This window comes from Bradyrhizobium sp. BR 10289, assembly GCF_019455385.1.
Lineage (GTDB): Bacteria > Pseudomonadota > Alphaproteobacteria > Rhizobiales > Xanthobacteraceae > Bradyrhizobium.
Genome location: NZ_JACOFR010000012.1, coordinates 114,150 through 212,234, shown reverse-complemented (window position 1 = coordinate 212,234; position 98,085 = coordinate 114,150). Strand labels below are relative to the sequence as shown.

The 98,085-nt window shown below is 65.0% G+C and carries 93 protein-coding genes, 1 tRNA gene and 1 pseudogene (1 of these 95 cut by a window edge); 47 read left to right on the top strand and 48 right to left on the bottom strand.

Features of this window, described 5'->3' with window-relative positions; all coding sequences use genetic code 11:
• The 3 genes from HYH08_RS21255 to HYH08_RS21245 all read left to right on the top strand — a co-directional run.
• Window positions 1-1,147, top strand: a 1,147-nt coding sequence (locus HYH08_RS21255; RefSeq protein WP_220011757.1) for a tetratricopeptide repeat protein, incomplete at its 5' end; no start/stop codon positions are given.
• Between the two features lie 255 nt (window positions 1,148-1,402).
• Window positions 1,403-2,320 carry a sulfite exporter TauE/SafE family protein gene (locus tag HYH08_RS21250; RefSeq protein ID WP_220011756.1) on the top strand — a complete coding sequence of 306 codons (918 nt, stop codon included), beginning with the start codon at window positions 1,403-1,405 and terminating at the stop codon, window positions 2,318-2,320.
• Window positions 2,317-3,087, top strand: a complete 771-nt coding sequence (locus HYH08_RS21245) for a TIGR02186 family protein (protein WP_220011755.1) — start codon at window positions 2,317-2,319, stop codon at window positions 3,085-3,087. The genes HYH08_RS21250 and HYH08_RS21245 overlap by 4 nt, the downstream gene beginning before the upstream one ends.
• Window positions 3,088-3,255: 168 nt before the next feature.
• On the opposite strand, the gene HYH08_RS21240 is transcribed toward HYH08_RS21245, so the two are convergent.
• Both HYH08_RS21240 and HYH08_RS21235 read right to left on the bottom strand, forming a co-directional pair.
• On the bottom strand, window positions 3,256-4,032 hold the full coding sequence (locus HYH08_RS21240; RefSeq protein WP_220011754.1) for an MBL fold metallo-hydrolase: 777 nt from the start codon (window positions 4,030-4,032) through the stop codon (window positions 3,256-3,258).
• A 12-nt stretch (window positions 4,033-4,044) separates the two neighbouring features.
• Entirely contained in the window at window positions 4,045-4,953 is a 909-nt protein-coding gene (locus tag HYH08_RS21235) for a DMT family transporter (RefSeq protein WP_220011753.1), read from the bottom strand.
• A gap of 98 nt (window positions 4,954-5,051) precedes the next feature.
• Between HYH08_RS21235 and HYH08_RS21230 the strand changes: the two genes are divergently transcribed.
• Window positions 5,052-5,912, top strand: a complete 861-nt coding sequence (locus tag HYH08_RS21230) for a LysR family transcriptional regulator (RefSeq protein WP_220011752.1) — start codon at window positions 5,052-5,054, stop codon at window positions 5,910-5,912.
• A 38-nt stretch (window positions 5,913-5,950) separates the two neighbouring features.
• On the opposite strand, the gene HYH08_RS21225 is transcribed toward HYH08_RS21230, so the two are convergent.
• Window positions 5,951-6,196 carry a hypothetical protein gene (locus HYH08_RS21225; protein ID WP_220011751.1) on the bottom strand — a complete coding sequence of 82 codons (246 nt, stop codon included), beginning with the start codon at window positions 6,194-6,196 and terminating at the stop codon, window positions 5,951-5,953.
• 208 nt (window positions 6,197-6,404) lie between these two features.
• Here HYH08_RS21225 and HYH08_RS21220 point away from each other — a divergent pair, with 208 nt between their 5' ends.
• Window positions 6,405-8,921 (top strand): glycogen/starch/alpha-glucan phosphorylase, encoded by a 2,517-nt coding sequence (locus HYH08_RS21220; RefSeq protein WP_220011750.1) that lies wholly within the window; start codon window positions 6,405-6,407, stop codon window positions 8,919-8,921.
• 97 nt (window positions 8,922-9,018) lie between these two features.
• Window positions 9,019-9,834 carry an acyl-CoA thioesterase gene (locus tag HYH08_RS21215; protein ID WP_220011749.1) on the top strand — a complete coding sequence of 272 codons (816 nt, stop codon included), beginning with the start codon at window positions 9,019-9,021 and terminating at the stop codon, window positions 9,832-9,834.
• Between the two features lie 236 nt (window positions 9,835-10,070).
• Here HYH08_RS21215 and HYH08_RS21210 read toward each other — a convergent pair whose 3' ends face one another.
• The 3 genes from HYH08_RS21210 to HYH08_RS21200 form a co-directional block, all read right to left on the bottom strand.
• A complete protein-coding gene (locus HYH08_RS21210; RefSeq protein ID WP_220011748.1) occupies window positions 10,071-11,687 on the bottom strand; it encodes a phosphoenolpyruvate carboxykinase in 1,617 nt (538 codons plus the stop codon).
• 285 nt (window positions 11,688-11,972) lie between these two features.
• Window positions 11,973-14,561, bottom strand: coding sequence for a CHAT domain-containing tetratricopeptide repeat protein (locus tag HYH08_RS21205; RefSeq protein ID WP_220011747.1), 2,589 nt, complete (start codon window positions 14,559-14,561; stop codon window positions 11,973-11,975).
• 77 nt (window positions 14,562-14,638) lie between these two features.
• Entirely contained in the window at window positions 14,639-15,373 is a 735-nt protein-coding gene (locus HYH08_RS21200; protein ID WP_220011746.1) for a HugZ family pyridoxamine 5'-phosphate oxidase, read from the bottom strand.
• A 241-nt stretch (window positions 15,374-15,614) separates the two neighbouring features.
• Between HYH08_RS21200 and HYH08_RS21195 the strand changes: the two genes are divergently transcribed.
• From HYH08_RS21195 to HYH08_RS21175, 5 genes and pseudogenes are all read left to right on the top strand, one after another.
• On the top strand, window positions 15,615-16,316 hold the full coding sequence (locus tag HYH08_RS21195) for a response regulator transcription factor (protein ID WP_008542552.1): 702 nt from the start codon (window positions 15,615-15,617) through the stop codon (window positions 16,314-16,316).
• Window positions 16,317-16,510: 194 nt separating this feature from the next.
• A complete protein-coding gene (locus tag HYH08_RS21190) occupies window positions 16,511-18,301 on the top strand; it encodes a sensor histidine kinase (RefSeq protein ID WP_220011745.1) in 1,791 nt (596 codons plus the stop codon).
• A pseudogene (locus HYH08_RS21185) lies at window positions 18,298-18,858 on the top strand (HPr kinase/phosphorylase). Before HYH08_RS21190 ends, HYH08_RS21185 begins: the two are co-directional and overlap by 4 nt.
• A 134-nt stretch (window positions 18,859-18,992) precedes the next feature.
• The gene (locus tag HYH08_RS21180; protein WP_028134014.1) at window positions 18,993-19,394 is read left to right on the top strand and encodes a PTS sugar transporter subunit IIA; all 402 of its coding nucleotides are present in this window, start codon (window positions 18,993-18,995) and stop codon (window positions 19,392-19,394) included.
• Window positions 19,391-19,708 (top strand): HPr family phosphocarrier protein, encoded by a 318-nt coding sequence (locus HYH08_RS21175; protein WP_220011743.1) that lies wholly within the window; start codon window positions 19,391-19,393, stop codon window positions 19,706-19,708. Before HYH08_RS21180 ends, HYH08_RS21175 begins: the two co-directional genes overlap by 4 nt.
• 50 nt (window positions 19,709-19,758) lie before the next feature.
• On the opposite strand, the gene HYH08_RS21170 is transcribed toward HYH08_RS21175, so the two are convergent.
• Window positions 19,759-21,384, bottom strand: coding sequence for a glycosyltransferase family 39 protein (locus tag HYH08_RS21170; protein WP_220011742.1), 1,626 nt, complete (start codon window positions 21,382-21,384; stop codon window positions 19,759-19,761).
• A 114-nt stretch (window positions 21,385-21,498) separates the two neighbouring features.
• On the opposite strand from HYH08_RS21170, the gene lepA reads away from it, so the two are divergent.
• Window positions 21,499-23,310 (top strand): translation elongation factor 4, encoded by a 1,812-nt coding sequence (lepA, locus tag HYH08_RS21165; protein ID WP_220011741.1) that lies wholly within the window; start codon window positions 21,499-21,501, stop codon window positions 23,308-23,310.
• 435 nt (window positions 23,311-23,745) lie between these two features.
• Here lepA and HYH08_RS21160 read toward each other — a convergent pair whose 3' ends face one another.
• Together HYH08_RS21160 and HYH08_RS37910 are read right to left on the bottom strand one after the other, a co-directional pair.
• Window positions 23,746-24,159, bottom strand: coding sequence for an SRPBCC family protein (locus HYH08_RS21160; protein WP_220011740.1), 414 nt, complete (start codon window positions 24,157-24,159; stop codon window positions 23,746-23,748).
• A gap of 133 nt (window positions 24,160-24,292) precedes the next feature.
• The gene (locus HYH08_RS37910; RefSeq protein ID WP_220011739.1) at window positions 24,293-24,466 is read right to left on the bottom strand and encodes a hypothetical protein; all 174 of its coding nucleotides are present in this window, start codon (window positions 24,464-24,466) and stop codon (window positions 24,293-24,295) included.
• A 251-nt stretch (window positions 24,467-24,717) separates the two neighbouring features.
• Here HYH08_RS37910 and HYH08_RS21150 point away from each other — a divergent pair, with 251 nt between their 5' ends.
• Entirely contained in the window at window positions 24,718-24,981 is a 264-nt protein-coding gene (locus tag HYH08_RS21150) for an antibiotic biosynthesis monooxygenase family protein (protein WP_220011738.1), read from the top strand.
• A 13-nt stretch (window positions 24,982-24,994) separates the two neighbouring features.
• On the opposite strand, the gene HYH08_RS21145 is transcribed toward HYH08_RS21150, so the two are convergent.
• Window positions 24,995-25,684: an aspartate/glutamate racemase family protein gene (locus tag HYH08_RS21145; RefSeq protein ID WP_220011737.1), complete on the bottom strand. Its 690-nt coding sequence runs from the start codon at window positions 25,682-25,684 to the stop codon at window positions 24,995-24,997.
• Between the two features lie 278 nt (window positions 25,685-25,962).
• On the opposite strand from HYH08_RS21145, the gene HYH08_RS37820 reads away from it, so the two are divergent.
• Both HYH08_RS37820 and HYH08_RS21135 read left to right on the top strand, forming a co-directional pair.
• Window positions 25,963-26,679, top strand: coding sequence for a GNAT family N-acetyltransferase (locus HYH08_RS37820; RefSeq protein WP_349631452.1), 717 nt, complete (start codon window positions 25,963-25,965; stop codon window positions 26,677-26,679).
• Window positions 26,680-26,778: 99 nt separating this feature from the next.
• A complete protein-coding gene (locus HYH08_RS21135; RefSeq protein ID WP_220011736.1) occupies window positions 26,779-27,933 on the top strand; it encodes an acyl-CoA dehydrogenase family protein in 1,155 nt (384 codons plus the stop codon).
• A gap of 173 nt (window positions 27,934-28,106) precedes the next feature.
• Here the strand turns inward: HYH08_RS21135 and HYH08_RS21130 are convergent, their stop codons facing one another.
• On the bottom strand, window positions 28,107-30,245 hold the full coding sequence (locus HYH08_RS21130) for a putative bifunctional diguanylate cyclase/phosphodiesterase (protein WP_220011768.1): 2,139 nt from the start codon (window positions 30,243-30,245) through the stop codon (window positions 28,107-28,109).
• A gap of 565 nt (window positions 30,246-30,810) precedes the next feature.
• Between HYH08_RS21130 and mepA the strand changes: the two genes are divergently transcribed.
• The 5 genes from mepA (at window position 30,811) to modC (ending at window position 34,886) form a co-directional block, all read left to right on the top strand.
• Window positions 30,811-31,770: a penicillin-insensitive murein endopeptidase gene (mepA, locus tag HYH08_RS21125; protein ID WP_220011735.1), complete on the top strand. Its 960-nt coding sequence runs from the start codon at window positions 30,811-30,813 to the stop codon at window positions 31,768-31,770.
• Between the two features lie 251 nt (window positions 31,771-32,021).
• Complete coding sequence (locus tag HYH08_RS21120) at window positions 32,022-32,534, top strand: hypothetical protein (protein WP_220011734.1); 513 nt, start codon at window positions 32,022-32,024, stop codon at window positions 32,532-32,534.
• A gap of 192 nt (window positions 32,535-32,726) precedes the next feature.
• Window positions 32,727-33,512, top strand: coding sequence for a molybdate ABC transporter substrate-binding protein (modA, locus tag HYH08_RS21115; protein ID WP_220011733.1), 786 nt, complete (start codon window positions 32,727-32,729; stop codon window positions 33,510-33,512).
• A 13-nt stretch (window positions 33,513-33,525) separates the two neighbouring features.
• Window positions 33,526-34,221: a molybdate ABC transporter permease subunit gene (gene modB, locus HYH08_RS21110; protein WP_220011732.1), complete on the top strand. Its 696-nt coding sequence runs from the start codon at window positions 33,526-33,528 to the stop codon at window positions 34,219-34,221.
• Window positions 34,222-34,223: 2 nt separating this feature from the next.
• Window positions 34,224-34,886: a molybdenum ABC transporter ATP-binding protein gene (modC, locus tag HYH08_RS21105; protein WP_220011731.1), complete on the top strand. Its 663-nt coding sequence runs from the start codon at window positions 34,224-34,226 to the stop codon at window positions 34,884-34,886.
• A 35-nt stretch (window positions 34,887-34,921) separates the two neighbouring features.
• On the opposite strand, the gene HYH08_RS21100 is transcribed toward modC, so the two are convergent.
• Window positions 34,922-36,715 carry a potassium/proton antiporter gene (locus HYH08_RS21100; RefSeq protein ID WP_220011730.1) on the bottom strand — a complete coding sequence of 598 codons (1,794 nt, stop codon included), beginning with the start codon at window positions 36,713-36,715 and terminating at the stop codon, window positions 34,922-34,924.
• Between the two features lie 209 nt (window positions 36,716-36,924).
• Between HYH08_RS21100 and HYH08_RS21095 the strand changes: the two genes are divergently transcribed.
• The 3 genes from HYH08_RS21095 to radC all read left to right on the top strand — a co-directional run bounded on the left by HYH08_RS21095 (window position 36,925) and on the right by radC (window position 39,970).
• Window positions 36,925-38,241: a mechanosensitive ion channel family protein gene (locus tag HYH08_RS21095; protein WP_220011729.1), complete on the top strand. Its 1,317-nt coding sequence runs from the start codon at window positions 36,925-36,927 to the stop codon at window positions 38,239-38,241.
• A 106-nt stretch (window positions 38,242-38,347) separates the two neighbouring features.
• Entirely contained in the window at window positions 38,348-39,166 is an 819-nt protein-coding gene (map, locus tag HYH08_RS21090) for a type I methionyl aminopeptidase (protein WP_220011728.1), read from the top strand.
• A 90-nt stretch (window positions 39,167-39,256) separates the two neighbouring features.
• The gene (gene radC, locus HYH08_RS21085; protein ID WP_220011727.1) at window positions 39,257-39,970 is read left to right on the top strand and encodes a RadC family protein; all 714 of its coding nucleotides are present in this window, start codon (window positions 39,257-39,259) and stop codon (window positions 39,968-39,970) included.
• Between the two features lie 61 nt (window positions 39,971-40,031).
• Here radC and HYH08_RS21080 read toward each other — a convergent pair whose 3' ends face one another.
• Complete coding sequence (locus HYH08_RS21080; protein ID WP_220011726.1) at window positions 40,032-40,337, bottom strand: YMGG-like glycine zipper-containing protein; 306 nt, start codon at window positions 40,335-40,337, stop codon at window positions 40,032-40,034.
• Between the two features lie 141 nt (window positions 40,338-40,478).
• Window positions 40,479-40,853 (bottom strand): hypothetical protein, encoded by a 375-nt coding sequence (locus HYH08_RS21075; RefSeq protein ID WP_220011725.1) that lies wholly within the window; start codon window positions 40,851-40,853, stop codon window positions 40,479-40,481.
• Window positions 40,854-41,104: 251 nt separating this feature from the next.
• On the opposite strand from HYH08_RS21075, the gene HYH08_RS21070 reads away from it, so the two are divergent.
• The gene (locus HYH08_RS21070) at window positions 41,105-42,493 is read left to right on the top strand and encodes a peptidoglycan-binding protein (protein ID WP_220011724.1); all 1,389 of its coding nucleotides are present in this window, start codon (window positions 41,105-41,107) and stop codon (window positions 42,491-42,493) included.
• 255 nt (window positions 42,494-42,748) lie between these two features.
• Here the strand turns inward: HYH08_RS21070 and HYH08_RS21065 are convergent, their stop codons facing one another.
• From HYH08_RS21065 to HYH08_RS21045, 5 genes are all read right to left on the bottom strand, one after another.
• Window positions 42,749-43,471 carry an AprI/Inh family metalloprotease inhibitor gene (locus HYH08_RS21065; RefSeq protein ID WP_220011723.1) on the bottom strand — a complete coding sequence of 241 codons (723 nt, stop codon included), beginning with the start codon at window positions 43,469-43,471 and terminating at the stop codon, window positions 42,749-42,751.
• Window positions 43,471-44,460 (bottom strand): 2-hydroxyacid dehydrogenase, encoded by a 990-nt coding sequence (locus HYH08_RS21060; RefSeq protein WP_220011722.1) that lies wholly within the window; start codon window positions 44,458-44,460, stop codon window positions 43,471-43,473. Before HYH08_RS21060 ends, HYH08_RS21065 begins: the two co-directional genes overlap by 1 nt.
• The gene (locus HYH08_RS21055; protein WP_220011721.1) at window positions 44,460-45,278 is read right to left on the bottom strand and encodes an ABC transporter permease; all 819 of its coding nucleotides are present in this window, start codon (window positions 45,276-45,278) and stop codon (window positions 44,460-44,462) included. The genes HYH08_RS21060 and HYH08_RS21055 overlap by 1 nt, the downstream gene beginning before the upstream one ends.
• The gene (locus HYH08_RS21050) at window positions 45,275-46,090 is read right to left on the bottom strand and encodes an ABC transporter ATP-binding protein (RefSeq protein ID WP_220011720.1); all 816 of its coding nucleotides are present in this window, start codon (window positions 46,088-46,090) and stop codon (window positions 45,275-45,277) included. Before HYH08_RS21050 ends, HYH08_RS21055 begins: the two co-directional genes overlap by 4 nt.
• 212 nt (window positions 46,091-46,302) lie before the next feature.
• Window positions 46,303-47,325, bottom strand: a complete 1,023-nt coding sequence (locus HYH08_RS21045; RefSeq protein WP_228747966.1) for an ABC transporter substrate-binding protein — start codon at window positions 47,323-47,325, stop codon at window positions 46,303-46,305.
• Between the two features lie 132 nt (window positions 47,326-47,457).
• Here HYH08_RS21045 and HYH08_RS21040 point away from each other — a divergent pair, with 132 nt between their 5' ends.
• The 3 genes from HYH08_RS21040 to HYH08_RS21030 all read left to right on the top strand — a co-directional run bounded on the left by HYH08_RS21040 (window position 47,458) and on the right by HYH08_RS21030 (window position 51,031).
• Window positions 47,458-48,264, top strand: a complete 807-nt coding sequence (locus tag HYH08_RS21040; RefSeq protein ID WP_220011766.1) for a creatininase family protein — start codon at window positions 47,458-47,460, stop codon at window positions 48,262-48,264.
• Window positions 48,265-48,403: 139 nt separating this feature from the next.
• Window positions 48,404-48,667, top strand: coding sequence for a hypothetical protein (locus HYH08_RS21035; protein WP_220011719.1), 264 nt, complete (start codon window positions 48,404-48,406; stop codon window positions 48,665-48,667).
• 399 nt (window positions 48,668-49,066) lie between these two features.
• Complete coding sequence (locus HYH08_RS21030) at window positions 49,067-51,031, top strand: carbohydrate porin (protein WP_220011765.1); 1,965 nt, start codon at window positions 49,067-49,069, stop codon at window positions 51,029-51,031.
• A 65-nt stretch (window positions 51,032-51,096) separates the two neighbouring features.
• Here the strand turns inward: HYH08_RS21030 and HYH08_RS21025 are convergent, their stop codons facing one another.
• Window positions 51,097-53,172 carry a methyl-accepting chemotaxis protein gene (locus HYH08_RS21025; protein WP_220011718.1) on the bottom strand — a complete coding sequence of 692 codons (2,076 nt, stop codon included), beginning with the start codon at window positions 53,170-53,172 and terminating at the stop codon, window positions 51,097-51,099.
• Between the two features lie 245 nt (window positions 53,173-53,417).
• Between HYH08_RS21025 and HYH08_RS21020 the strand changes: the two genes are divergently transcribed.
• A complete protein-coding gene (locus tag HYH08_RS21020) occupies window positions 53,418-54,713 on the top strand; it encodes a hemolysin family protein (RefSeq protein ID WP_220011717.1) in 1,296 nt (431 codons plus the stop codon).
• Window positions 54,714-54,946: 233 nt separating this feature from the next.
• Here the strand turns inward: HYH08_RS21020 and HYH08_RS21015 are convergent, their stop codons facing one another.
• From HYH08_RS21015 to HYH08_RS21005, 3 genes are all read right to left on the bottom strand, one after another.
• Window positions 54,947-55,186: a PilZ domain-containing protein gene (locus HYH08_RS21015; RefSeq protein WP_220011716.1), complete on the bottom strand. Its 240-nt coding sequence runs from the start codon at window positions 55,184-55,186 to the stop codon at window positions 54,947-54,949.
• Between the two features lie 107 nt (window positions 55,187-55,293).
• Window positions 55,294-56,982, bottom strand: a complete 1,689-nt coding sequence (locus HYH08_RS21010) for an FMN-binding glutamate synthase family protein (protein WP_220011715.1) — start codon at window positions 56,980-56,982, stop codon at window positions 55,294-55,296.
• Window positions 56,983-57,325: 343 nt separating this feature from the next.
• Window positions 57,326-58,099, bottom strand: coding sequence for a ferredoxin--NADP reductase (locus tag HYH08_RS21005; protein WP_220011714.1), 774 nt, complete (start codon window positions 58,097-58,099; stop codon window positions 57,326-57,328).
• Window positions 58,100-58,471: 372 nt separating this feature from the next.
• Here HYH08_RS21005 and HYH08_RS21000 point away from each other — a divergent pair, with 372 nt between their 5' ends.
• A complete protein-coding gene (locus HYH08_RS21000) occupies window positions 58,472-59,284 on the top strand; it encodes an ATP-grasp domain-containing protein (protein ID WP_220011713.1) in 813 nt (270 codons plus the stop codon).
• 151 nt (window positions 59,285-59,435) lie between these two features.
• Here the strand turns inward: HYH08_RS21000 and HYH08_RS20995 are convergent, their stop codons facing one another.
• Together HYH08_RS20995 and HYH08_RS20990 are read right to left on the bottom strand one after the other, a co-directional pair.
• On the bottom strand, window positions 59,436-60,356 hold the full coding sequence (locus HYH08_RS20995; protein ID WP_220011712.1) for an amino acid ABC transporter substrate-binding protein: 921 nt from the start codon (window positions 60,354-60,356) through the stop codon (window positions 59,436-59,438).
• A gap of 12 nt (window positions 60,357-60,368) precedes the next feature.
• Window positions 60,369-61,664, bottom strand: coding sequence for a dicarboxylate/amino acid:cation symporter (locus tag HYH08_RS20990; RefSeq protein WP_220011711.1), 1,296 nt, complete (start codon window positions 61,662-61,664; stop codon window positions 60,369-60,371).
• Window positions 61,665-61,876: 212 nt separating this feature from the next.
• Here HYH08_RS20990 and HYH08_RS20985 point away from each other — a divergent pair, with 212 nt between their 5' ends.
• The 5 genes from HYH08_RS20985 (at window position 61,877) to HYH08_RS20965 (ending at window position 67,217) form a co-directional block, all read left to right on the top strand.
• The gene (locus HYH08_RS20985) at window positions 61,877-62,878 is read left to right on the top strand and encodes an NADP-dependent oxidoreductase (protein ID WP_220011710.1); all 1,002 of its coding nucleotides are present in this window, start codon (window positions 61,877-61,879) and stop codon (window positions 62,876-62,878) included.
• 178 nt (window positions 62,879-63,056) lie between these two features.
• Window positions 63,057-63,914: a cysteine rich repeat-containing protein gene (locus HYH08_RS20980; protein WP_220011709.1), complete on the top strand. Its 858-nt coding sequence runs from the start codon at window positions 63,057-63,059 to the stop codon at window positions 63,912-63,914.
• A 107-nt stretch (window positions 63,915-64,021) separates the two neighbouring features.
• Window positions 64,022-64,237, top strand: a complete 216-nt coding sequence (locus HYH08_RS20975) for a hypothetical protein (RefSeq protein WP_220011708.1) — start codon at window positions 64,022-64,024, stop codon at window positions 64,235-64,237.
• Between the two features lie 191 nt (window positions 64,238-64,428).
• Window positions 64,429-65,607 (top strand): FAD-dependent monooxygenase, encoded by a 1,179-nt coding sequence (locus tag HYH08_RS20970; RefSeq protein ID WP_220011707.1) that lies wholly within the window; start codon window positions 64,429-64,431, stop codon window positions 65,605-65,607.
• Window positions 65,604-67,217, top strand: coding sequence for a benzoate-CoA ligase family protein (locus HYH08_RS20965; protein WP_220011706.1), 1,614 nt, complete (start codon window positions 65,604-65,606; stop codon window positions 67,215-67,217). The genes HYH08_RS20970 and HYH08_RS20965 overlap by 4 nt, the downstream gene beginning before the upstream one ends.
• Window positions 67,218-67,386: 169 nt before the next feature.
• Here HYH08_RS20965 and HYH08_RS20960 read toward each other — a convergent pair whose 3' ends face one another.
• Both HYH08_RS20960 and maiA read right to left on the bottom strand, forming a co-directional pair.
• Window positions 67,387-67,896, bottom strand: coding sequence for a MarR family winged helix-turn-helix transcriptional regulator (locus HYH08_RS20960; RefSeq protein ID WP_220011705.1), 510 nt, complete (start codon window positions 67,894-67,896; stop codon window positions 67,387-67,389).
• Complete coding sequence (gene maiA, locus HYH08_RS20955) at window positions 67,886-68,515, bottom strand: maleylacetoacetate isomerase (protein WP_220011704.1); 630 nt, start codon at window positions 68,513-68,515, stop codon at window positions 67,886-67,888. The genes HYH08_RS20960 and maiA overlap by 11 nt, the downstream gene beginning before the upstream one ends.
• 91 nt (window positions 68,516-68,606) lie before the next feature.
• On the opposite strand from maiA, the gene gtdA reads away from it, so the two are divergent.
• Window positions 68,607-69,647, top strand: coding sequence for a gentisate 1,2-dioxygenase (gene gtdA / locus HYH08_RS20950; protein ID WP_220011703.1), 1,041 nt, complete (start codon window positions 68,607-68,609; stop codon window positions 69,645-69,647).
• A gap of 119 nt (window positions 69,648-69,766) precedes the next feature.
• On the opposite strand, the gene HYH08_RS20945 is transcribed toward gtdA, so the two are convergent.
• The 4 genes from HYH08_RS20945 to HYH08_RS20930 all read right to left on the bottom strand — a co-directional run bounded on the left by HYH08_RS20945 (window position 69,767) and on the right by HYH08_RS20930 (window position 73,955).
• Window positions 69,767-70,585, bottom strand: a complete 819-nt coding sequence (locus HYH08_RS20945) for an ABC transporter permease (RefSeq protein ID WP_220011702.1) — start codon at window positions 70,583-70,585, stop codon at window positions 69,767-69,769.
• The gene (locus HYH08_RS20940) at window positions 70,578-71,351 is read right to left on the bottom strand and encodes an ABC transporter ATP-binding protein (protein WP_220011701.1); all 774 of its coding nucleotides are present in this window, start codon (window positions 71,349-71,351) and stop codon (window positions 70,578-70,580) included. The genes HYH08_RS20945 and HYH08_RS20940 overlap by 8 nt, the downstream gene beginning before the upstream one ends.
• A 191-nt stretch (window positions 71,352-71,542) precedes the next feature.
• Window positions 71,543-72,547, bottom strand: a complete 1,005-nt coding sequence (locus HYH08_RS20935; protein WP_220011700.1) for an ABC transporter substrate-binding protein — start codon at window positions 72,545-72,547, stop codon at window positions 71,543-71,545.
• 40 nt (window positions 72,548-72,587) lie between these two features.
• Window positions 72,588-73,955, bottom strand: a complete 1,368-nt coding sequence (locus HYH08_RS20930; RefSeq protein ID WP_220011699.1) for an FAD-dependent oxidoreductase — start codon at window positions 73,953-73,955, stop codon at window positions 72,588-72,590.
• A gap of 112 nt (window positions 73,956-74,067) precedes the next feature.
• Here HYH08_RS20930 and HYH08_RS20925 point away from each other — a divergent pair, with 112 nt between their 5' ends.
• Window positions 74,068-74,340 carry a hypothetical protein gene (locus HYH08_RS20925; protein WP_220011698.1) on the top strand — a complete coding sequence of 91 codons (273 nt, stop codon included), beginning with the start codon at window positions 74,068-74,070 and terminating at the stop codon, window positions 74,338-74,340.
• 3 nt (window positions 74,341-74,343) lie between these two features.
• Here HYH08_RS20925 and HYH08_RS20920 read toward each other — a convergent pair whose 3' ends face one another.
• Window positions 74,344-75,147, bottom strand: coding sequence for an enoyl-CoA hydratase-related protein (locus tag HYH08_RS20920; protein ID WP_220011697.1), 804 nt, complete (start codon window positions 75,145-75,147; stop codon window positions 74,344-74,346).
• A 155-nt stretch (window positions 75,148-75,302) separates the two neighbouring features.
• Between HYH08_RS20920 and HYH08_RS20915 the strand changes: the two genes are divergently transcribed.
• Window positions 75,303-76,277 carry a ketopantoate reductase family protein gene (locus HYH08_RS20915; RefSeq protein ID WP_220011696.1) on the top strand — a complete coding sequence of 325 codons (975 nt, stop codon included), beginning with the start codon at window positions 75,303-75,305 and terminating at the stop codon, window positions 76,275-76,277.
• Between the two features lie 3 nt (window positions 76,278-76,280).
• On the opposite strand, the gene HYH08_RS20910 is transcribed toward HYH08_RS20915, so the two are convergent.
• On the bottom strand, window positions 76,281-76,958 hold the full coding sequence (locus tag HYH08_RS20910) for an alpha/beta hydrolase family protein (RefSeq protein WP_220011695.1): 678 nt from the start codon (window positions 76,956-76,958) through the stop codon (window positions 76,281-76,283).
• Between the two features lie 126 nt (window positions 76,959-77,084).
• On the opposite strand from HYH08_RS20910, the gene HYH08_RS20905 reads away from it, so the two are divergent.
• Window positions 77,085-78,230, top strand: a complete 1,146-nt coding sequence (locus tag HYH08_RS20905; RefSeq protein WP_220011694.1) for an acyl-CoA dehydrogenase family protein — start codon at window positions 77,085-77,087, stop codon at window positions 78,228-78,230.
• 6 nt (window positions 78,231-78,236) lie between these two features.
• Here the strand turns inward: HYH08_RS20905 and HYH08_RS20900 are convergent, their stop codons facing one another.
• Window positions 78,237-79,121 (bottom strand): LysR family transcriptional regulator, encoded by an 885-nt coding sequence (locus HYH08_RS20900; protein ID WP_220011693.1) that lies wholly within the window; start codon window positions 79,119-79,121, stop codon window positions 78,237-78,239.
• Window positions 79,122-79,226: 105 nt separating this feature from the next.
• Between HYH08_RS20900 and HYH08_RS20895 the strand changes: the two genes are divergently transcribed.
• Genes HYH08_RS20895 through HYH08_RS20885 form a run of 3 tightly spaced genes read left to right on the top strand, consistent with a single transcriptional unit; the run spans window position 79,227 to window position 80,706 of the window.
• Complete coding sequence (locus HYH08_RS20895) at window positions 79,227-79,655, top strand: DoxX family protein (protein WP_220011692.1); 429 nt, start codon at window positions 79,227-79,229, stop codon at window positions 79,653-79,655.
• Between the two features lie 12 nt (window positions 79,656-79,667).
• Complete coding sequence (locus HYH08_RS20890; RefSeq protein ID WP_220011691.1) at window positions 79,668-80,129, top strand: DsrE family protein; 462 nt, start codon at window positions 79,668-79,670, stop codon at window positions 80,127-80,129.
• Window positions 80,122-80,706 carry a TlpA family protein disulfide reductase gene (locus tag HYH08_RS20885; protein ID WP_220011690.1) on the top strand — a complete coding sequence of 195 codons (585 nt, stop codon included), beginning with the start codon at window positions 80,122-80,124 and terminating at the stop codon, window positions 80,704-80,706. The genes HYH08_RS20890 and HYH08_RS20885 overlap by 8 nt, the downstream gene beginning before the upstream one ends.
• A 5-nt stretch (window positions 80,707-80,711) precedes the next feature.
• Here the strand turns inward: HYH08_RS20885 and HYH08_RS20880 are convergent, their stop codons facing one another.
• The 8 genes from HYH08_RS20880 to HYH08_RS20845 all read right to left on the bottom strand — a co-directional run bounded on the left by HYH08_RS20880 (window position 80,712) and on the right by HYH08_RS20845 (window position 87,860).
• Window positions 80,712-81,851, bottom strand: a complete 1,140-nt coding sequence (locus tag HYH08_RS20880; RefSeq protein ID WP_220011764.1) for an amidohydrolase/deacetylase family metallohydrolase — start codon at window positions 81,849-81,851, stop codon at window positions 80,712-80,714.
• Between the two features lie 263 nt (window positions 81,852-82,114).
• Window positions 82,115-82,837: a DUF2569 family protein gene (locus tag HYH08_RS20875; protein WP_220011689.1), complete on the bottom strand. Its 723-nt coding sequence runs from the start codon at window positions 82,835-82,837 to the stop codon at window positions 82,115-82,117.
• Window positions 82,838-82,953: 116 nt separating this feature from the next.
• Window positions 82,954-83,030, bottom strand: a tRNA-Arg gene (locus HYH08_RS20870).
• Between the two features lie 103 nt (window positions 83,031-83,133).
• Complete coding sequence (locus tag HYH08_RS20865; RefSeq protein ID WP_220011688.1) at window positions 83,134-84,090, bottom strand: tripartite tricarboxylate transporter substrate-binding protein; 957 nt, start codon at window positions 84,088-84,090, stop codon at window positions 83,134-83,136.
• Window positions 84,091-84,152: 62 nt separating this feature from the next.
• Window positions 84,153-84,524, bottom strand: coding sequence for a dimethylsulfonioproprionate lyase family protein (locus HYH08_RS20860; protein WP_220011687.1), 372 nt, complete (start codon window positions 84,522-84,524; stop codon window positions 84,153-84,155).
• Window positions 84,525-84,548: 24 nt separating this feature from the next.
• Window positions 84,549-85,187, bottom strand: coding sequence for an RraA family protein (locus tag HYH08_RS20855; protein WP_220011686.1), 639 nt, complete (start codon window positions 85,185-85,187; stop codon window positions 84,549-84,551).
• A 21-nt stretch (window positions 85,188-85,208) separates the two neighbouring features.
• Complete coding sequence (locus HYH08_RS20850) at window positions 85,209-86,726, bottom strand: AMP-binding protein (RefSeq protein WP_220011685.1); 1,518 nt, start codon at window positions 86,724-86,726, stop codon at window positions 85,209-85,211.
• 105 nt (window positions 86,727-86,831) lie between these two features.
• Window positions 86,832-87,860: an alpha/beta hydrolase gene (locus tag HYH08_RS20845; RefSeq protein WP_220011684.1), complete on the bottom strand. Its 1,029-nt coding sequence runs from the start codon at window positions 87,858-87,860 to the stop codon at window positions 86,832-86,834.
• 209 nt (window positions 87,861-88,069) lie between these two features.
• Between HYH08_RS20845 and HYH08_RS20840 the strand changes: the two genes are divergently transcribed.
• Window positions 88,070-88,690, top strand: coding sequence for a hypothetical protein (locus HYH08_RS20840; RefSeq protein WP_220011683.1), 621 nt, complete (start codon window positions 88,070-88,072; stop codon window positions 88,688-88,690).
• Window positions 88,691-88,829: 139 nt separating this feature from the next.
• On the opposite strand, the gene HYH08_RS37815 is transcribed toward HYH08_RS20840, so the two are convergent.
• Together HYH08_RS37815 and HYH08_RS20830 are read right to left on the bottom strand one after the other, a co-directional pair.
• Window positions 88,830-89,042: a hypothetical protein gene (locus HYH08_RS37815; protein ID WP_349631450.1), complete on the bottom strand. Its 213-nt coding sequence runs from the start codon at window positions 89,040-89,042 to the stop codon at window positions 88,830-88,832.
• 18 nt (window positions 89,043-89,060) lie between these two features.
• Window positions 89,061-90,068, bottom strand: a complete 1,008-nt coding sequence (locus tag HYH08_RS20830) for a 2-dehydropantoate 2-reductase (RefSeq protein ID WP_220011681.1) — start codon at window positions 90,066-90,068, stop codon at window positions 89,061-89,063.
• 161 nt (window positions 90,069-90,229) lie between these two features.
• Here HYH08_RS20830 and HYH08_RS20825 point away from each other — a divergent pair, with 161 nt between their 5' ends.
• Entirely contained in the window at window positions 90,230-90,802 is a 573-nt protein-coding gene (locus HYH08_RS20825; RefSeq protein WP_220011680.1) for a YidB family protein, read from the top strand.
• A gap of 42 nt (window positions 90,803-90,844) precedes the next feature.
• Window positions 90,845-91,117, top strand: a complete 273-nt coding sequence (locus HYH08_RS20820; RefSeq protein ID WP_220011679.1) for a GlsB/YeaQ/YmgE family stress response membrane protein — start codon at window positions 90,845-90,847, stop codon at window positions 91,115-91,117.
• A gap of 145 nt (window positions 91,118-91,262) precedes the next feature.
• Here HYH08_RS20820 and HYH08_RS20815 read toward each other — a convergent pair whose 3' ends face one another.
• Window positions 91,263-92,048, bottom strand: coding sequence for an SDR family NAD(P)-dependent oxidoreductase (locus HYH08_RS20815; protein WP_220011678.1), 786 nt, complete (start codon window positions 92,046-92,048; stop codon window positions 91,263-91,265).
• Between the two features lie 246 nt (window positions 92,049-92,294).
• On the opposite strand from HYH08_RS20815, the gene HYH08_RS20810 reads away from it, so the two are divergent.
• The 3 genes from HYH08_RS20810 (at window position 92,295) to HYH08_RS20800 (ending at window position 95,542) form a co-directional block, all read left to right on the top strand.
• Entirely contained in the window at window positions 92,295-93,359 is a 1,065-nt protein-coding gene (locus HYH08_RS20810; protein WP_220011677.1) for an acyl-CoA dehydrogenase family protein, read from the top strand.
• A 16-nt stretch (window positions 93,360-93,375) separates the two neighbouring features.
• Window positions 93,376-94,536: an acyl-CoA dehydrogenase family protein gene (locus HYH08_RS20805; protein ID WP_220011676.1), complete on the top strand. Its 1,161-nt coding sequence runs from the start codon at window positions 93,376-93,378 to the stop codon at window positions 94,534-94,536.
• 187 nt (window positions 94,537-94,723) lie between these two features.
• Window positions 94,724-95,542 (top strand): enoyl-CoA hydratase/isomerase family protein, encoded by an 819-nt coding sequence (locus HYH08_RS20800; RefSeq protein ID WP_220011675.1) that lies wholly within the window; start codon window positions 94,724-94,726, stop codon window positions 95,540-95,542.
• Between the two features lie 190 nt (window positions 95,543-95,732).
• On the opposite strand, the gene HYH08_RS20795 is transcribed toward HYH08_RS20800, so the two are convergent.
• The 3 genes in view from HYH08_RS20795 to HYH08_RS20785 are tightly spaced (at most 45 nt apart) and all read right to left on the bottom strand, a layout consistent with a single transcriptional unit that may run on beyond the window.
• Window positions 95,733-96,479, bottom strand: coding sequence for a VOC family protein (locus HYH08_RS20795; RefSeq protein WP_220011674.1), 747 nt, complete (start codon window positions 96,477-96,479; stop codon window positions 95,733-95,735).
• A 2-nt stretch (window positions 96,480-96,481) separates the two neighbouring features.
• Complete coding sequence (locus HYH08_RS20790; protein WP_220011673.1) at window positions 96,482-97,270, bottom strand: enoyl-CoA hydratase; 789 nt, start codon at window positions 97,268-97,270, stop codon at window positions 96,482-96,484.
• A gap of 45 nt (window positions 97,271-97,315) precedes the next feature.
• Window positions 97,316-98,085, bottom strand: partial view of an ABC transporter substrate-binding protein gene (locus HYH08_RS20785; RefSeq protein ID WP_220011672.1) — the 3' portion only. The gene runs 439 nt beyond the window's last position; the window shows 770 of its 1,209 coding nt (coding positions 440-1,209); its start codon lies beyond the right edge, outside the window — the gene reads right to left on this strand; it ends in the stop codon at window positions 97,316-97,318.

Below are 98,085 nucleotides of genomic sequence, written 5' to 3'. Positions count from 1 at the left end.
ACAGGGTCAAGGAGGTGGCTCGACCATCACCTCGAAAATCCGCTCGCTGCTGGTCGGCGCGAGCGTGGTCGTGATCGTGCTCGGCACCTTCAAGATGGCGATGAACCTGCTCGATGGCGGCAGCCCGGCGCCCTCGCCCCAGGCCATGGAGACTTCCGCGCCGGCGCCCGCACCGCAGGCGGCACCCCCGGTCGAGACCAAGCCGTCGGCGCCCGAGCAGATCACCCCGTCGATGACCTCGCCGACGCCGATCGGCAAGCAGTCGCAGAACAACGCCGCGCCGGCCCTGCCCGCGAACGCCGGCGGCTCGGCCTCGGTTGAAATCCCGCCGGCTCCCGCCCAGGCCGCGCCGCCGCCCGCCTCCAGCGACGTCACCGGCGCGCTGTCGGGCGCCAGCCGCGCCAGGCTCGGCCTCGTCCAGGTGCCGCCCGGCGAGAAGCTGCCCGACGGCATCGGCGGCCCGGGCCTGCGCACCGCCGCGATGAAGGGCGATGCGACCGCGGCCTACGAGATCGGCGTGCGCTTTGCCGAAGGCAAGGGCGTCGCTGCGAACTACGACGAAGCAGCAAAATGGTATGACCGCGCGGCGCAGGCCGGCGTGGTGCCCGCCATCTTCCGCCTCGGCACGCTCTACGAAAAGGGCCTTGGCGTGAAGAAGGACGCCGACATCGCGCGGCGCTACTACACCCAGGCCGCCGAGCGCGGCAACGCCAAGGCGATGCACAATCTCGCGGTGCTCGATGCCGACGGCGGCGGACGCGGCGCCAATTACAAGAGCGCGTCGCAATGGTTCCGCAAAGCCGCCGACCGCGGCGTCGCCGATAGCCAGTTCAATCTCGGCATCCTCTATGCCCGCGGCATCGGCGTCGAACAGAACCTCGCCGAATCCTACAAATGGTTCAGCCTGGCAGCCGCCCAGGGCGATGCGGATGCGGCCAGCAAGCGCGACGATGTGGCGAAGCGCCTCGACCCGCAATCGCTCGCCGCTGCCAAGCTCGCGATCCAGACTTTTAGCGCCGAGCCGCAGCCCGACGACGCCGTCAACGTTCCCGCCCCGAACGGCGGCTGGGACAGCGCTCCGCAGGCGAATGCGAAGCCCGCAGCGAAGACGATCGCAACGAAGAAGTCGGCGTCGGCGGCGCATTGATTGCTTTCGTACGCGCTTTCTCCTCTTGCTCTTGTCGTCGCCCGGCTTGACCGGGCGACCCAGTATTCCAGAGACCGGCGTTAAGGAGCTCGCTCTCACAACAACGCGCGCGGCGTACTGGATGCCCCGGTCAAGCCGGGGCATGACAGCGGAGAATGTGAATTCACCACGCCCGAAATTCCCGGTCCCTCCGCGCGCTGAATTCCGCTACTAAGAGACGCCGCAATCGATCCGTCTCGCCGGTGCGCAGGTTCAATGCAGCTCTATCTCCCGATCGCCGATCTTCCGGTCAACGTCTTCCTGGTGCTGGCGATGGGCGCGGCGGTCGGCTTCGTGTCGGGCTTGTTCGGGATCGGCGGCGGCTTTCTGATGACGCCGCTGTTGATCTTCATCGGCATCACGCCGGCGGTCGCGGTCGCCTCCGTCGCGAGCCACATCGCGGCGTCCTCGTTTTCCGGCGCGCTGTCCTACTGGCGACGACGTGCGATCGATCCGGCGCTGGCGAGCGTGTTGTTATGCGGCGGCGTGACCGGGACGGCGCTCGGCGTCTGGACGTTCACGCAGCTTCGCGCACTCGGACAGCTCGACCTGATGATCGCGCTGTCCTACGTGGTGCTGCTCACCACCGTCGGCAGCCTGATGTTCTCCGAAGGCCTGCGCGCCTTGATGCGGACCCGGCGCGGCGCGGTGCCGCCACGCCGCACGCATAACTGGATCCACGGCCTGCCGCTGAAGATGCGGTTCAAGCGCTCGAAGATCTATCTCTCGGTCATCCCCGTCGTGATCGTCGGCGTCGTGATCGGCTTCATCGGCGCCATCATGGGCATCGGCGGCGGCTTCATTCTGGTGCCGATCATGATCTATCTCTTGCGCGTGCCGACCTCGACGGTGATCGGGACCTCGATGGTCCTGACCCTCGTCACCATGCTGTTCGCGACCATGCTGCACGCGGTGACCAACCACCTCGTCGATGCCGTGCTCGCGCTGATCCTGATGGTCGGCGGCGTGACCGGCGCGCAGTTCGGGGCACGCGCAGGCCAGAAGATCCGCGGCGAGCAGCTGCGGCTGCTGCTGGGCCTTCTGATCCTCTCGGTCGGCATCCGCTTCGCGGTCGAGCTGGTGATCCAGCCCGCAGACCTCTTCACCATCCGCGAGCTCGGGGTGAGCGGATGATGCGCGCGCTGCTCGCAAGCCTCCTCGTCCTGTGGCTCGGCAACGCCGCGCAGGCCGAACGGCTGATCGTGTCGGTCTCCAACCACCGCGTCACGGTGACGCCGAATTATTCCGGCGAGGAGCTGGTGCTGTTCGGCTCGGTCGAGAAGGATGCTGCCACGCCGGCCGATCGCACCGCTTACGATCTCGTCGTCACCGTGATGGGCCCGCGCGCCGACATGGTGACACGGCGCAAGGAGCGCAAATTCGGCATCTGGATCAACACCGACTATCGCCAGTTCCTGGCGGTGCCGAGTTATCTGGCGCTGTTCGCGAACCGCTCCTTCGACGTCATCACCACGCCCGAGATCGCGCGGCGGCAGCAGATCGGGCTGAACAACGTGCTGCTGACCCAGCGCGTCAGCGGTGACTATGCCGACGTGGTGCCGAACGACGCGTTCCGGTCCGCGTTCATTCGCCTGCGTACCCAGCGCGGCCTCTACCGCGAGGATGGCAGTGCCGTGACGTTCCTGACGCCGACACTGTTCCGCACCGGCATTCCCCTGCCCGCGGAGGTGCCGATCGGGACCTATGAGGTGGAGATCAAACTGTTCGCCAATGGCGCGTTGGTGACCAAGACCGAGACCGCCTTCGAGATCGTCAAGGTCGGCTTCGAGCAGTTCGTCGCGACGACGGCGCGGCAGAACGGGTTGATCTACGGCCTCGTCACGGCGGCGATGGCGCTGATGACGGGATGGATGGCATCGATCGTGTTCAGGAAGGATTAGCCGCCCCCATCGTCATGGCGAGGTGTCCCACTCCCTCCGCTCGTCATCGCCCGGCTTGACCGGGCGATCCAGTATTCCAGCGGCCGTCGTCGGATAGCTCGCTCTCACAACGACCGCCGCGGCGTACTGGATGCCCCGGTCAAGCCGGGGCATGACAGCGGTGGAAGCTCACGGCGCCTCGATCACTGTCGGCACGCCGGGCTCGAGCAGCCGCAGCCGCGTGCCGAATCCGAGCACGTCAAAGGTCTTGCGCAGATCCTCGCTGTTCTGGCGGAAATGCGCCCAGCCTTCGGTATGCACCGGCACGATCACGGCGTCGGGAAAGGCGCGGGCGGTCTCGATGGTGTCGTTTGTGTCCATGGTGAGATGGAACGGGCCGCGCGTCTGCGCGGCACCGGCGAACGGCAGCACCACACGACACTTGAAGCGCCGCGCGACCTCGGCGACGCCGTCGAACCAGGTGGTGTCGCCGCTGATATAGACGTCGCTGGTGTCCTTGCGGCTCGACTGCACGACGAAGCCGATGACGTCGCCCGACAGCGGCTCGATGCCGACCGGGCCGTGCCGGGCCGGCGTTGCGGTGATCTTCAGCGTATTGCCGTCGCGGTCTTTCAGATGTGCGACGCCCCAGGGCGCGAGACCCTCGGCATGGCCGCCGAGGCGTTTGGCGCCGGCCTCGGTCGTCAGCACGCGCTTGACGTGCTTCAGCAATTCGCGGCCGGAATTGTCCAGATTGTCCGAATGCTGGTCGTGGCTGAGCAGCACGGCATCGACCGGGCCGATCGCATCGGCCTTCATCGCCGGCCCGATCGTCTTCTCCAGCTTCACATGCGGTAGCTGATAGGCGGTGTGCGCGTCGTCAAAGGTCGGGTCGGTGAGCAGGCGGAAGCCGTCGATCTCGATCAGCGCGGTGGGGCCGCCGATCAGGGTGATGGAGATGGGCATGATGAACTCCTCTTACGCGACGGCCTTCGCGGGCCTTGTTACCAGATAGATGCCGAGCGCGACCGGGATGATGCCTAGGAGGTCGCGCGCCTCGACATGCTCGCCGAGCACGAGGAAGGCGAACAGCATGCCGAGCGGCGGCATCAGGAAATGATAGGCGCTGGCGGCGGTGGCGCCACACACTTTCAGGAGATGAAACCACAGCCAGTAGGCGAGGATCGAGCCGCCGAGCACGAGAAAGCCGAAGGCGCCGATCAGGCTCGGCGTGACATCGATCGCATGAACGTCGGCGAAGGTGAGCGCGACCGGCGTCAGCACGATGCCGGCGGCGAGGTTCTGGACGCCATTGCCGATCCACAAGGACCCCTTCGGCGCCAGCAGCTTGAACAGGATGGTGCCGGCGACGATCGAAGCAAGCGAGGCCAGGGTGAAGAGGATGCCATGCAGCGAATCGGTGCCGACCGAGAGGCGGTGCCAGACGATCAAGGTCACGCCGATGATGCCGAGCAGAAGTCCGCTTGCCTTGCGCCAGGTCATGCCCTCACTGAGCAGCAACGCGGCGAGCGCGGCGGTGAAGACCGGATTGGCCGAGACGATCAGGCCGCCGAGCCCCGCCGAGACCGATTGCAGCCCGGTGTAGCCGAGGCCGAGATAGAGCGCGTTATTGGCAATTCCCAGCACCGCGAAGATCGCGGCATCGCGCCACGACAGTGACCAGTCGCCACGGACGATCGTGGCTCCGAGGATTAAAATGCCGGCGAGCGAGAAGCGCGCGGCGAGCAGGATCAGCGGCGGGCAATGGGTGACGCCAATCTTGCCGGCGACGAAAGCGTAGCTCCAGAGTAGGCAAAACAGGCCTATGGCGAGCGGCAGTGTGTTGAAGCGGCTGCGCGGGGCGGGAAGCGAGGTGGCGAGGGACATGAGGGCATTCTCCTGAGCCCTCGATCTAGAGAGCCGGCTTGCCATTTGGAAATTAAATGATTAACTCTAAATCAGTGGATTTTCGAATGGAGGCCCCTATGCTCGATCTGGAGCTCCTGCGCAGCTTCGTCTCGGTGGTCGAGGCCGGCGGATTCACCCGCGCCGGCGAGCGCGTTCACCGCACGCAATCGACCGTCAGCCAGCAGATCAAGCGGCTGGAAGAAGATGTCGGCCAAGTGCTTCTGCATCGGGACGGCAAGGACGTGCGTCCCACCGAAGCCGGCGAGCGGCTGCTCTCCTATGCGCGGCGGCTGCTGGCGCTGGCCGAGGAGGCGCGCGACGTGCTGCGCGAACCCGGCGGGGGTGCGGTGCGGCTCGGCATCCCCGAGGATTTTGCGGCGTACCGTCTGGCAAAACTGCTGGGCGCCTTCGCACGCTCGCATCCGAACCTGCGGCTCGACGTGCGCGCCGACCAGAGCAAGAACCTCGCCCGCGATCTCGATCGCGGCGAACTCGATCTCGCGCTGTTCAAGCGCGAGGCCGGCGGCAAGGACGCCATCGCGGTGTGGCCCGAGGAGGTGCATTGGGTCACCAGCAAGAACCATCCCGTCGACATCAACGTGCCATCGGTGCCGCTGATCGGCTTTCCGCTCGGCTGCCTCTACCGCGCCGGCGCGATTCACGCGCTCGAGAGCGCTGGCCGGGCCTGGCACATGTCTTACATGTCATCGAGCCTCGCCGGCATTCAGGCGGCCGTTGCCGCCGGCATGGGGCTGAGCATTCTCTCGGAGATGTCGATCCAGCCCGACCATCGCGTGCTGACGGCGAAGGACGGCTTTGCGCCGATCAACAAGACCGAGGTGGCGCTGATGGCCGCGCCCAACGCGAGCTCCGCAACGCTGCGGCTCGCGGACCGGCTCGCGGAGTTTTGCGAGGACGTGCAGGCCAAGGCAGCTTGAAGAAGGCGGCCTGAGCTGGCGAACCGCCCGGCGTCGCCTCAACTCGCCGCCGACACCAGCCTGCCCCCGCACGCATTTGCGAAGAACTTGCCGCCGCATTGGCGCTTGATCGCAGCGCAGCGGGCGGCGGGCGATGCATTTTGCGGGAGGCTGAAGCCGCAGCTCAGGCCATCGGCGCTGCGGCCGATCTTGCCGGCCGCAAATGCGGCGCTCGAAGCGGTGATGCAGACGACAAGCAGCGCCGCAGCGACGATTTCGATCAGCAATCGCATCAGCTGTCTCATGGCACGTTTCCTCCACACTGATGGCCGAATTGATCGTCATCCTAGCAGTAAATCTGGGTTTCTCCGTGCTCGTCCGGGTTCCCAAACCGGCCCGTTCCTTGCATAATTTTGCGCCAGTGCAGTGCATGGCCGCGCCAGCGATGGTTCCGGCACAGCGGCAAGGCGCATAGGGTTCAGTGGTGTTTCTGTCGACCAGGAAGTGACGGCCTTGCAAGATCAATCGTTCCAGCCCAATTTTTCCGCCGCCAACCAGCCCATCGACGAACTGGCGCTGGCTGAGATCAAGGGCGCGATCCTGGCGAAGCTGCGCCTTGCCATCGGCAAGGACGCCGGCATGGCGACCAGGCACGACTGGTACCAGGCCGCGGCGCTGGCGCTGCGCGACCGCATCGTGCATCGCTGGCTCACGGCGGAGAAGCACAGCTACGATGCGGGGCGCAAGCGCGTCTATTATCTCTCGCTCGAATTTTTGATCGGCCGCCTCTTCACCGACGCGCTGAACAATATGGGGCTCTTGAAGATCTTCGAGGTCGCGCTCGGCGATCTCGGCGTGTCGCTGCCGGAGTTGCGCAAATGCGAGCCGGACGCGGCGCTCGGCAATGGCGGCCTCGGCCGGCTCGCCGCCTGCTTCATGGAGAGCATGGCGACGCTGTCGATCCCCGCGATCGGCTACGGCATCCGCTACGATTACGGCCTGTTCCGCCAGATCATCAACCAAGGCTGGCAGCAGGAATATCCCGACGAATGGCTCGGCTTCGGCAACCCCTGGGAATTGCAGCGGCCCGAAGTGATCTACGACGTCAATTTCGGCGGCGGCGTCGAGCATGTCGACGACAAGGGCCGCGACCGCGCGATCTGGCATCCGGGCGAGACCGTGCAGGCGATCGCCTATGACACGCCGATCGTGGGCTGGCGCGGCCAGCACGTCAACGCGCTGCGGCTGTGGTCGGCGCGCTCGCCCGATCCGCTCAAGCTGGATGCCTTCAACAAGGGCGACTATGTCAGCGCCAGCGCCGAGCAGTCGCGCGCCGAGGCGATCTGCAAATTCCTCTATCCGAACGACGAGAGCCCGGCGGGCCGCGAGCTGCGGCTGCGGCAGGAATATTTCTTCGTCTCGGCCTCGCTGCAGGATCTGGTCAAGCGGCATCTGTCGTCCGATGGCCAGCTGCGCAGCCTCGCCAGCAAGGTCGCGGTGCAGCTCAACGACACCCATCCGAGCCTTGCCGTCACCGAGCTGATGCGCATCCTCGTCGACCTTCACAATTTCCGCTGGGACGAGGCCTGGAAGATCACGGTCGCCACCCTCTCCTACACCAACCACACGCTGCTGCCCGAGGCGCTGGAAACCTGGCCGGTCGAGCTGTTCGAGCGGCTGTTGCCGCGGCATCTCGAGATCATCTACCGCATCAACGTCCAGCATCTCGCGCTCGCCGAAGCGCGCGCGCCGGGCGATATCGACTTCCGCGCCTCGGTCTCGCTGATCGACGAGAAGAGCGGCCGCCGCGTCCGCATGGGCCAGCTCGCCTTCGTCGGCTCGCACCGCATCAACGGCGTCTCGGCGATGCATTCGGACCTGATGCGCGAGACCGTGTTCCACGATCTCAACCATCTCTATCCCGGCCGCATCACCAACAAGACCAACGGCATCACCTTCCGCCGCTGGCTGATGCTGGCGAACCCGAAGCTGACCGATCTCCTGCGCGAGGTCTGCGGCGACGCCGTGCTCGACGACCCGACCCAGCTCTCGCTGATCGAAGCGCGCGCCAGCGACGTCGAATTCCAGAAGAAGTACCGCAGCGTCAAGCTTCACAACAAGACCGCGCTGGCGCGGCTGATCGGCGAGCGGCTCGGCATCAAGGTCGATCCGCATGCGCTGTTCGACGTGCAGATCAAGCGCATCCACGAATACAAGCGCCAGCTGCTCAACATCATCGAGACGGTCGCGCTGTACCAGGCGATCAAGGACGATCCCAACGGCAATTGGGTGCCGCGCGTCAAGATCTTCGCCGGCAAGGCGGCGGCGAGCTACAAATACGCCAAACTGATCATCAAGCTGATCAACGACGTCGCCGAAATCGTCAACAACGATCCCGCGATCGGCGGCAAGCTGAAGGTCGTGTTCCTGCCGGACTACAATGTCAGCCTTGCGGAAGTGATCATTCCCGCGGCCGACCTGTCCGAGCAGATCTCGACCGCCGGCATGGAGGCCTCCGGCACCGGCAACATGAAGCTGGCGCTGAACGGTGCCCTCACCATCGGCACGCTCGACGGCGCCAATATCGAGATCCGCGACCATGTCGGCGCGGAGAACATCGCGATCTTCGGCATGGAGGCCGGCGACGTCATGATCCGCCGCAAGCAGGGGCTGGACGCCTCCGACGTGATCCGCAATTCGCCGAAGCTGCAGCGCGCCATCAATGCGATCGGCGCCGGCGAGTTCTCGCCCGGCGATCCCGGCCGCTTCGAATCCATCGCGCACGCGCTGCGCTATCTCGACCATTACATGGTCAGCGCCGATTTCGATTCCTATTACGAGGCGCAGCGCGGCGTCGATGCGCGCTGGCAGGTGACGCCGGCCTGGACGCGTGCCTCCATCCTCAACGTCGCGCGCATGGCGTGGTTCTCCTCGGATCGCACCATCCGCGAATACGCCGAGGAAATCTGGAACGTGCCGGTCAATCCGACCACGCCGATGCTGCCGAACCTGCGCGACGCCGCCGGCTGATTTTCCGCCGCGTGGAAGCCGAGGTTATGCCTGAGGTAATTGCACAAGCCGGCGGCGGACGTGGTATGACGTCCGTCATTGAAAGCCGGATATGACAATGCACGCCAAGCTCCCGCACCCGTTCGACGACGCCACCCGCATCACCGCGGGTGACTCGAGCTGGCAGGGGCACACCAGCGACGATTACTGGGCCTTTGTCGGCCCGTTCGGCGGCATCACCGCCGCAACCATTTTGCGCGCGCTGATCGAGCATCCAGAGCGCGCCGGCGAGCCGCTGGCGCTGACCGTCAATTACTGCGCGCCGATCGCGAAAGGGCCGTTCGATCTCGACATCCGCCTGGTGAAGGCCAACCGCTCCAGCCAACACTGGAGCGTCGAACTGTCGCAGGGCGGCGGCGAGGTCGCAACACTCGCCACCGCCGTGTTCGCCGAGCGGCGGCCGTCCTGGGAGCACCGGGTGGCGCAATATCCGGGTGCAAAGCCGTTCGAACAGACGCTGCCGTTTCCAAAGATCTCGGCATCCTGGGCCAACCAGTATGAATTCCGTTTCGTCGAGGGCGAGATGCGGCTCGGCCCGCCGCAGGCCGAGCTCGCCAGCACCTATTCGAAGATCTGGATCAGCGACCGCACGCCGCGCAAGCTCGACATGCTCTCGCTGATGTCGATGTCGGACGCGTTCTTCGGCCGCATCTTCCATGCAAGGCGCGAGCTGGTGCCGTTCGGCACGGTGTCGCTGACGACCTATTTCCACACCGACGGCGACGAGCTCTCGGCCGAAGACATCACGCGGTTGCTGGCGACGGCGGACTCGAAGATCATGCACAAGAGCTACGCCGACCAGAACGCCGAGCTGTGGTCGCCGAACGGCAGGTTGCTCGCGACCACGACGCAGATCGCGTATTTCAAGGCGTGAGGTCTTGCTCCGCTGTCGTCCCTGCGAACGCAGGGACCCATAACCGCAGGGAGTAATTTGGCGAAGATTGGTCGTGATCTCTTCTTCGCCGGGACTTGAACTGGAACCAATCGATAAATCACGCGGTATGGGTCCCCGCGTTCGCGGGGACGACATTGAGTGTGTGGCTCGCACGAGCGCTCACAAACAAAAAGGCGGCCTCTCGGCCGCCCTTCGTATTTCAATCGCTGCGAACCTTACTCCGCCGCGAGCTTCACGTCCGGGGCGGCGGCGCGCACTTCGGCGTCGACCTGGGCCTCGAACTTGGCGAAGTTCTTCTGGAACATGCCGACCAAGGCGCGGGCGGTCTTGTCGAACTCGTCCTTGTCCTTCCAGGTGTTGACCGGGTTGAGGATCTCAGCTGGCACGCCCGGCAGCGCGGTCGGGACCGCGAAGCCGAAATATTTGTCGGTGCGGAATTCGACGTTGCGCAAGGAACCATCCAGCGCAGCGGTGAGCAGCGCGCGCGTCACCTTGATCGGCATGCGCGAGCCGACGCCATACTTGCCGCCGGTCCAGCCGGTGTTGACCAGCCAGCAATCGACATTGTGCTGGGCGATCAGGTCGCGCAGCATGTTGCCGTAGACGGACGGATCGAGCGGCAGGAAGGGCGAGCCGAAGCAGGTCGAGAACTCCGGCTGCGGCTCGTTGCCGAGGCCGCGCTCGGTGCCGGCGACCTTGGCGGTGTAGCCGGAGAGGAAGTGGTACATCGCCTGTGCCGGCGACAGCTTTGCGATCGGCGGCAGCACGCCGAAGGCGTCGGCGGCGAGCATCACCACGTTCTTCGGCTGCGGCGCGCGGCCGGTGCGCGAAGCGTTCGGGATGAAGTCGAGCGGATAGGCCGAGCGCGTGTTCTCGGTCTTGGAGCCGTCGTCGAAATCGACCACGCGGGTGTCTTCGTCGAGCACGCAGTTCTCGAGCACCGCGCCGAAGCGGGTCGACGCCGCGTAGATCTCGGGCTCGGCTTCCTGCGAGAGCTTGATGCACTTGGCGTAGCAGCCGCCCTCGAAGTTGAACACGCCGTTCGGACCCCAGCCGTGCTCGTCGTCACCGATCAGGGTGCGGTTCGGATCGGCCGACAGCGTGGTCTTGCCGGTGCCCGACAGGCCGAAGAAGATCGCGGTGTCGCCCTTGGCACCGACATTGGCCGAGCAGTGCATCGGCATCACGCCGCGCTCTGGCAGGTAATAGTTCAGCGTGGTGAAGACCGACTTCTTCATCTCGCCGGCATAATAGGAGCCGCCGATCAGGACGATCTTGCGGGCGAAGTCGATCGCGACGACGTTCTCCGACTTGCAGCCATGGCGCTTCGGATCGGCGCGGAAGCTCGGCATGTCGATGATGGTGAGTTCCGGCACGAAGGTCGACAGCTCGATCGCCTCGGGGCGGATCAAGAGCGTGCGGATGAACAGCGAGTGCCAGGCGAGCTCGGTGAAGACCCGGGTCTTGATCCGGTAGGCCGGATCGGCGCCGCCATAGAGGTCCTGCGCAAACAGGCGCTTGCCTTCGGCGTGCTTGAGGAAGTCCTGATAGAGCGTCTCGAACTGCTCTGCAGTGATCGATTGGTTGCCGGCCCACCACATCTTCTTGTCGGTCGTGGCGTCACGCACCGTGAACTTGTCCTTCGGGCTGCGGCCCGTGAACTCGCCGGTGTCGGCACAGAGCGCGCCGTCGGCGGACAGCACCGCCTCGCCAGCGGCGAGCGAGTATTGATAGAGTTGCGGCGCACCAAGGTTCCAGTGAACCTGCTTGAGATTCTTTAAGCCGAATTTGTCAGCGCCGAAGGCACCGTTGCGCACGCCCGTCTCTTGCACGAAAAACCCTCCTAGAACCCGCGACACATAGCGCCACCAATCTTTGGCACCATCGCGGCCACCGTGAATTACAGGCCGTCCGGCCTCGGTTGGACGACCTAATATCGGTGAACGCCGACGTTGCCAAGCTGATCCCGCAGGATTTGGTTTATTCAAGGACCGCGCCAAACGTCGCGCATGTCAGGTCTGAGCAGGCGCACCAAAAAAACCGCGAATGATCGCGCAACCAAATGCGTGTTTCGGCGTTATGTAGGGTTATTGCGACGCACAATCCGTCGCGGTGATTTATCGTACATCACCCTCACCGATGAGTGCGAACGGCCCCCACATCGCGGGATAGGCGTTACGCGGCGACGACGTATCGTCAACGTAGGTTAACATCGCGCGGCGCAAAGCTTCGGCACGGCCGATTCCTGGTTCGTTTTTGAGCAAAGCGAAAGTCGACGTGGTCAAGCGGGTGGCTGCTTCCGAATCCACTGCCCAATGCGACACCAACAGCGCGCGGGCACCGGCATAGAAGAACGAGCGCGCCAGCCCCGATAGCGCCTCGGCGCCGGGCTTGTCGCCGGCAATGGTGTTGCAGGCCGACAATACAACCCAATCCGCATTGAGCTTGAGCTGGGCGACTTCGCTCGCGGTGAGCAGGCCGTCGTCGAGCTCCGTGGGTTGATCGGGAATGGAGAGCGCAAGCGAGGGCTCGCCCAGTCCCTTGACGTCGCCGGCCACGAGGCCGTGGGTGGCAAAGTAGATGATACCGTATTGAGCAAGCGCTGCACGCTTCAGCGTCGTTTCGCTGGCATCGCGGCCGAGATGGATGTCGGCATCGCGAGCGCCAACATCCTTGGCCACTGCGTTCAGCTCGTCGGCGGTGTCGGGCAATTGCGGCAGCGCTTTCGCAAGCTGCGCGCGGTCGACGCCGGCGCCGCGCCAGAAATCGGTATAGGCCATCATCGCGATGCTGCGCGCGGCAACCTTGCCGCTTGCGGCGCGACGATCGGCCGGCCCTTCCGCCGCGGGGTTGAACACAGGATCGCCGAAGCCGGTCATCGGCTTGACGCCCTGATCCCTGCGCGCAAAGGCGCGCAGCGATTTCAGGCTGATCACCGACGGCAGCACCGACACGGCCTGACGCCGCAGCAGCCAGGCGGCGTTGCGATAACCTTCGAGCCTGTCCGGGATTGCAGCTTGCGGCGTCTCCGTGACGAGGAGATGAAACGGCAACGCGGTCAGCGCCGCCGACGGCACCACCAAAAGGCTGCGTTTGTCCTTCGTCAGCGTTTCGACCGGACCGAGCAGCGCGACATAAAGCTCGTTGGCGAGCGCGAGGTCGAACAATCCCGATTTGCCGGAGGCATCGCGGGCCTTGCCGACGTCGAGCCCTTTGCGGAATGCAGTGACCTTCTGCGTCAGTGCATCGGCGCCGAGCGGAATCTCCTTCCAGTCGACGCCCCCGCGCGTGATCGCGATGACATAGCTTCGCTTGTCGACGACGGAATAGATCGTCATGGCTTCATCGGCCGACAGCAGCGGCTGGATCTCCTTCACCGCGAGCGGCAGCGGGTTGGAGAGCGAGGCATAGTCGGGAAATTCGACGGCGAGCGTCTTTTGCAGGCCGGCGCGCTCGCTGGCGATCGCCGCGATCCGCGCGCGGCTGCGCTGCTCGGCCGCTGTATCGCGTTGCGCGGCCCGCTTCGCCACCGCCGAGACGATCGCCTTATCGAGCGCCTCGGCCTCGGAGCCGAGATCCTGATCCTTGCGCACGAGCTCGGCGAGCCGGTCGCTGCCGGCGGCAAGGCGAACCGCGAGCTTGTTCACCGCGGAAGCTGCGGACGATTGCGTACCCCGCTGGATCGCGGCCAGCGCTTCATCGAGAGCCTTGTCGTCGGGTAGGAGATGCTGCTGGCGCGCGGCAAACAGGATCGGCAACACCACACGCAGCTGCGCGCGATCGCTGCGCAGCGTCCGCTCCGCCAGCGGCAGCGCATCGGCGGTGCGCCCCGAAACATGGAGGAAATAAGCAAGATTGCCGGTCGAGGTCAGAACGTCAGGATGATCCGGCCCGAGCGCACGCTCGCGGATGGCAAGAGCTCGCCGGTAGAGCGGCTCGGCATCGGCATAGCGCTGCTGGTGCTCGTAGAGCCCGGCGAGATTGTTGAGCGAGCGCGCAACATCGGGATGATCGGGGCCCAGCACCTTTTCGCGGATGGCGAGCGAACGCTTGATCGGCGCCTCGGCATCCGCGTCGCGGTTGAGGTCGCGATCGACCTGGCCGATGTTGTTCAGGACCGTGGCAACGGCGGGATGCTCTGGACCTGCGGCCTTCTGATAGATCGCGAGCGCGCGCTGGAACAGCGGTTCGGCCTCAGCCTGCCGCTCCTGCTTGACGTAGAGCGTGGCGAGATTGTTGAGGGCCCGGCCCACATCGGGATGCTCGCGCGACAGGCCCTTCTCGCTCACGGCCAAAGCGCGCTTGAACAGCGGCTCGGCCTCCGCAAAGCGGCCCTGCCTCTGATAGAGCGCAGCGAGATTAGTGAGCTCGGCCGAAAGCAGCGGCGTTTCGAAACCGAGGGATTTTTCCATCAGCGCGATCGCGCGCTTATAGTGCGGCTCGGCGAGATCGTCGCGGCCCTGGCCGGCATGGACCTGGCCGAGATTGTTGAGCGCGGCAGCGAGCTCGCGGCCGTTCTCCTTCTCCAAACCCGCAACCATCGCCTGCGCCAGCGGCAGCGCTTCCGAATATTTGCCGGCGCTCAGCAGCGCGTTGATCCGCGCGCTTTCGGCGGCGAGACCTTTCTCGGCAAGCGCCGGCGTCGCGAGCATTCCTGCGATCGCGAGCGCCAAACCCGCAACCAGCGTCAGACGACGGCGTGTCATGAACCCTCTCGCTGCGAGCCATCAAACCGATACGGTCTTGGGTCGCAGCGACGGGGAGCAGCGTTCAAATGATTGCGCTAGTCGGTCTTTGCCCGAGCCTCGCCCACGAGGCGGACCAGCATCTTGCGCAGGGCCGTGCCGTCCGTGACGCGCTCCGGAAAATCCAGCCGCAGCGCAGTCTGGCCGTCCTGCATGTCGAGACCCTCGGGGTCGCAGCCGGTGCAGCGCCAATCGCCGGCGGGTGCACCGAGCAGCTTCGTTGCATAGAGGCCCATGGCGTCGCGGTGGTCGGCATTCATGTGCGCGACGGCCCCCTCCTCGGCCGCGAGCAGATCTTCCGCGCCAGTGAGGTCGGTGAGGAATTGCTCGGGCTTGAGGTCGACGATGCGGCCGAAGCCGGCGACCAGATGGGTTCCGGTGGGCCGGATCCGGAAGAACGAAAAATCCTTAAAGGAGACAAAGGCTTCCGCCGACGGGTGGGCACTCAGATACCGCCGCTGGAGCAGATCCTTCTCTTCACCGGCCGGCTCGGCCCGGCCCGACAGCATGATCCGGGCGCCCTCCAGCGGATCGCCGGCCGCGCGCTCGTCCAGCATCAGCGAGACCCGGCTGTCGGCCACGAGGTTCCTGGTGTGCACGGCGAGGCTCGAGATCAGCAGGATCGGCGAGCCGTCCGGGTGGCTGGCCAGATTGACCAGGGAACAATAGGGGTCGCCGGAGCCCGCCATCAATGTTGCGAGAGCCCCTTGGCGCGAGCGCCGCAGCAGCGATTTGGCGAGCCGTTGGGGAGCGAAATCGGGGGTCGGTTGCATGGGCTTTCTCGGCTCAGGTGGTTGCAAGGAGGGGCTTTTTTCGGCTAAACGGGGGCCCGGTTATGGGTCGAGATGCGGCGAATCTGCCGCGTTTCGTAGAACTTGGTCACACTTCAGCCCAGCTTGCATTGCTCGGTGACAAGGTTCGAACGCCAAATATCGGCACCCATGTATGCGGCGCATCAGTGGATTGCTCGCCGTTTAAGCCACGACCCAAACGGAAAGCAGAAAGCAGAGGCTCATGCCCACAATCGCTTTGGTCGACGACGACCGCAACATTCTCACATCCGTCTCGATCGCGCTGGAAGCCGAAGGCTACCGCATCATGACCTACACCGACGGCGCCTCCGCCCTGGACGGTTTCCGCACCACTCAGCCCGATCTCGCCATCCTCGACATCAAGATGCCGCGCATGGACGGCATGGAGACGCTGCGGCGCCTGCGGCAGAAATCGGACCTGCCGGTGATCTTCCTGACCTCCAAGGACGAAGAGATCGACGAGCTGTTCGGCCTCAAGATGGGCGCCGACGACTTCATCCGCAAACCGTTCTCGCAGCGCCTTCTGGTCGAGCGCGTCAAGGCCGTGCTGCGCCGCTCGGCGCCGAAGGACCCGACGGTCGCGCCGAAGGAGAACGACGCCAAGGCGCTCGACCGCGGCCTGCTGCGGATGGATCCGGAACGCCATACCTGCACCTGGAAGAACGAGCCGGTGACGCTGACCGTCACCGAATTCCTGATCCTGCAGGCGCTCGCGACCCGGCCCGGCGTGGTGAAGAGCCGCAACGCGCTGATGGACGCCGCCTATGACGACCAGGTCTATGTCGACGACCGCACCATCGACAGCCACATCAAGCGGCTGCGCAAGAAGTTCAAGGTGGTCGACAACGAGTTCGAGATGATCGAGACGCTCTACGGCGTCGGCTACCGCTTCAAGGAAGCCTGAGGGCGCGAGCCTTCACGAACAGCAGATCGCTGCGCGGTTCTGAGTCCATCAGGACCGGGCATGCCCTGAAGCGCAGTCGCGCTTCAGGTTATCGTATGAGCATGATCTTTTCGGAAAACCGCTGCACACTTTTCCGGATCATGCTCTAGGATGCGGTGACTGTCGCACGAGCCGTCCTAACGCGGGCGTAAGCATTGCTTGACCGAACGCAGCCTGATTCGAGTTCGAACGCCGAGGACAACGCGTCCCACGGCGCATCGGATCATGAGGACAAGCCGGTCAGGCAAGGCTGGCGGCCGCTGGGCTGGCTCAAGCGCGCCGGGCAGTTCTTCTTCGCGCTGTCCTTCTCGAGCCTGACCCGCCGCATCGTCTCGCTCAACCTAGCCGGCCTCGTCGCGCTGGTCGCGAGCATCCTGTATCTGTCGCAGTTCCGCGCCGGACTGATCGACGCGCGCGCGCAGAGCCTGCTGGTGCAGGCCGAGATCATCGCCGGCGCGATCGCGGCCTCCGCCACCGTGCAGACCAACGCCATCACCATCGACCCCGACCGCCTGCTCGACCTCAAGACCGGCGACAGCTACGGCGGCACCGACGATTCGCTGGATTTCCCGATCAATCCGGAGCGCGTGGCGCCGGTGCTGCGCACGCTGATCTCGCCGACCAAGACCCGCGCGCGGATCTTCGACCCCAACGGCACGCTGCTGCTCGACAGCCGCGACCTCGACAACGTGCTCACCTTCCCGCTGCCGCCGCCCTCACTGAAACCGGGCTTCGTCGAGCGCGGCATGGTCGCGGTCCGCACGTGGCTGAACCGCGGCGACCTGCCGCTCTATCGCGAGCTCGGACGCGAGAACGGCAACGGCTATGCCGAAGTCGGCGATGCGCTCCAGGGCCAGAAGCGCTCGATGGTGCGGGTCAATGCGCGCGGCGAGGTGATCGTCTCCGTCGCCGTGCCCGTGCTGCGCTCGCGCGCCATCCACGGCGCGCTGATGCTGTCGACGCAAGGCGACGAGATCGACCAGATGGTGACGGCCGAACGCCTCGCCATCCTCAAGGTCGGCGGCGTCGCCGCCGCCGTCATGATCATGCTGTCGCTGCTGCTGGCGAGCACTATCGCCGGTCCCGTGCGCCGGCTCGCCGACAGCGCCGAGCGCGTCCGCCGCCGCATCAAGACCCGCGTCGAGATCCCCGACTTCACCCGCCGCCGCGACGAGATCGGACATCTCTCCGGCGCGCTGCGCGACATGACCAACGCGCTCTACAGCCGCATCGAGGCGATCGAGATGTTCGCCGCCGACGTCGCCCACGAATTGAAGAACCCCTTGACCTCGCTGCGCTCCGCGGTCGAGACCTTGCCGCTGGCGCGCAACGAGAACAGCCGCGCGCGCCTGCTCGAAGTGATCGAGCACGACGTCAAGCGGCTCGACCGCCTGATCTCGGACATCTCCGACGCCAGCCGGCTCGACGCCGAGCTGCAGCGACAGGACGCGATTCCGGTCGATCTGCGCCGCCTCTTGGGCACACTGGTCTCGGTCGCGAACGAGACCAAGCTCGGCCACGACGTCGCGGTCGAGGCGCGCTTCGAGGGGCGCGGAGCCACCGATACGTTCGCCGTGACCGGACATGATTCCCGGCTCGGACAGGTGGTCTCCAACCTGCTCTCCAACGCGCAGTCCTTCTCGGAGCCCGGAGCCAAGGTGCGCCTCGTCTGCCGCCGGGTCCGCGGAGAAATCGAGATCGTGGTCGACGACGACGGCCCCGGCATTCGCGAAGACGCGCTCGATCGCATCTTCGAGCGCTTCTACACCGACCGTCCGCACCAGGGCTTCGGCCAGAACTCCGGCCTCGGGCTGTCGATCTCCAAACAGATCGTCGATGCCCATGGCGGCCGCATCTGGGCCGAGAACCGCGTCGGCCCCCCCGATGACGAAGGCGTCCCGACGGTTGCTGGTGCACGCTTCGTGGTGCGGCTGCCGGCGCTATGAGCCAAGGCAGCGGCGGCTCGAACGAAGGCAGCTCAAATCAGGCCGAGCCCAGTGTGCACGCCTCCGCGGTCAAGATCGGAAATCGGGCGGTGCTGATCCGCGGGCCCTCGGGCTCCGGCAAGTCGCGCCTTGCCTTCGATCTGATCATGGCGGGACGGTCAGGAATGGTCGAAAGGGCCGTTCTGGTCGGTGACGACCGTGTCCATCTGGCGACAGTCGGCGATGAAATTGCGGTTCGTCCCGCGCCGGTGCTGGCTGGCCTGATCGAGATTCGCGGCCTCGGAATCCGCCGCTGCGACTACGTGGAGCATGCGACCGTCGGTCTCGTGGTCGATCTGGACGCCGCGGACGCGGAACGGCTGCCGTCGGCCGAATCCCTGAAAACCAGCATTTTCGGTGTCGAAATACCGCGAATCCCGGTGAGCCGCGACACTTCGCCCCTCCCATTGGTTGTCGCGGCCTTGACCACTACCAAGAGTTAACCTTCTCCTAACCCCTCAGGCGATTGTTTGAAGGGAAATGGTAACCATATGAGCCGCACACTCGCGACCGAGTAGACCGGCGCAGCTCCCCTCATCCATCCGTCTAGATTCAGGGAGATACGCAACATCCCCTCTTGCGCGGGGGCTCTGGATGGTCAAAGTGGCGCGTTCGTGCGGTGCACCAAAAGCGCCCGCGAGGAGTTTTTCCGATGATTGGTCTAGTACTTGTGACCCACGGGCGCCTTGCCGACGAATTCAAGGCAGCGCTTGAGCATGTCATGGGCCCACAAAAGCAAATCGAAGCGATCACGATCGGCGCCGAAGACGATTCCGATCTCTGCCGAAGCGACATCATCGAAGCGGTTAACCGCGTCGATTCCGGCGACGGCGTTGCGATCCTCACCGACATGTTCGGGGGCACGCCGTCCAACCTGGCGATATCCTGCATGAGCCGGCCGAAGGTCGAAGTGCTCGCGGGCATCAACCTGCCCATGCTGGTGAAGCTCGCCAAGGTGCGCGAGGAGCGTACGCTGCCTGACGCGATCGCGATGGCGCAGGAAGCGGGACGCAAATACGTCACCATCGCCAGCCGCGTGCTCGCCGGCAAATGAGCGACGACGCGCCACAAGCCGGGACCGGCGTGCCCGCGGGCGCGATCTCCAAAGAGCTCCTGATCATCAACAAGCGCGGCCTGCATGCGCGCGCCTCGGCGAAGTTCGTCCAGGCGGTCGAGCGCTTCAATGCACAGGTGTGGGTGACGCGCGGCGGCGAGACCGTCGGCGGCACCTCGATCATGGGGCTGATGATGCTCGCGGCCGGACCGGGCACGACGATCACGGTGGCCGCGGCCGGCGACGATGCGGAAGCCGCCCTTGCGGCGATCACCGAGCTCGTCGAGAGCAAGTTCAACGAGGAAGGGATTTAGGACCCTCCTGTTGCCGCGTGCCGTGCTTGCGGGGAGAGGTGAAGAGAACCTCACTTCTCCGGCGGCGCGATGTAGATATTCCAGGTCATCGTCGGGCCAGCCTTGCCGTGGGTGAAGCGGCGCGTCGTCATCACGATGCGCTCGGCATTCGGCGCAGTCTCCGCCACCCATTTCTCGAATGCCGGCAGGCGGCCGTCGGTCGGATCGAACACGCCGATGAAGCCGTATTTCTTCACGTCGTCGCGCGAGGTCAGGCCGGAATCCCAGGCCTCCAGCGGCAGCAGCGCGGACGGATGATCCGGGCTGTAGAACACCAGCGGCTGGATCTGCTCCATGGTGCCGGCGACCACGGCCCAGCGTGAGGCAAAGCGCGCGTGCCAGGCCTGGGTCAATTCGCGCGCCAGCTCCGAGCGTGCGCCATAGATCTGTGCATTGCGGGCATTGGCCGCTATCTCGCGCGCGGCGATCCATGGTGAGGCGGCAAGCGTCGCGACGCTGAGCACGAGCCAGATCGCGGCGATGTTGACCAGCACCGCACCCTGCAACCGCAACGCCGGGATCGCGACCAGCGCCAGCGGCACCAGGAAGAACAGCGAGATGCCCCAATCCGTTTTCATGTAGATGCTGAAGGCCAGCGCGCCGAGCGGCGGGCCGATGGCGACGATGATCTGGATGATCCAGACATTCAGCGCCTGCGCGACATTGACGCCCGGATTGGCGCCGCGCGCCCAGGCCCGCGTGACGATGCGCAAGGGCGCGCGCAGCAGAAGGGACGCCCATGGCGGCACCAGCGCCATCGCGAGCGCCGCGAGTGCCACCGGCAGCGCCAGCAGCGCAAAATTATGCAAGGCATAGCCGGCGACGAGCTGATGCACGAGGTGAGCATCCTCGAGGCTGTAGGTGTCGCCGGCATAGGTCAGCGGCGCGAAATGCACGTTCGCCAGCCAGACGACGTGCGGGATCATCGTCACGACCATCGTCGCGATCGCCACCCATGGCGCCGGCGACAACAGGAAGCGCAGCCGGTCGGGATGGACCAGCGCGGCAAGGCCGATGGCGCCGATCATGGTCAGCACCCAGTATTTGGTCATCAGCGCCAGTGCGCCGGCGAGGCCGAACCAGATGCCGGATTGCCAGGTCCTCTTCTCGAACGCGTTGAGATAGGCGAGCACCAGCAGCGGCAGCGTGACGAGCTGGAGCAGGTCCGCGTTGTACTTGAAGCCCTTGAAATTGAAGATCGGGTAGAGCGCGATCATCACGACGACGAGGAAGGCGCGCCGTGCATCGACCACGCGCAGGGCAACAAGCCAGCAGATCACCATGCCGACGCCGATTGTCGCCATCGCCAGCGCATAGGTCGCCCAGTCCGTCGCCGGGAACATCCTGAACCAGACGCCCGCGACCCAGCCCGACAGCGGCGGATGCTTGCCGTAGCCCCACAGGAATTTCTGGCCCCAGCCCCAGGCTTCCGCGACGTCCATGTGAACGTCCTGCGCCGCCTTGAGATTGATCAGGATGAAGGTCCAGAGCACCGCATGCAGGATGGCGAACTGGATCACCAGCCACAGGCCGGCCTCCGGCCGGGTCGCGCAGGCAACCAGCCAGGCCCGGAAACGGTTGTAACTCACCCGGGGTTTGACGCGCGATCGGGCGGAGGGGATCGAGGTGGTGGACATGGGCCGTTTGCTAGCGCGTTTTGGGCCGGCGTGGAATCAGCTTGGCGTGAAGAAAGGCCCTGAAAATAAAGCAATATGGTTGCCGCACGGGGATGTGAGTGGTATCCCGCGCCCATGACGACCGTCCCCATTTCCAACATCCGCAATTTCTCCATCGTCGCCCATATCGACCATGGCAAATCGACGCTGGCCGACCGTCTGATCCAGATGACCGGCGGCCTCTCCGACCGCGAAATGGCGGGCAAGGAGCAGGTGCTCGATTCCATGGACATCGAGCGCGAGCGCGGCATCACCATCAAGGCGCAGACGGTGCGCCTCCACTACCGCGCCAAGGACGGCAAGGACTACATCTTCAACCTGATGGACACGCCGGGCCATGTCGACTTCGCCTACGAAGTCTCGCGGTCGCTGGCGGCGTGCGAAGGTTCCCTGCTGGTGGTCGACGCCAGCCAGGGCGTCGAGGCGCAGACGCTCGCCAACGTCTACCAGGCGCTCGACAACAATCACGAGATCGTCCCGGTCCTCAACAAGGTCGACCTTCCCGCGGCCGAGCCCGAGAAGATCAAGCAGCAGATCGAGGACGTCATCGGCATCGACGCCTCCGACGCGGTGATGATCTCGGCCAAGACCGGCCTCGGCGTCCCCGACGTGCTGGAGGCCATCGTCACCCGCCTGCCGCCGCCGAAGGGCGACCGCGATGCGACGCTGAAGGCGCTGCTGGTCGACAGCTGGTACGACGTCTATCTCGGCGTCGTCGTGCTGGTGCGCATCGTCGACGGTACGATGAAGAAGGGCCAGCGCGTCCGCATGATGGGCACGGGCGCGGCCTACGACGTCGAGCGCGTCGGCTTCTTCACGCCGAAGATGCAGCAGGTCGACGAGCTCGGCCCCGGCGAGATCGGCTTCATCACCGCCGCGATCAAGGAAGTCGCCGACACCCGCGTCGGCGACACCATCACCGACGACCGGAAGCCGGTCGCCGACATGCTGCCCGGCTTTAAGCCGGCGATCCCCGTGGTGTTCTGCGGCCTGTTCCCGGTCGACGCCGACGACTTCGAAACGCTGCGCGCCGCGATGGGCAAGCTGCGCCTCAACGATGCCAGCTTCTCCTTCGAGATGGAAACCTCGGCCGCGCTCGGCTTCGGCTTCCGCTGCGGCTTCCTCGGTCTCTTGCACCTCGAAATCATCCAGGAGCGGCTGTCGCGCGAGTTCGACCTCAATTTGATCGCGACCGCGCCGAGCGTCATCTACAAGATGAAGCTCACCGATGGCACCGAGCTCGAGATCCACAATCCCGTCGACATGCCGGACGTGGTCAAGATCGCCGAGATCGACGAGCCCTGGATCGAGGCCACGATCCTCACGCCAGACGAATATCTCGGCAGTGTGCTGAAGCTCTGCCAGGATCGCCGCGGCTCGCAGAAGGAGCTGACCTATGTCGGCTCGCGCGCGATGGTGAAATACGACCTGCCGCTGAACGAAGTCGTGTTCGACTTCTACGACCGCCTCAAGTCGGTCTCCAAGGGCTACGCCTCGTTCGACTATCATCTCACCGACTACAAGCCCGCCGATCTCGTCAAGATGCAGATCCTGGTCAATGCCGAGCCGGTCGATGCGCTCTCGATGCTTGTCCATCGCACCCGCGCCGAGGGGCGCGGCCGCGCCATGGTCGAGAAGATGAAGGAGCTGATCCCGCCGCACATGTTCCAGATCCCGATCCAGGCGGCGATCGGCGGCAAGGTGATCGCGCGCGAGACGGTGCGCGCGCTGCGCAAGGACGTCACCGCAAAATGCTATGGCGGCGACATCACGCGCAAACGCAAGCTTCTGGAGAAGCAGAAGGAAGGCAAGAAGAAGATGCGGCAGTTCGGCAAGGTCGACATCCCGCAGGAAGCCTTCATTGCCGCGCTGAAGGTGGATAGCTGAGGCGGGCGTCGCAGACGACCGCAACCTCTCCCGCAATCATCTCCACACCGTCATGGCCGGGCTTGTCCCGGCCATCCACGACCTTTCCTTCCGCATCAAGAACGTGGATGCCCGGGACAAGCCCGGGCATGACGAGTTTGTGGCTCAAACCAAAAACGCAAAAACAACCCCATGCACAGTAGCCGCCTCCCTGGCGGCACCGGTCTTTTCCGATTTTACGAAAAATAGGTTGACACGTCGGGCAATACAGGGGTATGGTGGCATCATCGCAGGGTGTGCGGTTGAGGCGTCCAGCCCTGCACGCCGCACCAATTGAGGTGTCCCCTGCGTAGCCCCGGATGGAGCGCAGCGCAATCCGGGATTCCTCCCACAAGCGCATGGCCCCGGATCACGCTGCGCTCCATCCGGGCTACGGCCGCTCCCACCGTCGATTGATCACAGCTTCTGTTGCGTCTCGACGTAGCGCTTGAAATTGTCGAGGATCGCCTGCCAGCCGGCTTGCTGCTGCTCGACCGAATGCGTCGTCTCGCCGTCGAAGACGACGCGGACGACGACGCCGTTCGGATCGGGCACGAACTCGACCTCGGCCCTGCGATCGCCGAACGCGTATTCGATCAGCTTGTGCTCGACGATGGTGGTGTAGGTGCCGGCGAAGTCAAAACCCATGCTGCCGTCCTTGGCTTCCATGCGCGACGAGAATGCACCGCCTTCCCTGAGGTCGACCGTCGCCTTGGTCGTATGCCAGTCGTCGGACGCAGCATTCCACTTCACGATGTCGGCAGGCGTCGTATAGGCGCGCCAGACCCGGTCGATGGGGGCTGCGACGCTGGTTTCGACGGTGATCCTCATGGGCATTGCTCCAGTTTGATTTTGGCAATCAGGGGTGACGACGGCGCTTCCGGTGTCCGAGCCATCCACGGCACGTCCCGGAAGTCTCCAACCAAGGACGATCGGGGCCAGTCCGTGCCGACATGGCGAGCCATCAATATTTTGGAAGATTGCGGTTGGAACAGTTTGTGGATAGGCCACCATCCGCGCCGCGCACCACCAACAAAACGCCCTCCTCGCCCGGAAGCACCAGACCGTGTATCCCGACCTTCAGCGTTTTCTTTCGAGACGCATGAATGCGACCACGGTCGAGACCGACAGCAGCCATGTCACGATGTTGTCCCCAACCCAGCGTCGTGATCGACGTCATCCGCAAGGCGGCGGCCGCGGTTCAAACGGGCCGATCGAAATCTTTCGACAAGGGCGAAGCCGATTGCAGGGCGGCTTCGCCCTGATACACTCAGCACTTCCTTGGGCGAGCAGGCACGCCCCCCACACTTTCGCGCCGGGAGTCTTCACTTCGCGAACGCGGGTACGACGCAGGCGCCCATGTCTCATCGAGCCAACTCGGTTACCTTTGTGCTGATCGCCCGCATACCCCCTGAAGGCATCGCGGACTTTCGCGCCTATGAGGACGCCGTCCTGCCGCTGTTGCCGGAATTCAACGGGCGTCTCGATCGGCGTCTTCGCAATCCGGACGGCACCGTGGAAATGCACATCGTCAGCTTTGCCTCCGAGGCGGATTTTCAAACCTACCGGAACGATCCGCGGCGGGCAGCTCACGCGCGGCTGCTGGAAAAATCGGCCGCGAAGCTGGAATTGCTGCCGATGCAGGACGTCTGACAGTGAGATCGCATCACCCGATCGCGAAATCGGCCGCGGTCTCCGCGTGGATCGCCGTCGTGTCGAAGGTCTCGACCGACGTATCACCCGCACCGACCAGCATCGTGATCTCGGTGCAGCCGAGGATGATGCACTCCGCGCCCGCGGCAACGAGCGCGGCCATCACCTCCTGATAGCGGCGGCGCGAGGGCGCGGTGACGTTGCCGAGGCACAGCTCGTCGTAGATGATGCGGTTCACCTCGGTGCGGGCATCCGCGGGAGGCACCAGGACGTCGAGATCATGGGCGCGCAGGCGGTCGATGTAGAAATCTTCTTCCATCGTGAATTTGGTGCCGAGCAGCCCGACCCGCCGGTAGCCTTTCGCGCGAATGCGCTGCGCCGTTGCGTCGCCGATGTGGATGAAGGGAACAGTCAGCTTCGCCGTGATCTCGGCCGCAAGCTTGTGCATCGTGTTGGTGCAGAGCACGATCGCACGCGCGCCGGCGCTTTCGAGCCGCTGCCCGACCTCGGCGAGGCTCGCCGCCGCCTCGTCCCAGCGGCCGGCATATTGCAGCTCCTTGATGCCCTGGAAATCGTAGGAGTACATCAGCAGCGGGGCCGAATGCAGCTGGCCCATGCGGTCGCGGACGCGTTCGTTGATGAGCTTGTAATAGAGCGCGGTGCTCTCCCAGCTCATGCCGCCGATCAGGCCGATGGTTTGCATTCGGGTGGCTCCGTAAACGGGTCGACCGGATGGTAGATCAAGACGTGCGGGCTGGCCATCACGATGCGGAGGTAGATGCCATGAACATAAGACAGGCCAACGCAAAGACATTCCGCTGAAGACTTCGTTTTCACATCACTCAGTCTCTCACCCCCGTCATCCTGAGGCGCTCACACTGCATAGCAGTGTGAGCCTCGAAGGATGAATCGGCCGAGCAGCAAGCCGGGCCGTCGCCCTTCGAGGCTCGCCGAAGAGGCGAGCACCTCAGGGTGACGGTGATGAAATTGCGCGGCCTGATCGGCCGGAAAGCATCGGCAGGTCTTTCAGAGGGACACGCAACCGGGCCATTACTCGATGGAAATGGGCCACCGGGCCATCTGCCTCGCAGCCTGCCTCGTCGCCGCGATCCACGGCTGGTGGCTGCCGAACGGGTGAGCGTGCGCCGATGCCGTAGCGCCGCTTCGTGCCAATATGCTATAGACGGTCGCATCAAGTGCGATGGCCGGGCCCGCGGCGCCGGCTTCATGGCTTCACTGGAGCGGTCCATGGACTGCACGATCCGGCCGGCGCGCGGCGACGACGCCGGCGACATCAGCGGCGTCATCCTGCGGGCGCTGCGCGAAACCAATGCGAAGGACTATACCGACGAGATCATCGCACGAGTCGCGCGCAGCTTCAGCCCGGACGCCGTGCGCCAATTGATCGAGAAGCGCACGGTCTTCGTCGCCGTGCTCGGCAGCCGTGTGGTTGGAACAGCGAGCCTTGACGGAAACGTGGTCCGCACGGTCTTCGTGGCACCCGATGTTCAGGGACGCGGGATCGGCAAGCTGCTGATGGCCGAGGTCGAGCGGGCGGCGCGGGAGCAGAGCATTGCAGCGTTGACCGTGCCGTCGTCGGTCACGGCCGAGACGTTCTATGCAAGGCTCGGGTTCAACGCGGTGCGCGACAGCTATCATGGTGACGAACGCACAATCATCATGGAACGGTTGCTGTAGTCCGTCGCCCGATATCCTCCACCTTGATCCCGCCCACCAAATAGACCACCATCGGCGCCTCTTACCGCTCACGGCAAGAATGGGCGAGGAAACGCTGGCATGAATGCAGCTCCCGGAGTTGGCCTGGTCGAGCGGGCTCGCGCCATCGCGCCGCTGATTGCGGGCGAGGCGGACGAGATCGAGCGGACGCGGCGGCTGACGCCTGATGTGGTGACCGCGCTGATCGAGAACGGGCTGTATCGCGCGCTGCTGCCGCAGAGCCTTGGCGGCGCCGAGGCCGCGCCGGAACATTTCATGCAAATGCTGGAGGAGATCGCCAAGGCCGATGCCTCCACGGCCTGGTGCCTTGGCCAATGCAGCGTCTGCGCGATGATCGCTGCCTGGCTCGACCACGACACGGCGCACGAGATCTTCAACGCACCCCCCGGCATCCTCGCCTGGGGTGCGATCGCGCATGAGGCGCGTCGAGTCGAGGACGGCTATCGGGTCACCGCGCGCTGGGACTTTGCCTCGGGCTCGCGGCAGGCGAGCTGGCTCGGGGCGCATGTGCGCATCGTCGGCCCCGACGGCGCGCCGCGGAAACATGCCGACGGGTCGGCGGAGGTGCGCACCATCCTGTTCCCGGCCACGAGCGCCGTGATGCACGATGTGTGGCACGCCATCGGCCTCGCCGGCACCGGCACCGATTCGTATGAGGTCACTGACCTCTTCATCCCCGAGCGCTTCACCGCGTTCCGCGACGTGCCGTCCGCGCTGGTCGAGAAGGGGCCGCTCTACAGGATCGGCACCGGCTCAACCTACAGCCTCGGCTTTGCCGCGGTCTCGCTCGGCGTCGCGCGCGCCACGCTGGACGCGGCGATTGCGCTATCACGCGGAAAGCATCAGTCGCTGGCGGCAAGCAGCATGCGCGATAACGCGGCGGTCCAGGGCCTGATCGGGCGCACCGAGGGCGACCTTCGCGCAGCGCGCGCTTATCTCTATGCGACCGCGCATGCGATGTGGCGCGATCTGGTTGCGACCGGCGAGTTCAGCGCCGCGCATCGCAGCGCGGTTCGCCTCGCGTCGACCTGGACCATTCATCAATCGGCCAAAGTGGTCGACACCGCCTATCACATGGCGGGCGCCACCGCGGTGTTCCGAAAGCATCCGTTCGAGCGGCGGTTCCGCGACATGCACGCCATCGCGCAGCAAATCCAGGCGCGCGACACGCATTACGAGGATGTGGGGAAGGGGATCCTTGCCGAGGGACGCTGAACGGCAGCCCAGCGGCGGTGCGCTCCCTCGCCCCGTTCTTACGGGGAGAGGGTTGGGGTGAGGGGCCTCTCTCCACACGGGAGTTCAACGTGAGACCTGTACCCCCTCACCCGAATTCGATCTTCGATCGAATTCGACCTCTCCCCGCAAGCGGGGAGAGGTGAAGGGCGGTCTCACGCCACCAGCGCGGCGTCTTCCTCGTCCGCGCCGTCGATGCCGCGCTGCGCGGCCAGAAGGCTGATGATCTCGGCGTTCGGCCTCGCCTTGCTGAACAGGAAGCCCTGGCCCTCGTCGCAGCCCTCGGCGCGGAGGCAGCTGAGCTCGGCTTCGGTCTCGACGCCCTCGGCGGTGATGGTGACGCCAAGGCCTTTGCCGAGGCTGACGATGGAGCGGATGATCGCCTGGGCTTCGCGGTTGGCGCCGAGATCGCGCACGAAGGACTGGTCGATCTTGATCTTGTCGAACGGAAAGCTGCGCAAATAGCTGAGGCTGGAATAGCCGGTGCCGAAATCGTCCATCGAGATGCGCACGCCGAGCGCGCGCAGCGCGTGCAGCGTCGCCAGCACCTGCGCGCTCTTCTCGAGCAGCAGCGTCTCGGTGATCTCCAGCTCGAGCCGGCGCGGCGGCAGGCCGGAATGTTTCAGCGCGTCGGTCACGATCGAGAGCAGGTTGCCGCTGCGGAACTGGAGCGGCGACAGATTGACCGCGACGCGAACGTCGTCGGGCCAGGTCACGGCATCGAGGCACGCCCGGCGCAGCATCAGGCCGCCGAGCGGATTGATCAGGCCGGTGTCTTCGGCAACCGGAATGAATTCGGCCGGCGAGACCATGCCGCGCTCGGCATGCGGCCAGCGCACCAGCGCCTCGAAGCCGGTGATGCGGCCGCTCTGGAGGTCGATCAGCGGCTGGTAATAGGGACGCAGCACGTCGTTCTGGATGGCGTCGCGCAGCTCGACCTCGATCTTGCGGCGGCTCTGCGCCTTGGCATCGAGCGCGGCCTCGAAGAAGGCGAAGGTGCCGCGGGCGTCCTGCTTGGCGCGCGACAGCGCCATGTCGGCGCTCTTCAGCAGCTTTTCGGAATCATCACCGTCGCCCGGCGCCATCGCGATACCGATGGAGGCACCGATCACCACGGAATGGCCGTCGAGCAGATAAGGGTCGGCGATGGCTTCGAGCAGGCGTTTCGCCAGCATTACCGCGTCCTCTGGACGCGTCAGGCCGCTCTGCACGATCGCGAACTCGTCGGAGTTCAGCCGCGCCAGCGCGTCTTCCTCGCGCAGCGTCGAACGCAGGCGCTTGGCGACGCCGCGCAGCAGCTTGTCGCCGATGGCGTGGCCCAGCGTGTCGTTGACCGACTTGAAATTATCCAGCCCCAGCATCAGCAGCGCGACCTTGTCGCTGCTGCGCCGCGTATGCAGCAGCATCTCGTCGACCTGCTGGCGCAGCAGATTGCGGTTGGGCAGGCCGGTGAGCCCGTCGTGCTGGGCCATGAAGGCGAGCCGCGCCTCGGCGCGCTTGCGCTCGGTGATGTCCATCAATGCCAGCAACACCGCGGGCCGCTCGTCATAGGTCAGCTCGCGAGAGTAGATCGCCAGATCGATCAGTGCCCCGTCGGCCTTGACGTGCTTCCAGGTACGCCCGGCCTGCTCCTCGCCGGTCCGGTCGACGGTCCACGGCGGCTCGCTGTCGAAAGCCTGAAGCGAGCGGATCTTCAGCCGCTCGAACTCGGCGCGGCTATAGCCATAATGGGCGATGGCGGCGTCGTTGACACCGATGATGCGCTCGTCGTCCAGCGCGCAGACGATCATCGGCACGGGATTGCCGTCGAACAGCAGGCGGAACGAGGCCTCGCGCTGCTTCAATTCGGTGATGTCGACGCGCAGGCCCACGACGCCGCCGTCGTCGGTGCGGCGCTCCTCGATCAGGATGACGCGGCCGTCCGACAACGTCTGCTCGTGGCGCTTGCCGGGCTCGTAGAGCTTCTTCAGCCGCTGGGCGATCCATTCTTCCTCGTGGCCGGCGGCCTCCGGATAATCGCCGCGGGCGACGCCGACACGGAGCGTGTCTTCGAGGCGCGCGCCTTCTTCGAACAGATCCGCGGTCTTGCTGTAGATCGAGGCGTATTGCTTGTTCCAGAGAACGTAGCGGCCCTCGGGATCGAGGATCACGATGCCCTGCGGCAAGAGATCGACAGCCTGGCGCAGCCGGTCATGCGATTTGCGCGCTTCGGCGATCGCAGCTTCAGCTTCGGCGCGGCTCTGCACCAGCGCGTCGTGGCCGACTGGCCGATGCCGCGCGCACGCGAATCGCAGCTTGCGCGGCCCCTGGCCGGCAAGCAGTTTACGCCTTCGCTTTCCCTGTTTTCGAGACCCCAAACTCAACTTCCAACGTCCCAGTCGCACCAGCGGGCGCAAGTCTTGAGGCAAGTGTCTGAAAAAAAAGTAATCTTGGCCGGGCGGGCGATGCGACCGGCGGCGTGGTGAGGCCGTCTCGTCCGGTCTTTGTGCCTGTTTGCAGGGCGAGAAACCGCCGGCGGACGCACCAAACCCGCCTGGCCGTCGTGATCGGACGGAAGCGCTGGCGCAAAATTGCGCGCGCGCTTGAATCATTTCCAAAATCGTGCGCGATTGCATGCGGGCCGCGGCGCTCCCGCGCTCCGCGCACGAATTTTGGTCAATGCAGGATACGGTTATCGGGTCGTTAAAAATGTGGCGATCTGCACAAGCTATTTCGACTTTGCAACAGGCTGGTTCGACATGTGATCGCGGTGTTGCGCGGCGTCACGGCCGGGCGGCGGCGTCAAGACGCCGTGAGATCGCGCCCGGCCGGGCGGCTCATTCTTAACGCTGACGCGGTGTTGGGCTATAAGGTCTCAGCATGAGTCGCCGCCGCATCGCCCCTCTCCTGCTCGTCACGACGTTCGTCGTCATGAAAGTCCTGGCCGCCGGCGGCGCGCTGGCCCAGGACAAGGGCAGCGTGAACCCGAAGCCGCTGCCGCCGCTGGCCAATCCGAACGATCCGCATCTCGGCGCCAAGGAGCTGTTCGCGCGAAAACTGCTGCCCTCGACGGGGCCGGCGCATGTCATCGGCTCCTACACCAAGGGCTGCATCGGCGGCGCCATGCAGATGCCGCTCAACGGCGACAATTGGCAGGTGATGCGGCTGTCACGTAACCGCAATTACGGCCACCCCGACATGATCGCGCTGATCAAGCGCCTTGCCGCAAGAGCGCACAAGGACGCGGGCTGGCCGGGCATCCTGGTCGGCGACATCGGCCAGCCGCGCGGCGGGCCGGCGCTGTCGGGCCATGCCAGCCATCAGATCGGCCTCGATGCCGACATCTGGCTGACGCCGATGCCGGATCGCCGTTTGTCGCGCGAGGAGCGCGAGGAGATGTCGGCGGTGATGATGGTGCGCGAGGATCGCCTCGACATCGATCCAAAGGTGTTCACCCCTGCCCATGTGCTTGTGCTGCGCGATGCCGCGCAGGAGCCGGCGGTGCAGCGCATCTTCGTCAATGCCGCGATCAAGAAGGCGCTCTGCCGCGAGGCAAAGGGCGACCGCTCCTGGCTGTCGAAGATCAGGCCGTGGTGGGGCCACGATTATCATTTCCACATTCGGATGCGCTGCCCGGCAGGCGCCGGCGAATGCGAGGGCCAGCCGTCGCAATCCGAGGACGAAGGCTGCAAGCCCGCCGATCTCGCCTACTGGTTCAGCGACGGCGTGCTGCATCCAAAGCCGCCGCCGGAGCCGCCGAAGCCGAGACCGCCGATGACGCTGGCGGAGATGCCCGCGGCCTGCAAGGCGGTGCTGCATGCGGCGGATGCGAAGCCGTAAGGCGCTGCACATCAAACCCTCGGTCGTCGTCCCGGACAAGCGCGCCCCCAAGCGCGCGCCGATCTGGGACGACAGTGGTGATTGGGGCGCTTGTCCGGGATGACGAACAGGTGGTTGGTTCGCGCGAACCAAATGCGCTAGGATCGCGATGTCGCCCGGCCGTAAGCCCGCGGCATCCCGGGACGTGCATCCCGTCTTTCAACAAACCTGACCGCAAGCCGCGCTTCGCGCGGCCAACGATGAGAATCGACATGCGCGCTCTCACCTTCCTTGCTGCGCTCACGCTCGGCGCGACATCCGCTCTGGCCGCCGAGGAGCCGAGCGGCTGCGATAAGTTCAAATGGCCGATTCACAACGAACGTGCCGCGCTGACTGCGCCGGATCGCGCCAAGCTCGCCTCGGGAAGCGAACAGGCGGTGGTCCCGTCATCGGCCATCACACTGGCGCTGGTCGCGCCTCAGGAGGCCGGACTGCCAACGGTGCCGGAGCGGGCGCCGAAGGACGGCAGTTTTGCCGGCTTCACCCGCATCAAGACCGTAAAGGCGGGGCTCTACACGATCAGCCTGTCAGCCGGGGCCTGGGTCGACGTGGTGCAGAACGGGCGTCTCCTCAAGCCGGCGGCTTTTAGCGGTGCGACGGACTGCGAAGGCATCCGCAAGACGATGAAATACGAGCTGTCGGACAAGCCCTTCGTGCTCCAGGTGAGCGGCGCCAAAGAGAATTCGATCTCGATCGCGATCCTGCCGATCTGGCCGCTGGAATAGGCCTATCGCCTCAGACAAACGGTCGCCTTTGACCCCAGGCCCCAGCCTGCTATCTTCGAGGCTAGCGATAGCCCTGCCGGCCGTAAGCCGTCGCGGGGCCACGTGGAACAGCGCTTCCGCCCGTCGCGACCCGACCAACCCAACGCCAGATTTGTGCGCAAGTTTGCGCGCGATCTCGCACGGAGCGCATCCATGATTCGTATTGCCGGACTTTTCACCGCTTTCGTCCTCTTCGCGGGCGCGACCCTCTCGCCTGCCAGCGCCGAGGACAAGACCATCACCGTGTTCGCAGCCGCCTCGATGAAGAACGCGCTCGACGAGATCGACGCCGCCTACACCGCCAAGACCGGCGTCAAGATCACCGCGAGCTACGCCGCGAGCTCGGTGCTGGCAAAGCAGATCGAGCAGGGCGCGCCGGCCGATGTGTTCGTCTCCGCCGACACCGACTGGATGGACTACGCCATCTCCAGGAAGACCATCAACGAAGCTTCCCGCGTCAACCTGCTCGGCAACAGCATCGTGCTGATCGCGCCGAAGGATTCCAAGATCGACAACGTCGCCATCGCGCAAGGTTTTGACCTCGCAAAACTTGCCGGCGACGGCAAGATCGCGACGGGCGACGTCAAGTCGGTGCCAGCAGGCAAATACGCCAAGGCCGCGCTGGAGAAGCTCGGGGCCTGGACCGCCGCCGAGCCGAAATTCGCGATGGCCGAGAGCGTGCGCGCCGCGCTGACGCTGGTGGCCCGTGGCGAAGCCAATCTCGGCATCGTCTATTCCACCGACGCCAAGGTCGAGCCGGGCGTGAAGATCGTCGGCACTTTCCCGGCGGATTCGCATCCCGCAATCATCTATCCGGTCGCGGCCACCACGACCGCGAAGGGCGAGACCAACGACTATCTCGCCTTCCTGCGCAGCTCGGCCGCCAAGACCATTCTGGAAAAATACGGTTTTAAATTCCTGATCAGCCCGACCACCTGACTTTCACGATTTGATGCTCGACATCTCTCCCGCCGAATGGACGGCGATCCTGCTCTCACTCAGGGTCGCCGTGATCGCAACGCTGGTGGCAACGCCGTTCGGCATTGCGCTGGCGTGGCTGCTCGCCCGCAAGGATTTTTGGGGCAAGCCGGTGCTCGATGCCGTCGTGCACCTGCCGCTGGTGCTGCCGCCCGTCGTCACCGGCTATCTGCTGCTGCTGACCTTCGGCCGCCGCGGCCTCGTCGGCGGCTTCCTGGCCGACCATCTCGGCATCGTCTTCGCGTTCCGCTGGACCGGCGCGGCGCTCGCCTGCGGCGTGATGTCGTTTCCGCTTCTGGTGCGGCCAATCCGGCTGTCGATCGAGGCGATCGACCGCCGGCTCGAGCAGGCCGCCGAGACGCTGGGCGCCGCGCCCTACAAGGTGTTTTTCACAGTGACGCTGCCGCTGGCGCTGCCGGGCGTGCTCGCCGGCATGGTGCTGGGCTTTGCCAAGGCAATCGGCGAGTTCGGCGCGACCATCACCTTCGTCTCCAACATTCCCGGCGAGACCCAGACGATTTCGTCGGCGATCTATTCGCTGATCCAGACGCCGGACGGCGATGCGGCCGCGGGGCGGCTCGTGATCGTCTCGATCGTGCTCGCGCTCGGCGCGCTGATATCGGCCGAATGGTTCGCCCGCCGCGCCACCGCGCGCCTGCATGGGAATTGAGCATGCTGCGGGTCGATGTCGAAAAGCAGCTCGGCGAGTTCTCGCTGTCCGCGTCCTTCAGCAGCGAAGGCCGCGTCATCGGCCTGTTCGGCGCCTCGGGCGCGGGCAAGAGCTCGCTGGTCAACATGATCGCAGGCCTGCTGCGACCCGACCGCGGCAGCATCGTGATCGACGGCGAGACCGTCGACGACACCGCTTCCGGCATCCATGTGCCGACCTGGCGCCGCCGCATCGGCTATGTGTTTCAGGATGCCCGGCTGTTTCCGCATCTCAACGTCGCGCAGAATCTCGACTACGGGCGGCGGATGAACGGCCATGCGCCCGATCCGGCCCAGCACAGGCGTGTCGTTGACCTCCTCGACATCGGCGCCCTTCTCGATCGCCGCCCCGGAAAGCTCTCCGGCGGCGAGCGCCAGCGCGTCGCGCTCGGCCGTGCGCTGCTGTCGAAGCCGCGGCTCTTGCTGCTCGACGAGCCGCTCGGCGCGCTCGATGAGGGCCGCAAGCTGGAGATCCTGCCATATCTGGTGCGGCTGCGGGACGAGGCCAACGTGCCGATGGTCTATGTCAGCCACGACGTTGCCGAGCTGCGGCAGCTGGCGACGCAGATCGTGATGCTCAAGCAGGGCCGGGTGACGTCGTTCGGCGGGGTGAAGGTGTTGACATAGCCCGTGTCCTCTGCCCGTCATTGCGAGCGGAGCGCTCAAACCCCCGCCACCGAACTCCACACCTCCGCCAGCTTCTTGCGCAGCGCCTGTCTCCGCGTCAGCGGCGGGGGGGCTTCGTCTTCTTCCGGCAGGCGCAGGCCGACGACGCTGACGCGGCCGCCGGAGATGCTGCGGGCGACCAGGACGATCTCGTCCAGCGCGAGCTCGGCGCCTTCCTTCGGCGCGCGGTCGAGATGGACGTCGAAATAATCGGCCAGCGTCAGCTTGCCCTCGTCCTCGCTCACCTTGACGCCGTAGATCTCGGCGAGTTCGGCCAGCGTATGCTCGCCTGAGACCATGAAGTCGCCGAGCAGATGCGGGTCGGGCGCGGTGCTCGGCTGCATGTCGACGAAGAAGCGATCGAGCGCCTCGGCCTTTTCCGGCGGCGCCAGCAGATAGATGTAATCGCCGGGCGCGATCGGATCGGCCTCCACCGGCGTCAGGATGCTCTCCTTGCGGATCACAAGCGTCGGTTTTGACCAGGACGGGATCAGACCGCGGCGGAAATACAGGCTCTTGGACCGCACGGGATAGCCGACCAGCTGCTGTTCGAGCTGGCCGGGCAGATCCAGTTCGACGCGGCGCGGACCACGTTCGGCGCGCGGCAGCGCGACGTGCAGTTTTCGCGCGGCAGGTGCCAAGGTCCAGCCTTGCAGCAGCAGCGAGATGATGACGACGACGAAGGCGACGTCGAAATAGAGATAGGCCTTCGACAGCCCTACCAGCATCGGGATCGAGGCCAAGAAGATCGCGACGGCGCCGCGCAGGCCGGTCCAGGCGATGAAGATCTTTTCCCGCCAGTTGAAGCGAAATGGCGCCAGGCACACGAACACCGCGAGCGGCCGCGCCACCAGCATCAGCACGAAGGCGACGCCGACCGCCGGCAGCACGCTGGCCCCTAACCGGCTCGGCGAGACCAGCAGGCCCAGCAGCACGAACATCACGATCTGCGCCAGCCAGGTCGCGGCATCGAGAAAGGTGACCACCGAATTATGCGCGCGGGTCGGACGGTTGCCGATGATGATGCCGGCGAGATAGACCGCGAGGAAGCCGGAGGCGTGCATCATCTGCGAACCGCCGAAGATGACGAGCGCTCCCGTCGTCACGAACGGCGCGTGCAGGCCCTGCGGCAGCGCCACCCGGTTGAGCGCGATGACGACGAGACGCCCGCCGAGCACGCCGACGGCGGCGCCCAGCAGCGCCTCCTGGACGAACTCCATCAGGACATGGCCGGGCGAGCTCGAGCCCAGCGAGATGTATTCGACCAGCATAAGCGTGAGGAAGATCGCAAAGGGATCGTTGGTGCCGGATTCGGCCTCCAGCGTCGCACCGACGCGCGGGCGCAGGCGGAGGCCCTGGGTGTGCACCAGCAGGAACACCGCGGCCGCATCGGTCGAGGCGACGACGGCGCCGACCAGCAGCGATTCCGTCCAGTTGAGATCGAGCGCGTACTTTGCGAAGGGCGCGGTGACCAGCGCGGTCAGGAGCACGCCGACGGTCGCGAGCACCACGGAGGGCGCGAGCACGGTGCGGATGCTGGCAAAGCGCGTCTTGAGTCCGCCGTCGAACAGGATCAAGGCCAGCGCCACCGAGCCGACCAGATAGGTGGTGCGGACGTCGTCGAACTGGAGCTGGCCGGGACCGGAATCCCCGGCGAGCATGCCGATGGCAAGGAACACGAGCAGCAGGGGCGCGCCGAAGCGCAGCGCGAGCAGGCTCGACAGGATGCCGGCCATGACGAGCACGGCGCCGAGCAATATGGCGAGGCTGACGGAGTCGAGGGAGGCCATCCACCTTCCGGGTTAGAAATCGCTGGATTTGCATCCATATCGTCGCTCCCCCCGCGCGCCAACCCATTTTCGTGGCTCGCGGCAATCTGACCGTATTTTGCGGCCTTAACGCGCTTCACTTCGCGGTGTATCGATGGCCTGCCCAAGCCCTTTGTGGGATTCTGCGGCGCCCTCGAATCAATTCCTCCCCCGCATCCCGACGAGAACCGATGGACATGGACCTGAAAGACTTCATGGAGTTCGTGCAGACGACCGCACGCAGCGTCGGGGCGGAAATCTCCTCACCATGGTTCTACCTGCAATTCGGCCTCATTCTTGCCGCCGCGGGCATCGCCTATGCCGCGGAGGCGACCATTCGCAACCGCATCGACATGAGCTCGCTGGCGATGCGCTGGCCGTTGCCGCTCCGGCATTTTGCCCGCGTCATGGTGAGCAGCGCCTCCACGGCGGTGTTCACGCTGCTGGTGATCGTCTCCCGCGTGGTGATGTATCACGCGACCTGGCCGAGCCGTTCCTATCTCCTGATGGTCGCCGCCAAGATGGGGCTGGCCTGGCTGGTGATCCGCCTCGTGACCTCGGTGCTGCGCAACGCCTTCATCGTCAAGCTGGTGTCGGTCACGGCCTGGTTCGTCGCGGCGCTCTCCATCATCGGCCAGTTGGATGCGACGGTCGACCTGCTGGATTCCTTCGCCATCGTGCTCGGCGGCCTCCGCCTGACGCCGCTCTTGGTGATCAAGGCCGGCGCACTGCTGCTGATCGCGTTCTGGGCCACCAACATCGCCAGCAATTTCGCCGAGAGCCGGATCAACTCGACGACCGATCTGACGCCGTCGGTGCAGGTGCTGCTGGTCAAGATCATCCGCATCGGATTGTTGTCGGTGGCGGTGATCATCGCGCTCGACGCGGTCGGCATCAACCTCTCGGCGCTCGCGGTGTTCTCCGGCGCGGTCGGCGTCGGCATCGGTATCGGCCTGCAGAAGATCGTCGCCAATTTCATCTCGGGGATCATCCTGCTCGCCGACAAATCGGTGAAGCCCGGCGACCTCGTCACCATCGGCGACAACACCGGCCGCATCAGTGCGATGAAGACGCGCTATATTTCCGTCGCCGCCGGCGACGGCCGCGAATTCCTGGTGCCGAACGAGGATCTGGTGACGCAGAAGGTCGTCAACTGGACCTACACCGACAAGAACACGCTGGTGAAGATCGCCTTCGGCACCAATTACGACGCCGACCCCAGGCTGGTTTGCAAGCTCGCGATCGAGACCGCGACCGCCCATCCGCGCGCGCAGAAGGCCAAGCCGCCGAACTGCCTGCTGACCGAGTTCGCCGAGGCCGGCATGAAGTTCTCGCTGACCCTGTGGCTCGCCGACCCCGACGGCATGGACAATGTCAAAAGCGACGTGATGCTGGCGCTGTGGGACGCCTTCAAGCGCGAGGGCATCCGGGTTCCCTATCCGGTCCGCGAAATCCGCGTCCGCGGCGGCGCCCTGCCGGTGGAAACCACCGTAGAAGTCCCCAATTAGGCCCGCTTTCGGGCGTATTCGGCACGCTTAACTTGCATGAAGGCCAGCGATCATTAGATTAGGGCCTGAAATCAAGCCCTTCCGCCGACATCGAGACCAGCCCCGCATGAGCTACGTCGAAGCCACCGATACCTCCCTGCGCAAGACCGGACAGATCAAGCTGCATGGGCCGAGCGCCTTTGCCGGCATGCGCAAGGCGGGGGCTTTGGTCGCGAAGTGCCTCGACGAGCTCACCGACATCGTCGGCCCCGGCGTGCCGACCGAGCGCATCGACCAGTTCGTCCGCGACTTCGCGTTCAGCCACGGCGCCTATCCGGCGACGCTGATGTATCGCGGCTATCGCTACTCGACCTGCACCTCGCTCAACCACGTGGTCTGCCACGGCATGCCCGGCGACCGTCCGCTGAAGGAAGGCGACATCGTCAACATCGACGTCACCTTCATCGTCGACGGCTGGTACGGCGATTCCAGCCGGATGTATGCGATCGGCCCGATCGCGCGCAAGGCCGAGCGGCTGATCGAGGTCACGTATGAGGCGATGATGCGCGGCATCGTCGCCGTGAAGCCCGGCGCCACCACCGGCGACATCGGCCACGCCATCCAGAGTTTTGTGGAGCCGCAGGGCATGAGCGTGGTGCGCGATTTCTGCGGCCATGGTTTGGGCCGCATGTTCCACGACGAGCCGAACATCATCCATATCGGCCGGCCCGGCGAAGGCGTGCAGCTCAAGCCCGGCATGTTCTTCACCATCGAGCCGATGATCAATCTCGGCAAGCCGCATGTGAAGATCCTCTCCGACGGCTGGACCGCCGTGACCCGCGACCGCTCGCTGTCGGCGCAGTTCGAGCACTCAGTCGGCGTCACCGCCACGGGCGTCGAGATCTTCACGCTGTCGGAGCGGCACGGCGAGAAGCAGATCGGGTGAGCTCTGGGGTTCGCCGGACAGGCGTGAACCGGATTTACCCCCGCAATTGACGGTTGCAAACGCAGACTTCCCCGGCGATGCTGGCGGCCGATGCCCGCCAAACCCGACCACGACAAGAGCAAGCCGGAGGACACGCCGCACTATCACGGCCATCGCGAGCGGCTACGCGAGCGGTTCTACAGCGCCGGCGCGGATGCGCTGAGCGACTACGAGCTATTGGAGATGGCGCTGTTTCCGGCGCTGCCGCGGCGCGACACCAAGCCGCTGGCGAAGACGCTGATCAAGATATTCGGCTCGTTCGCCGAAGTCGTGCACGCACCCGTGGCGCGGCTGCGCGAGGTTGACGGCATTGGCGAATCCGCGATCCATCAGCTCAAGCTGATCGCGGCCGCCGCAAGCCGTGTGGCAAAGGGCGAGGTCAACAGCCGAAACGCGCTGTCGTCCTGGAACGAGGTGATCGACTATTGCCGTTCCAGCATGGCGTTCTCCGACAAGGAGCAATTCCGCCTGCTGTTCCTCGACAAGCGCAACCAGCTCATCGCCGACGAGGTGCAGCAGACCGGCACTGTCGACCACACCCCGGTCTATCCGCGCGAGGTGATCAAGCGCGCGCTGGAGCTATCGGCGACCGCGCTCATTCTGGTGCACAATCATCCAAGCGGCGATCCCTCGCCCTCGCAGGCCGACATCCAGATGACGAAGGCGATCATCGACATCGCCAAGCCGCTGGGGATCGCGGTGCACGATCACATCATCGTCGGCAAGGGCGGGCATGCGAGCTTGCGGGGGATGCGGCTGATCTAGGGCTCGGCATCACCGTGCAGGCACGCGATGGTACCGATGTCGGTTCGGACGCGCAGATATCTCAATAGCAATAGCGCTGATCGACCCGGACGTAATATCCATCGGGGCGCTGCATGTAGCAGCCGCGCTGATAGGCGTAATAGCCGGAGCGGCGGCGCTCGCCTTCAGAGGCGATCGCAGCGCCGGTGCCGGCACCGACGACGGCACCGATCGCGGCGCCGCGGCCTCCGCCGAGCGCACCGCCGAGGATTGCCCCGCCGACACCGCCGATGATCGCGCCGCCGACGGCATCCTGGGCGGCCGCTTCATGCGCCGGCAGGACAAGCGCAACGGTCAGACACACCGCCATTCCAACAGCTCGAAGCATCTCCAAATCCTCCCGATTGACGCTTGCAGTCATAGCGTCCGGAACGACCTTGGACCAGACCCAACGTCGCAGCCCGCGCGCGTGTTGCGCCGGAGGCCCGCTTGTCGCGCCAGCCCTGCGGGCGGCTCTCGGGCCGCCAGGCTACGGTTCGATCCAGCGCTGCACGGCCTCGGCGGTGTCGGCGGGCGTGGTGTTGAAGCAGATCGCGGCATCCGGCGCGAGGCGATGGACGAGGTTGAGCACCTTCTCGAACAGCAGCAGGCGCTCCTTCGGCTCGCGCAGGCCGGCACCGATCACGATGCAGTCGAAGCTCTCCTCGCGCAGCGCCGCCGTGACGCCGGCTTCCGCGGTGGCATCGAGATCGATCAGGCAGCTGGTGACCTCGAAGCCGAGATCGCGCAGGCGCAACAGCTGCGCCTCGATATAGCCGCGCACGAGCTCGGGCGTCAGTTGCGGGAACGCACTGTAATCCGCGTTACCGGGCTCGATGCCGATCGCCAGGATGCGCTTGGCCATTCGGGCCTCCTTGCAGGGCTCCTTGCCGAACCGTCTGCATTTTTAACGGATGGACGGCCTCGCCGGTTCCTGGACTGACATAGGGCTCCCGATCTGGCGGGCCGAAATCTGTAAGCCATTTCATATGGCTCCGACCGGCAACCTGCCACATTCGCCCGGATCACGCTGCGGTCACGCCCCGATCACGGCGCCCGGTTCACATCTGACTTGCATGAGATTTCGATCATCCATCCATTTGCGGGAGCCGAACAATGGCTGTGTCATTCGACAGGATAAAGGACGAGTACGAACGAAACTGGTCCAACATGAAGATCAGGCCCTCGCACGCCGACGAGGCGAACCACGCGGCGAACACGGCCATCAAGAACAAGGACATCTATCAGCAGATCGAAGAGAAGACCGACGTACCCTGGTGGTTCGTCGCCATCCTTCATTCGCGCGAAGCCAGTTTCAATTTCAGCAAATATCTCGGAAACGGCCAGCCGCTGAATCGGATGACGACCATCGTCCCGAAGGGACATGGCCCGTTTAGCTCGTTCGCCGAAGGCGCCGTGGACGCGCTTAGGCACGAGGGATTTATCGGCGCACGCGACTGGGGCGTTGCAAGAACGATGTTTCGGCTGGAGCAGTATAACGGCTTCGGCTATCGCGGCCGCGGCATCAATTCGCCGTATCTGTGGTCTGGATCCAATATCTACGGGCCGCCGGAGCAGAGGGGTGGAAAGTTCGTCGGTGATGGCGAATTCTCGTCCAGCGAGGTCGACAAGCAACTGGGCGCAGCGACGATCCTCCGGGCGATGATGGAACTGGACTCCTCGATCAATCTCGACGGCGCCCCGGGGCTGGTGGGCCAACTCGAGCCCGAGGAGCGGATCGCGCCGATGGCGTTGCTGATGCAACAATCGCTCAACAAGCTCGGCGCCAATCCCCCGCTTGAGGAAGACGGCATCGTAGGACCGAAGACCAAGGCGGCGGTAGCGCAGTTTCAGCAGCAGCACGGCATCACCGAATCCGGCGCCCTGGACGGCGTGACGGTCGCTGCCATCACGCGCGCGGCGCAGCAATCGGTGACGGTTGCGCAACCGGCAGATTTGTCCCCCGTTTTGAAGCGTCTGGAGGATCTGATGATCTTGTTCCAATCCGGACCGAAGGTCCCGGCCGTGCCGAGCAACCCGGCGCCGGCGGCCGCCGATCCGATCAACCTGCTCGAGCGGCTGCTGACGCTGGTCAACAAGACCGGCACCGTGCCGGGCACGACCACGCCGGTCGCGCCCCGCGCCGCGCCCGTCGATCAGTTGAAGCAGGTGATCGACCTGCTCGGCGCGCTGCTCAACAAGGACGGCAAGCCCGTGCTCGGCCAGGTCAACGGCGCGCTCGGCGAGACCATCGGCAAGCTGCTCGACGGCAAGAAGACCGCGCTCGGCATTGGCGGCTCGGTGCTCACCGCGCTGCTCTCGTCGGTGACGGCGAGCCCGAATGCCGGCGGTATTGCCGGCTTGCTCGGAACCATCGTCTCGGCGGTGCCGGGCCTCGGCCAGTTCGCGATGCCGATCTCGCTGGCGCTCACCGCCTGGGGCGTGCTCGGCAAGCTGGAGAAATGGGCGCAAGGCACCGCGCCGCCGCCGAAGGTGACGACGTAGAACGAGGGAGTGAGGGACGGCCGGGTGGTTGACCTCTCCCAGCGTGGAGAGGTCGGATTGCTCAGGCGCGCAATTGCGCCCTTGAGCAATCCGGGTGAGGGGGTGCCGCGACCAGTGAGACCTGGACCCCTCACCCGGATCGCATCTTCGATGCGATCCGACCTCTCCCTACGGGAGAGGTGAAACCTCGGGACGCATCGAGTGAAGCATGACACATCCCGCTTTGGAGCAACTGCCGCGCAATCGCACTCGCGCCTACTGGCGCAGCATGATCAGGGGATCGGCGGTATCGGGGACGCGCCGCCACTGTGCGTTGTCGTCGGCCTCGAACTGCCAAGCTTCGCCCGATTTCGACATCAGGATGATCTGGCCGCGCTCGAGCCGCCATTGCGTCGGGTTGAACTGCGCGATGGCCGCGTCGCATTTCGGCTTGAGGAAGACCTGGAAATTGTCGGCCCCGGCTTCCGTGTTGGTGAGCGTCAACCCGCACACCGGCTGGCCGTTGCCGCGCACCATCGACCAGTCGCCGATCATCTGGTCCATCGACTTCGCCATCGAGCGGGCGGCGGCGAGGTCCTGCAGGATGTAGACGCCCTCGCCCTGGCGCAGACCCTCGAAGATGCCCGCCTCGACTTCGGTGAAGTCGATCACGGCCTCACCTGTCGCATCCTGCAGACGGACGATGTCGAGACCCTTGATGCTCCAGGCGACGATGTCCTTGGTGAAGGGCAATGCGGTCTTGCAGGCCGGCTCAAGCTCCAGCTTGAAGCCTTGTCCTGCGGCGTCTCCCTTCATCGTGACGACGCAGGTCTTGCTGCGCTCGGTGGTCGAGAGCTCCCACTGCCCGACCATCTCCTTCTTCAGGGTCGTCGCATCCTGCGCAGACGCGATGCCGATCGCGGCCCAGCAGGCCGCGACGGCGCCGATCGCGGCCAAGGAGGCCGCGACGGCGGATGCAACGACCCGAAGAATGCCCATCAGCGTCCCTTGAACGGCGTTTCCGCAACCGGCGTCAACGGGGCCTTGCCGGAGAACCAGGCCTTGAGATTGTCGATCACGAGCTGATTCATCGCGTTGCGCGTCACCACCGAGGCCGAACCGATATGTGGCAGCAGCACGACGTTCTGCATGGTCTTGAGCTCGTCGGGCACGTTCGGCTCGGCCGCGAACACGTCGAGGCCGGCGGCGAGGATGGTGCCGGATTTCAGCGCCTGGATCAGCGCCTGCTCGTCCACAACGGAGCCGCGCGCGACGTTGACCAGCACGCCGCGCGGGCCGAGCGCCTTCAGCACCTCGGCATTGACAATCTTGGCGGTCGAGGCACCGCCCGGCACGATCACCATCAAGGTGTCCACCGCCTTCGCCATCTCGATCAGGTCCGGGTAGTGCTTGTAGGAAACGTCTTTGGACGGATTGCGCGAGTGATAGACGACAGGCACCAGCGAGGCATCGAGCCGGCGCGCGATGGCTTGGCCGATCCGGCCCATGCCGACGATGCCGACCTTGCGGTCGCGCAGCGAGCCGACGCTCAGCGGATAATTCTGGGTCTGCCAGAGACCGGAACGCACGTAGCGGTCGGCCTTGATGAATTCGCGCAGGGTGCAGATCAGAAGGCCCATCGCGACATCGGCGACCTCCTCGGTCAGCACATCAGGCGTGTTGGTGACGATGATGTTGCGCTCGGCCGCGTATTTGGCATCGACGTGGTCGTAGCCGACACCGAAGCTCGACACGAGCTCGAGCTTGGGCAATTGCGACAATGATTCCTTGTCGACGCGGGCGGTATGATCCGTCACGGCCACGCCGCGGATCTTTTCGCGGATCGCGGGGGTCAGCCGCTCGAGGTCACCTCGCGTCTCGGCCGTGTGCACGACGAAATGATCGGAAAACCCGTTTTCGAGGATCGGCCGCGCCGGCCCATAGATCAGAAGGTCGATCTTGTCGGACGAAATCGAACCGGTAGACATCAGTTTTCCTTTCCAAGCGCGCTCTCATGCCAGCGCCGTAAAACGAGGTGGGAAACTACCGCCAGCACCCCATAGATGACAATCCCGGCCAGCGACAACAGCAGCAGCGCTGCGAACATGCGGGGTATGTTCAACCGGTAGCCTGACTCGGCGATCCGGTAGGCGAGCCCGGAGCCGGCACCGGCCGTTCCGGCCGCAATCTCGGCCACGACCGCGCCGATCAGCGACAGACCGCCGGCGATGCGCAGGCCGCCGAGGATATAAGGCAGCGCCGCCGGCAGCTTCAGGAAGCGCAGGGTCTGCGGCTTCGATGCACCATAGAGCTGGAACAGGCCGGCGAGGTTGCGATCGACCGAATTCAGCCCGAGCGTGGTGTTGGACAGCACCGGAAAAAAGGCGACGATGAAGGCGCAGACGACGACGGCGGTCTGCTGCTCCAGATAGATCAGCAGCAGCGGTGCGATCGCGATGACCGGCGTCACCTGAAGCACGATCGCGTAGGGGAACAGCGAATATTCCACCCATTTCGACTGGTTGAACAGCAGCGCCAGTGCAATGCCGCCGATGCTGGCGGCGACGAAGCCTTCCAGTGTCGTCAGAAGCGTGGTCGCGAGCGACTGCGACAGCACGGGCCAGTCCTTGATCAGGGTCATGACTATGACGGAAGGCGCCGGCAGCACGTAAGGCGGAATGTCCTTGAGGCGGACCACCAGCTCCCAGGCGAGAAGGCCCGCGGCGAATACGATGATCGGAAGCACGAGCCGCATCGCGCGCTGCGCGCCGGATGGCTTTGCAACGGCGGAGCCTTGCGCGTTCATAGCGTCGACTGCTCCGAATAGGACGGCGCCAGCGCGGCCGACACGCGCCGGCAATAATCGGAATAGGCGGCGGAGGTACGAAACGCCTCGCCGCGCGGCTCGACGGTCTCGATGCGGAGATCGGCCTGGATGCGGCCGGGCCGCGCCGTCATCACCACGACGCGCTGCGACAGGTAGACGGATTCGAACACCGAATGGGTGACGAAGATGACGGTCTTGCCAAGGGCTCGCCACAGCGCCAGCAGATCGTTGTTGAGGCGAAAGCGCGTGATCTCGTCGAGCGCGGCGAACGGCTCGTCCATCAGGAGGATATCCGGATCGGTGACGAGCGCACGCGCCAGCGACACCCGCATCTTCATGCCGCCGGACAGTTCGCGCGGGAAGGCCTCGGCGAAATCGGCAAGACCGACGCTGGCAAGCGCCGCGTCGGCCCGCGCGCGCCCCTCGGCCTTCGCCACGCCGCCGAGCTTCAGCGGCAGCCGCACGTTCTCGCGCACGCTGGCCCAGGGCATCAGAGTCGGTTCCTGAAACACGAAACCGATGCCGTGGCCCGGCAGCGCGACGCCTTCATGGCGCGCCACCCGCACGATGCCCGATGAGGGCGGGCTGAGCTCCGCGACGATGCGCAGCGCCGTCGACTTGCCGCAGCCGGACGGGCCCAGCAGCGAGATGAACTCGCCCTTGCGCACGGCGAGATCGAGCGGACCGAGCGCCATGACGCCGTTGTCATAGGCCTTCGTCACGCCGCGCAGGCTGACGGCGAGATGCGTCAGGCCGGATTCGAGCACCGCCGGTGTCCTGTTCGTTACCATCGATCGCAGGCTGTTATGGAGCTCGGTCGCGCCGCGATATTCACCTCTCCCCAACGGGGAGAGGTCGGCGCGCAGCGCCGGGTGAGGGGGCGCAGGTCCCACGATGGAGCGTAACCCCTCACCCGCATCGCATCTTTCGATGCGATGCGACCTCTCCCTTCGGGAGAGGTGGACGGCACCATCAGCATTGTCGGACTCGATCGCGGCATGCGTTACGGCTTGCTCGGACGCAGCTCGACGCCGACGCCTTTGTTGACGAAGCGCAGCGTGTAGGACTTGCGGAAGTCGAGATCGGCCTTCACGACGCCGGCCTTCACCATCTTGTTGAAGAAGGAGGTGTAGCGCTCGTCGCTCATCGCGCCGATGCCGTTCTTCAAGCTGTCGCCGGAATCGACGATGCCGTATTCCTTCATCTTGGCGACGGAATATTTCAGCAGGTCGTCGGTCATCTCGGGGTTGAGCTTCTTGATCAGTTCATTGCCGGCGGAATTGTCGCCGTAGATGTAATTGTACCAGCCGATCATGGAGGCATCGACGAAGCGCTGCACCAGGTCAGGCTTCTTCTCGGCGATGTCGCGGCGGGTCTCGATCAGGGTCGAATAGGTGTTGAAGCCGGCATCGGCGAGCAGGATCACGTTCGGCTTGAAGCCCGCCGCCTTCTCAACCGCGAACGGCTCGGAGGTGACGTAGCCCTGCATCGCGCTCTTGGGGTTCGCGATGAACGGCTGCGGATTGAAATTGTAGGGCCGGACGTTCTTCTCGCTGAAGCCGTATTCGGACTTCAGCCACTGGAAATAGCTGGTCATGCCTTCCTTGGAGACGAACAGCGTCAGCGGCTTGAGATCCTCGATCTTGGCGACCTTGGCGTCGGGCTGGGTCAGCATCACCTGCGGATCCTTCTGGAACACCGCGGCGATGGTCACGACGGGAACGTCGTTGGCGACCGCGTCGAACGACATCAGCGTGTTCGCGGCCATGAAGAAATCGATCTTGCCGGCGATCAGCAGCATCCGGTTGTTCTCGTTCGGACCGCCGGGAATGATGGTGACGTCGAGGCCGTATTTCTTGTAGGTGCCGTCGGCGACCGCCTGGAAGAAGCCGCCATGCTCGGCCTCGGCCACCCAGTTGGTGCCGAAGGTGACCTTGTCCAGCGTCTCGGCACGCGCAGGCTGGCCGGCAATGAGCACGGGACAAAGGACAACAATTAACGCTCGCCAGAGATGAATGAGGCGCATGATTGGACTCCGTCGATCGTTCCGGCCCATGATATCAAGATGTTCGGGGATGCGAGCCGGCCGAGCCCGCATCCCCTGATAACCTCAAACTACGTGACAAAATTGGGCAAAGAAACCTCCAAAGAAAGTTCGCTGACGCCGTCCCGCGACTGGATCGACATCGACTGGGCCCGTGCGGCCCCGGCCGAAATGGCGCGCTGGATCGCGGTGCTGCCGCTGGCCGCAACCGAGCAGCATGGCCCGCATCTGCCGCTCGAAACCGACGTGCTGATCGCGGACGCGTACCTGGCGCGCGTGCGCGCACTCTTGCCCGACAACGTTCCCGCGACATTCCTGCCCGTTGAACCGATCGGCATTTCCACCGAGCATATCGACTATCCGGGCACGCAAACGCTGCCGAACGACGTCGCACTGAAGCGGTGGACGGGAATCGGCGAAGAGGTCGCCCGGCGCGGCGTGAAAAAGCTCGTCATCATCACCAGCCATGGCGGCAACAGCGCGGCGATGATGCTGGTGGCGCAGGACTTGCGCGCGCATCACAAGCTGTTCGTGGTGACCACGTCGTGGTCGCGGCTGTCGGGCGCGGACAGGCTGTTCCCGGCCGATGAAGTGCGCCACGGCATTCACGGCGGCGCGGTCGAGACCTCGATCATGCTGGCGCGCTATCCGGATCAGGTGCGCAAGGATGCGATCGCGGATTTTCCCGCGAGCAGCATTGCGATGGAGCAGCAATATCGCTGGCTCTCGACGCAGCGGCCCGCGCCGTTCGCCTGGCAGGCGCAGGATCTCCATGCGAGCGGTGCGATCGGCAACGCGACATTGGCTCTGCCTGAGAAGGGCGAGCAGCTGCTCGACCAGGGCGCGGCGGCCTTCTGCGAGCTGCTGGCGGAGGTCGATAACTTCAACGTGAACAGGCTCGCCAAAGGCCCGCTCGGCTAGCCTGCATCTCTCTGGAATAATTCGGGAAATATCCGGATTCCGAGGGGGCCAAGGGCGCTTTCGAACCGGTTTTGCCATGCCTCCGTCCAACTGGGCACGCGGGCCACAACGGACCGCCTCAACCCGGATGGAGTTTCACATGTCGATCAAGACCAAGATTGCCGCCGCAGCCCTCGCCGCCCTCGCCGTCACCGGCACCATGCTGTCCACCACCTCGCAGGCGCAAGCCAAGCCGCCCGGCTGGGTCTTCGGTGTCGGCGCCGGCATCGCCACCGCCGCCGTCGTCGGCTCCGCGATCGCCGCCAGCAACGACCCCTATTACTACGGCTATCACCGCTGCGGCTGGACCCCGCGTTACAACGCCTTCGGCCAGTACGTCGGCAGCGTCCGTACTTGCTACTGATCTGAGTATCTGAGGCCGATCTTACGTGGATCCTGCGTCCGACACGGGCGCCTCATCCACCCCGTGTCGTGCCCCCGACCCCGCCCGGCTGTCCCCCCGGGCGGGGTCATCCGTTTGGTGCTCGGGAATTTGTTGCAGTCCCGTCACATAACGATGCGAACCATGCCCTGCGACAATCCACGCCAGTTGCTATTGCGAATTAATCGCAATAAAGTTCGCAGCAAGCTGAGGGGCTTGGGACGAAATCGCGCGGAATCGGGGTCAACTCTTCCGATCGCGGCGGCACCTGAGACCTGATGACAGGGGCGCCGCGAATCGGCAGGGATATCGCGGCGGATGGAATCCATTCGCGTTTGGGGGCGTGTCGTTTTGACGTTGAGAGGACACCGTTACAGGTATTTGCGGACGGCCGCGGCGATTGCCTCGGGCGTCGTGGCTTTTCCCCCCGCCACCCGCGCGGCCGATCTGCCGCTGAAGGCGCCGGCGCTGAAGACCCTTTATGACTGGACGGGCCTCTACATTGGCGTGCATACCGGTTTCACCCGCGGCACGTCCTCGGCCACGCTGACCGATCCCGCGCTCGCCACCGACAATAACGTCTTCACCGGCGCGACCGGCGGCGTGCAGGCCGGCTACAACTGGCGCCTCAATTCGGGCCTGCTGCTCGGCGTCGAAGGCGACATCTCGTTTCCGAACTATCTGCCCTCCAACCACGTGGTGTCCTCGGCGGCGACCGCGCTGTCGAGCGCGGAAGAGCGCTGGGACTATGTGGCGAGCCTGCGCGCGCGGCTCGGCTACGCCACCGGCAACTGGCTGCTCTACGCGACCGGCGGCGCGGCCTTTACCGGCGAGCGCTTTCTGTCGACGCCGACCGGCGGCGACGAAGAGAAGGTGCTGAACACCCGGTTCGGCTGGACCGCCGGCGGCGGCGTCGAATACGCCTTCGCGCCGCACTGGAGCGCCCGGCTCGAATATCTCTACAGCAAGTTCGAGCACGCCAACGTCACCTTCCCCTCACGCGCGCAATATTCATCGTCGATGGATTTCCAGAGCCTGCGGGTCGGCCTCAACCGCAAGATCGACTGGCCGGGCGTGCCGACGTACAATCCCAAGTCCGACGTCACCGACACCGAATCGAGCCGATGGGAGATCCACGGCCAGTCGACGGTGCTGGGGCAAGGTTATCCCGCATTCCACGCGCCCTATACCGGGCCGAACAGCCTGCTCCCGTCGCCGGACTTTCAGCAGACCTGGAGCAATTCGCTTTATCTCAATGCGCGGCTGTGGGACGGCGGCGAGATCTATTTCAATCCCGAGCTGCTGCAGGGTTTCGGCTTCAACAACACGACGGGCGCCGCGGGCTTCCCGAACGGCGAAGCGCAGAAATCCGGCTTCCCCTATCCGCATTTCAATCCCTCGCGGCTGTTCGTGCGCCACACCTTCGGCTTTGGCGGCGAGCAGGAGGAGCTTGCCAGCGGCCAGCTTCAGCTCGCGAGCAAAGTCGATGTCTCGCGCCTGACGATTCAGGTCGGCAAATTCTCCGTGGTCGACGTGTTCGACGGCAATTCCTACGCACACGATCCGCGAAAGGATTTCATGAACTGGTCGATCTGGGCTTCGGGCGCCTTCGACTATGCCGCCGACAAGCTCGGCCTCGGCTACGGCGCCACTGCTGAACTGAACCAGAAGCAATGGGCCGTGCGCGGCGGCTATTTCCTGGTGGATGCCGTCTCCAACTCGAACAATTTCGATATGAATATCGGGCGTCGCGGCGAATATGTCGGGGAGCTCGAACTGCGCTATTCGCTGTTCGGCCAGCCCGGCAAGCTGCGCACGCTCGGCTTCGTTAACAGCACGTTCTCCGGCAGCTATCGCGAGACGCTGGACAATCCGCTGCTCAATCTCGACATCAGCCAGACCCGCCGCGGCCGCATCAAGTACGGCTACGCGCTCAACCTCGAGCAGGCCATCACCGACGATGTCGGCGTGTTCGGCCGCTGGAGCTGGAACGACGGCCGCAACGAGATCATGGCCTTCACCGACATCGACCGCAGCCTGTCCGGCGGCGTTTCGGTCAAAGGCACCAAATGGGGCCGGCCCGAGGACGTCGTCGCCATCGCCGGCGCGATCAACGGCCTGTCGCAAGATCATCGCGACTTCATCGCGGCCGGCGGTCTCGGCCCGCTGATCGGTGACGGCCAGCTCAACTACCGCAAGGAACGCGTGCTCGAGACCTATTACGCGTATGCCCTGAACAAGGCGCTGACCTTCACCGCGGATTACCAGCTCATCGTCAATCCCGCCTACAACGCGGATCGCGGTCCGGTGTCGGTGTTTTCAGGACGGCTGCACGGCGAGTTCTGAGGCGCAGCGGCACACACGAAGTCGATCGTCGGTTGCTCACCTCTCCCCGACGGGGCGTGGTGTGCCTACGCGGCGCGGATCGCGTCGAGGAATTTTCCGACCTCGGTCTTGAGACGGGTGCTTTCGCCGGAGAGCGATTTGGCCGCCGAGAGCACGTTGGCGGAGGCCGATCCGGTCTGGCTGGCGCCGTGCTGCACGTCGACGATGCTGGCGGAGACCTGCTGGGTGCCGCGCGCCGCCTGCTGCACGTTGCGGGAGATCTCGCGTGTGGCTGCGCCCTGCTCCTCGACCGCAGAGGCGATTGCGGACGCGATCTCGGACATGCGGGTGATGGTGTCGCCGATCGACTTGATCGCGCCGACCGAATCCTCGGTTGCCGCCTGAATCCCCGAGATCTGCTGGCTGATCTCGCCGGTGGCCTTGGCGGTCTGCTCGGCCAGCGCCTTGACCTCGGAGGCGACCACGGCGAAGCCGCGTCCAGCCTCGCCGGCCCGCGCCGCCTCGATGGTGGCGTTCAGCGCCAGAAGATTGGTCTGGCCCGCGATCTGGCTGATGAGTTCGACGACGTCGCCGATCCGCCCCGCGGCCTTGGCGAGCTCGCCGACATGATCGTTGGTGCGCCCGGCCTGCTGCACGGCTTCGCCGGCGACACGCGCGGAATCCTGAACCTGCCGGCTGATCTCGTCGACCGACGAGGCCATCTCCTCCGCCGCCGCAGCGACGGTCTGCACGTTGGTGGAGGCCTGTTCGGACGCGGCTGCGACGGTCGCGGTCACCCTTTCCGACTGCTCGGCCGTGCTCGTGAGCGTTCCCGCAGACGCTTCCAGTTCTGAAGAGGCCGCCGCGACGGTGTTGACGACGTCGCCGATCATGGCTTCGAAGTCACGTGCGATCTGGTCCATGCGCTTGCTGCGCGCGAGCTTCGCCTCGGCCTCGACCGCGGCCGCCTGGTCGGCGGCCCTCTGGGCGATGAGCGAATCCTTGAAGTGCTGGAGCGAGCCCGCCACCTGGCCGATCTCGTCGTGACGACCCGTTGCCGGAATCTCGACGTCGTGCTGTCCGGCGGCGAGTGCGCCGATCACGTCGGCGAGCCGGCTGAGCGGCGTCACCACGCGGCTGCGCAGCATCATGGTGACGCCGGCGAGCGTTCCGAGCAGCGCCAGCACCGCGACGCCCGCAAGCGCCAGCATTGCCAGCGCGCCGTCGCGCGCAGAGACGGCACGCTCGGCAGCTTCCGCCAGTGCGGCGTCGCGCACGCCGTAGAACATCTGGATGGCCGGCACGATCACGCCCGCCAGTTCCTCGGCATTAACGCCATACTTGCCGTCGCTCCGCGCCGCGGGCATCTCCTTCTCGACGACCACGGCCGCCTTTCCGAAATAGGAATCCGTCGCGGCCTTGAACGCGGTCGCGATGCGCGGAGGATTTCCGATCTGATCGATGCCGGCCTCGATGTGTTCGCGATCGGCCTCCACGCGTCCCTGCATGCGATCCATCAGCGTAATTTCGGCGACCGTGAGCGGCCGGCGTGTGCTCAGGGCCGGCGACAGCGCGGCGGCGCGGCTCCCGGCCGAGACGCGCAGATCCTGCGCCGTCCGCGCCAGGTTCAAGAGCGCCGCGAGCGAGGAGTCGGCATTGATGACCTTGCCTTCCAGCCGGTTCATGACCGGTTCGATGCCGGCGAGAACCTCGGCCACGCCGGGCAAGTAGCCCTTGATCGCAGCACTGTCGCGCGCCGCCAGCGGAACGCTCATGGCGCGATCCGCGGCTGCGTTGATGTCCTTCAGCCGCCGTGCGACGCGGTCGAGAGTCTCGGCCATGGCCGCGCCGTCATCGAGCACCAGGAGGGCCCGCTTCGCCGTCTCGAAGGCCGCCTCGGCCGCCTTCGCGGCCTTCGCCGCAGCGTCGATCTGGGCCTGCGTCGCAACGCCTTCCTGAAAGATTGGTCCGATATAGGGCGCGCGAAGCCCGGCGACCTGCTGGCTGACCATCAGGATCGTGCCAAAGGCGTCGACCGTCTTGATCGCATCGGAACGGTTGGTGAAGATGCGCGTCTGGGGTATCAGCACCTCGGCGCCAAGGATGATTGCAAACACCGTCACCGTCAGCATCGACAGCGCGAAAAGCTTCCCGATCCGCATCCTTGGTCCCCAAATGTACTTGCAAATGCGGAAAAACCTAGCTGGCGCCTACTAAGGGCCCGTTAAGCACATGCCCGTAGTTCCGCGGATGTCATGTTGTCTCGGACCGTGCGGAACACAGTGCGCGCCGCCCGGTTCTCCCGCGACGGGCGATGCGACACAATTGCCGGCAATTCCGCACTGAATCCCTATATCAATGCGTGTGCCGGCAGTCGCCTGCCATACTTGCTTACCTCGGAAACTCAATGCTCTCCGTCGAACTCGTCATCGTCGTCGTCCTGATCGTCATCAACGGCCTGCTCTCCATGTCCGAGCTGGCCGTGGTCTCCTCCCGTCCGGCCCGTCTGTCGATGCTCGCCGCCAAGGGCGTGCGCGGCGCCGAGCGAGCGCTGACGCTGGCCGCCGATCCCGGCAAATTCCTCTCGACTGTGCAGATCGGCATCACGCTGGTCGGCGTGCTCTCGGGCGCATTCTCCGGTGCGACGCTCGGACAGCGGCTGACGCAATGGCTGCTCGAGCTCGGCCTGTCCTCGGGCGTCGCCGACATTGTCGGCGTCGGCATCGTGGTCACGCTGATCACCTACGCGACGCTGATCGTCGGCGAGCTGGTGCCGAAACAGGTGGCGCTGCGCGACCCCGAGAGCATCGCGGTGAAGGTTGCGCCGGCGATGCATGTGCTGGCGAAGGTATCGCTGCCGCTCGTTTTCCTGCTCGACGTCTCCGGCAAGCTGATTCTCACGCTGCTCGGCCGCGGCGGCAAGGCCGAGGAGAAGGTCTCGGAGGACGAGATCCATCACCTCGTCAGCGAGGCCGAGAGCGCGGGCGTGCTCGAGCCCGGCGAGAAGGAGATGATCGCCGGCGTGATGCGGCTCGGCGACCGTCCTGTCGGCGCGGTCATGACCCCGCGCACGGAGGTCGACGAGATCGACCTGAACGATCCGCCCGAGGACATCCGCGAGATCATTGTGAAGAGCCCGCATTCGCGCTTTCCGGTTTCGGACGGCGATCGCGACAAACCGATCGGCGTGCTCCAGGCCAAGGATCTCTTGATCGCCTATATGAACGAGCGCACGCCGGATTTGCGCGCGCTGGTGCGCGAGGCCCCGGGCATTCCGGCCTCGGCCGATGCCCGCGACGTGCTCGCCATCCTGAAGGCGGCGCCGGTCCATGTCGGCCTCGTCTATGACGAATACGGCGCCTTCGAAGGCATGGTAACGGCCGCGGATATTCTCGAGTCGATCGTCGGCGCCTTTCATTCCGAGGAAGGCCCGCCGGAGCCGGCCTATGTCAAACGCGAGGACGACTCGCTGCTGATCTCCGGCTGGATGCCGGTCGACGAGTTCGGCGAGCTGCTCGGCATCGAACTGCCGCCGCACCGCTACAACACGGTGGCGGGCCTCGTGCTGCAACAGTTCAGCGTGCTGCCCAATGTCGGCGATTCCTTCGACTTCGCCGGCTGGCACGTCGAGGTGGTCGACCTCGACGGTCGCAGGATCGACAAGATTTTGGCGAGCCGGCTGAGCGAGGTGGAGACGGGGTGAGTCGAGAGATAGCGCGAGCCAGAATCTCAACTGTCGTCCCGGACAAGCGTAGCGAAGCGGAGCGCCGATCCGGGACCCATAATCACAGGGAGAGGTTTGGCGAAGACTCGCGGTTCGGTACGGCTATCGCAGCATGATCGATAGATGACGCGGTATGGGTCCCGGGTCTGCGCTGACGCTTGCCCGGGACGACAGCCGAGCTTGTGGTTCAAGCTCGCGTCGCACGCAGAATTTCACCCGAACTTCACCCCGATCCGCTTTTCCTTGCGCCAGACCACGGTGCAGGCGAGATGCGTTCCGTCGGCCTGGACGAACAGGGTGAACCGGTCGGGGATGCCGACGGGGCTGGTGACGTCGAGGGCGGCGCCGGTGTCCGAGAGATTTCGCACGGTGCAGTCGATCGCGCCGCCGCCGAACTCGATGGTTCCGGCCTTCAGCACGCGGTGCCTCGCTTTATTGCGTCGCTCGTCCATCGGGCCAATTTACACCCGAAGCTGACACAGACGTTAAGACGCGCCACCGCTCCCAAGGATTTTACGCCACGACACTGCGCGGCGGTATCATGCGGTGGAGCCGGAGCTCAGAGCGCCGGCTGAAACGTATCCGCGCGCGCCATCCGCCAGGCGTCGCGGAACCGCGGGTCTTCCGTGCCCTCCAGCAGCTCGCCCGGACGCAGCGCCGGATAGAGCTGGGCGAAGGATCGCACCTCGGTCGTCGAGGTGCGCTGGGTGAAGTGGATCGGGCGCAGCTGCTGGGGATGTTCGAGGCCGGCCGCGGCGATCAGCTCGGTCAGCGAGTGCAGCGTCGCATGATGGTAATTGGCGACGCGATCGATCTTGAGCGGCACGTAAAGGGCCCGCGCCCGCGTCGGATCCTGCGTCGCGACCCCGGTCGGGCAGCGGTCGGTGTGACAGCTCAGCGACTGGATGCAGCCGAGCGAGAACATGAAGCCGCGCGCCGAGTTGCAATAGTCGGCGCCGATCGCCATCGCGCGCGCCATGTCGAAGGCGGTCGCGATCTTGCCGGAGGCGCCGATCTTGATGCGGTCGCGCGCATTGATGCCGATCAGCGCGTTGTGGACGAAATTGACGCCCTCGCGCATCGGCATGCCCAGGTGATCCATGAACTCCAGCGGCGCGGCACCGGTGCCGCCTTCATTGCCGTCGACGACGATGAAATCCGGATAGATGCCGGTCTCCAGCATCGCCTTGCAGATCGCCAGAAACTCCCAGGGATGACCGATGCACAGCTTGAAGCCGGCCGGCTTGCCGCCGGAGAGCCTTCGCATCTCGGCGATGAACTGCATCATGCCAACAGGCGTCGAGAAGGCGCGGTGCGAGGCCGGCGAGATGCAGTCCTCGCCCATCGCGACGCCGCGGATCTTCGAGATCTCCTCCGAAACTTTTGCAGCCGGCAGCACGCCGCCATGGCCGGGCTTGGCGCCCTGGCTGATCTTGAGCTCGACCATCTTGATCTGGTCCTGGGCCGCGACGCGCGCGAAAGCTTCGGGATCGAAGGTGCCGTCGAGATGACGGCAGCCGAAATAGCCGGAGCCGATCTCCCAGATGATGTCGCCGCCCATCTCCGCATGATAGGGGCTGAAGCCGCCCTCGCCGGTGTCATGGGCGAAGCCGCCCTTCTTCGCGCCCGCATTGAGCGCACGCACGGCATTCGGGCTGAGTGCGCCGAAGCTCATCGCCGAGATGTTGAAGACCGATGCGGAATACGGCTTGGTGCAGTCAGGGCCGCCGATACTGATGCGGAATCTCTCCTCGGCATGCTCCTTCGGCGAGACCGAGTGGTGCATCCACTCATAGCCTTCGCGGTAGACGTCCTCCTGGGTGCCGAACGGCCGCTTGTCGAGCTGCATCTTGGCGCGCTGATAGACCAGCGAACGGGTGTCGCGCGAGAACGGCATGCCGTCCTTCTCGCTCTCGAAGAAATACTGCCGCATCTCCGGGCGGATCTCTTCGAGCAGGAAGCGCATATGCGCCGAGATCGGGTAGTTGCGCAGGACCGCGTGGCCCTTCTGCAGCAGGTCGCGCACGCCGAGCAAGGTCAGCGCACCGAAGATCAGGATCGGGATCAGCAGGATGTCGAAGATCTTGCGGTCGGCGATGCCGATGCCGATCAGGAGCGCCGTGACCACCGCACAGATCGTCAGCACGATGAAGCGCGGCGAGAACGGCAGCAGCAGGGTTTCCATGACCCCCTCCTCCGCCAATGCCAGGCGTTTTGGCGAATTCTGCGTCTTGTCGTCGTCGGCCACGATCCCATCCTCCCGCCGGCATGAGGCGGTACGATACGCCCGCGCCTGTCATACGGATATGACGCGGCCCTTGTTTCAGGCTAGCGAATTCGGACGAGAAAGATCAATCCGCCGCGAGGACGGGTTTTGCGGTGCAGCACAGGGGATGGGGCGCCACCCCGCCCACAACCAAGCTGTCATCCCGGCAAGCGCAGACCCGGGATCCATAACGACAGGATTTCGTGGCCGGGACAGCTGTCACTCCGAGTCTTCGCATAGCCACTCCCTGTGGCTATGGGTCCCGGATCGGCGCGCGCTTTGGGCGCGCTTGTCCGGGACGACGGCGGAGATCAGCAAGCGGCGCTTACCGCTCGACGAACGCCTTCTCGATCACGAAGTGACCGGGCTTGTTGCCGCTGCCCTCGATGAAGCCGCGGCTCTCGAACATCGCCTTCAGCTCTTCGAGCATCGCCGGGCTGCCGCACATCATGACCCGGTCGGTCTCGATGTCGAGGGGCGACTGCCCGATGTCGTTGAAGATCTGCTCGGAATTGATGAGGTCGGTGATGCGACCGCGGTTCTTGAACGGCTCGCGGGTCACGGTCGGATAATAGATCAGCTTGTCGGCGAGCAGCTCGCCGAACAGCTCGTCCTCGCGCAAGGTCGCGACCAGCTTCTCGCCATAAGCGAGTTCGGAGACCTGACGGCAGCCATGCACCAGCACGATCGACTCGAACTGGTCATAGACGTCGGGGTCCTTGATCAGGCTGGCGAAGGGCGCAAGGCCGGTGCCGGTCGAGAGCAGCATCAAGCGCTTGCCGGGGATGAGGTTGTCGGTGATCAGCGTGCCGGTGGCTTTGCGGCCGACCAGGATGGTGTCGCCTTCCTTGATCTTCTGGAGGCGCGAGGTCAGCGGGCCGTCCTGCACCTTGATCGAGAAGAACTCGAGCTCTTCCTCGTGATTGGCGCTCGCCATGCTGTAGGCGCGCAGCAGCGGACGGCCATCGACCTCGAGGCCGATCATGGCGAACTGGCCGTTCTGGAAGCGGAAGCCGGAGTCCCGCGTGGCGCGGAAGCTGAACAGCGTGTCGGTCCAGTGCTGGACGGAAAGAACCTTCTCTCGGTAAAACGCGCTCATGATTTTCGATATTCCGAATTCTTGCGGTTTTCGGGCAAAAGCGCTGCCCGGCCCTGCAAACCGGGCGGACACCATTGCCATGGCGGAGGATTTCGCGTGTGTGATCTACGCCATTGAGACCAATAATCAACCTCGTTCCGGATGCAATTGATGCCGGTCAAAGCGGCATTTGCGGCGGAAATGGCCAGATCATCAACGGATCTGCCGTCCGATGCGCACCGAGGGCAATTTCTTTTCCCTTTCGGGCGCGATTGCAGCACTTAATTCCATCGCGCTCGCGAGAATTTCATTAAGAATAGCTCTGATTTTCACCCCTGCCTGGCGTCATTTCCCGCATTTTTGCGGCTTTTGGCGCCTGATTGATCGAACCACATGCCGAGCAACGAGCGGATCTTCGTCCAGGCGATCAGGAGCTATGGCGCGCGCCATGGCATCGACATCGATGTCCGCGCGGGCGGCTGGCTGATCGCGATGCGCCGGGGCGATCAGCGGCGCTTCGCCTTCGGCTATGACATCGGCCTCAACAGCGCGATCGCGCATCGCCTGGCCAACGACAAATCGGCAACGTCGGAGGCGCTGGCGCTGGAGGGCCTGCCCTGCATTCCGCATCGGCTCTTCCTCAATCCGAAGCTCGGCAGCACGATCGTCGGCCCCAGCTGGCGGGAGGACATGCTCGCGCTGCTTGCCCGCCATCCGCACGGCGTGGTGGTGAAGCCGAACGAGGGGACGTCGGGACGCTCGGTGTTCAAGGTGACGACAGAGGCGGAGCTCGACCACGCGGCCAGCGAGGTGTTTGCGATGAGCACCGGGCTCGTGATCTCGCCCTATGTCGCGATCGAGGACGAGGTCCGCGTGGTGCTGCTCGGTGATGTGCCGCTCGTCGTCTACAGCAAGCAGCGCGGCACCGATTGGCGGCACAATCTCGATGCCGGCGCCAAGCCGGTGCTGCTGGACGACGGCGAGGCCCGGGCGGCCAGCGTGAAGCTGGCGCTCGATGCCGCGCGCGCCATCGGCATCACCTTCGCGTCGATCGACGTGGTGCGCGTGGATGGCGCGTGGCGCGTGCTGGAGATCAATTCCGGCGTGATGATGGAAGCGCTGGCCAAGCTGCATCCGGAACTGGTGCAGGCGGCGTATGATGCGGCGCTGGACCGGGTGTTTGGGAAGGCACAACGCGAGCCCTGATCTATCACCGTCACCCTGAGGTGGCCGCTTCTTCAGCGGCCCTCGAAGGGCGACGGCCGGGCTGTAGCCGTATCCGGGCCGTTCATCCTTCGAGGCTCCCGGCGCGATGCTGCGCAACGCGCCACTCGCACCTCAGGATGACGGAATGGGCTCAATTGTTCGCGCTCGCCGAATCGTCCATCGCCTTGAAGGCTTCCTCCAGTTGCAGCGAAATCGGCACGTTCAGCCGCTCACCGGTCGGGAGCCTTGCGATGAACCATTTGTTGTAGAGCGGCACGAGGTCATGGTTTGAACCGAGCCTGCGGAAGGCGCGCTCGACCACGGCCGACAGCTGCGGCTCGCCCTTCCTGAACATGATGCCGTAGGGATCGTAGGACAGATAGTCGCCGGTGACGCGGTACCTGTCCTGCGCCTTGTGGCGCGCGATCAGGCCGAACAGCAGGATATCGTCGGTCGCGAACGCATCGGCCTTGCCGTCGACCAGCATCTGGTAGGACTGCTCGTGATCGGGCGAGGCGACGATGTTGAGGCCGAGCGAGAACTTCTTGTCCGCAGCCTGGATCGCCTGCTCGTTGGTGGTGCCCTTGGTCACCACCACGGCCTTGCCCTTCAGATCGGCCAGCTGCTGGACGCTGGACGCCTTCGGCACCATCAGCTTGGTACCGGCGACAAACATCAGGGGCGAGAACGCGACGCGCTTGCCGCGCTCGGCGTTCGCCGTGGTCGAGCCGCATTCCAGGTCGATCTTGTTCTGGAGCACCGCGTCGATGCGATCGTCCGAGGTGACCTTGACGTAATCGATCTTCAGGTTGGGATCGTCGACCTCGACGCCGATCTCCTCGACAATGGCCTCGCACAATTCGAGGCTATAGCCGATCGGCCGGCCCGACTGGTCGAGAAAGGAGAACGGCGGCGAGCTTTCGCGATAGCCGAGCCGCACGGTGTGCGCTTTCTTGATGGCCGACAGCGACGGGCTAAGCCCTTCGCTGCCGCCGGTCTGGGCCGAGGCGGGTATTGCGAGCAGACACGCTGCCAGCCACAGACCGCCCGAAATCGCCGTTGAAAGGCGCATGTCGCACTCCGATCAATGGCCTGCCATCGCGGGCACTTCGCCGGGGATCATGTCATCAGGCACGGCCTCGCCGGTCCCGAGTGCGTGCTCCGGCCCGAGTTCGCCTTCCCACTTCGCCACGACCGAGGTTGCCAGCGTGTTGCCGATCACATTGGTGGCGCTGCGGCCCATGTCGAGGAAGGTGTCGATGCCCATGATCATGAGCAGGCCGGCCTCGGGGATGCCGAACTGCGACAGCGTCGAGGCGATCACGACGAGGGAGGCGCGCGGCACGCCGGCGACGCCCTTGGAGGTGATCATCAGCGTCGCCAGCATCGCGAGCTGCGTCGAGAGCGACATCTCGATGTGATAGGTCTGCGCGATGAAGATGCTGGCGAAGGTGCAGTACATCATCGTGCCGTCGAGATTGAAGGAATAGCCGAGCGGCAGCACGAAGCTCGAGATTCGCGACGAGGCGCCGAACTTGTTCAGCCCCTCCAGCGTCTTCGGGTAGGCCGCTTCCGAGCTCGCGGTGGAGAACGCGATCATCAAGGGCTCGCGGATCAGCCTCAGCAGATGGCTGTAACGCGGCCCGATGACGACGAAGCCCACGACCACCAGGATGCCCCACAGGATCATCAGCGACAGATAGAAGCCGCCCATGAACACGACGAGCTTCCAGAGCACGAGCAGGCCGTTCTTGGCGACGGTCGCGGTGATGGCGGCCCACACCGCGAGCGGCGCGAACAGCATCACATAGCTCGTCACCTTCAGCATGATGTGGCCGATGTCGTCGATCAGCGCCAGGATCGGCTTGGAGCGCTCGGGCATCGAGCCCATCGCCACCGAGAAGAACACGGCGAAGATCACGATCTGCAGGATCTCGTTCTGCGCCATCGCGTCCGCGATCGAGGTCGGGATCAGATGGGTCAGGAATTTCTCGATCGAGAAGGCCGAGACCGGCAGGCCGGTCGACTGCCCCGCCGCGGGCAGCGTGCCGGGGAAGTTGGCGCCGGGCTGGAGCAGATTGACCATGATGAGGCCGAGCAGCAGCGACACGAAGGAGGCGCTGACGAACCAGCCCATGGTCTTGGCGAAGATGCGGCCGAGCTTGGAGCCGGAGCCCATATGCGCGATGCCGCCGACCAAAGTCGCGAACACCAGAGGCGCGATGATCATCTTGATCAGGCGCAGGAAGATCACGGCAAGCAGGTTGATGGAAGAGGCCCAGTCTCCGCGCGTATCGGGCAGGAAGTTGTAGATCGCGGAGCCCATGATGATGCCCAGCACCATCGCGGCCAGAATATATTGCGTAAACCTGTTCGACATTGACAAGACCCCCACGCTACCGGCCGCTTCATGATGTCGCAGATATGACAGCGACGCAACACGCTTTGCGAGCATTCGTGTTGCGGGATGTTCCCGTTGCGAAACTTGGGCGCGCGATCTAGCCTTCATGCAGCGCACAACGAATGCGGCTTGCACGTTTTGTTTGCGGCAGCTGCATCAATAATCGTCAAACAAGCAGCGAGGGGAACGCCATGAGTGGACAGATCAATCGCCAGATTCTTCTGGTGGAAAAGCCCAGCGGCAAGCTCGGCCTCCAGCACTTCAAGATGGTTGACGGCGCGGTGCCCGAGCCTGGGGAGGGCGAGGCCTTGCTGCGCGTGCGCTACATCTCGCTCGACGCCGCCAACCGAGCCTGGATGCACGGCGCGACCTATCGTTCGGCCGTCGAAGCCAACAGCGTGATGGCGGGCGGCGGCATCGCCGAGGTCGTGAGCTCGAAGGCCGAGGGTCTTGCGCCTGGCGATATCGTGTTCGGTGACACCGGCTGGCAGGAGTTTGCAGCAGTGCCGGCAAAGCATCTGACGAAAATGCCGAAGCTCGAACCGATGACGCATCTGCTCAGCGTATTCGGAATCGCCGGCCTCACGGCGTATTTCGGCCTGCTCGACGTCGGCAAGCCCAAGGAGGGCGAGACGGTCGTCGTGTCCGCGGCCGCGGGCTCGGTCGGCTCGATCGTCGGACAGATCGCGAAGATCAAAGGATGCCGCGTCATCGGCATCGCCGGCGGCGCGGACAAGTGCAACTGGCTGACTGGCGAACTCGGCTTCGATGCCGCGGTCGACTACAAGGACGGCGCGGTGTTCAAGGCGCTGCGCGCGGCAGCGCCCAAAGGCATCGACGTCTATTTCGACAATGTCGGCGGCGACATACTGGAAGCCTGCCTGCCGCAGATGAACAATTACGGCCGCATCGCCTGTTGCGGTGCGATCTCGCAATATGACGGCACGCCTTCGGCGCACGGTCCGCGCGGCGTGCCGGGCCTGATCGTGGTGAAGCGGCTCGTAATGCAGGGCTTCATCGTGATGGACTACATGAAGGACAGTCCGCGCGCGCTCGCCGACCTGCAAGGCTGGGTGAAATCCGGCAGGCTGAAAGTGCAGGAAGACATCATCGACGGATTGCAGAACACGCCGAGAGCGCTGATCGGATTGCTTGCAGGCGAGAACCGCGGCAAGCGCATGATCAAGCTCTGACGACGGAATTGCGTCCTCCGATGACGTCGTTACGCCGTGATTGTCCTGGCATTATCTACTTGCGGTAGATGCCAAAGCGGCCAAAGATACCGTTCGCGAGGCGTTGCTCGCGACGATTGCGCTTGCATCACATTTCGAAAAAACGTCGGCGTTACCGACAGGGCAGGAATTCACTCAAATGTTCAACACGTTGAAACATGCTTCAACGCGAACCGCGTTGCTTGCCGCAACGCTCTTCGCAACCGCAACAGGCGCATTCGCGCAGGCGCCGACCGAGGCGCAGAAGAGCGCCATCCGCTCCGCATGCCGCTCCGACTTCATGGCGCATTGCTCGAGCGTGACGCCCGGCGGCGTCGAAGCCTATCAATGTCTGCAGAGCCATATGTCGAGCCTGTCGTCGGGATGCGCGAGCGCGGTGCGCGCAGTCGGGCCGGCCGCGGCGCCCAAATCAGAACCTGCAAAGACGGAGGCCGCTCCCGCCAAATCCGAACCGGCCAAATCTGAACCGGCCAAATCCGAACCGGCAAAGACGGAAGCAGCGCCGGCCGCCGAGCCTGCGGCGAAGCCGGCCGCTTCAGCCGCTCCAAAAGCCGCCGCCGCAAAACAGCCGAGCAGCGCGCAAGTCTCCGCGGTCAAGAGCGCATGCCGCGCCGATTATCCAAAAGTGTGCGCCAGCGTGCCGCCCGGCGGCGCCCCCGCGCTCGAATGCCTGGAGAAGAACAAGGCCAAGGTGTCGGCGGCTTGCGCGAAGGCCGTGACCGCCGCGACCGGCGGCGGCGCAGCAGCGGCTGCAGCGCCTGCCGCCGGCGCGGCTCCCGCGGCGGCGCCCGCAGCATCGCCCACTGTGATCGTCCTGCGTCCGCTGCGGCCGCGCGAAGAACTCTTCATCGTGCGCTCGGCCTGCGGCGCCGACATCCGCACCCTCTGCGCCGGCGTCGCGCCGGGCGGCGGCCGCATCGTGCAATGCATCGCCAGCAATGCCGCGTCATTGTCGCCTGCGTGCAAGGACGTGCTGGCGCCGTTCGCGGCGCAATAAGACCGCGCGGTCATCACCAACGGCGCGCGCGAATGAATTTTCGCGCGCTTGTAGCGACAGACCTTTTGCCACGATCGATTTCAATCACAACAAGACCGGAGGACAACATGCGTTCATTGCTGCTCGTTGCTTCTGCACTTCTCGCCTTCGCGGCAACCATGACTTTCGAGGCGACCAACGCCAATGCGGTGGTGTGCGCCCGCGGCGTCTATCGCGCCGGCTGTGCCGGACCGAACGCGGCCGTCGTCGTCCGCAAGCCGGTTCCGGTCGTCCGCTGTACCCGCGTGCTGGTAGACGGGGTCTACGTCAAGCGCTGCGTCTGAGGCGCGAATAGCCAAGCCGGCGCGGTTTGGCTATGATTTGCAATGTCACTGCTTCGGATACACGCAACGCGTGCGTCTGGAGGTGGGTTTTGGCGTGCCATGCCGAGCCGATAATTCCGCTGGCGTGGGAAGCCGGAGCGCATTAGTCTACCCCTAGATAGTAAGTATACTGTCAGTTAGGGAGGCAGACGTTGCGGATCGCCGTGATTGGCGGGGGGCCCGGTGGGCTCTACTTCGCCTATCTCTGGAAGAAGCGTCACCCCGAGGATCAAGTCGACCTGTTCGAACAGAACCCGGCCGACGCGACCTGGGGTTTTGGCGTCGTGTTCTCCGACCAGGCGCTGGAATTTTTGCGCGCGGACGACCCCGAGACGGTCGACGCGATCGCGCCGCATATGGAGAGCTGGGAGAACATCACGCTGAATCTGCATGGCGACAGCGTCGCCATCGACGGTGTCGGCTTCTCCTCGATCGGGCGGCTCGAGCTGTTGAGGTTCCTGCAGCAGCGCGCGCTCGATGCGGGCGTCACGTCGCGCTTCGACACCCAGATCCACACGATCGACCAGCTGGGCGGCTACGACCTGATCGTCGCCGCCGACGGGCTGAATTCGCTGGTGCGGCGCACCTATGAGGGCGATTTCGGCACGTCGCTGTCCTACTCCTCCAACAAGTTCGTCTGGTACGGCACCTCGAAACGCTTCGACACGCTGTCGCAGACGTTCGTGAAGACCGACCGCGGCGCCTTCAACGCCCATCACTACCGCTACTCGCCGACCATGAGCACGTTCCTGGTCGAATGCGATCACGCGACATGGCAGGCCTATGGCTTCGCCTACAAGGACGTCGAGCAGTCCAAGGGCGTCTGCGAGGAGGTGTTTGCCGATACGCTCGGCGGCCACTGCCTCGTCTCCAACAAATCGGTGTGGCGCAATTTCCCCTGGATCTGGAACGAGCACTGGTCGTTCAAGAACATGGTGCTGATCGGCGATGCCCTGCACTCGGCGCATTTCTCGATCGGCTCGGGCACGCGGCTCGCGATCGAGGATGCGATCGCGCTGGTCAAGGCGCTGGAATCCGATGCGCATCTAACCACCGCGCTGCATCGCTACCAGGCCGCGCGCAAGCCGGTGGTGCAGAAGCTCGTCAACGCCGCTCGCACCAGCGCCTTCTGGTATGAACATTTTGCCCAGCACATGCAGCTCGATCCGATCGACTTCGCCTACAGCTACATCACCCGCTCCGGCCGCATCGACGACGCACGCCTGCGCCATATGTCGCCGGCCTTCATGGCGCGCTATGAGGCCGCCAAGAACCACGTCGACGATGGCGCGGCCAACGGCGGGACCGCCGACGGCGAGGCGACGGCATGAGCAATGAGATCAGCGACCAGGTGCCCGCCGACAGCGCGGGCGCCCGCGAGATCGGCTTTGCCGTTCCGCAAATCTACAATGCCAGCCGCGTGCTGTTCGAGAATCTCGCTAAGGACCGCGGCGACAGGCTGGCGCTGATCGGGCCCGCGGGCACGCGGACCTATGCCGAGCTCTGTGCGGAGGCTTGCCGCTGGGGCAATGGCTTCGCCTCGCTCGGCCTGAGGCGCGGCGACCGCGTGCTGCTGTTCCTCGACGACACGCCGGCCTATCCCGCCGCCTTCTTCGGCGCGGTTCGCGCCGGCTTCGTGCCGCTGCTCATCAACACGCTGACACCACCGGATCTGCTGCAATTCTATCTCGCCGATTCCAGTGCGAGCGTTGCGGTCACTGAGGCCGAATTCGTGGCGCGTTTCAACGCCGAGGCTTGCAAGGACACGGATCTGCGCACCTTGATCGTGGTGAATGGCGAGATCGGCGCTCACGCCGCGCCGCATGCGGTTCGAGCGGCGAGCTGGCTTGGGGAATTTCCAGCCGAGCTCACTGAGGCCGACACCGACCGCAACGAGATGGCGTTCTGGATGTACTCCTCCGGCTCGACCGGCCGGCCCAAGGGCATCGTGCATCTGCAGCACGACATGGCCTATAGCGAGCTCGCCTTCGCGCAGAACGTCTTGAGGCTGACACCTGACGACATCTGCTTCTCCGTGCCGAAGATTTTCTTCGCCTATGGGTTCGGCAACTCCGTCACCTTCCCGTTCTCGGCGGGCGCGGCGACGCTGCTGCTGCCGGGCCAGCCCAAGCCCGCGGCGATCTTCGCGGCGATCGAGCAATACAGGCCGACGGTCTTCTTCGGCCTGCCGACGCTCTACACATCCCTCACCAAGGCCGAAGGCGGGAGCAAGACGAATTTTTCGTCGCTGCGCATGGCGCTGTCCGCGGCCGAAGTGCTGTCGGCGGACGTCTTCAACGGCTGGAAGACGCTCACGGGGCTCGAGATCGTCGAAGGCCTCGGCTCGACCGAGGTGCTGCACATTTATCTGTCCAACCGGCCCGAGCAGAAGAAGCTCGGCGCCGCCGGCCTGCGCGTGCCCGGCTACGAGGTGAGCTTGCGCGACAGCGACGGACGCGACGTCGCCGACAACGAGGAGGGCATCTTGTGGGTGCGCGGCGATTCCAACACGCCGCTATACTGGAACAGGCCGGACAAATCCGCCGAGACCATTCGCGAGGGCGGCTGGATCTACACCGGCGACCGCTTCGTCAGGGATAGCGACGGCTTCCACTTCTTCCGCGGCCGCGCCGATGATCTGATCAAGATCTCCGGCCAGTGGGTGTATCCGCTCGAGGTCGAGCTGTGCCTCGCCGACCACCCAGATATCCGCGAATGCGCCGTGTTCGCGGCCGAGCTGCCGGATCGGCGCATGACACTGAAAGCGGTGGTGGTGATGAACAGCCGCGCCGCCGACCGGAGCGAGGCGACGCGGCGACTCCAGGACTATGTGAAGGGCAAGCTCTTGCCCTACAAATATCCGCGCGAGGTGATCTTCATCGACGAGCTGCCCAAGACGGGCACGGGGAAGATCGATCGGCAGGCGTTGTTGCGGATGTGAGGCAATCGTTTCGTCACACAACCGGTGTCGTCGCCCGGCTCGACCGGGCGATCCAGTACTCCGAGACGACAGTAGTTCACCGAGAAGCCGCGGCGTACTGGATTCCCCGCCTTCGCGGGGAATGACACCTTCATAATTGCAACGGCAGTGCCTTGGCCACGCACTCCCCTCACCCGCCCTTCCCCAGATGCTCCAGCGCATCCTCGGCCCGCAGCGGCACCCTTGACGCCTCGTTGTTGAGATCGACGAGCTGCGTCAGAAGCCCCATGAGCGTCTTGCGATCGGCGGGCTTGAGCGGCTCCAGCATGCGCGCCTGCGCACGTTCGACGGCGGGAATGATCTCGCGCAGGATCGCTGCGCCTGACTTGGTCAGATAGAGCAGCTTGATCCGCTTGTCCTCGGGGGCCGGCTTGCGCTCGACGAAATCCTTGACCTGCAGCCGCTCGATCACGCTGCCGAGCGTGGAGCGGTCGAAGGCGATCACCGCCGACAGCCGCGTCGCATCGATGCCGGGATGGGTGTGGATCGCGATCAGCGCCGCATATTGCACCGGCGTCAGGTCGAACGCCTTGCACTCCTCCATGAAGATCGACACCGCGATCTGCTGCATGCGCCGGAACAGATAGCCCGGTGCGGCATAGACGGCGTCGATCGTGATCGGAGCAGGCTTACTCGGCATCGGGCTGCTTCTCCGGCGCGGCATTGGCGAACGCCGGCAGCGCCTTCGCCGCGGCCTCGGCCTTGAGCAGGCGTGGATAGGCCGAGACGTCGACGCCGAAGCGGCGCGCGTTCGCAAGCTGCGGCACCAGGCAGAGATCGGCGAGCGTCGGCGCATCGCCGAAGCAGAACGGCCCCGTCTCGTCCTTGATCAGCGTCTCGCAGGCGGACAGGCCCTCACGATTGACCCAGGCGGCCCAGTCCTGGACCTTCTCTTCGGCGAGGCCAAGTTCACGCAGCCGTGCCAGCACCTTCAAATTCTGCACGGGGTGCGTGTCGCAGGCGATCGCCAGCGCGAACGCCCGCACCTTGGCGCGGCGCAGCGGATCCTTCGGCAGCAGCGGCGGATTGGGATGCGTCTCGTCGAGCCATTCGATGATGGCGACCGATTGGGTGAGAACTTCACCGCCCTCCTCCAGCGCGGGCACCAGGCCCTGCGGATTGATGGCGAGATAGGCGGGCGCGCATTGCTCGCCCTTGCGAAGGTGATGCGGCAGGTGCTCGGCACCGAGGCCCTTGAGGTTCAGCGCGATCCGCACGCGATAGGCGGCGCTGGAGCGGAAATAGCCGTGCAGCTTCATCGGAACCCTCCCGTTTCGTTCTTGTTCGTCACGTTGACGCTATCTAGATCGTCAGTATACTGTCAATCAACAAAACGAACGGGAGCCGCCCATGGAAGCCGTGACCAAGACGCCGGAACGCGAGGCGTTCTACAAGAAGATCGACGGCGAGAATCTCACCGCGCTGTGGACGGTGATGAGCGATCTGATCACGCCGGAGCCCAGAAGCGCCTGCCGCCCGCATCTGTGGAAGTTCGACACCATCCGCGACTACATGACGGAGGCCGGCAAGCTGATCACCGCCAAGGAAGCCGAGCGGCGCGTGCTGGTACTGGAAAATCCGGGCCTGCGCGGCCAGTCCAAGATCACGACCTCGCTCTATGCCGGCGTGCAGATGGTGGTGCCCGGCGACGTCGCGCCGGCGCACCGGCACAGCCAGTCGGCGCTGCGTTTCGTGCTCGAAGGCAAGGGCGCCCACACCGCCGTCGACGGCGAGCGCACCGCGATGGAGCCCGGTGACTTCATCATCACGCCGTCGATGACCTGGCACGATCATTCCAACGAGACCGACCAGCCGATGTTCTGGCTCGACGGCCTCGACATCCCGCTGGTGCAGTTTTTCGACTGCTCGTTTGCGGAAGGCGCGAAGGAAGACCAGCAGAGGATCACAAAGCCCGCGGGCGACAGCTTTGCGCGCTACGGCCACAATCTGCTGCCGGTCGACGTGAGGCGGTCCTCGAAGACATCGCCGATCTTCAGCTATCCCTATGTCTACACCCGCGAGGCGCTGGAAAAAGCCAGGACGAGCCAGGAATGGGACGCCTGCCACGGGCTGAAGCTGAAATTCAGCAACCCCGAGACCGGCGATTTCGCGATGCCGACCATCGGCACCTTCATCCAGCTGCTGCCGAAGGGGTTTGCGACCGCGCGTTATCGGTCGACGGATGCGACGGTGTTCTGCCCGATCGAAGGCAGGGGCCGCAGCCGCATCGGCGATGCCGTCTTCGAATGGGGCCCACGCGATCTGTTCGTGGTGCCGAGCTGGCAATGGGTCACGCACGAGGCGGATGACGATGCGGTGCTGTTCAGCTTCTCGGACCGCCCGGTGCAGCAGAAGCTGGATCTGTTTCGCGAGGATCGCGGGAACGCGTGACGGGACTAGTTTCGTAGCGTGGGCAAAGGCGCACTTGCGCCGTGCTCGCGTCTTCGCGATTCATAAAGGGATCGTGGGCACGTTTCGCTTTGCCCACCCTACGGCAGCGGTGCCTGTGGCTACCGCCAGTGCAGCAGCTTGATCTCCAGCCAGCCGATCACCTTGCCGACCGCCAATCCAAACACCGACAGGATCACCACGCCCGCGAGCAGCTGATCGGTCTGCATCAGATTGCCGGCCTGCAGCACGAAGGCGCCGATGCCGTATTGCGCGCCGATCATCTCGGCGCTGACGACGAGCAGCAGCGCCACCGAGGCGGTGATGCGGAAGCCGGCGAGAATGGCGGGCAGCGCGCCGGGCCAGATCACCTTGCGCACGATGGTGGCGAAGGGGACGTTGAAACTCTGCGCCATGCGGATCAGGTTGCGCGGCACCGCGTCGACGCCGCTATAGACCGAGATCGCGGTCGAGAAGAACACGCCGAGCGCAATGGTCGCGATCTTCGGCTCTTCGCCGATCCCGAGCCAGAGGATCAAAAGCGGCAGCAGCGCGATTTTCGGGATCGGGAATAGCGCGGAGATGAAGGTGATGCCGACGCTGCGCGCCAGCCTGGACAGGCCGATGGCGAAGCCGACGGCAACGCCGGCCGCCGTTCCCAGCATCCAGCCAACGCCGATGCGCAGCAGCGATGCGGACAGGTGCTGCCAGAGTGCACCCGATAGCGCGAGCTCGTAGATCGCGCGCACGATCGCCGACGGCGCCGGCAGAAACAGCGGATTGACGAGACCTGCGCTGCCCGCCGCCTGCCAGATCGCGATGACCAGGGCGAGCGCGATCCAGCCGCCGAAGCGGCTCGACGCGGGCACGAAGCCGGCGCCGCGAAACCTGACGCGCCGCGTCGTCTCGTCCTTTGCCGGTAGCCCAGCGCGATCAAGCATGCTGAACCTCGCGCTCGGCATCGATCGCCTCGTTGCGGATCAGCGACCAGATCTGGTTCTGCAGCGCGAGCAGTTTTTCGCGCGCGGCGGCTTCGCCGCGCTCAGTGCGCGTCATCGGCACCGCCACCACCTCGCGGATGCGGCCCGGCCGGCGCGACAGCACCACGATGCGGTCCGCGAGCCGGGCCGCTTCCTCGAGATTGTGGGTGACATAGACCGCGCCCATGCAGCCATCGGCGAGCAGGCGGACGAAATCTTCCATCAACAGCTCGCGCGTTTGCGAATCCAGCGCGGACAGCGGCTCGTCCATCAGCAGGATCGCTGGTCTCACTGCAAGCGCGCGCGAAATGCCGACGCGCTGGCGCATGCCGCCGGAGAGCTGCTTGGGATAGGTCGCGCGAAAATCGGTCAGACCGGTGCGGCGCAAGGCGTCGTCGACCAGCCCGCGGCGCTGCGTGGCCGAAAGCTGCGTGTGCAGCAGCGGGAATTCGACGTTCTCCTCCACCGTCGCCCAGGGCAGCAAGGCAAAATCCTGGAACACGAAGGTGAGCGGATTAAGGCTGTCCGCCGGCGGCGCGCCACGCAGCTCGGGCGTGCCTGATGTCGGCTGCAACAGCCCGCCGAGGATCGACAGCAGCGTGCTCTTGCCGCAGCCGGAGGGACCGACGATCGCGACCACTTCGCCCGCGCCGACGGTGAAGGAGACGTCGTCGAGCACGGCGAGATCGCCGAAGCGGTGGGAGATGTGGTTGGCGATCAGGTCCATGAGCTACGCGCTCCCACCGTCGACCCGTCATCCTGAGGTGCGAGCATTGCGATGCGAACGCATCGCAATGGGAGCCTCGAAGGATGAACGGCCCCGCCGCATCCGGGCCGTGCATCCTTCGAGGCTTGCCTTGCGGAAGACCGCAAGTCGAGCACCTCAGGATGACGGGGTGAGAGAACGGTTCGCATCAATCAATCCGCCTTCACAAAATCCTTGGCGATGATCGCATTCGCATCATAACCCTTGTCCGCGAAGCCCTGCTCCTGGAGCCACTTGATCTGGTTGTCGACGTTCTTCACGTCCAGCTTGCCGTCGGGATCGATATAGGCGCAATTGCCGACCACCTGCTCGACCGGCAGATTGGTGTATTTGGCGATGATCTCCAGCAACGGCTTGGTCTGCTCGTTGATCGGGGCGACGCCGTCCTTCATCGAAGCCAGAATGACGTCGTGATATTCGCGATCGGCTTTCGCGAGCACGCCGAGAAATTTCGTCACCAGAGCCTTGTTGGTCATCGTCTTCGGGGACGCGAACACCGCGCCGAGCTGCCAGGGCGTCTCGTCGCCGACCCAACCCAGAAACTTCGCGCCGCCCTCGTCCATCAGCCTTCGCGCGGTGGAGATCGGCAGCAGCGCCGCATCGACGGTCTCGCCCTTCAGCGCGGCCGCGGCATTCGACAGCGATTGCAGCGGGACGATCTTCACATCCGCGAGCTTGAAACCGTATTTGTCGGCGAGCAGGCCGAGCGAATAATGAAAGCTCGATCCGACCTGCGTCATCGCCACGCGCTTGCCGGCGAGATCCTTCGGCGTCTTCAGCCCGGCCGCATAGGCGTTGTTGCTGGCGAAATAGCCGATCAGGGGATAGCCGGCCTTTTCGCGGCTCATGCCGCCGATCACCTTCAGCACGCCCTTGCCGGCGAGATTGTAGAGACCGGCGGTGAAGGCGGTGACGCCGAAATCGACGTCGCCCGAGGTCGTGGCGACCGCGATCGGCTGCGCCGCGTCGAAGAATTTCAGCTCGACGTCGAGACCGGCCTCGCGGAAATAGCCCTTATCCTGGGCGATGAAAACGGGCGCGGAGGACGACAGGCGGAGCACCCCGACCTTGGCCTTGAGCGCATCTTCGGCACGGGCCGTGCCCAGCGCCGTGATCGCCATCAGGCCCACAAGCGCGAGCCGCGCAATCCCGATCATCCCGTTTCCTCTCGCTCTCTTCGCCGTTCTGTTACAGCTGTCACAAACCTTCGGGCACCGCCTGATCGCGCCCGATGAAGGCGCCCTGTTGTTTCAACGTTTCCTGCAACTTTTCAATGGCGATTTCGCGCGGAATGCGATTTCCGGAGAGCGCCAGCGCCGCGGCGGAACCGGCGGCCTCGCCCATCACGAAGCAGGCCCCGGACACCCGGGCCGCCGACTGGCCCTCATGGGTCATCGAGGCGCAGCGGCCGGCGACCAGGAGGTTGTCGACGCCCTCGGGCACCAGCATGCGGTAGGGCAATTCGTTATAGCCGCGCGATTCCGGGATCGGCGGGAAGGTGAAGACGACATCGCCGGGAACATGGGCCTCGATCGGCCAGCCGTTGACGCCGATGGAATCCTCGAACGAGGCGCAGCCCAGCACATCCTGGCCGCTGAGCTGGTAGCCACCCTTGATGCGGCGGGTCTCGCGGATGCCGAGCTGCGGCGGCAGGTCGACGATGTAGGACTTTTCGAAGCCCGGCACGGTGCTGCGCAAAAACTCGTACGCCGCGAGCGCCTGCTTGCGGCCCTCGATCTCGCCGCGGGTGAGATCGTCGGGCTCGACGCCGTTGATGGCGTGGCCGTCCTCGCGCGCCACTTGCGTGAAATTGACCCGCCATTCGATGCCGGATTTTTGCGGCCGCACGATCGCGCTCTTGCGCGGGAATGTGTGGGTGCCTGCGGCGAGCGCCTTCTCCATCAATTGCGGGATGGTGCGCCAGGCATCGCCCGCCTTCTCCGGATCGATGCCGTTGAGACGCAACATCATCGACGGGTACATCGGATGACCGTGCTCATCGCCGATCTCGAACGGCGCCCCGGCCCAGACCGCGAGGTCACCGTCACCGGAGCAGTCGATGAAAATCTCCGCGCGCACCGCTTGGCGTCCGGCCTTGGTCTCGACCAGCAGCGCATCGATGCGGCGGTCGTCGCCCATCACGACGCCGGCGCCGAGCGCATGAAAGAGGATATTGACCTTGTGGCTGGCGAGGAGCCCGTCGGCGGCGATCTTGTAGGCCGCGGTGTCGTAGGCCTGGGCGAACACCTTGCCGAGGATCAGGTGCGGCGTGTTGAGACCGTTGAGCCGGTCGATCCGCGACAGCAGCTCGGACGCCATGCCCTGCACCAGCCGGTGGGCCTGGCCGTAGACATTGCCATGCAGGCCGCAGAAATTGGTGACGCCGGCAGCTGTCCCCATGCCGCCGAGAAAGCCGTAACGCTCGATCAGCAGGGTCTTGCGTCCCGCGCGTGCGGCTGAGGCTGCGGCGACGATTCCGGCCGGGCCGCCGCCAAGCACGACGACTTCATATTCGCCGTAGAGCGGCACCTTGCGTGCCGGTTCTTCGATCGTCATGGCCCGCATGGCGCGTTCCTTCCCGGAATCTGGTTCGAACTGGATCACGGATTACCCGGCGGTCCTCATCCTCGCAAGATCGCGGTTGCTCGCCATCGGTGAACCTGAGACAAGGGCGGCCATGAATTCGATCATCGTCAGGTACTGCTTCGCGACCTCTATTGCCCTCGCGCTGTCGGCCGTTCCCGCCGCCGCACTGGAGCAGAACTGCCGCTTCATCCAGAGCAAGCCCGATCGCGAGGCCTGCTACAAGCGGCAGGAGGAAGAGCTCGAGGCGAAGCGCAAGCCGCCCGCGCCCGCCGGCGAGAGCGATACGCTCCAGTCACTCCGCCAGATGCGGCAGGACGATGACGCCGTGTATCGCAGCATCAACAACATCTGCCGCGGCTGCTGAAGCTCAGCCTTTGCCACCGCCCCAATTCGCTGCCCGCTTCTCGGCGAACGAGGCCAGTCCCTCTGCCGCCTCCGCACTCTGGCGCTTCAGCGAGTGCAGCTGGACGAGCCGCTTATAGGCGGCATCGTCCACTGCCATGCCGCCGAACGAGCTCTCCAGCGCGAGGCGCTTGGTCTCGGCCATCGCCTCCGGCCCGTTGGCCAGTAGTTGATCGACCACCTTGGCGCCGGCGGATTCGAGATCGGCGAGCGGTACCACGTCGTGGACGAGGCCGATGCGGCGGGCCTCCTCGGCGCCGAAGCGCTCACCGGTGAGTGCGTAACGGCGGACCTGCCGCACGCCAATGGCATCGCAGAGCTGCGGAATGATGATGGCGGCCGTCAGGCCCCAGCGTACCTCGGTAATGGAGAACAGCGCGTTGTCAGCGGCGATCACGACGTCGCAGGCTGCAATGACACCCGTGCCGCCGCCAAAGCAGCCGCCTTGCACCAGCGCGACGGTCGGGATCGGCAACGTGTTGAGGCGCTGCACGGCTTCGAAAGTCGCCCGGGATGCCGCCTCGTTCGCCTCGGCCGATTGCGGCCTGACGCCATTGATCCATTTGAGGTCGGCGCCGGCCTGGAAATGCTTGCCGTTGCCCTTGAGCACGACGATGCGCAGGTTCGGCTTCTTGGCCAGATCATCCATGGCCGCCAGCACGCCTGCGATAAGCGCGCCGTCATAGGCGTTGTTCACCTCGGGCCGGTTCAGCGTAACGGTGGCAACGCCGCGCGTATTCAAGGTCCACAGGACGGGGTTGGCAGTCATCGGCAAGCCTCCGGTCATCTTGTTGGCCGCGCACTATGGCCGAGGCCATGTGTGCCGATCCATATCTTTCCAGCGTGGGGCGGCCGCGTCCATCGCATGGCGGCTTGTGTCATGCTGCCGCCGGGCGGCATCCAAGGACCAGGGACGAGACATTTATGCGCATCTGCATTTTCGGCGCGGGCGCCGTCGGCAGCCATATCGCGGTACGGCTGGCGCGCGCCGGCCATGACGTCGGCTGCGTGATGCGGGGAGCGCATCTCGAAGCCGTCCGGGCCAATGGACTCAAGCTGCGCGTCGGCGATTCCGAGGTCACCGCCAAGGTGAACGCGTCGGGCGATCCGGCCCAGCTCGGTCCGCAGGACGTCGTGATCTCGACGCTAAAGGCGACGGCCTTGACCGGGCTGGTCGCCAGCCTCAAGCCGCTGCTGCAGGACGATACCGCCATCGTGTTCGCGCAGAACGGCATTCCCTGGTGGTACGGTATCGGCCTGCCGCCGCGGCACCCGACGCCGCCGGACATATCCTTCCTCGATCCGGGCGGACGGCTACGCGCCTGCATCCCGAAAGAGCGGATCATCGGTGGCGTGATCTTCTCGTCCAACGAGGTGACCACGCCGGGCGTGGTGCAAAACCTGACGCCCGACCGCAATCGCCTTTTGATCGGCGAATGCGACGACCGCAATTCCGAGCGCATCACAAAGCTGCGCGGCGCCTTCAACGACGCGCGGCTGGAATCGCCGCCGGTGGCCGAGATCCGTGAGGCGATCTGGTCAAAGCTACTGACCAACATGTCGCTCTCGGTGCTGTGCCTGCTGACGGGCCAGACCGCACGCGGCGTCCGCGACGACCCCGCCTTCACCGAGGTGATCCCGCGCATGCTGAACGAGGCCAACGACATTGCCCAGCACTTCATCCCGGAGGTCAAGCGGGTGACGCGCAGCGGCCCCGCCCCGAACCACAAGCCGTCGCTGCTGCAGGATTACGAGCTCGGCCGCGCCATGGAGATCGACGTGCTGGTGAAGGCGCCCGCCGCCTTCGCGCGCACCGCCGGCCTGTCGACGCCGACGCTGGACCTGATCGCCGCGCTCGCGATCCAGAAGGCGCGCGACAAGGGGCTTTATTCGGCCTGAGTTTTAGGCGAGCCGATCGATCCAGGCGGCGAGCGCGTCGAGCACCTCCGCCAGCGCGTCGTCGTTGGTGCGACCGGACTTCTTCAGCACCGCAAAGGAATGATCGCCGCCTTCGACCTCGTGCAGCGTCGCCTTCGAGCCAAGCGAAGCGACGACGGGCTTGAGCAGGCCGAGATCGGCCAGCCCGTCGCGTGTGCCTTGCAGGAACAGCATCGGGATATTGACCTCGGCCAGATGCGCGGCGCGCTCGGCCGACGGCTTCTTGTCGGCATGCAGGGGAAAGCCGAGGAAGGCGAGCCCTTTGACCTCGGGCAGCGGCGCCTTGGCCTGCGCCTGCGAGGTCATGCGCCCGCCGAACGATTTTCCGCCCGCCACGAGCTTCAGCCCTGGACACAGCCGCAAAGCCTCCGCGACCGCCGCACGGACGGCGGCGTGCGCAACCGCCGGCTGGTCGGGACGGCCTTGTTTGTTTTCCATGTAGGGAAAATTGAAGCGCAGCGTCGCGATGCCGCGCTCGCTGAGGTCCGCCGCAATCTTCTCCATCGAGGCATGCCGCATGTCGGTGCCGGCACCGTGTGCCAGCACGTAGCAGGCGCGCGCATGGGCGGGTCTCATCAGGATCGCGGAGACCGTGCCGACGCGATCGATGTCGAGCTTGAGCTCTTGAGTTTTGGCAGCCACAATCAACCATCCCGACAAAGGCGTTTCCGGGCGCCTTGGTAGCGTCACCGGCGCAGCCTGAAAACACAATAATTGCAGCGGCCTGCTGGCCTACCAAGCCGCAAAGTGGAATCAACCGAGGTGACCATGTCCTACCGCTCCTCCTGGATGACCGAAGAGCTCGATGTCTTCCGCGATCAGTTCCGGAAATATCTGGCCAAGGATTTGGCGCCGCATGCCGAGAAATGGCGCGCGCAGAAGATGGTCGATCGCTTCGCCTGGCGCGGACTCGGCGAGATGGGTGCGCTGCTGGCGAGCGTGCCGGAGGAATATGGCGGCTTGGGTGCGACCTTCGCCTATGACGCAGCGGTGCTGGACGATCTCGAGAGCACGGTGCCGGAGCTGACCACCGGCGTCTCCGTTCACAGCGCCATCGTCGCCCACTACATCCTCAATTACGGCTCGGAGGAGCAGAAGAAGCGCTGGCTGCCGAAGATGGCCTCGGGCGAGATGGTCGGCGCCATCGCCATGACCGAGCCCGGCACCGGCTCGGATTTGCAGGCGGTCAAGACCACGGCCAAGAAGCAGGGCAATTCCTACGTCATCAACGGCCAGAAGACGTTCATCACCAACGGCCAGGCCGCCGATCTCGTCATCGTGGTGGCGCGCACGGGCGAGGCCGGGGCCAAAGGCATCTCGCTGATCGTGGTCGAGACCGCAGGTGCGGACGGCTACAAGCGCGGGCGCAACCTCGACAAGATCGGCCTGCACGCCTCCGATACGTCGGAGCTGTTCTTCGACAATGTCACCGTGCCGCCGGAAAACCTGCTCGGCAAGGAAGAGGGCCAGGGTTTTGTCCAGCTGATGCAGCAATTGCCGCAGGAGCGGCTCGCGCTCGCGGTCGGCGCCGTCGCCGCGATGGAGCGCGCCGTCAAGCTCACCGTCGACTACACCAAGGAGCGGAAGGCGTTCGGCAAGCCGCTGCTGGATTTCCAGAACACCGCCTTCACGCTGGCCGAGCGCAAGACCGAAGCGATGATTGCCCGCGTCTTTGTCGACTGGTGCATCGAGCGTCTCGTCGCAAAAGATCTCGACACCGTCACTGCGTCGATGGCGAAATACTGGTGCTCGGACAAGCAGGTGCAGACCGCCGACGAATGCCTCCAGCTGTTCGGCGGCTACGGCTACATGCAGGAATACCCGATCTCGCGCATCTTCATCGATTCCCGCATCCAGAAGATCTATGGCGGCACCAACGAGATCATGAAGCTGCTGATCGCGAGATCGCTGTAGGGCCGGCTATTTCATCCGCTTATCGGCAGCGATGAAGTCGATGAAGGTCCTGACCTTCGCGGAGAGGTATTTGCGGCTCGGATAGACCGCGAACAGCCGGCCCTCGAAGACGACCACCTCAGGCAGGGTGTGCACGAGACGTCCGGCGGCGATGTCGTCGGCGACCAGCCATTTCGGCAGGAAGGCGAAGCCCATGCCTTCCAGCACGGCCATATGCAGCAGCGTCTCGTTGCCGCTGCGCAGGACCGGGTTGAGCTTGACGGTCTCGACCGTGCCGTTCGTCTTCAAGGAGAAGCTTTCGCCCGGATAAAGCGCGTAGTGCAACAGGGGCTGGCCGGAGAGATCGGCGAAGGTCTTCGGACGGCCCACGCGTTTGAGGAAAGCGGGCGCAGCCACCAGGTAGAACGGCACGTTGGTGATGGGACGCGCGATCAATGACTCATCCGGCGCTGCGGTCGCGCGCAAGGCGAGATCGAAGCCCTCCTCCACGAGATTGACAAGCCGGCCGCTGAGATCGACATCGAGGCACACCTCCGGATAGCGGGCCTGGTAATCCGCCAGCACGCCCGCGAAGATCGTATTCGCCATCCACACCGGCGCGGTCAACCGCAGCCTGCCACGCGGAACGACGGTCGCGTTGCTGACGGCGGCCTCGACCTCGTCGAGCGAATCCAGCATCTGCCGCGCCTGCTCGAAATAGAGCGCGCCGCTCTCGCTCAGGCTGACCCGCCGGCTGGTCCGGTTGAGCAGACGCGTGCCCAGCCGTTGCTCGAGCTGCATGACATGCTTGCTCGCCATGGCCGGCGAGATGCGCAGGCGCTCGGCCGCAGACGCAAAGCTTTTGAGCTCCGCGACCAGGCAGAACACCCTCATGCTGACCAGAGAATCCATGAAATCATCAACATCCAGGAAAGGAACCCATCCCGGAACACATAATGATCAAATAAGGCGAAACCATCAAATGGTGGCAACCCTCACATTCCGGAGAAGCCACCCATGTCCACCGCCACCTTCGAGACCGCCCCCGCCGGGCGCCCCCTTCGCATCGGCCTCTGGACCGCGCAGGCCCTGATCGCCTTCGTCTTCATCTCGGCCGGGTTCATCAAGCTGACCACGCCGATTCCCCAGCTGGCCGCGATGATGCCTTGGGCCGGGCAATATTCCGAAACCTTCGTCCGCTCCATCGCTCTGGTCGATCTCGCTGGCGGGATCGGCATCCTGCTGCCGGCGCTGACGCGGATCCTGCCGGGGCTGACAGTGGTAGCCGCGCTGGGCTGCTCCGTATTGCAGGTGATCGCGCTCGTCTTCCACCTCTCGCGCGGCGAGGCGCCGGTGACGCCGCTCAATGTCGTCCTGCTCGCGCTCAGCCTGTTCGTGTTGTGGGGCCGGAGCCGCAAGGCGCCGATCACGCCGCGCCAGTTCTGAGCGTCGGCCGCCATGATCTCAGCGAAAGGATGGTCCCGCAGGGGCCTGCTCGCGGGGACCGCGATCCTCACGGCTGGCGGCACCGCCGCCGCCAAGGAGGATCGCCTCGCAGACGGCGTCGTGATCCTGATCGACAGCAACGAGCCCTATGTCATGGGTCACGCGATCAGCTATTCGGCGAACCTGTCCAAGCATTTTGCCGACAGGGGTGCGCGATTGCTGATCGAGGTCGTCGCCAACGGCAAGGGCATCGACGTCTTCCGCGCCGACAAGACGCCGCTGGTCGAGCCGCTGGCGACGCTGCGGCAATCGCTGCCGAACCTCAGCTACAGCATGTGCGCCTCGTCCAAGGCGATCGCCGAAGCCAAGGAGCATATCTCTATCCCGCTGATCGCAGGCGCGAGCCTCGTGCCGTTCGGCATCGGGCGCGTCGTCGACCTGCAGTTGAAGGGGTGGGCCTACATTCATGCGTGAGAGACCTCATGCATTGTCGCGGCGATCGATCCTGATCGCTGCGCCGGCCTATCTCGCTTGCCTGCGCGCAGGCCACGCGCAGGAAAGCTGGCCCCCGGTGTTCGAAGCCGGTCGCAGCCAGTTCACGGTCGTGCGGCCGCGCGCGGCGATGCCGCCGATCCGGCTTGCCGATCTTCACGGCAAGGACGTGGCGGTGACGGCGAAGCCGGGCCGCATCACCCTCGTCAATTTCTGGGCGACGTGGTGCGCGGCCTGCCGGCTCGACCTGCCGACGCTGGCAAGCCTCGCAAGCTCGCGGCCAGACCGGATCGACATCGTCGCGATCTGCACCGACACCAAGGACCTCGCAAAAATCCGCAAATTTCTCGGCGGCCTCGCCGTGCAGAACCTCGCCTGCTATGCCGACGCCCATGGCGCGGCGGCGGAAACATCCAAGGCGATGTTTCCGCTGGTCGGCATGCCCATCACCTATCTCGTCGGAACGAGCGGCGTCGTCGAGGGCTACATCGCAGGCGCCCCCGACTGGCTCTCACCCGCCGGCGCGCGCCTGCTGCAATTCTATCGCGAGCAAAGCTGATCGAATTAATTCGGATGCCACCAGCGGCCGCCGATGACGACGCCCTCGGACACGATCTTGCGATCCCCGATCAAGTGCTCGCCGACGACGTCCTCGTAGTCGAACTGGCCTTGTTTGACCGAGATCAGCGTGGCATCGCCGACGCTGCCCGGCTTGAGGCTGCCGAGCTCGGGACGCCGCAGCGCCATCGCCGCATTCACGGTCGAGGCCGCAACCACGTCGGACAGCTCCATGCCCATGCACAAGAATTTCGACATGGTCGTGACCTGGTCGTAGGCGGGGCCATCGATGCAAAGCTGGTGGATATCGGAGGAGATCGTGTCCGGATAGAAGCCGTTGGCGAGCATCGCGCGCGCGGTCTTGAACGCGAACGAGCCCTTGCCGTGGCCGATGTCGAACAGCACGCCACGCTCGCGCGCATCCAGCACCGCCTTCTTCACCGTACCCTGCGCCGTCGCCGGCGTGTTCGGGAACGGGCGGAACGCATGGGTGAGGATGTCGCCGGGACGCAGGCGGCCGATCACCTCTTCATAGCTCGGCGGCGGATGGTCGATATGCGCCATCAGGGGCATGCCGACTTCGTTCGCGACCTCGAGCGCGATGTCGAGCGGCACCGCCCCCGACGTGCCGGAGGAGTGCAGGCCGACGCGGACCTTGATGCCGACGATGAGGTCGCGGTTTTCGTCGGCCACCTTGGCGGCCTCGATCGGGTTCATCAGCCTGAGCTCCTCGCTCTCGCCGACCATGATCCGGTGCGAGAAGCCGAAGATGCCGGCATGGGAGACGTGGAGATAAGCGAGGATGCGGACCTGGCTCGGCTCGATCACATGCTTGCGAAAGCCGGCAAAGTTGCCGGGCCCGGCGCTGCCCGTATCGACCGACGTGGTGACGCCGGAGGCGCGGCAGAACTCCTCGGCATCGATGCCGAGCGAGGTACCGCCCCAATAGACGTGGGTGTGGAGGTCGATCAGCCCGGGCGTCACGATGAACTGCGAGACATCGCGCACCTCCGTGCCCGGATCCGCCTTGAGCCCGCTGCCGACAGCGGCCACCTTGCCGCCCGCGAAGGCAACATCGGTCACGGCGTCGAGCTTCTGGGACGGGTCGACCACACGGCCGCCGCGCAGGATCAAGTCGAAAGGCATCATTATCTCCGGATAGGGCAGGCAGGGACCGGGCTGGAAGGGGTACTTCCAGCCCGGTCGCCTCTGTTAGCAATTTTCGCGCCGTTCAAGCAAATCAACGGCGATCAATGCCCGTTGGGCCTGCGATCCGCGCGCGGCGCCCCTGGCCCTCGTTGTCGTTGTTCCTGGTTCAGCGATTGCGTCAGTGTTTACGCCTTGGCGTTCGCTTTGGCCTCATTCGGCGCGCGCTCCTGCAGGGCAGCCCTCTGGTCGCGCAAATTGGCTTATTTCGTGAACGTATTGGCGACCCTGCGGGAGCGAAGCAGATACATGATCCAGACCGCGGCACTGATCGCACCGACTATGGTTTGTCCGATCTGTCCAGGCTCGACGATGAAAAAATCGCTGAAAGGACGGCTCAGGGCGGCGGAAAAGAACGATGCGACGAAGAGCAGATCGACGAACGGCATCAGCACCGCGCAGATCGCCTGCACGATGAAGAAGGCTGGAAACCGGTGCGAACGCATGAACATGAGCACCGTTGTCAAGATCGCGAAGCCGATCATGGCGGCATTGATCAGCATCTCGGTCCAGATGACGGTCGGAGCAAAAGTCCAAACGTCGTCGGTGATCGACTGCACATATTGTACGACGTTGAAGACGAGGCGTAGGATTCCCATGACCTGGCCGAACGCGAGAAGCGCGAGCCAGCCACTGATGCCGGTCATGTCGGGTTGAACATCTCTGAACGCGGCAGCGTCTTCGGCTGGGACGGTAGGCTCCCGAACGGCGTCAGCCGGTAGCGGTGCCGGATCCGCCAGCTGCGGTCGAAGAAGCTGCTCCGCGATCTCGCGCACCTCCGCGACCGGCTTCCAGCTTTCCAGCCCCTCCCGCCAGACCAGCACGCGCTGCCAATCCGCGATGCGAGCCAGGAGTGGAAGCAGCTCCGAAACCGGCATCGGACCGCGCTTCCGACCGCCGTCCGCGTAGAACCACAAATCCGCCATGCCGACGCCCCCGCACCCGACCATATTCTAGCCGGCTATCGGCACACGTCACGATAGAAAACGATTGGAAGGGGGCCCGGCACCGCGCTCGTGGCGACGCATAAGTCTCGAAAAAATGGCGATCCCGGCATGACTCGAACATGCGACCTACGGTTTAGGAAACCGCCGCTCTATCCGGCTGAGCTACGGGACCGCGGAACCCGCCGATAAGGCGGGTTGCCTGGAGGTGTACATATCAAAGCGAGGGCCGAATCGGAAGCCCTCGCCGCGATCAATGCGATCGTCGGCGGGTAGCCTTACGCCCTGATATTGTTGTCCTTCACCACCTTGCCCCAGATGGCGACCTGCTTGTCGAAGAAGGTCTTGAAGGCGGGCCCGTCCTCGAGCAGCAGCGTCATCTGCTGGGTCTCCTTGAGCTGGGCGGCGGTCGCCGGCTCGCTCAGGATCTCCTTCGACGCCGCTGCAAGGCCCGCGACGATGTCAGGCGGCGTGCCTGTCGGCGCGAAGATACCCCACCAGGCGAGCGTCTCGAAATCCGGAAAGCCGGCCTCGATCGCGGTCGGGGTGTCCGGCAGGCCCGGCAGGCGCTCGCGGCCGAGCTGCAGGATCGGACGCAGCATGTTGGTGCCGAGCTGGGCTGCGACCAGCGCCGCCGATCCCGCGATGAGATCGACATGGCCGCCGAGCACGTCGTTCATGGCAGGTCCCCCGCCGCGATAGGGCACGTGCATGATCTCGACGCCGGCCCTATTGCCGAGCACGGTCATGGCGAGATGGCCGAGCGTGCCGATGCCGACGGAGGCGTATTTCACCGCGCCCGGCGTCGCCTTGCAGGCGGCGACCACATCGGCAAAGCTCTTGTAGGGGCGGCTGGCGCCGGCCGCGATCACGTAAGGCGCGGTGCCGACCAGCAGCACCGGCATCAGCTCGCGCTCGACATCGACGGGCGGCTTGTCGAGGATAGCAGGGATCACCGCGTGGGAATCGAAGGTGACCAGGAATGACGAACCATCCGGTGGACTCTTGGCGACCTGCGCCGCGCCGAGCGCGCCTGCCGCACCCGACTTGTTCTCGACCACGACGATGCGGTTGAGCTTTGTCTGGAGATTGGCCTGCAGCAGCCGCGCCATCGCATCGGTCGATCCGCCTGGCGGAAACGGCACCACCAGCGTGATCTTCGAAGCCTCCGCGCGCGCCGGTGCCATCGCCAGAATGGCAGGCGCGGCGAGCAGCACCCGTCGTGTGATCGTCATGGTCCCCTCCCTTTGTTCTTGCGCCCGGCTTTTGCTCTTTGGCGCGACGACGTGATCCGGCTTCAGGCCATGCCGAAACCCGATCCCGCTTTCTTGTATTCTGGGCGCGGTGGACTGAAAATGTCCAGCACGCGGGCGCCATCAGGGCCGGCGCGCATGGTGTGCGGCACGTTGCCGGGCGTGCGCCAGAAATCGCCCTTCTTCACGGCAATTTCCTCGTCGCCCTGGACGCGGATGGCGGAGCCGTCGAGCAGCACGCCCCATTGCTCCTCCGGATGATGGTGCAGCGTGCCTTGTGCATGCGGGGCCAGCGTCACCACCGACAGCATCGCCTGCTCGCCGGAGAAGATGCGCGTGGTCACGCCCGCCGCGAGCTCGCGAAACAGCCCGTCGGCGGGATTGTCGATGTTGTGGAATTCTTCCTTCTGGCTCAATTGGCGCTCCCTGCCCTGCTTTGATTACGATTTGCCGTACGAGCCCTGATAGCGGCCCTCGCGGATCGCCTTCATGGTTTCCTCCTCGCGTGCGACCTGGATGCGGACCGCTTCCAGCAGCGCGGCGGCGCCGACGGCGGGAAACGACACCACGCCATCCTCGTCGCCGACGACGATGTCACCGGGCGAGATCACGCTGCCGCCGATCGTCACGGGCACGTTGATCTCGCCGGGACCATTCTTGTAGGGACCGCGATGGATCACCGCGCGGGCATAGCAGGGGAAGTCGTCGGCTGCGAACGAGGCGACATCGCGGATCGCGCCGTCGATCACATAGCCTTCCGCTTTACGCCACTGCGCGATGTTCTTCATGATCTCGCCGACCAGCGCGCGCGTCTCATCGCCGCCGCCGTCGACCACGATGACATCGCCGGGGCCGACCAGATCGAGCGCGCGGTGGATGGCGAGATTGTCGCCGGGACGGGTGCGCACGGTGAAAGCCGTGCCGACCAGCTTGGCACCGCGATGATAGGGTTTTAGCCCCACCGCGCCCGGGAGCCGGGCGAGATTGTCGGAGATGACCGAGGTCGGCGCGCCGCGAAAGCCCTCGATGATATCCGCCGGCGGTTTTGGTACGCTGTTCGCTGCGATGGTGATGGTCATGTCCAGAATTCCCTCGGTGAATTACTCGGCGTGCGCCCGCGCCTTCGTCGGCCAGATCCGGAAGGCGCGCCCTTCCTTCATCCACGCCGCGCGCTCGTCGCGCAACAGTGTTCTGCGGACCTTGCCCGAATCATCGCGCGGCGGCGCGCTGACGATCTCGAAACTCTCGGGATGCTTGTAGCGGCTCAGCCTGTCCTTCAGGAAATCAGCCATGCCATCGGCGATGGCCTGACCATCCGCATCAGCCTCCGGCTCGATGATGGCATGAACGCGCTGGCCCAGTTCCGGATCGGGCAAGCCCACCACGACGCAAGAACGCACGCCGGGGGCCTCGGAGACCGCGGCTTCGACCTCGGCGGGATAGATATTGGCGCCGCCGCGCAGGACCATGTCGGCGAGACGGTCGCCGAGATAGAGATAGCCGTCCGCATCCAGCCGGCCGATATCGCCGAGCGATTCCCAGCCGTCCGCACGGCGCTTCGGCTCGGCGCCGAGATAATGATAGGTGGCATCCTTGCCGTCGTTGTTGAGGAAATAGATCTCGCCGGTCTCGCCCGGCGCGACGTCGTTGCCGTCCTCGCCGATGATGCGAAGCTTCGCCATCTCGCCGATCCTGCCGACCGAGCCCTTGTGGGCCAGCCATTCCGTGCCGGAGATGATGCAGGCGCCCTGTCGCTCGGTGCCGCCATAGAGCTCCCAGACGCGCTCCGGTCCGAGCCAGGCGATCCAGTTCTCCTTCAGCCAGGGCGGCATGGGAGCTGCCATGTGAAACACGGTCTGAAGGCTCGACACGTCATAAGTGTTGCGCACGCTCTCAGGCAGCGCCCAGATCCGGTGCATCATGGTCGGCACGAAATTGACCCATTGCACACGCTCGCGCGCGATCTGCCGCAGCGTCTCCTCGGCGTCGAACTTGACGAGGCCGGTGAGCTTGCCGCCGGCGAACAGCGCATAATGCGACACGATGAACGGCGCATTGTGGTAGAGCGGACCGGGATTGAGCAGCGAGACGCCGAACGGGATGTTGAGCGGCAGCGCCGCGACGGTGTCGGTCACCGCCGGATGATGATCGAGAATCACTTTCGGACGGCCGGTCGAGCCGCCTGAGGTCATCGCCTTCCAGTAGCGCGCGACCGGCGGATCGAGCGGCTCATCCGAAAAACCTTCCGGCACGAAATCGGCAGGCAATCGGTTCGGCGCATTCCAGTCGGCCTCGCCGCCGACCACGAGCGCAGGCTTCAAGATGTCGAGCACCGCGGCGGCCTCGCCGCGCGGCAGCCGCCATGACAGCGAGGTTGGCGTCGCGCCGCACTTCCACACAGCGAAGGTCGTCTCGAAGAAGGCGTTGCCGTTCGGCAGGCCGATCGCGACGAAATCACCGGGCTTGACGCCCTTGGCCGCGAACGCCCGCGCCCGCCGGTTGGCGCCGCGTTCGAGCGCGTCCCATGTCAGGGTATCCTGCCCATGCTGGACGGCGATCGTGCCTTTCGGTTTGCGCTCCGCATACCAGCGCGGCACATCGGACAGGGGCAGCAGCATCAGGCGTTTCCACTTCGTCTTCTTGGCGGCGCCCCGGAACGAAGCGCTCACGGCACGAAGTGTAACAGCCGGAGCCGGGCCTTCAAGACATCCGGCTTCAAGATATCAACGCTCGGCTCCGCAGCCCGGACTATCGAACAGGGCCGCAAGCCCACATTTCGAGGTCAGCATCTTATCGCCGTCATGGCCGACACCGGCGACGTCCCAGACCCGGTGGTTGGGCGTGCCGTTGTCGCGCTTGGCCATCGCATCGACATAAGCGTGGCCCCTGGCGTAACGATATGGCCCTTGTGCCTCGGCCATGCAGCTCTTGTCCAATGCCGGATGTTTCGGATTGGTGTCGAGCGTGCCGAGCAGATAGATCACCTCGCGCTCGACATAGCGCTGCTCCAGCGCGGCAGGTGTCGCATCCGCGAGATAGGGCGGACGCTCGCCCATGCCGTATTTCCAATTGTCGTAACCGGGACATGATGCGGCAATCTTCGGGAAGGGCCGCTCGGCGCTGAAATAGGCATAGGACGAGGGATTGGCGACGACGTAGCGGATCTCGATGTGCTGGCGCAGCAGGGCTGCCTCGCCCTTGCCGGCGATGGCGTAGCGCTGCACGACCTGACCGCCGCCGGAATGGCCGGCGACCACGACCTGCTTCAGGTTCGGGAAGATGCGCCGGTCGGCGAGCTTTGCGAGAATTGCATCGAGCGCCTCGAAGGAGGAGACCGGATTGGGCGCGAGCGCGGCATCGCCGCCCTCCCATCCCTCCAACGACCAGCGCAGCATGTCCGGCGGCAGCTTATGCGCCTCGATGTCGATCTCGGCGAGAAACTGCGGCACGATCATCAGCGCGCTCTTGCCGTCATCGCCGGCCGCGGCCTGGGCGTTGTTGGCCGAGATGTAATATTCGTCGGCGTTGCGCAGGCGTCCATGCAGCACGATGATCGCGCGCGAGGTCGCGGGCTGCGGCAGTGACCAGTCGCGGGAGAGGTAAAGCGGCAGCATGCCGCGGCCGGCGACCGAAAGCCTGGCATCGCCGATCGCCTTCACCGGCTTGCGGTTGGGCGCATCTTCGTCCGCCGCGAAGGCGTGGCCACACATCAGCCCCAAAGCCACGGCGGCAAGACAGGCCAGCGCTCTCATGACGATTAGTTCCCCTCGAAATCGAACCCGTAAAATTCTAAGCGCATCACGTGCCGCGCGGCTGTGACTGCCGTGCCACGTCAAGCGAAAAATGTCAGCATTACAGTCATGAAATTCCCGGGTTCCACGGGTGACAAGCCGGCGATAAAGGGGCAAAAATCCGGCTCGACTCAGTTCGGGTTGAGTTTTCTGGGGAATGCTCTCGTAGAATGTCGATTGTGGTTGCATCGCGTCGTGCGGCGCTCCTCGTTGCCGCAGCAGGATTTTTTCTGCTGACGCAGTCGCATGCTCAGGCGCAATGGTGGAAGCGCGCGCCGGTTGATTTCGAGGAATGCGCCGACGCCGCCGAGAAGGCCTCGACCAAGGCCGAGAAGACATCCGCGCTCGCCGATTGCAACGCCAAGTTCGCCGGCCGCCGCAAGGCCGGCGGCGGCTATTCCTATTACGACTTCCTCCAGGACCGCACTTTCGACATCGCCGGCCCCAACCCGACGCCGGAGGAGCAGAAGAAGATCGACGAAGCCTATACCGCCTATCTCGCCAATCAGCGCCGCAGCAATGAAGCAGCACAAGCCGCGATGCGTCAGCAGCGCGAGCAGCAGGAACAACAGGCGCAACAGCTTCAGCAGGTCGCGCTGCGCACCGAGGTCGCGCGTGTGCCGGTGCCGGTCGAACGGCCAAAGGTGCAGCAGACCGTCGGCCAGCGGCCGAAGGGCGCTCCCTGCGCGAAGGGTTCATTCTCCTGCGAATGGCCGCGGCTGTCGGAAAGCTTGAACGACCTGAAAAAGCTGTTCAATCCGGCGCCGACCAAGCCGGCGAAGAAGGGCTAGCTACAGCCGTCATTGCGAGCGCAGCTGCAGTAGGGTGGGCAAAGGCGGCTCTTGCGCCGTGCCCACGATCTGAGTGCGATCGGAAAAGCTCGTGGGCACGCTTCGCTTTGCCCACCCTACAGGAGCGGCGGGTGTGGCTTCAATTCGGCGGCTTCTTCTTGCTGCGCTTCGGTTTGACAACCGGCGCATCCGCGGGCGCTGTTACCGTCGATGAACTGCCGAGCTGCGACCGGCTCTCCTGCAATCGCCTGTCATATCCGGGCGAGTTCATCACCGTCGGCGGCCTTGCGTGAGCGAGCGTCGAAGCGCCGCAAAGAGCCAGCGCGAGACCGATCATCCAGCAACGCTTCATCGCGCGTCTCCCTCAACCTCACGCAGCTCCGCGGATCTGCTGCGGCGTCAGCCCGGGCGGGCCGTTGCCCGCAGCTTCCGCCTCCTTGATCAGCGCAACAATGCGGCGCATCAGGGGCACGGCGACATTGTTCTGCTCGGCAAGTGCGATCACCGCGCCTTGCAGATAGTCGATCTCGGTCTTGCGGCCCTGCTTCAGGTCCTGCCACATCGAGGAACGCGCCTCGGGATCGATCTTCATTGTCCGTCCCAGAATCGCGTTGAAGATGGCATCGGGCAGCCGCAGCAGGGTCGGTATCCACCGCACCGGGATCGGCATTGGCGAGACCGGCGTGATGCCCGCGGCCGTCATCGCCGCGACGCCTTCGGCCATCTGGTCGGCGAACAGTCTTCGCCAGTCGCGGTTCGCCAATTGCGCGGCGAGCGGCCTGTCGGACAATGCACTGAGCGCATTGTTCAGATTGATGATCAGCTTGCCCCATTGCACGCCGGTGATGTCACCGCTCGCACGCACGTTGAGGCCGGGCACCGAGAGCGTACCGGCCGTGTTCTCGGCGTCCTCTCCGATATGGATGTCGCCCGAGCTCGAGCGGTGAAACCGCCCCTCGCCCATCGCGACCACGTTGAACGGCACCATGCCGGCGAGCACGCGGCGCCCTCCGAGACGCTCGCGCAGGACGGCGACATTGCCGACACCGTTCTGCAAGGAGACGATGACGGCATCCTGCGGTGCGTGCTGTGCGATCTGGTCCGCGACATCTGCCGTGTCGGCGCTTTTGACCGTCACCAGCACGATGCCGGCGCTATGGAAGATCGCGGGATCCTCCGAGAGAGCGAGCTGCCCCGCGCCGAGCCTCTTCTCGGAACCGTCGAAATCAGTCAGCCGCAAGCCGAAGCGCTCGATCTCGGTTTTGACCCGGGGCCGCACCAGCAACGCAACGCGGCGGCTTGACGCCGCCAGCATGCCGCCGACGAAACAGCCGATAGCGCCTGCGCCCGCCACCACGATCGCTCGATCCGCAACCACTGACCCTACTCCCTGCGTGACCGGTCTTCGATAGCAGAGGCGAGGCCGGCAACCAATCGCCGCGCATCCGACTTGTAACGGTCATGGGTGCCCCATATGTTTTCGCCCCGGGGGCAGTCAGCGGCGAGCGCTCGCCGAACGAGACGCCAAAGGAGAGCACCATGGGTCTACTCGACGTCCTCAACGGCATGCAGAACGGCCCGCACGGATCGCGCACGGGCGAGCAACCCTCTTCCGGCGGCATGTCGCCGATGACCATGGCGCTGCTCGGCCTCCTCGCCTGGAAGGCATTCAAGCATATGACGGCGAACCAGTCCGGCACGGCGCCGCAACCGTCGCCAACGCCGGCCCCTCCGCCGGTCAACACCGCGGACGGCGGCGGCCTTGGCGGTCTCGGAGGCCTGCTCAAGGGCGGCCTCGGCGGCCTGCTCGCGGGTGGCGCGGCCGGCACCGTGCTCAGCGGCGGGCTCGGCGATCTCCTCAACCAGCTTCAGCAGAGCGGCCACGGCGAGGCCGCGAATTCCTGGGTCGGCAAGGGCGAGAACAAGCCGATCGCGCCGGGAGATCTCGCGAGGGCGCTCGGCGCCGACCAGATCGACAGCCTGTCCGCCCAGAGCGGCCTGTCGCGCGAGGAGCTGCTCTCCGGCCTCAGCCAATATCTGCCGCAGGTGGTCGATCATCTGACGCCGGATGGACGGCTGCCGACCGAGAACGAACTGTCGGGCCGCATTTAATCGAGTTTGGATCTACATGTTGAAGGCAAGGGGAGCACAGTCATGAGTTTCGGCGGCCTGTTGTGGATCATCATCGTCGGCTTCGTCGCCGGCCTCATCGCGCGCTGGCTCGCACCGGGGCCGAACAACCCGAGCGGCTTCATCCTCACCACCATCCTCGGCATTGCCGGTGCGTTTCTCGCGACCTTCGTGGGCCAGGCGATCGGCCACTACAGCCCCGACCAGGGCGCCGGCTTCATCATGGCCACGGTCGGCGCCGTCGTGGTGCTGTTCATCTGGCACCGGCTGGTCGCGAGCGGCGTCATCAAGGGGTAGCGGCTCGAGGCGCCGAGAGACGGCACGCCATCTCCAAATCGTCATGCCCGGGCTTGACCCGGGCATCCACGTCTTTCGATCCGCGCAGCATCACGTGGATGGCCGGGTCAAGCCCGGCCATGACGTGGAGAGAGCGCGCCATCAATCACGTAATCAAATGCATCCCCGCATCCATGCGCACGACCTCGCCGGTCATGTTGCTGGAGGCCGGCATCGCCAGGAAGCAGACCAGCTGCGCGATGTCGTCGGCGGATGACGCGACCTTGAGCGGCACCTTCGCCACCACACTGTCGCGCACCTGCTTGGCACCGGCCTCACCGCGGCCCTTGGTGAACCAGGGCGTGTCGATATAGCCGGGGCACACCGTGTTGACGCGGATCAGCGGTGCCAGCGCGCGCGACAGCGACAAGGTCATGGTGTTGAGCGCGCCCTTGCTTGCGGCATAGGCGATCGAGGAGCCGACGCCGCTGATGCCGGCAACCGAGGAGATGTTGACCACGGCGGACGGCCGCCCCGACGCCTTCGACCCGGCCTCGAGCAGGCTGCGCGCGGCGCGCACCATCTGGAACGGGCCTATGGTGTTGACGCCGTAGAGCCGCTGGAAATCCTCCGCCGACAAGCCGTCGAGATCGGCATGAGCCACATGCTTGGTGGTGCCGGCATTGTTGACGAGGATGTCCAGCCGGCCCCAGCCGCTGGCGGCCGCGACGATCCTGCGGCAATCCTCATCCTTCGAGACGTCGCCCTGCGCGACCAGCACCTCGGCCGCGCCGGCCTTGCGGCACAATTCGGCCGTGGCCTCGGCTTCCTTCTGGCTCGACGAATAGTTGATGACGAGCCGCGCCCCGCTCCTTGCGAGAATCTCGGCGGTCGCAGCGCCAAGTCCGGATGCGGACCCCGTCACGATTGCGTTCAGACTGTCTTTGGCCATCCGGACTTCCTTCCCCTGTGTAGTTGCTGGCGCTCTGTTTAGCGAGTTTGCCGCGCCCTGCAAATCGAGCAAACTCCGCTAAGCGGAATTAGTCCAGAACAGTTCTTACCTCCATGCCGAAGCCGCAGATGGGCCTGCGATCAACGCTTGTCAGGGCCATGGCTTTTTCCGATCATCGGGCGCAAGAAGAGCCTGCGCGCCGGCCCGTCGGGCGGGACGCGCCAATGGCAAAACACGGGGAGCGCTGTGGCGGAGAGTGACAATATCGTCGTCGAGACCGCGGAAAAAATCTTCGCCGATCTCGCCGATCCGCAAACCATCAACAACGACAAGAAGGATACCTGGCGGGCGCCGCTGTGGCAGGCGCTGAGCGAGGCCGGCTTGCCCTTGTCGTGGGTGCCCGACGATCTCGGTGGCTCGGGCGCGAGCCTCGCCGATGGCTTTGCGCTTCTCAACGCCGCAGGCCGTTTTGCGGTCGCGGTTCCCCTGGCCGAGACCATGCTGGCCGGCTGGCTGCTGGCGCAGGCGAAAATCGCCTCGCCCGAAGGCGAGATGACGGTGCTGCCGGCATCGCCAAGGGACCGCATCACGCTCGATGCCGACGGCGCGCTCTCCGGCCGCTGCCGCGGCGTACCCTTTGCGAAGGCAGCGAAGCATTTTGCGGTGCTGGCGCATGGCAAGGACGGCGCGGTCATCGCGCTGGTCGATGCGGGCAAGGGCCGCATCGAATCCGGTCTCAATGTCGGCTACGACCACAGCGACACCGTGACACTCGACAAGGTCCAGCCCGTCAGCATCAAACCCGCACCCGATGGCTTTGAGCAGACCCACATGATGCTGATGGGCGGCGTCGCGCGCAGCCTCCAGATCGCGGGCGCAATGGAATCCATGCTTGATATCTCCGTTCGCTATTCGAACGAGCGCGTCGCCTTCGAGAAGAAGATCTCGAAATTCCAGGCCGTGCAGCATAATCTCGCGCGCCTCGCCGGCGAATCCGCCGCGGCGCTCGCCGCCGCGACGTCGGCCGCCGATGCCATCGCGAACGCAAAATCGTTCGACGACGAGGTCTATCTCGAAGCCGCCTCCGCAAAAATCCGCTGCGCTGAAGCAGCCGAAAAGGGCGGCGGCATTGCACATCAGGTGCACGGCGCGATCGGCTTCACCATCGAGCACATCCTGCACCGCTATTCGCTGCGGGCGCTGGCTTGGCGCGACGATTTCGGCTCGGAGAGCCATTGGGCCGTCGAGCTCGGCAAGCTGGTGGCCACCAGAGGCGCCGACGAATTGTGGCCGCTCGTGGCGTCGCGCTGATCAGGAGACGAGACCGATGACTGCTGCCCTCCGTTTCGACCCGATCCGCCTGCCCGAAAAGTGCGAGCAGTTGCGCAAGGAAGTGCGCGCCTTCCTCGCCGAGGAAATCGCCGCCGGCACCTTCGATCCGCACAAGCCCAACCGCGAAGACACCGACGCGCCGGAATTTTCGCGGCGGGTCGGCGCCAAGGGCTGGCTCGGCATGACCTGGCCGAAGAAATACGGCGGCCAGGAGCGCTCCTTCCTCGAACGCTACGTCGTCACCGAGGAGATGCGCGTCGCCAATGCGCCAACGCGGCGCTTCTTCGTCGCCGACCGCCAAAGCGGGCCGGTGCTGCTGAAGTACGCGCCCGAGCACATCAAGATGGACATCCTGCCGCGCATCTGCCGCGGCGAGATCTGCTTTGCCATCGGCATGAGCGAGCCGAACTCCGGCTCCGACCTGTTCGCGGCGAAGACGCGCGCGACCAAGACCGACGGCGGCTATCTCATCAACGGCACAAAAATCTGGACCTCGTCGGCGCACATCGCCGACTACATGATCGCGATCTTCCGGACCTCGCCGCCGACCAAGGAGAACCGCCGTCACGGCCTGACCCAGTTCCTGGTCAAGATGAAGCAGCCGGGCATCAAGGTGAACCCGATCGGCCAGATCACCGGCCAGTACGAGTTCAACGAGGTCGTCTTCACCGACCACTTTATCCCTGACGATCACGTGCTCGGCGAGGTCGACGGCGCCTGGAAGCAGGCGACGAGCGAGCTCGCCTATGAGCGCTCGGGTCCGGAGCGTTTCCTCGAGACCTATTACGTGCTGACCGAGCTGGTCCGCGCGGTCGGTCCCAATCCGGACACGCGCAGCGCCGAAGGAATTGGCCGTCTCGTCGCGCAGCTCCACACCATGCGCCGCATGTCGGTCTCGGTCGCCGGCATGCTGCAGGCCGGCAAGGAGCCGGTGGTGGAGGCCTCCATCGTCAAGGACATCGGAACGGTCTGGGAGCAGCAGCTTCCGCACCGCGTCCGCGATCTCGCGGCTTTCGTCGAGGAGACCGCGACCAACCGCGAGACGCTGGAGCGGCAGCTCGACTTCGCCATCAAGACCGCCCCGAAACTCACCATCCAGGGCGGCACCACCGAGGTGCTGCGCGGCATCATCGCGCGCGGCTTGGGCCTGCGCTAACGCTGATGAGCGATGCTATCGCCGCTTGCTCCGACCACCTCTCCCATCGGGAGAGGTCGATTTGCGTCAGCAAATCGGGTGAGGGGCCGCGCTCTACCGAGGGACCGAACCCCCTCACCCGGCGCTACGCGCCGACCTCTCCCTATGGGAGAGGTGGTTCTTCGCTACTGACGCATTGGAGGCAAGAATGACCAAATACAAAGACATCGGCGTCGAAAAGGTCGGGCACGTCGGCACCATCGAGATCCGCAGGCCGCCGCTGAACTTCTTCGACATCTCGCTGATCAACCAGATCGCGGACGCGCTCGACGAATTCGACCGCGACATCGAGATCCGCGCCTCGGTTCTCTCGGCGCAGGGCAAGGCGTTCTGCGCCGGCGCGAATTTCGGCGATCCGGCCCGACAGGCGCAGGAAGCGCAAGAGGCAGAGAAAAAAGCCAAGGGCGATCCCGCCGACAATCTCGGCCCGATCAACCACCTCTACATCCAGGCCGTGCGCATCTTCCGCGCCAAGAAGCCAATCGTCGCCGCCGTGCAGGGCGCCGCCATCGGCGGCGGCCTCGGTCTCGCGGTGTCAGCAGACTTCCGCGTCACCTGTCCGGAAGCCCGCTTCTCCGCGAACTTCACCAAGCTGGGCTTCCATCCCGGCTTCGGCCTGACGACGACGCTGCCCGAGCTGATCGGCAAGAACAACGCCGAGCTGATGTTCTACACCAGCCGCCGCGTCACCGGCGAAGAAGCCTACAAATGGGGCCTCGCCAATGAGCTGGTGCCGCAGGATCAGGTGAAGGCGGCCGCCATGAAGCTTGCCGGTGAAATCGCCGAATGCTCGCCACTCGGCCTGCTCTCCACCCGCGCCACGATGCGCGCCGGCCTCGCCGACCGCGTGATGGCCGCGACCAATCATGAACTGGCCGAGCAGACCCGCCTGCGCGCGACGGAAGACTTCAAGGAAGGCGTGAAGGCCACGGAGGAGCGGCGCGTGGCGAATTTTAAGGGAAGATAACCGGCGCTGCACACTCTCACCCCGTCATCCTGAGGCGTGAGCGATGCGGCGCGGAGCGCCGCATCGGGAGCCTCGAAGGATGAACGGCCGAGCTCTTTCGGCGCGCTCATTGCGGAAAGAGCCGGGCCGTCGCCCTTCGAGGCTCGCCGAAGAGGCGAGCACCTCAGGGTGACGGATTACTGGTCACCAATCAACTGACGCGGAACGTCACGCCGCCCAGCAAGAACTCGTTGCCAGCCACCGCGAGCCCCTTCGCCTTCGCGGCATGCAGCACGCTCGCGGCATCCGTCACCCGAAACTCCAGCGCGCTCATGATCTCGCTGGCGCCCCGCACAAAGCGGAAGGTGGCATTGGGCAGCTTCAACTCAGGCCCATCAGCCGCAACACCGATGATCTTGCCCCAATGCTCCGCCAGCCCTTGCGGATCCGGGCTCTGCATCTCCACACCCGTCAGCGCCTGCGTCACGTCCTTGCGGATGAAGTTTTGCCAATCCGGGCCGGCAGGCGGATACGGACCCAAAATATCATCGCTGCCTTCGGTGTGGTTGAACTCGATGAAGGCGGCGCGGCAGTCGCGCGGGTGGAGCTGGATGCCATGATAGGGCGCGTGGTCGATGACATTGGCGGTGCGCACGCCCATGGCATTGGCATGACGGCCGCGCGCGTCGGGATCATCGCAGCAGAAAATCGCCATATAGCCGCCGCGGCCGCCGGTCTTCTCGATGAAACGGCCGGCCGTGGTGCCGTCCTTGAACGGCGCCACCACCTCGAGCAGGATCGTGTCGACCGGCAGCAGCGCGTTCTCCAGGCCGTATTTGGCGACATTGCCGTCGCGGTAGCAGACGGAAAGGCCCATGATCTCGGCAATGTCGGAGATGACGGGCGCCAGCTGCGGCGCGACCAGACAGATCTGCCGCAGCCGCAGATAGGGCGCCATCGTCACGCCCCCTTGAAGGCGGGCTTGCGCTTCTCGACGAAGGCTTTTGCGGCCTCCTTGTGATCCTCGGTGTCGCTGCAGCGGGTGTGGTGGATCGCTTCGCCGTCGAAGCAATCCTCCAGCGGCAGATGCTCGGCATTGTTGATGTTGCGCTTGATGAAGCCGAGCGCGATCGACGGCCCCTGCGCCAGCGACAGCGCAAGCTCGTGCGCAGCCGCATCGATCTCGGCATCTGGCACGACCTTGGTCACCATGCCGATCGCATGCGCTTCCCTGGCTGTCAGCACCGGCGACATCAGATAAAGCTCGCGGGCCCGCGCGCTGCCGAGCAACTGGGTGAGGAAATAGGTGCCGCCGTAGTCGCCGGAGAAGCCGACCTTTGCGAAGGCGGTGGTGATCTTGCAGGATTCCGAGGCGACGCGCAGATCGCACGACAGCGCCATCGACAGGCCGGCGCCGGCCGCGGCGCCGTCGAGCTGCGCCACCACGGGCTTCGGCATCTGGTGCAGGATGCGTGAGACCTCCATGCCGCGGCGCAGGTTCGCCATCTTCACCTCGAACGGCAGCGGCGCGCGGCCGGCCGCCATCGACTTGACGTCGCCACCGACGCAGAACGAGCCGCCGGCACCCTTGAACAGCACCGCGCGAACCTCGGGATCGTCGGCCGCGCGCCGCGCCGCCTCGACGAGGCCGGCCACCATCTCCGGATTGAGCGCGTTCTTACGTTCCGGGCGGTTCATCGTGATGGTTAGCAGCCCGCCTTCGAGCTTTTGCAGGACCATGTCGTTCATGGGACGTCTCCCTTGTTGTTGTTTGATCGGGCTAGGACCACGCCGTCACTTCTTGACAAGCGGGCAGCGCGACTGCTCGAGCGACTGGAACGCCTCGCTACCGGGCACGGTGGCCAGCAGCTTGTAATCGTCCCAGCGGCCTTTGGATTCCGACGGCTTCTTGACCTCGAACAGGTACATGTCATGGATCATGCGGCCGTCCTCACGGATCTTGCCGTTCTTGGCGAAGAAATCGTTGATCGGCGTCTCCTTCATCACCTTGATTACCGCGGCCGCATCCGTCGTGCCGGCCGCCTTCACCGCTTTGAGGTAATGCGTGACCGAGGAATAGACGCCGGCCTGCGCCGAGGTCGGTGCGCGCTTGGTACGCTCCATGAAGCGCTTCGACCACGCGCGCGTATCGTCGTTGAGGTCCCAGTAGAACGCTTCGGCGAGCAGCAGGCCCTGCGCGGTCTCCAGCCCGATCGAGTCGATGTCGGAGACGAAGGCGAGCAGCGGCGAGACTTTCTGGCCGCCCTTGGTGATGCCGAACTCGGCCGCCTGCTTGATGGCGTTGACGGTGTCGCCGCCGGCATTGGCAAGCCCGATCACCTTGGCTTTCGACGCCTGGGCCTGAAGCAGGAACGACGAGAAATCCGACGTGTTGAGCGGATGGCGCACACTGCCGAGCACCTTGCCGCCGGTCCTGGTGACGACGGCGCTGGTGTCCTTCTCCAGATCCTGGCCAAAAGCGTAATCGGCGGTGAGGAAGAACCAAGTGTCGAGGCCCGACTTCACGGCGGCGAGGCCGGTGACGTTGGCCTGGCCGAAGGTGT

Excerpts from the sequence above, each read along its gene's own strand:
- HYH08_RS20885 (WP_220011690.1), top strand. The coding sequence starts at position 80,122 with ATGCGTGAGAGACCTCATGCATTGTCGCGGCGATCGATCCTGATCGCT.
- HYH08_RS21080 (WP_220011726.1), bottom strand. The coding sequence starts at position 40,337 with ATGCTTCGAGCTGTTGGAATGGCGGTGTGTCTGACCGTTGCGCTTGTC.
- HYH08_RS20875 (WP_220011689.1), bottom strand. The coding sequence starts at position 82,837 with ATGGCGGATTTGTGGTTCTACGCGGACGGCGGTCGGAAGCGCGGTCCG.
- HYH08_RS21000 (WP_220011713.1), top strand. The coding sequence starts at position 58,472 with ATGCCGAGCAACGAGCGGATCTTCGTCCAGGCGATCAGGAGCTATGGC.
- HYH08_RS21075 (WP_220011725.1), bottom strand. The coding sequence starts at position 40,853 with ATGGCCAAGCGCATCCTGGCGATCGGCATCGAGCCCGGTAACGCGGAT.
- HYH08_RS20840 (WP_220011683.1), top strand. The coding sequence starts at position 88,070 with ATGTCGATTGTGGTTGCATCGCGTCGTGCGGCGCTCCTCGTTGCCGCA.
- HYH08_RS21195 (WP_008542552.1), top strand. The coding sequence starts at position 15,615 with ATGCCCACAATCGCTTTGGTCGACGACGACCGCAACATTCTCACATCC.
- HYH08_RS20895 (WP_220011692.1), top strand. The coding sequence starts at position 79,227 with ATGTCCACCGCCACCTTCGAGACCGCCCCCGCCGGGCGCCCCCTTCGC.
- HYH08_RS20940 (WP_220011701.1), bottom strand. The coding sequence starts at position 71,351 with ATGGACCTGATCGCCAACCACATCTCCCACCGCTTCGGCGATCTCGCC.
- HYH08_RS21035 (WP_220011719.1), top strand. The coding sequence starts at position 48,404 with ATGTCGATCAAGACCAAGATTGCCGCCGCAGCCCTCGCCGCCCTCGCC.
- HYH08_RS20920 (WP_220011697.1), bottom strand. The coding sequence starts at position 75,147 with ATGACTGCCAACCCCGTCCTGTGGACCTTGAATACGCGCGGCGTTGCC.
- HYH08_RS20865 (WP_220011688.1), bottom strand. The coding sequence starts at position 84,090 with ATGACGATCACACGACGGGTGCTGCTCGCCGCGCCTGCCATTCTGGCG.
- HYH08_RS21235 (WP_220011753.1), bottom strand. The coding sequence starts at position 4,953 with ATGTCCCTCGCCACCTCGCTTCCCGCCCCGCGCAGCCGCTTCAACACA.
- HYH08_RS20855 (WP_220011686.1), bottom strand. The coding sequence starts at position 85,187 with ATGACCATCACCATCGCAGCGAACAGCGTACCAAAACCGCCGGCGGAT.
- HYH08_RS21245 (WP_220011755.1), top strand. The coding sequence starts at position 2,317 with ATGATGCGCGCGCTGCTCGCAAGCCTCCTCGTCCTGTGGCTCGGCAAC.
- modA (WP_220011733.1), top strand. The coding sequence starts at position 32,727 with ATGATTCGTATTGCCGGACTTTTCACCGCTTTCGTCCTCTTCGCGGGC.
- modC (WP_220011731.1), top strand. The coding sequence starts at position 34,224 with ATGCTGCGGGTCGATGTCGAAAAGCAGCTCGGCGAGTTCTCGCTGTCC.
- HYH08_RS21070 (WP_220011724.1), top strand. The coding sequence starts at position 41,105 with ATGGCTGTGTCATTCGACAGGATAAAGGACGAGTACGAACGAAACTGG.
- HYH08_RS20890 (WP_220011691.1), top strand. The coding sequence starts at position 79,668 with ATGATCTCAGCGAAAGGATGGTCCCGCAGGGGCCTGCTCGCGGGGACC.
- HYH08_RS20805 (WP_220011676.1), top strand. The coding sequence starts at position 93,376 with ATGACTGCTGCCCTCCGTTTCGACCCGATCCGCCTGCCCGAAAAGTGC.
- HYH08_RS21050 (WP_220011720.1), bottom strand. The coding sequence starts at position 46,090 with ATGGTAACGAACAGGACACCGGCGGTGCTCGAATCCGGCCTGACGCAT.
- HYH08_RS21025 (WP_220011718.1), bottom strand. The coding sequence starts at position 53,172 with ATGCGGATCGGGAAGCTTTTCGCGCTGTCGATGCTGACGGTGACGGTG.
- HYH08_RS20800 (WP_220011675.1), top strand. The coding sequence starts at position 94,724 with ATGACCAAATACAAAGACATCGGCGTCGAAAAGGTCGGGCACGTCGGC.
- HYH08_RS37820 (WP_349631452.1), top strand. The coding sequence starts at position 25,963 with ATGAAATTGCGCGGCCTGATCGGCCGGAAAGCATCGGCAGGTCTTTCA.
- radC (WP_220011727.1), top strand. The coding sequence starts at position 39,257 with ATGCCCGCCAAACCCGACCACGACAAGAGCAAGCCGGAGGACACGCCG.
- HYH08_RS20990 (WP_220011711.1), bottom strand. The coding sequence starts at position 61,664 with ATGTCGAACAGGTTTACGCAATATATTCTGGCCGCGATGGTGCTGGGC.
- HYH08_RS20915 (WP_220011696.1), top strand. The coding sequence starts at position 75,303 with ATGCGCATCTGCATTTTCGGCGCGGGCGCCGTCGGCAGCCATATCGCG.
- HYH08_RS20790 (WP_220011673.1), bottom strand. The coding sequence starts at position 97,270 with ATGAACGACATGGTCCTGCAAAAGCTCGAAGGCGGGCTGCTAACCATC.
- HYH08_RS20795 (WP_220011674.1), bottom strand. The coding sequence starts at position 96,479 with ATGGCGCCCTATCTGCGGCTGCGGCAGATCTGTCTGGTCGCGCCGCAG.
- HYH08_RS21225 (WP_220011751.1), bottom strand. The coding sequence starts at position 6,196 with ATGAGACAGCTGATGCGATTGCTGATCGAAATCGTCGCTGCGGCGCTG.
- HYH08_RS20880 (WP_220011764.1), bottom strand. The coding sequence starts at position 81,851 with ATGCCTTTCGACTTGATCCTGCGCGGCGGCCGTGTGGTCGACCCGTCC.
- HYH08_RS21170 (WP_220011742.1), bottom strand. The coding sequence starts at position 21,384 with ATGTCCACCACCTCGATCCCCTCCGCCCGATCGCGCGTCAAACCCCGG.
- HYH08_RS21180 (WP_028134014.1), top strand. The coding sequence starts at position 18,993 with ATGATTGGTCTAGTACTTGTGACCCACGGGCGCCTTGCCGACGAATTC.
- modB (WP_220011732.1), top strand. The coding sequence starts at position 33,526 with ATGCTCGACATCTCTCCCGCCGAATGGACGGCGATCCTGCTCTCACTC.
- HYH08_RS21015 (WP_220011716.1), bottom strand. The coding sequence starts at position 55,186 with ATGGACGAGCGACGCAATAAAGCGAGGCACCGCGTGCTGAAGGCCGGA.
- HYH08_RS37815 (WP_349631450.1), bottom strand. The coding sequence starts at position 89,042 with ATGAAGCGTTGCTGGATGATCGGTCTCGCGCTGGCTCTTTGCGGCGCT.
- HYH08_RS20975 (WP_220011708.1), top strand. The coding sequence starts at position 64,022 with ATGCGTTCATTGCTGCTCGTTGCTTCTGCACTTCTCGCCTTCGCGGCA.
- HYH08_RS21240 (WP_220011754.1), bottom strand. The coding sequence starts at position 4,032 with ATGCCCATCTCCATCACCCTGATCGGCGGCCCCACCGCGCTGATCGAG.
- HYH08_RS20935 (WP_220011700.1), bottom strand. The coding sequence starts at position 72,547 with ATGATCGGGATTGCGCGGCTCGCGCTTGTGGGCCTGATGGCGATCACG.
- HYH08_RS21135 (WP_220011736.1), top strand. The coding sequence starts at position 26,779 with ATGAATGCAGCTCCCGGAGTTGGCCTGGTCGAGCGGGCTCGCGCCATC.
- HYH08_RS21060 (WP_220011722.1), bottom strand. The coding sequence starts at position 44,460 with ATGTCTACCGGTTCGATTTCGTCCGACAAGATCGACCTTCTGATCTAT.
- HYH08_RS21200 (WP_220011746.1), bottom strand. The coding sequence starts at position 15,373 with ATGCAACCGACCCCCGATTTCGCTCCCCAACGGCTCGCCAAATCGCTG.
- HYH08_RS20905 (WP_220011694.1), top strand. The coding sequence starts at position 77,085 with ATGTCCTACCGCTCCTCCTGGATGACCGAAGAGCTCGATGTCTTCCGC.
- HYH08_RS21120 (WP_220011734.1), top strand. The coding sequence starts at position 32,022 with ATGCGCGCTCTCACCTTCCTTGCTGCGCTCACGCTCGGCGCGACATCC.
- HYH08_RS21055 (WP_220011721.1), bottom strand. The coding sequence starts at position 45,278 with ATGAACGCGCAAGGCTCCGCCGTTGCAAAGCCATCCGGCGCGCAGCGC.
- HYH08_RS21230 (WP_220011752.1), top strand. The coding sequence starts at position 5,052 with ATGCTCGATCTGGAGCTCCTGCGCAGCTTCGTCTCGGTGGTCGAGGCC.
- HYH08_RS20985 (WP_220011710.1), top strand. The coding sequence starts at position 61,877 with ATGAGTGGACAGATCAATCGCCAGATTCTTCTGGTGGAAAAGCCCAGC.
- maiA (WP_220011704.1), bottom strand. The coding sequence starts at position 68,515 with ATGAAGCTGCACGGCTATTTCCGCTCCAGCGCCGCCTATCGCGTGCGG.
- HYH08_RS21250 (WP_220011756.1), top strand. The coding sequence starts at position 1,403 with ATGCAGCTCTATCTCCCGATCGCCGATCTTCCGGTCAACGTCTTCCTG.
- HYH08_RS21100 (WP_220011730.1), bottom strand. The coding sequence starts at position 36,715 with ATGGCCTCCCTCGACTCCGTCAGCCTCGCCATATTGCTCGGCGCCGTG.
- HYH08_RS21020 (WP_220011717.1), top strand. The coding sequence starts at position 53,418 with ATGCTCTCCGTCGAACTCGTCATCGTCGTCGTCCTGATCGTCATCAAC.
- HYH08_RS20945 (WP_220011702.1), bottom strand. The coding sequence starts at position 70,585 with ATGCTTGATCGCGCTGGGCTACCGGCAAAGGACGAGACGACGCGGCGC.
- HYH08_RS21145 (WP_220011737.1), bottom strand. The coding sequence starts at position 25,684 with ATGCAAACCATCGGCCTGATCGGCGGCATGAGCTGGGAGAGCACCGCG.
- HYH08_RS21095 (WP_220011729.1), top strand. The coding sequence starts at position 36,925 with ATGGACATGGACCTGAAAGACTTCATGGAGTTCGTGCAGACGACCGCA.
- HYH08_RS20930 (WP_220011699.1), bottom strand. The coding sequence starts at position 73,955 with ATGCGGGCCATGACGATCGAAGAACCGGCACGCAAGGTGCCGCTCTAC.
- HYH08_RS21175 (WP_220011743.1), top strand. The coding sequence starts at position 19,391 with ATGAGCGACGACGCGCCACAAGCCGGGACCGGCGTGCCCGCGGGCGCG.
- HYH08_RS20925 (WP_220011698.1), top strand. The coding sequence starts at position 74,068 with ATGAATTCGATCATCGTCAGGTACTGCTTCGCGACCTCTATTGCCCTC.
- HYH08_RS20900 (WP_220011693.1), bottom strand. The coding sequence starts at position 79,121 with ATGGATTCTCTGGTCAGCATGAGGGTGTTCTGCCTGGTCGCGGAGCTC.
- HYH08_RS20850 (WP_220011685.1), bottom strand. The coding sequence starts at position 86,726 with ATGCTGCTGCCCCTGTCCGATGTGCCGCGCTGGTATGCGGAGCGCAAA.
- HYH08_RS20815 (WP_220011678.1), bottom strand. The coding sequence starts at position 92,048 with ATGGCCAAAGACAGTCTGAACGCAATCGTGACGGGGTCCGCATCCGGA.
- map (WP_220011728.1), top strand. The coding sequence starts at position 38,348 with ATGAGCTACGTCGAAGCCACCGATACCTCCCTGCGCAAGACCGGACAG.
- HYH08_RS37910 (WP_220011739.1), bottom strand. The coding sequence starts at position 24,466 with ATGGCTGCTGTCGGTCTCGACCGTGGTCGCATTCATGCGTCTCGAAAG.
- HYH08_RS21160 (WP_220011740.1), bottom strand. The coding sequence starts at position 24,159 with ATGAGGATCACCGTCGAAACCAGCGTCGCAGCCCCCATCGACCGGGTC.
- HYH08_RS20845 (WP_220011684.1), bottom strand. The coding sequence starts at position 87,860 with ATGAGAGCGCTGGCCTGTCTTGCCGCCGTGGCTTTGGGGCTGATGTGT.
- gtdA (WP_220011703.1), top strand. The coding sequence starts at position 68,607 with ATGGAAGCCGTGACCAAGACGCCGGAACGCGAGGCGTTCTACAAGAAG.
- HYH08_RS20820 (WP_220011679.1), top strand. The coding sequence starts at position 90,845 with ATGAGTTTCGGCGGCCTGTTGTGGATCATCATCGTCGGCTTCGTCGCC.
- HYH08_RS20995 (WP_220011712.1), bottom strand. The coding sequence starts at position 60,356 with ATGCGCCTTTCAACGGCGATTTCGGGCGGTCTGTGGCTGGCAGCGTGT.
- HYH08_RS21065 (WP_220011723.1), bottom strand. The coding sequence starts at position 43,471 with ATGGGCATTCTTCGGGTCGTTGCATCCGCCGTCGCGGCCTCCTTGGCC.
- HYH08_RS20825 (WP_220011680.1), top strand. The coding sequence starts at position 90,230 with ATGGGTCTACTCGACGTCCTCAACGGCATGCAGAACGGCCCGCACGGA.
- lepA (WP_220011741.1), top strand. The coding sequence starts at position 21,499 with ATGACGACCGTCCCCATTTCCAACATCCGCAATTTCTCCATCGTCGCC.
- HYH08_RS21045 (WP_228747966.1), bottom strand. The coding sequence starts at position 47,325 with ATGCGCCTCATTCATCTCTGGCGAGCGTTAATTGTTGTCCTTTGTCCC.
- HYH08_RS21215 (WP_220011749.1), top strand. The coding sequence starts at position 9,019 with ATGCACGCCAAGCTCCCGCACCCGTTCGACGACGCCACCCGCATCACC.
- HYH08_RS20965 (WP_220011706.1), top strand. The coding sequence starts at position 65,604 with ATGAGCAATGAGATCAGCGACCAGGTGCCCGCCGACAGCGCGGGCGCC.
- HYH08_RS21205 (WP_220011747.1), bottom strand. The coding sequence starts at position 14,561 with ATGACACGCCGTCGTCTGACGCTGGTTGCGGGTTTGGCGCTCGCGATC.
- HYH08_RS20960 (WP_220011705.1), bottom strand. The coding sequence starts at position 67,896 with ATGCCGAGTAAGCCTGCTCCGATCACGATCGACGCCGTCTATGCCGCA.
- mepA (WP_220011735.1), top strand. The coding sequence starts at position 30,811 with ATGAGTCGCCGCCGCATCGCCCCTCTCCTGCTCGTCACGACGTTCGTC.
- HYH08_RS20980 (WP_220011709.1), top strand. The coding sequence starts at position 63,057 with ATGTTCAACACGTTGAAACATGCTTCAACGCGAACCGCGTTGCTTGCC.
- HYH08_RS21005 (WP_220011714.1), bottom strand. The coding sequence starts at position 58,099 with ATGAGCGCGTTTTACCGAGAGAAGGTTCTTTCCGTCCAGCACTGGACC.